This window comes from Spiroplasma eriocheiris (genome assembly GCF_001029265.1).
Classification (GTDB): domain Bacteria; phylum Bacillota_I; class Bacilli_A; order Mycoplasmatales; family Mycoplasmataceae; genus Spiroplasma; species Spiroplasma eriocheiris.
This window is the reverse complement of the sequence record NZ_CP011856.1, coordinates 230,687-346,029: the sequence shown is the minus strand read 5'-3', so window position 1 is coordinate 346,029 and position 115,343 is coordinate 230,687. Positions and strand designations below refer to the sequence as shown.

The window sequence follows — 115,343 nt, the reverse complement described above, 5'->3', positions numbered from 1 at the left end:
AGAGGTATTCATCTAAAGCAAGATTGAAATAGACATCAGTTGAGGGATTATTAAAGTATATCATTACCTATTTTTTAAAGTAATTTAATCCCAAGACTTCTAGGGCAGGTAGTGTAATAAAGTTATATGGTTTATTGAAGTGTGGTAAGAAGAAGATATCAATTAATGGTAATTCATCAATTGTAACCCCTTTCATAATTGCTAATGAAAACATATACATAACTTCAGTATGGTTATTTTCAGAACCTACTTGTGCTCCAATAATTTTTCTTGTTTTTTTATCTCATAAGATTTTAATTAGGACTTTTTTATATGAATGCATAAATTCTGGACGGTCATTATCCTCAAAAGTAATTTGTTCATAATCCATTCCTAATTCTTTGGCAACTGTTTCAGTAACTCCCGTTGATGCTAAACATCAGTCAAAAACATTAATCGCATTTGACCCTTGGAATCCTGGTGAAGCTAATCCGGCTGGTTTTAAAGCATTAACCGCCGCAATAATTCCTGTTCGCACCGCGTTTGTTGCTAACGCAATATAGCAAGGGCGTTGTTTAGCATTGTCATAAACTTCAATACAGTCACCAACGGCAAAAATATTTTCATCGGAAGTTTGCATAAATTCATTAACCATAATTGCCTTATTATTATCTAAGTCAACAACTCCCGCTAACATTTCAGTAGCTGGTTTAAATCCAACTGCTCAAATAACCATATCAGCAGCATGACTTCCTTTATCGGTTACAACTTTTGTTACTTTATTATTTTCACCTTCAAATTTCATAACCTTTTCACCAGTTGCTAAATGCACTCCGGCTGCTTTCATCGCATTTTCAACACGGTCAGTAAATGGTTTATCATAATATCTTGGCATAATACGATCAGAAATATCGACTAAAGTAACATTTTTACCTTTGGCGTGGAAAGCATCAACTAATTCAACACCAATGTATCCAGCTCCACAAACTACCACATTTTTGATGTTTGGATCTTCATTAGCTTTTTTAACTAATGCTCCGTGTTGGTATCATTTAACAATGTGAACTCCTTCCATGGTAATTCCTTCAATTGGGGGAATAATTGGCCATGATCCAATTGCCAAAATTAAACGGTCATAATTATCATCAAATTCTTTACCCGTTTTTAAATCTTTAACATGGATTGTTTTCTTTTTATTGTCAATATTAAGAACTTCATGTTCCATATTAACTTTAATTCCTTCGCTTTCTAATATTTCTGGGGAAGCATAAAATAATCCTTGGGGATCTTGTACTTCACCCTTAACTCATAAAGCAATTCCACATCCTAAAAATGATACGTTATTGTTTTTATCATAAGTAACAATTTCTGCTGATGGGTCCAATCTTCTTAATGTTCTAACTGCAGTTGTTCCTGCATGGTTGGTTCCTACTACTATAACTTTCATATTCTGTATGTCTCCTCCTTATTTATCATTACAAAGTTTTAGTATTTTTTATTCGTTCGATATAACTAACAGAATAAACTTGCATAAAAAAATCAGCAATAGATTTTATTCATAGTATTGTAAATCATATCGTAATTTCATTATATACCTTGAAAAAATAAAAAAATCAAAAATAATACTAAATAGTTATAAAAAATAAAAAAAATTGGCAATTTTTACCAATTTTTATTAATTTTGTCTTATTTTTACGAAAAAATGGTTGACATAAAAATTAATACTAAATATTTTTAATATTTTAGAAAATTAATACTCATTTTCAGGATTGGATGGTGGGGAAAAGAAACTATTATCATCTTTCCCAGCAATTTCTGGTTCAAAACTAATAATTGGTGAAGAATTAGAAACAGAATTTTCTTTAATCCCAAAGATTTTTTCATTTACTGTTTTATTCAAAGTTTGACCTTTATATTTAATATATAATAAATTATTAATATAAATATACAAATATTGTAATCCCACAAACAAACCAATAATTAATAATACCGAAAATATCATAATTAATCACCCTAAATGTTGATATACATTTAAAAAGAAATATGGGTACCAAGTGCCCACCGGACGGCCACTATAATAACGTAAACTTCCCCGCACCGAAATAATTAGGAAATATAAGAACGGATATAATAATATTAATCATAAGTATAACTTGTGGTGTGTTTTAAGATGATAAATAATATCTCCCGAAGTTAAAACATAACTAGTAATCATACTGCTTGGAATAATTAAATGTAAAATAACTGTTGATACTCAATGGTATGCATCATATTGATTAGAATCCTGGGCTTTCGTAATAATTCCAAATCAAAACACAAGCATTGTCACCGTAATATAAGTCGTAACTGCCAATTTAATTAAATAGCTTGGTTTTTTATGTTTAAATTTACTTTCGAATAAATAAGCAAAAAAGTAAACCGCTACAATATAGTTAGTTTGGGTTGTAAAAAAAGAATAATAATTTGATACCCTTTCTGAATAATTTAAATCTTTAAATTGTGGTTGGGGATGGGTAATTGCTAAAATTAAGTCCGTTACTAAAAAAGAAGTTATTAAAATTAATCCCCCTAAGCGGATATAAAAAAGAATTTTATCATTTCATTTTAACATTTTATCAGCCTCCGTTCATTTATTTTAAATGACGATTATTATCATTAACAATTGTATTAATAACATCATTCTCCCATTGATATTTTTTTAACTTCATCATAATTTCTTCAAACTTACTATCAATTACACAACTTTTGATATCAAAATCATAAATTAAAATATCATTTAAATTAAACAAATATAAATCATTTAAACTTGCTCGTGATCAATACTCAAATCCATCATCATCATCAAGATCGATTGTTTCAAACTTTTCCTCTTTTTTAAAAAAATCATCTCAAAGTTCATCAAAACTTTTTGTCTCACTATGATAGCATTCATTATCATACATGTTATTAAGAGTCATATGGTCAAAATAGCCAATGGCTTTGCCCCGTAATTTTTTGACCGATGTAAACTGTAAACCCAACGCATAATTTTGATAAGTCCCCAGAATAATAAAAGGATGTCGTGATCAGTGATTAAATTTATCTAAGTGATTTGCCATCACAATATCTTGTTGTTTAATTACAATATTTTGCAAAATAGTCCCTCTTTTTTAAAATAATTATTTCACTTTTAAATTTTTTAATAAAAGCTCTGAACAATTTATGCAAGCAAGAGATGGAAAGACATCACCATTTGAAGTAAATTTTGTTCCAATTGGGTTAAAAAACTGGTGACAAACATCGCATTCTTTTAAGCCTTGGTTTACAAAGTTGAAACAATCAGCACACATATTTTGATTATTTTCTCTTAAGAAATACTCATGACAGTGTGTACAAATTCCAATTGTTCCTTTAAACTGGCCGGTTTCTCATTTTGAAAATTCATAGCGATCATTTGAACCAACATAAGAATAAACCTGAATAATTCATTTATCATCTTTATTAACCTTTTTCCCATTCACAGTTACTTTGGTTAATAAATATTTTTGGGCTTCTTCGGGACTCGTAAATACTTTTACAATTTTTGCACCACGTGGTTGGGTTGGGTCTTCTACATAATAAATAATGTATAAATTTTTTTGGGTATTCATTATTTAACCGCCCTTTCTTTTTTAAATGGCTTATAATTTTCTTCCGCACATTTAAAACAAATTGTATAAGTTTTATTTTCCAGAATTAGTTTTCCAAATAATTCTCGATCAAAATCATCGCGGGTAATTCTTCGTTTTTTACATAAATCACATTTAAATGTCTCTAACCCTATTAATTCATTTTCACATTCCGAACAAATTCCTTCGTTGTTTAATTTATTCCGAATCCGGTTACATTGTTTACACAATGGTAAATTATCAATAAAACTCTGGGTTTCTCTTTTATTAAACTCATAGGTTTCAGTGGTACTATCGTAACTAAAAACTAAACAAAAAGAAATTTGCTTAATAACATCCTCATTATATTTATTATCTAAATAACAGTCTTGTAATGCCTCAACAGCATCTTTTTCTGATTTACAAATACAACGCAAAGTTTGGTCAATCCCGTTACTATCAAAAATAAAATAATAATCTCACACCATCATTCCCGTTTTAACCCCTCTCTCTTATCTTTGATCTTTATAATTATAACATTTTCCACCCAGAATGAAAAATATTGGCAACGCAAACAAAAAGATGCTACTTAACTAATCATTAGTCAAGCAACATCTGAATAAGTTTTTCGGCAACTAGTTTAGGGTCTTTAATAATTTTTAACCGGACTGTTGAATTATTAATTAGATATGTTAAAAAGTCATGAATTTTAGCTACATTATAACGTTGGATTTTTTGATAAAACTTATTAATATCTACTTTTAAAGCAACTAAAATTCGTAAAATTTTATTTCAACTAGTTGAAGAACAATCTGCTTCAATTCGGCAAATTGTTGATTGCTGAACTCCAGTTTTTTGGGCTAATTCCCGTTGGGTTCAACCCCGATGTATTCTTAGCATTTTAATAACACCATTCAAATTAACTCCTCCTAATCTTTTAATCAATTAGCAAGTTTTAATTTTTTATATTAATATGCACAAGTATTTTATCATAAAAAAATTTATCTAAATGTAAAATTTTGTATTAATGAAATTAAAAATTATTAAAATAAACAGTTTACAAAATGAATTTTCTTACATTAGACTGTTGAAGCAGCGAATTATTTCACAATATAAAAAACCAATATTAACTAACCAAGATTAGCAATGATATAGTTAAAAATGGTTTTTGCAATCGATATTTATTATTACCCAATTCCTATTTATTAAGAGTCGCCGGAAAATAACCTTTTGAGTGGATTTCAGTAACATAACTTGAACTAGCAACTTGATGTGTTAAAGTAAGATTAACTTCTCATTTTACTTCATTGTTCTGATGAATAAAATAATTGGCGCCGGTTGTTGTCAAAGTAACACCACTAAAGTCATAGAAAGTTTTATCATTCATAATTTTTAAAACCTCAGCTAAATGAGCAAGATCAGCATTGACAATTTGGGCAACCTGATCAATATTAAAATCTTTTAATTGAATTAAATCAGCTTCTTTGGCAATTTGTTGCGTCATATCAACTGGAATTTGTCCTAATTTAGTAACTAATTTTGTTTGTCCTTCTGAACTAGGGACAAAAAAGAATGAAATATAAATTGCCTGAGCGTATGTCTTATTAATGTCACTTTTTGTGGAATGATTACAAGCAACTAATGAACTTGTGCTAACTCCTGATAAAGTAATGGCCCCTAATAATGTAAATAATTTTTTCATTAGAAGATCCTTTCTATATTTAAAGTAATAATTTTATTAAAACATTAAAATTATTAGTAAACAATTATCTTTTTTTAAAATTTTTTTTGTTAAAAAATAAAAAAAGTTTCTAATAATAATGAAACTTTTAAAATAATAAATTTTTTGGTGTTCTTGGAAAGGCAATCACATCACGAATATTGGTCATTCCGGTTACATACATTACTAATCTTTCAAATCCTAATCCAAAACCAGAACTTTTATAGTATCCGTATTTACGCAAATCTAAATACCATTGTAAATCAGGAGTGGGAATCTTCATTTCTAAACAACGATTAACAATTTTTTGATAATCATTTTCCCGCTGACTACCCCCAACTAGCTCACCAATTCCGGGAACTAATAAATCACAAGCAGCAACTGTTTTGTTATCATCGTTAATTTTCATATAAAAAGCTTTGATATCTTTTGGATAATCAATTAAAAATGTTGGTTTTTTATTGATAACTTCACAAAGATAACGTTCATGTTCAGTTTGTAAATCCATTCCTCAAAAAATATCATTATTAATAAACTGCTGACCATTTTTAACAGCCGCTAATAATAAATCAATCGCTGTCGTATATGAAGTTTGGGCAAACTCACTTTCATAAACATTTTGTAATCTTGTTAATAATTCAGCATCAACATTAGCTGTTAAAAAGCTTAGTTCCGAATGGTTATGATCAAATAAGTATTTAATAACATGCTTTACCATTCCTTGGGCAAGCTTCATAATATCATTTAAATCACTAAAGGCAACTTCTGGTTCAATCATTCAAAACTCAGCAGCATGGCGGGTTGTATTTGAGTTTTCAGCCCGAAAAGTTGGTCCAAATGTATAAACACTCCGGAAGGCTTGGGCAAAACCTTCCGCATGTAACTGTCCCGAAACTGTTAAACTTGCTTTTTTACCAAAGAAATCTTCGTGATATTTGTTATCATCACGAACTGTCACGATAAATGATTCCCCAGCTCCTTCTGCATCGTTCCCCGTAATAATTGGGGTGTTGACATACACAAAGTTCTGACGGTTAAAATACTCATGGATGGCAAAAGCAGCACTACTGCGAATCCGAAAAACAGCATTAAAGGTTTTTGTTTTTGCCCGCAAATGGGCAATTTCTCTTAAATATTCATGGGTATGTTCTTTTTTTTGTAAGGGGTAATTTTCATCTGCTAAGTCTAACACTTCAATAGCCGTTGCTTGCAATTCAAATGGTTGCTTAGCAGTTGGCGTTAAGGTAAAAATTCCGCTTATTTTTATGGCAGAAGATAAGCGCACACTCGCAATTTCATCAAAATTACTAATGGTTTCCTTTTTATAAACAACTTGTAAGTCATCAAAACAAGTCCCATCATTAATAACTAAAAACCCTAATTTCCCATTATTTCGATTTGATCTTACTCATCCTAAAACTTCAATTTTAGTTTGGTCTTTAATTTTATCTTGGTATAAGTCAAAAACGATTTCCATTTTCCTACTCCTTTTAATATTTTATAATTTAATAGCACTTTCCAATGCTAGCTTCATCATTTTTACAAAATTAGTTTGGCGTTCTTCCGGACTTGTACTTTCTCCGGTTACTAATGAATCAGAAATTGTTAATAAACAAGCAGCATTTTTCTTTAGCTCAATAGCATTGGCAAATAAGGCAAATGATTCCATTTCTACACAAACTGCTTGGTATTGGTCATGAATTTTTTTTCAATCATCGGGATGTTTACGATAGAAGACATCCGAAGAGTGAATAGTTCCCGTAACTACCGGTTGGTTGATTTCTTGCGCAGTTGCATTAATTACTTCGTAAACTTTCCCAGGAGCAGTAAGCACTTGTTCATCAATATCAGCAACAATTTTAGCGTATGAGTTTTCACCGTATACTTTTGAAGCGTTAACCAAATCATAAATCTTAACATTGAGATCATAGCTTCCTGCTGACCCAATTCTAATAATTGTGTCGACATCATAAAATTTAAATAATTCATATGAATAAATTCCAATGCTGGGACAACCCATTCCACTTCCGGCAATGGTAATTTTTTTGCCTTTGTATTCGCCAGTATACATAAACATGTTTCGTACTTCATTAACTAACTTATAATTGTCTAAGAAATTTTCCGCAATATATTTTGCACGTAAAGGGTCCCCAGGCATTAAAACAACAGGGGCAATTTCTTCTTTTTTTGCTTTAATATGTGGTGTCATAAATGTTATCCTTCTTTCTCTAACTACGTAATTATAAATATTTTACTATAAAAATTAAAAACGGAATATAAATTCCGTTGAATTAACGATATTTTTTAATGATTTTATTAGTTTTTAACCGAATATCTAAATATTCACGGTCCTTGTCTGTTGATAACAATAACTGTACTAAATTATCATTCCAATAAATTAGTGGTAAAAGAGTTGATAAGAAAATCTCACTTTTTTCATATAAAGCGGAAGATATGATTAAATGGGTAATATCCGCATACTTAGATAATTCCGAATTACTTTTTGAAGTAATGGCCACCACACTTGCTTTGTTATCTTTGGCTTCTTTAGCCGCTTCAATAACAGAGGCAGTTTGCCCCAATAAACTCATACAAATTAACAGGTCATTTTCATGCAATAAGCTTGCACGCATTTTAATACTGTCTTCATCTTCATTTAAAACATTACACATAAAACCAAAACGGAATAAGCGGTTTGATAATTCTTTAGTAGCTAACCCCATATTTCCAATTCCCGCAATATAAATATTACGGGCTTTCTTTAAAAGATTAACGGTTGCTAACATTTTATCCTTATCAAAAATTTGGTTATTACGTTGGATGACATCTAAATAATAATTATAAATATCTTCCGTTGCCTCAAATTTTAAATTACTGCTGTTTAAATGTTCTTGTTCAGCTCCTAAGGCGATAATAAAATTCCGATAACCCGAGAATCCTAGTTTACTAATTAAAGAATAAATTGGTGAATAACCAATTCCGGTTGCTTTCGCTAAATCTTCAATTTTAATATCACGCAGACTATTAACATTTTCGCGAATATAATCAACTACCCTTGCTTCTTTCTTCGTTAAATTTTCTTGTATCATCGATAATTTCGATAAGATTGAAATATTGTTATTGTTGTCCATCATACTTTTAATCCCATTGGTTAGCTTGTTGTGATAATACAAAATCGCGATCAACGATATCTGATTCTCATACTTTATTGATTAAATCATCAGTAAAGTACATTCAAGGTAATAGTTTATTTACATAAATACGATGATCATTCGCTCTTTGGTTCGGAGTTGAAATAATATGGGCTCAATCAGCTAGTTTAACTGCTTTTGACATATCTTTTCCCGAAATGGCAATAATCTTCACTCCTTTTTCTTTGGCGACTTGTAACGCTTTATTAATTGATTCGTTGTCCCCAAATAATGAATAAGCAATAATTAAATCATTCTTAGTCATAAATTTAGTTCTAATTAATAAGTCTTCTTCACTTTCATCCAAGTCAAAGGCATTGAAACCAAAACGGTATAATTCTAACGCTAATGTTCTTGATAAGGCATTAGTCGAACCCATTCCAATCACAAAAATACGGTATGCTCCTTTAATTGCTTCTAATGTTTTTTCCACTAGTTCAGTTTTAATCATACTGTCATTTTGGTTAATAATATCAAAGTAATTTTTTTTCATTAGACTTTCCATATTTTCAAAGTCTAATGACTTAATTTCAACATCACTAGCAACTGAGATTAAAAAGTCACGATAACCTCTAATTTGCATTTTTTTCAATAACCCATAAATAGCACTATACCCGGTGTTTACTTTTTGGGCTAATAGTTCAATATTCATGGTTGTTACTTCTTTCATATTTTCTTTGATAAATTTAATAATTTCATTTTCTTTCTTTGTAAAATTTTTAGAATCAAAAGTTTCTAATTTCGATAAAAATGACGCCATTCTTTGTTCACTCCTTAAATTAATTGTTTTTAGCGTTCTTTATTTAAAACCATTTGATAAGCTACACGAGCAATCATTGCACCATTGTCAGTACAATATTCTAATTTAGGAATAATAACTTCTAAACCATCTCGTGCTAAACTTTTAAATGCCGCACGTAGGGCAGAATTGGCCGATACTCCCCCGACTAGCGTTAACATTTGTGGGTGATATTCTTTTATCGCTTTCATAGTTTTCTTTACTATTATTTCCAGACAAACTTTTTGAAATGAAGCACAAAAATCATTTAAATTAATTTCTTGATGATTTTGGTGTGCTTTATTGATAACATTTCAACAAGCTGATTTCAAACCACTAAATGAAAAGTTATAACTTCCATCATCTAATGGTAAGGGAAATCGATAAGTATTTGGATTTCCTTGTTGCGCAAGTTTGTCAATAACTGGTCCTCCAGGATAATTTAATCCGAGCATTCGTGCTACTTTATCATAACACTCACCGATTGCATCATCTAATGTTGTACCAAGGATTTCAAAATCTAAATGCTTTCTTAAATACACGATTTGAGTATGCCCCCCGCTAACTAAAACTGCTAGCATGGGAAACTTAAATTGGTGGTCAATTGCGCCAGCATAAATATGACCATATAAATGGTTTGTTTTAATAACTGGAATGTCCAAATAACTGCCTAAGGTCTCAGCGGCTATTTTACCAATATGAAGCGCACCAATTAAGCCGGGCTTTTCTGTATAAGCAATATAGTCAAGGTCAAAGGGACTAATATTTGCTTCTAGGAATGCGGAAGATAAAACAGTGTTTAGATTATTTAAATGTAATCTTGCTGCCAATTCTGGAACCACCCCACCATATTTAAGATGGTCGGCGATTTGTGATGATATAACATTCGTTTTCACCTGATTGTTATGAATAATCCCAACACTTGTTTCGTCACAACTTGTTTCAAGCGCTAAAATCCACATACTAATACACCTCGCTTCTAATTATATCCTAAACGGAAAATTAAACAACATAATTATGGAAAAAAATTACAAAAAATAACATATTTTATAACTAAAATATGTTATTCATTAATGTGTATATTGAATCTCTAAGACTAGATAACTTTGTTATCTTTCATTACTTTTTGAATACCTGCAATAGCATTGTCCGCATCGCTCCCGTTGGCAATTATTTCAACTTCAGTTCCAGTTTTAATTGCTAAGGCCATCACGTTCATGATTGATTTTAAATTTCCTTCTTTATCGGCAGTTTTAATAGAAATGTCTGAAGAATATTTACTTGCTTCTCCAACAACTAGGGCTGCTGGGCGGGCGTGCATTCCGACAGGATCAATAATAACAGCTTTAAATGATGCCATTTGATTTCCTCCTTCAAAATATACAAAATTATTATATCAAAATTAATACAAATCCTAACTTTTTTTAAATTTATTTTTAAAAATCAAAATAATTTAACCTGTTTATCTTGGTAAATTAGGAAATTTGGTGTTGAATTTCAACTGCTAACTTTTCTGAATTGCCATTAATTAATAATTGTACCAAATTATCAGTAATACTTTCAAAATTAATATTAATATAACTATTAGCTTTCAAATATCCTTTTTGCAAGGCCGGAGAATATAAATTAGCAATCATTAAATTAGCAAGGTGTAAACTCTGGGCTTGCAAATAACTGTATTCATCAACACAAATAACCGCGTTCAGTTGGTAATCAGCAATACTATTGGCTAACAAATGGTGGTCTTCGTTAAAATTCGCTGTTTTTAAATGTAAGTATCGTGGCTCAATTTTTGAATCATGGCAAGCCTTAAAATAACCCCGGTAAAGTTCTTTTTTATCTTCTAACACCGTACTAACATATAAAACATTCTGATATTTGGCAATTAATTGTAAAGTTAAATCATACATCATTTTTTCATAGTTTAAATAAACACAATTATGATTAGCCAACTTTTGACCATAAATAATTAAATTATGATGGTATTTTTCAATTGTCTGCAAAGTTTCGTGGTTTAATTCATCAAGATTGTTTAATAATAAAATAATTTTTTTAGTTTTCTTCTGAAAAAAGGTTTCAATAATATCTTGCAACTGTTGATGCTGATAATCAAAATAAATAATATTTAAAGATAATTTTTGTGCTCATAATTTCTTTGCTAATTTTTCAATTAAAAGATTAGTATTATAATCTAAAATACTAGTTGTAATCACTCCAATATTATCAATATTTTTAGGGTTTTTAAGAACAAAATTACTCCGTTGCACAATCGCATCAATTCGTTCATACATTTCTGCCGAAATCGAACCACCCGAAAAGTAGCGTGATACTGTCCCTACTCCACAACCAGCAATCTTGGCAATTTCCTTATAATTCTTGATTTTCATATCTCCACCTCATTTTTAAACCTAGCTAATTCTTAACTTTCTTAATAGCTTTACTATCCGCTGAAATAATTTTTGAACCAATCGGACTAGGAAAAATAACTTGAATGTTAGCTCCGATTTTTTTCACAACAACCCCAATTCCAAAAATTTCATGACTAACACTATCATCAATGGATCAATTTTCATGGGAAGGTTGTGAACTTGTGTTAAGAGCATTATTTGAAAAATTACTTAAACTATTTTCTCATTCCCCATCTAAACTATAATTACTTTTATACTTAACAGTTGTTCCTAATAAATCACTTTCAATTGTTTCTAAAAAGTCCGGATTTAACTCTTTAACAAAACGCGAAGGAAATCTTTCATTTCCGGTAACATATGAATAACCATCGGCGTAACTAATAAATAAAAGTTCTCTTGCTCTCGTGATTGCAACATATAAAGTTCGACGCTCTTCTTCTAACTCACTTTCACCACTTTTAATCGCTTGGATTGAAGGAAAAATTCCTTCATTAAGACCAACAATAAAAACAACTTTATTTTCTAAACCTTTCGCATTATGAATTGTCATTAATGAAACACTATCATCATTAATTTCATCATTATCATGGTCGGTTTGTAAACTAATTAATTGTAAGTATTCATTAACTAATTCAAGACCTTGCAAGTCAGCATTTTGGAAGTCAAATTTAGCAATTCCATCAATTAATTCTTTAATATTTTCTACGCGTTCAGTTTCTAAATTATCTTCAAGACGTTTTAAATAACCTGATTTTTCTAGTAGGGTTTCAATAACTATTTTAACACTTTGAGTGTCTTGTAATAAACTATTAACACTAAAAATTGCTTCGCTAAGCGCCGTTAAATTATTTTTTAAACTATTTGGTAATAAATCAAAATGCTCAAGTAATAATTGGCTAAAAGTTACCTGGTGTTCTTTGAGAATTGCTTTCACCTGCTCAACGGCTTTTGGCCCAATTTTAGGAGTAAATAATAGCACCCGGTCTAAAGCAAGTTCTTCATTATTAACTACTAATTTTAATAATGCTAAGGCATCCTTAATTTCTTTCCGTTCGTAAAATTTAAAGGCCCCATAAATTCGATAAGAAATCCCATAATCAGCAAGGGAACCTTCAATATCACGAGATAAATAGTTAGCACGGTATAAGATTAAAATATCTTGGTAATGGTAGTCCTCTTTTTTCACCAGTTGGATAATTTTGCTGGCAATAAAATCACTTTCATCTAAACTACTGCTCGCATGGTATAAAATTGGTTTGACACCTAATTCTTTACTAGTAAACAATTCTTTTTTAATGCGATTGGTATTATTAACAATTAAATCATTGGCGAGGGATAAAATATTTTGACTAGAACGATAGTTTTCATCTAAAATAATGGTTTGGGTTTCTTTAAAATAATGTTCAAAATTTAAAATTAAGCGAATTTTAGCTCCCCGCCATGAATAAATAGTCTGGTCAGGATCACCAACCACAGTAATGTTTTGCTTTGTTTCTGATAATCATTTGATAATATCAAATTGTAAATCATTCGTATCTTGAAATTCATCAACTAATAAATAATCAAAACGATCTTGTCATTTCGCCAAAATGTCTTTATGATAAGAAAATAAACGGTGGGTAAATAAAATTAAATCATTAAAATCTAAACTATTTAATTCTTTTAATCTTTTCTCATATTCTTTATAAACATAGCCTCAGCGTTTTTTGTCACTATTTTCATAAGCGCCATCGATAACTTGACTTGGTGAATAAAAATCATTTTTTCAACTACTAATTTGTGACTTTACTACTCGGCTTTCTTGGGCATCATATTTTAAGTTTGCCGATTTATAGATTGTTCGAATAATTTGGTCTTGGTCAGTGGTATCAATAATATTAAAGCTGCGCGGATAACCTAGGGTTTCAATATCTTCTCGTAAAATTCTCACACATAAGGCATGATAAGTTGAAATTCAAGTTTTTCGTCCCTCCTGGCCAATTAAATCAACAATCCGATTTTTCATTTCATTAGCTGCCTTATTAGTAAAAGTTAGGGCACAAATTCTTCATGGTTTGTGGTTACCATAACGAACTAAATAAGCAATTTTATTAATAATAACACGTGTTTTACCACTACCAGCCCCAGCAATTACTCGAACCGGTCCATTAATTGCTAAGACTGCTTCGCGTTGGTTAGGATTCAAATCTTTAATAAATTCATTTAACATTGCAAAGATACCCCTTTATTCTTTCTACTTAGTATTTACCTTATAAATCTTCAATTTCCTTTAATGCTTCATCAGAAATATTTCCTGGTTGGTCCTTTTTCAAATGAACATGTTCTTTGTTACGCGTAATTGCTTCGCGTTTCTTTTTGGGTTTTTTAACTTGGTTTGGTTTAATTTTAACAATAAATAAATTAAAATGTTTATCAAATAATATTTGATGGTTCTTATTTAAATATACACCAAAAGCAAGCCCTAAGTACCATAAAAAATAAAATGTGGTAACTATTTTCATCACAATGGCGGCAATTTGACTAGTTTCTGTGCGTCCTGCTAAAATTTCACCTAAGTTCACTTTAAAAATTACATCAAAAACAAAGTTAAAAATTAATTCAACGAACCACGGAATGAAAATAATAAATAATTCACGGGTAAAAATTACAATCATTCGTAATTTATCATTTGTAGTCACTAAGGTAATCCGCATTAGCCATTTTCCCAAGGTTTTTCCCCTTCATACATACGGGATAATAACAAAATAACAAAAGAAAATAATAAACGTTGCAATAATAACCACAATTGGTGCTCAGACACTATGGTTAGGATCCCACTGACGCATCGTTAGCGAAAGAACTAGCGGAATAATGCTTGATAAGATTAGATCTAAAAAACGAGCAAAAATAATTCTCAATGGCCGTGATAACTGGTGGTAATTGTAGTCATCATCACTAAGTTGCACATTATTATTTTCGCTCTCTGGCTGCGAAGGATCAGATTTTGTTGTTATTTGCTTAGCATCACCAAAATCTGGCGTTGGGGTTGAAGGTTGCTTTTGACGGGTGGTTTTTTTATCAATAACTTTCATTGGTATTCATCATTCTTAACTATTTATTTTGCATAAGTAAGTTTTCAATTTTTAAGATATCCTTCAATATCCTGCACAATTGGGGCAAATTTTTCATCATTGATATTTTGCACATACTTGTTATCTTTAAAATTTCGTAATCTTCGTTCAATTTTATTTTGGGCGCTGACAACTCCCTTAATTGCTAATTTTTTATTATTTTGTAAACGAACCATTCGTAAGAAACTAATTAAACAGAACCGAATAAAAGCATATTCTAATTCTTCATGATACTCTTTATATAACCCAATTTCGCGATAAAAGTTAAAAATGTGAACTCACTGCTTCAAAAGATCAAAAACACTATAATTAATTGTTCCTAATTCATATTCTGCTAAAACATCATCAATCGCTAAAAAACCATCACTATTGGCTAGTGCTTTGTAAATAAATAAACTATCATTACGAACATAATTAATAAATTCAATTCTATGGTCTTTAATAAACTGTGTTCGAAATACTTTCGTGTTAATTAAAGTATGCACATTGGCAAAAACTTCTTTTTGAATTTTTGGAGTTAATAGTTTATTTAAATCATTCCGAAGGTAACTTTCTCCCTTAATAGTACTGTAATATAACTTAAATTCTAACATATCAATTGGAACTAGTTCTTTATGATTTGCCTTAATTTTTGTTTTTAAAGTAGCAACAGCATTTTCTTTTAAAATTTGTCCCTCATCTAAAACTAAAAAATATTCCCCATTCGCGATATTAATTGCCGCATTAACTGCATATGAAAACCCTTGCCCACGTAAACTTGAAATCACCTGAATTTTATTATCAAAATTATAAAAATTATCACTTAATAATTCTAACGCTGTTGATTTTGGTTGAAATCCAGAATCATCAACTAAGATCACTTCATAGTCACTATCGCTTTGTGCTTTTATTGACGATAATGTTCGTAGAATTTTTACGGGGTGATTTTGGGTTACAATAATAATTGATAAAAACATAATCCGACATCCTTTCACAATTTTATTATTACTATAATTATATCTTATTTTTGTCAATTTTTAGTAATTTAAAATATATCCACTTTTTAAAATTGTATGTTAAAAATATAATATTTTAATAGAAATAATTTTATAAAATTTGTTATAATTTAGAATTAAATTTATAATAACTATGCTATATTTAAATTAAGAAAGTAATGTACTTTCTAAAATGACATATTTAAAGGAGAATTTGCCAATGAAAAGTTTAATAGCAATCTTAGGATCGATTGGATTAATTAGTAGCGGAGTTCCACCTATTAATTATGTATGAAAAAAATGATATTACATTAGAAAATAGCAATTTAAATAATATTTGAAATGGTGTTGGCATCAAACACTCAATTGCAACTCCTGCTGCTGGAACCCATGATACTGAAGACACACAAACTGCTACAAAAGCAACTGCAAAAATTAATTGAGAGGATATTATTAGTCAATCAAATTTTGTTAACGCTAACGGTTATTTTGCATTACACCCTTATGATAATGCTAAATATTATAATATTGTTGAGTTAAAATTTAATGCAAAAGAAAGTACCAAAAATTTGCGGGTTTGAAATTATTCTGAAACCAATGATCAATGAGCAGGTTGAGACCACCAAACAAGTAAAATTGATTTAACTCTAAAAGCAGCATATAATGATGATGAAGGAATTACTGCACTTGAATTAATATCATAAATTTATGTAAGAACAGCTGGTTCAGTACATGAATGCTCAACAACTTCCCAAGTAGATTCAATTCAATTTCTTATTGGTTAGAAAAATAGCAATTAATTGCTATTTTTTTAATATATTTTAAATTTTTAGATCTTTCCGATTAAATAGATATACTCCGCAAAAACCAAATCCAGTTGCTAATATTGGTAATAATATTGTACAAATTGTAATAGCAATTTTATTAAATTGTAAATGCTGATATGCTTTCAAATATAAATCATGACTACTATCAATTGGAATGATAGTTTCAGAACCTATTTTTGATGAAGAAAATTTAAGCGGAACAACTACCATTGATTGTAAAGAAATATATTTAATATATTCTAATCCCGGAAATTGAGTTGGGTTCATATCATATATTAACAAAATAATTCATGTTATTAAAATTCAAAATGCTATCAAAGCGTTAATAATATTAATTGTCATTGTTTTTTCAACTAACCATACTGAAATTAAAGTATAAATCATTATCAATAAGGCAATAAACAAAATAAATTGGATTCCATATAAAAATACATAACCAAATCATTGCTTAGCATCATAGCTAATTCCGGCAAAAATTAAAATAATAATAAAAGATGGAACAAAAACAATTATATTTGCAATAATAATATAAAACATTTTAGCACTTGCAATTTGCTTTCTCGATAACGGCAAAACTAATCAAAAGTTAATTTGTCCGCCATTTACTTCTTTAATAAAATTCTTATTAATTAATACTAAGGAAAAAATTGAAAAAAAGACAATCCCCGGACCAGCAAATAATGCTCAATTTAGCATTTGCGAAATTGAAACTAAGGTCGTTCCGGTTGAAGAACCACTTGTTTTAATTTCCGCTGTAAAATTCCCTATCACTGGAACTTTAACACCGTGAAGATGAGACATTAAGGTCATTGCTAATAAATCTATTGTTATAATTAATCAAAAAATAACAAAAAATAATATTAATTTTCAATTAAGGCGAAAGTGATTTTTAATTACATTAAAATTATCATGTAGAAATTCCTTTTTCATAATATTTATAAAACACTCTCTCTTTCATATAATTTTTTGAAATGTTCTTCAATTTTATTAATATCACGTTCCACAACTTTAACTTCATCAATTAATTTACCATTTTTAATAAACCCAATACGATCACAAAGTTTTGTTACTTCTTCAAAAACATGGGAGCAAATCAGAATCGTTGTTTGATAATCCTGTTTCATTTTGATTATTAATTCATTAAATTGGTTTTTCATAACAGGATCCAAACCACTTGTTGGTTCATCTAAAACTAAAAATTTAGGCTTAATCATAGTGGCCGCAATTAACGCAGTTTTTTGTTTCATACCTTTTGACATTCTTTTAATTTTTTGACTAGCATCCAAATCAAAATGCAACAATAATTTTTCTACATATGTTCAATCAACTTCTGGTCTAAATTTTGTAATTAATTTTAAATATTCAATTCCAGTTAAATTATCATATAAACTAATTTCTCCAGCCACATAACCAGTAGATTTCATAATTTGTTTGGCATCTGTTCAAGGATTCAAACCATCAATTAAAATTGTCCCCGCATCAGATTTAATAAATCCCATAATTTGCTTATTAAGGTAGTTTTCCCCGCGCCATTTGGCCCTAAGATTCCATATACTTCACCCACATTAATATTGATATTAATATTAAAATTAGCAATTTTCTTCCCATAATTTTTATTAAGATCATTAATCTGAATCATAACTATTCTCCTATAAACATAAACTAATAAAATTATAGCATAATTAAAAAGTATTTCATAATACCCCTAGAAATCTTCTTGTGGCATATAAAAACACCTAACTAAAAGGACTTAACAATAAAATAACTATTTATTTTAGGTATCCATTGGTTAGGTGTTCATTATTAATTATTAACGACCGTAATAAAGATCATCTTTATTTTGGGCTTCTTCTTTTTTACGTAAACAAATTAATTCTCTTTCAATGCGAGCAATTCTTTTATAATTAAAGGGATCCCAACTTCCAGACCCACTTCGCTTTCTTGAACCTGTTTTATATACTCAGTTATACTCTTTAACTTTTGAGAAAAACTTCATAATATCCTCTCCCCCTATATCATTTCTTCTAATAAAGTGATATCTAAGATAATATCTCAATTTAAAATAAATATCAAACTAAAATTAAGAATTTCATAAAATAAAAAATTTAATTAGGAAAATATTGAAAAAAAGATGTTATTACAAAATAACATCTTTTTTACTAACCTTATTAACCACCAAACGTAACATTTAAAGTATAATATGGAATTCCAGTTAATGGTGCAGCAGCCTCATCTGAAATTTCAAAGATTTTCGAACCTGGTTTTGGTGTTAGTACTGCATTTTTAGTATTGGCATCAAAACTTAATACTCAAATTTCATCATAGAAAATATCTTTGTATTTATTAGCAAAATTTTCTCCTAATAATTGTTTAACTAAATCATAACGTAATTGATCAAGGTTTTGCTCTGTATAAGTTCCTGGTAATGTCACATTAATAGTATCACCTGATGTTGGTTTAGTATTATTTTCGGTTAAATATGTTCGCGGATTAGTATCAACTGTAAAATTAAAGGTAAATCCGGATTGGGCAATAACCCCATCCACTTTTGTTTCCATTGAAAATGTCCCTTTTTTAGTATTAGGATCAATATTAACTACCGCTGAACCAATGGCATTAATCATAGCAGTGGCCATTGTTGATTTATAATAAGCGGGGAAACGGTTACGATCACCACCAAATTCCATAATTGCAGCAGCCATAAATAATATGTTAGAACTCGGATTACTAATATATTTATCATATAAATCTTTATCAATATAAATTGTTCCTAAATTTGTCTCTTGGAAAATATCATTAAAAGTAATTGGTTGACCATCAATGGTTACCGCATTGCCAGTTAAACCACTACCTGCTTTTGGAGTTAGCGTAATAATATGGCTATCATTGTCAACAACAACATCCACCTGGTCAAGCGTAAATTGAGTTCCATTTAAAATATTAATAATTGCTAATGCTGTTTCTGGTTTAACATTTTCACCAAGGTCATCTTTGCTATAGGGAACCGAAAGAATTTTTAACATCTGATTAATATCAGTTGTTGCTCACTCTAAGGCAATCTTTTTTGTTAAAAATGGTAAGTTAGGCGTATTTGGCATATAACGAATAATAGCTGACTTCATTCCCGGTTGAATATCAATATCAACATCATCAGGATTTACGCCATCTTTTTGGATAGCAGCTTTAATATTTTTAACTGTCGGGACAACTTGGTATTTGTCTTTAACATTCACCTTGTTTTCTTTTGTCCCATTATTACAAGCAACAACCGTCGTTGCAGTAGTTGCTGTAATTGTTAGTGATGCTAAAATCATCATTAATTTTCTCATTTTGTTCATCTCCTTTTTAATAAATTTAATTTAACTAAAATTAACTTTAAGTGCTCCGCTAAAATATTTTGAGCCTGATCAAGCTTCAATATCCGCAGAATTGTTAGTAATATTTTTTACATATAAATCATTTAAGAGTTCACTTAGTTTATCAAGACTTCCCGCAAAATTTAGGGTAATAAACATCATCATAATCTGTAAAATTGATACTTGTGGTAATTTACCTAAATTAGTGGACAATCCTGAATTGGTAAGATCCATTGGATTGGCGGGAGGTTGTTTTGATTTAACTGTAAAATGAACAATAACTGTCCCATAATAATCTTTGTGGGGATCATCATGGTCAGTTCAATGATCCTTCCCAGTTTCTAAAATGGCAGTTCCGTTATTTGCATCAATTTTTAAACGGGGAACACTGGTAATTTGTTGATTTCAAATTGCTTCGGTTTCTTCGCCAATAAAGAATGTTCCAAATTTATCAATTTCGGAAATTAAGCCCATATTATTGAAAACAGTAGCAATCAAGAGCGTTTTGGGGCGAGCATCATCAACAATTCCTAAATCTAAATTTTTTACTTTATCGGCAATATGGTTTGAATTAACAACCGTTTTATTAATTGTTAGTTCATTTTCACTAGTATTATCATTAATTACAATATTATACTCACCATTCCGGTATAAATCCGGGTTGGGATTAGTAATTAGCGATCCGTTGAACTTAATCTGTTGATGTAGGGTGTTAAAATCTCATTTTGTTCCTTGAAAAAGTTTTGCTAATTGGGCAAATAACATCGGAATGGTTTGATTATTATCTTGCGGATTAACATCTTTAAAATTAACACCAGCAAAGCCTTTGACATCCAATGCTAAGATAGGTGGGTCAACAGGGATATCATTCCAATTACCACTCCCAGTTTGACAACTAACAACACTCATTGTTGAAGAAGTCACAATGGTAAGTGCACCAAGCATTGTTAATAATTTTTTCATATTGTCACTCCTTTAATTTGCGGACATAATTGCCACCAACGGATTAATTTTATTCATATTAAATCAACTGATTAAATAGGCAATTAGGTATAAAGCAAAACCACTCGCAATCGCAATGATTGGGATCGCGGCATTCATCATTAGGGGGAAGACCATTCCCATATTAGTTAGCACATTAATACCAATTGTTAAGAATAATCAACCAAAACCAAACCCGGCGATGGTCATTATTACAATAACAGGAATATACATTCCTATTACTAGTTTAGTAATATAACGGTTACTATAACCCAGAACTTTCATTGTGGCAATGATTGTTCGGTTTTCAGCAATAACAACATTACTTGTTAAAATAATAATCATAAAACTTAGAATGAAGGAAATTGCAATAATAAAGGCAATCACTCCCAACACCGCCTGGGCTAAATTTTGTAAAATTTCCTTGGCCGTGGTAATTGGCAATAAATTATTAAATGAACTTTCGGAATACGGTGGATAGACTGTCGTTCCAACTGTACCCCCGTTTAATCCATAGAAACTATAATCCCCAAAACTTTGAACAGTGGCCAAACCACTTTGCAGATCATCAGTAGTTAGACTTCTTGATAATTTATAATTAAACAGTGGATATTCATTTTCAAAAACCTTAATTCAATTAACAACCAATGCTTGTTTTTGAAAATTATTAACAAAAGCTGTTCATAATTGATTAATTGGGGTGCTTTGGTTATTTTTAATAAACGTTTCTAAAGCACTAAGGGCGGTTTGATAAGGTGCTGATAATGTTGGTAAGGATTTAACAAATGAATTTTGTCATTCATTCATAAATAATCGTAATAAATGATTACGGGTCTGGTCATAACCTAAAATTGTATTGGCACGCTCATTGTTAATTCAAGCTCGCGCACTACCATACTGATTATTTACCCCAACAATATTAAAGACTTGATCACCATTATCATTTCCTAAGAGATAACTACCATCAACAATTTTATTATTTAAAATAGTAGGATTTGTGGCATTGGGATCACTTGGATTTAAAGCACTATCCAAAACTTTGTTATTTCCCTTCTCTCCTAAGGCCACATTTTGGTAATTATTTGTACCATTAAATAGTAGTTTTCCAACTGTTTGACCACTACTATCAGTTCCGGTTACTTGTGATTCATCCCAACTATTTAGAATTTGTTGGGCATCCTGATAACCATTTACACTATTCTTAAATAACGCTTGGCGGAGAACCTTTATTGTAATTTGATCACCAGTTGTTAATCCTAACCTTTTAGCAAGGGTTTGGTTAATAACAATATTATTGCTATTAGCAAATAATTTATTATTTAAGGTATTTTTCCCATCACTTAAAGTTTGGTTGTTAAAACTCTGGTCAATTCCATAGACATCAACATTAATATTATTAACTTGGCCATGGAACATTGTTCCCCGATTATCAGTGTGGGGATTAAACGGTACCACTCCGAATGCTAAATTAAAACTTTTACTATGATCTTTAAAAGCTGCTGCCATTTCAGTTCGTACTGCTTGGGGAGAGCGTGTATAAACTCCCTGGGTAAAACATTGGCTAACATTATTGATAAAGAATGAATAAATTCAATCATATAAATCATACATTGGTTTTTTTAAATTGGCATTAAAATCTTGGACATTACCACTATCTAACACTTTTCGGAATGATGTTTTAAGAGGGGCTTCAAGTCCGGGACGAAAATGATTATTATCTAAAACAATCATGGTCGAACTAGTACCAAATTTTTTTTGGTAATCACTTCTAGTAAACAATTCACTATTTAAACTATCATCTAAATTTAAATTATTGTTAATGAAGTATTGTGGTCGTTTCACATCTAATGCAATTGTCTCACGATATTTTCAATAGAATAACCGATACTGTTCTAATTCATTAATATGTTGTTTTGCCGTATCAGGATTAGCTAAGTAAGTTTCAAGCGTTGCTTTAGTTAAGTTTCCTAACCCATAGTCTTTATAATCACCCCAGGTACTCATACAAACTGCTCTTGACAAATACTGATCACCAGCGGGAACACTTAACTTATTGCTTTTTAAAAATTCTTTTGAAATATTTTTATATAGCATTGATCGCATTTCAGTGGCATTATAAGTTGGTGAGTAATTTTCAGGATTAATCGTTGCTTGTTCAAAATCCTTAATATACTGATCGGCATTCCGCGTCATATTAGTATCACTAAGGGCACTATTATTAATATCTCATGGTTGTTGAGTAGGATCATATGTTTTTAAGAAAGTTGTGGGGAGATTATAAACTGGGGCTTGATATTCAACTAAGGTATTATAATTATCACCGGCATAAGAATAACGAATATTATTTTGTAAAATAAACGGAATTGTTGTTGAAATTGTAATTAGAATGGTACTAATAATCATTGTCAACGAAACTCCAAACATTTTCCCCAATGAATTAGAGAACTGCACTGCTTGGAACCGGTTATCAAATGTTTTACGAACGGTACAAATTCTTTGAACAATTTTTTTGATCCGTCCGGCAGAAAACGATTCTTCTTTCTTAATTAGTTGCAAAGGTGTTTTGGAATGCATCATAATTGTGGCACTAATCATTGTCACCCCTGTTAATAATGCAAAAACTGCAATAAAAGAAATTACTAACGCTCAGGGTGCTAAAGCAAAACCAGTATACGGAAGATTAAAGTATGCCCCAAAAATAATCCGAATAATTGACTGGCTTGAAATTCCTAATAAATACCCAACAATTCCTCCAACCAGGGCAATTAAAAGTGGATAACTTAAATAACTACTAATAATTTCTCGACGACGATAACCCAATGCTCGTAAAATCCCATTTTGGGGACCAGTAGCTTCAATCTGACGTTTAATAACTAAGACTAACACAAAGAAAGAAATAATTAAAATAACCGCAATGAGAATATAAGAGCCAGTAATAAACCCATTTAAGGTTGTTAAGAAATAAGTTGTTCTTTTAGCAAACGGATAGCGCTTATCAGTACGGAAAGTAAGGACTGGGGTGTCACCCGTAAGCGTTTTACTATAATAGGAATGTAAACCAATTGTCACCCCACGTTTGCTATTTAAATAAGGGTTTAGAGTATTATTAATTAAACTTTCCTTGACCTCATCACGATAGTTATTAGTAAATTTTCCAACATAATAAACTTCCCGATCAGATTGACTGGCAGGGGTTAAGACTTGTTTAGTAATATCTAGTCTCGTAATATCGTAGCTTTGATTATTAGCATCACGGACAGTATCGTTGACTAGCCCAAATAATTTTTGGTCAACATATGCTAACCCTTCATTCTTCATATTTGGAAACGGATGCGACTGGTCTATGATTGGCGTAATAAAATCAGCAGACTGGCCAAAACCAACTACCCGGAACCAATTTTGGTTGGCATATGGTGATTTTGGTAATCACTTATTAATGTCTTCTTTTTGATAAGGACTTAAATCAACTGGTTGTAATTCACTATCCGCAACTTTAATTGTTGTTCCGTAACTATCAGCTTGTAAACGAATGACATCATTAATTTTGATGTTATTCTTTTTGGCAAATTCAGGAGTTAAATAAACCCAATGCATGGTTTCATTATTTAATGAATTTAAATACTGTTGATAAAAACCTAGGGGCATCCCTGCACTCACAACAAATTTATCAATTGCTTGATGGGGATTAAGAGTCACTGCTTTAATAACCTTATTATTACCTAAGTTAAAAACTCGTGCTTCCACCCAATCAAAATTAAATTGATAATCGGAATTCATAGTTGCTGCTTGCAAATAATCTAAAATTGCATTTTGACGAACTTCAATATCGGAAATTGCTAAAAACTGGTCCGCACCACTAGCAGTGTTTTCAACATAACTAGTTTGCGAAAAATCAACAACAAAATCATGTTGATTACTCATTTTTTCTGAAATAAAATTATGATAAACATTTTCAACACGTTGTTTGGAAACTTCAATTATTGTAAAAATTAAGCAAGTTAAAAATACTAAAATTACTAACCCGATAAATTGGATTTTGTTCTTGATTGTATTTTTAATATTATTTTGAAACAATAACTTAAAACCGGACATTATTTTTTTCACCTTCTTTTTATTTTTTACTTAATAAATTAAAAACAAAAAAGATGAGGGGGTGTTGTTTGTTTTTTAAACTGGGTTAATAAATATGTTTTGCGTAAATTACTAATTAATTTCGCTTTTTCTAGTAAAAACCAGGCAATTGGCAGCTCACAAATATTGGGGAAAGCAATCGTAAAATTATATGGGATTGTTTTAACCAAATCATCGTGGGCTAAATATTTTAAAATAGTCAAATTATTTAAATCAGTAATATTGCTGACATCTTTAATTCAAGCGATATAAATACGAAATAATATTAAAGTGATAATAAACCCGATTGAAAAAATTCCATAGAACGAATAAAAAGAAGTTAAAAAAGTTGGATAAAAATGTTTATCAAAATAATTATTGTAAAGAACAGTAACATATAAGCAGTATGAAAATAATGATAAGTTAAAAATTCATAAAATAATAATTAATCAATTAGCTTTTAAAACTTGTTTTCACTGAATATTTGTTTGGTGCTGATAAGATTTAAAATTCAACATAATTTGCAATAAGATCCCAACAAAAAATAACATCACAAAACTAATAAAGACTAAATAAGTTAACTTTAAAATAATATTGACAAAATTTAGTTTTCCCTGAGGATAAATTATTGAAAATGATGACGAAATTAAAATATAAGCACTAAATAATCCTAAAATAGTACTAATAAAACCACGATAAAATTGCTTAAAATTAACTTTCATTTTTTCATAGCCTCCTAGTAAGAGTTAATTTATTATAACATTAATTTAAACAGATAAAAAGGGCAAAAATTGGGGATTTTTAAAAATTTTTAATGTAAAAATTAAAAAATCTAGTTAAAAACTAGATTTTTGATTATTAAAATAACATTAAGTTAAAACTTCATGTCCATTCTCGGTAATTAAAATAGTGTGTTCAAAATGGGCACTTGGTAACCCATTAACCGAAACGGGGGTTCACCCATCACTCAGCATTTTAATTTTAGCAGTTCCGATTTGAACCATTGGTTCAATACAAATGGTCATTCCTGCTTGCAAGCGTAAGCCCGTGTGTGGTTCACCAACATTGGGAATGTGGGGATCTTCATGTAGTTCTTTTCCAATTCCGTGGCCAGTAAATTCTTGGGGCAAGAAAAAACCATTGCCTTCAACATATTCTTGAATCACGTGGCCAATATCACCAATCCGAACTCCTGGTTTTAGAATGGCAATCGCCTGGTTTAACGAATTTTTGGTAACATCCACTAGTTGTTGGTGTAAGTCACTTAACGGCTCACCGACAATCATTGTAAAAGCACCATCACTATTAAACCCTTGGTAGGCACACCCAGCATCAATTGACACTAAATCACCATTTTTAAGCGGTGTATTATTAGGAATCCCGTGGACTAAAACATCATTAATTGACACACAGATTGTGGCCGGAAAACCATATAAACCTTTAAAATTCGGTTCACACTGGTGTTGGCGAATAATTTCCTCTGCCCTTTTATCTAGTTCAACCCCGGTAATTCCTGGTTTAATCATTGCCCGTAATTCCTGGTGGACTAATTTTAACACATTACAAGCAACCCGCATTTTAACTAAATCTTCGCTCGATTTTAAGGTTATCATTTTTTCACCATCTTTTCTACTTATCTATCATAACATAAGAAAGAAAAAACTAATAGCCACGTGGGGCCATTAGCTAAAAAGGTTGCTTATACTAATTCAATGATTACCATAGGGGCGTTATCACCACGACGATTATCTAATTTTAAAATTCGGGTATAACCACCATTGCGATCTTTGTATTTTTTGGCAATGCCATTAAATAATTTTTGTAAAGCAGTTTCTTTTTCGTTTGCTTCAATATCTCTTAAAAAACTAGCCGCTCTTCGACGAGCATGTAAGTCTTGACGTTTTCCTAAGGTAATTAATTTGTCAACATGGCGACGCAATTCTTTTGCTCTGGTTTCTGTTACTTCTAATCTTTCATTAATAATTAGCTCCGCTGCAAGATTACGCATTAAACCATTACGTCATGATGTATTTTTACCTCTTTTTTGTTGATATGACATGAATTGCTGCTCCTTTCTGTTTAATCTCTTCTAAAATGTAAACCTAAAGCGGCTACTTTTTCTTTAATTCCAGTTAATGATTTTTTACCTAAGTTTCGAATTTCTTGGATTTCTTCTTCGGTTTTTGATATTAGATCACGAAGGGTTTCAATTTTAGCACGTTTCAAGCAGTTTTGTGAACGTGGAGTAAATTCTAACTCATCAATACTACGGTCTAATTCATCCTCTTCTTTTTCAGTTTCCGATGAAATAACTTGGGTTGCTTTAATTGCTTCATTTAAGTTAATAAAGAATTCTAAGTGTTCCGATAGAATTTTACCTGCCATCGCAATCGCGTTAACTGGCGTAATTGAACTATCAGTTTGGACTTCAATTTCTAATTTTTCTAAATCAGCATTTTTTCCTACTTTGGTTGGTTCAACTGTATAAGAAACCTTTTGAACTGGTGAATAGTTTGAATCAATGACAATTAAGTCCGCATATTTCTTTTCTTTTTTATTATCATTAAATGATTTATATCCCCGCGAATTACGAGCATGTAATTCTAAGTTTAATTCTCCGCCCTTCGCAATTGTGGCAATATGTAAATCCTTATTGATTACTTCAACACCAGCTGGTAATTCAATATCTTTTGCTAACACATCGCCTTCCTTGTTAGAATTAATTTTTAAAATTACTGACTCCCCATCGGGAATAATATTTTGATCAATTTTTAACACAAGGTTTTTAATATTTAAAATAATTTTTGTAACATGTTCGACAACACCGGGAATTGCGGTAAATTCATGTGAGGCTCCTTTAATCCGGATTGCAAACACTGCCGCTCCGGGAGTTGAAGATAATAATGTTCTGCGCAATGCATTTCCCAGGGTAATTCCAAATCCACGTTCTAATGGTTCAACTAAAAATTTTCCATAATTGTTTGATTTGTCTTCCGCTTCTAATTTAAATTCTGGTCTAATAAATTGTTTCATCTAACTATCACTCTCCTTATCCTCGTGGTCTTTTTGGTGGACGAGCCCCATTATGAGGAATTGGAGTTACATCTTTAATTGAAGTAATATCTAACCCAATTGCTTGTAAACTTCTTACTGCCGCGTCTCGACCCGGACCTGGTCCTTTTACTTCAACTTGAATGCTGTGCATTCCGTGTTCTTGACTAGCTTTTCCCGCCGCTTCGGCAACCATTTGCGCAGCATATGGGGTTGATTTTTTACTTCCTTTAAATCCCATCGCTCCCGCTGATGATCATGAAATTACATTCCCGCCTTCATCGGAAATAGTGACAATTGTATTATTGAAAGTTGAGTGAATGTGGGCCACACCTTTATTAATATTTTTTTTAACTTTTTTCTTATTAGTTACTTTTTTAACAGCCATAATTACACTCCTCTATTTTTTCTTATTCGCTACTGTTTTTCGTGGTCCTTTAGCAGTACGCGCGTTTTGTTTTGTTGATTGCCCTCTAACTGGTAACCCTTTACGGTGACGCATTCCCCGATAACTTCCAATTTCCATCAATCGTTTAATATTTAGGGCAACTTCACGACGTAAATCCCCTTCGGTTTTGTATTTTGCAATTTCATTTCTAATTTTAGTTAATTCTTCTTCTGATAAATCTTTTACTCGTACATCTTCTGAGATTTTAGCATCTGCTAAGATTTGTTGAGATAGTGGTTTTCCGATTCCAAAGATATAAGTTAAGGCAATAACTACCCTTTTATCATTTGGAATATCGACTCCTCCGATACGTGCCATGTTTCTATTTTCCTCCTTTTATCCCTGTCTTTGCTTGTGTTTTGGTTGTTGACAGATTATCATAACGCGATTTTTTCTTCTAATTACCCGACATTTGTCGCAGATTTTTTTGACTGATGATCGTACTTTCATCGTGCATACTCCTCCTCAAACTTAATTTATTTGTGTCGAAAGACAATACGCCCACGTTCTAAATCATATGGTGACATTTCAACAGTTACTAAATCGCCCGGTAAAATGCGAATGTAATTCATACGAATTTTACCAGAGACGTGAGCTAAAATAACTGCGCCGTTTTCTAATTCGACCTTAAACATTGTATTTGGTAATACTTCTAAAACTTTTCCTTGAACATCTAGTAAATCAGATTTAGCCATTTTATTACCTCCAATCTCTTTTGTTACTTAATAATTGCAACGATTTGGTTTCAAACAGCGTCACCTTCCATATCAGCATCAATAACTGATAGGTTTTGCTTATTAAGATAATATTGAACTAATGGTTCAGTATCTCGTTTATATTCTGCTAATCTTACTTGGACTTTTTCAGCGGTATCATCCGCACGACGGACTAGTGGGGTTTGATCATAATCACAAATTCCGGCCACTTTCGGAGGGTGGAAGGTAATGTGATAAGTTCTTTTACAAGTTGGACATGTTAATCGTCCCGTAATCCGATCGATTAGTTTTGATTCCGCAATTTCAAAGTATAGCGTATGATCAACTTTTGCATTTCGTTTTGCTAATAATTCGTCTAGTTTTTCCGCTTGATTAACAGTGCGGGGAAAACCATCTCAAATGATATCACCCTGAACTGTTTGTAAATAATCTTCTAGCATCTCAATCATCAAGTCATCAGGAACTAGTTTCCCTTGTTCAGAATATTTTTTAGCTAAGTTCCCCTTTGCGGTGTTATTACGAATATTGTCCCGAATAATATCACCGGTTGAGATATGGTTATAACCAAACTGAGCAATAATTTTTTCTGATTGGGTTCCCTTTCCACTGCCTGGTGCTCCTAATAATATAATATTGCGCATAAAATTAATAACACACCTTTCTTATCACAAGTATGAATTATCATTTAAATCTTGATTCAAACTTTGTGATTTTTTATCAATAAAGGCTTGTTGCGTAATTCGTCCTTTAATTTGACGCATTGTTTCTAACGCAACTGACACCATAATAATTAATCCAGTCCCCCCAATTGCTAAGGCACTTGGTAAACTAGTTAGCTTACTAATAACATATGGTAAAATCGCAATGGCGGCTAAGAAAATCGACCCTAAAATACTTAAGCGGTTAATTGTTCCCTTAATATATTTTTCAGTTTCCTTCCCTGGTCGCACGCCGGGAATAAAGGTTCCCGCTTTTTGAAAGTTTTCAGCAATTTTCTCAGGATTCATTTGTACTTGCGAATACAAGAATGTGAAAAGAATTGTTAAAACTGCATAAATAATAATTCCTGGTCAAGTTGAAAATGATAAGTAGTTATTTGTAAACTGGACAAACCCATTATTAGGGTTCGAAACACTAATAATTTGGGAAACTGTAATAGGAGCGGAAATTAAAGCTGAGGCAAAAATAACAGGAATTACCCCCGCCGAGTTAATTTTTAACGGCAAGAAGGGTTTGTTCTGTTCACCACCCGAGGACAGTCCACTTCCGGTTTGTTGAATTGGTAGTTTTCGTTCCGATTCATTTAACATGACAACAAACAAGATTACTAATAAGAACATTACCACATAAACAAGGAATTTTAAAATCCCATCAAATAATAGGTTAATGTCTTCTTGGTCAGAAATTCAAAACTTAAAGGTTGTTTCTAAGTTACTTGGTAACTTTGCCACAATTCCCGCAAAAATAATGATTGAAACTCCGTTTCCAATTCCCCGAATTGTGATTTGATCAGCAATTCATAACATAAACATGGTTCCAGCAATTAAAGCACATGGAACTAAAATGTAGTAGAAAATTGGACTCCCCGTTCCAAAATCATTGGTTGATCACTTCGGACTAATAATTCCCTGGTTCGCCATTGTAAAGATTGTGGCTACTCCCTGCATAATTGCAAAAGGAATTGTTAATCATTTTGTTAAACGGTCTAATTTTTTGCGACCTTTTTCCCCACCCTTCGCTCAACGCGATAATGGTGGAATCACATCCGTTGATAACAACTGGACAATAATTGAGGCAGTAATATATGGCGAAACTCCCAAAGCTAAAATTGAGAATTTTCCTAAAGTTCCTCCCCCTAACATTGAGATTAAACTGAAGAACTGATCAGTATTTGATAAATCTTGAATATTAGGACTAACGGTAACTCCGGGCATGGTCAAATAACTTCCTAATCGAATTACAACTAACACAATTAGGGTGAAAGCAATTCTTTTAATTAGATACTTATTTTTGACAAAAAAGTTATTTGATTTGACAAGATCAACTTGTGCTGCTTTCTTGGCCTTTCTTTTTTTAGCTTTGGTTTTCACTATTATATTACCTCTACTTTCCCCCCAGCCGCTTCAATTGCTTGTTGGGCTGCTTTTGAAATTTTATTTGTTTTGACATTGACGCTCTTAGATATTGTACCACTACCTAAGATTTTAATTAATTCTTTTTCTGATTTAATTAATTTTTTTTGAGCTAATGTTTGGTGATTAATTTCACTCACATTTAATTTTTCTAAATCTTTTAAGTTAAAGATTGTATAGCTTTTGGTATTAATATTGGTAAATCCTACTTTCGGGATTCTTCGAAAGATTGGAGTTTGTCCCCCTTCAAATCCAGGGCGCACTCCTCCACCAGTACGAGCATTTTGACCTTTATTACCTTTTCCAGAAGTTTTTCCCGTTCCGGAAGATGTTCCTCGTCCTAAACGTTTTTTTTCATGACGAGCGCCATCACTATATTTTAATTCATGTAATTTCATTAATATAAACTCCTTATCCTAGTAATTCTTCTGGTGTTTTACCACGTAATTTGGCAATTTGGTCCGCTGTTCTTAATTCTTTGAATCCCTCAAAAGCTGCTCGTAAAATATTAATTGGGGTATTTGATCCTAATGATTTCGTATAAACATCTGCTAATCCTGAAAGTTCAATCACAGCACGCACTGGTCCTCCAGCAATTACTCCCGTCCCTTTTTTGGCTGGTTTCATCATCACTTTCCCAGCTCCAAAGTGACCAATAACTTCATGGGGAATTGTTGTTCCCACAATTGGAACTCTTACTAGTTGTTTTTTGGCCTCTTTAATTGCTTTTTTAATTGCATCAGGTACTTCATTAGCCTTTCCAGTTCCAAAGCCAACTTTTCCTTTTTTATCACCAATTACAACAACCGCGGCAAAGCGGAAGTGACGACCACCCTTTGTTACTTTTGTAACCCGGTTAATTGCAACAACTTTTTCTTCAAACATGTTGTCTTGGTTATCACGACGGTTAAATCATTTGTTGTCTTGTTTATTAAAAGGTTTGTTTTGGTGGAAATTTGGTTTTCCTTCTTGGTGTGATTTTGCGGGTGCTTGTTCTGCTGGTTTTCCTTGGTCATTAGTATTAACTGCTAATGCTTCTTTATTTTCTGCCATTATTTTCTTTCTCCTTTATTAGAATTTTAAGCCAGCTTTACGGGCGGCTTCTGCAAATGCTTTTACTTTTCCGTGGTATAAATACCCACTACGATCAAATACGACATTGGTAACTTTCTTAGCAATTGCTAATTTAGCAATTTCAGCTCCTACTTGTTCAGCAGCAGCGATGTTTGAAGTTGATTTTAAATCTTTCATTTTTAAAGTTGATGCGGAAGCAAGGGTTGTCTGTTTCACATCATCAATCAATTGGGCATAAAAGTGGCCGTTTGATTTGAACACATTCAATCTTGGTCGTTGCGAGGTTCCAGAAATTTTGTTACGCACACGATAATGTCTTTTTTTGCGATTACTACTACGTGAGTTGTTATTCATCTTCTTTTTCCTTCCCTGCTGTTATTTACCAGCTGATTTTCCTTCTTTACGAATAATGTGTTCATTTTTATATTTAATCCCTTTTCCTTTATAAGGTTCTGGTTTTTTAAAGTTTCTAATATTAGCAGCAACTTCACCTACTAATTGTTTTGAAATTCCTTCTACTGTAATTTGCGTTGGTTTTGGGACAGTTAGGGTAATTCCTTTTGGAATATGATATTCAATTGGATGAGAGAACCCTAAGTTTAACATTAGTTTATCTCCTTGTAAGTTAGCTTTATAACCAACCCCGGAGATTTCTAATTCTTTTTTGAACCCAACACTAACTCCCTGGATCATTCCTTGGATTAGTGAATTAATAGTTCCGTGTAATTGTTTAGTATGTTTAACTTCGTTAACTCTGGTTGTTTTAACAACCCCATCTTTTGCTTCGACTTTGATAACATTAGGAATTTTTTGTTCTAATTGTCCTTTTGTGCCTTTAACAATAACATTATTTGGTTGGACTGTAATTTCAACACCGGTTGGGATTTTTAATTCGCGATTTCCAATTCGAGACATTTTGCTACCTCTGTAACCTTCTATCACACATAAGCAATAACTTCCCCACCGAGATGAGCTTGTTTTGCCATTTTATCCGTCATAACCCCTTGGCTTGTTGAAATGATTGCAATCCCTAATCCATTTAATACTTGAGGTACTCTATCAACAGTTACATAAACTCGTAGTCCTGGTTTTGAAATTCTTTTTAACCCTGAAATAACTTTTGTTTTTCCTTTATATTTTAGCAAGATACTTAATTCTTTTTTAACTTCTCCTGTTACTTTAAAATCTTCAATGTAACCTTCGGCTTTTAAAATTTCAGCTAATTTAACTTTCATTTTACTTGGTGGCATTACCACACTTTTATGTAGCCGTTGGTTCGCATTTCTGATTCTTGTTAACATATCAGCAATTGGATCGATCATCATAATTATCTAGTCTCTCTTTCTATCATGAAGCTTTTCTAACACCTGGGATTTGTCCCTTGTAAGCTAAATCTCTAAAACATAAACGACATAAGTTATATTTACGTAATACCGCATGAGGACGTCCACAGTTTCCACAACGAGTGTAGCCTCTTACTTTAAATTTTGGATGACGAGCTTGTTTAACTTTTAATGATTTTTTAGCCATGTTTCTTTCCCCCTATTTTTTAAATGGCATTCCCATTTTTTTCAATAATGCATAAGCATCTTCGTTCTTGTTGGCACTTGTTACAATCGTAATATCCATTCCTCGAATTTTTTTAACTTTATCATAGTCAATTTCGGGGAAAATGATTTGTTCTTTAATTCCTAATGAATAATTTCCTCTGCCGTCAAAAGCATCTTTGCTAACGCCACGGAAATCTCTTACCCGTGGTAAAGCAATATTAATTAATTTATCTAAAAATTGGTACATTTTTTTTCCGCGAAGAGTAACTTTTGCCCCAATTGGCATTCCTTCCCGTAATTTAAATGAAGCAATTGAACCTTTCGCTAAGGTTACAACTGGACGTAATCCGGCAATTAAACTTAACTCGTTAACAACATCTTCAATTGCTTTTGAATTCTGAGTCGCATCTCCAGCTCCGACATTAATTACAATTTTTGTAACCTTCGGAACTTGCATAATTGATTGGTAACCTTGCTCTTTGAATAACTCTGGTAAAATTTCTTCTTTATAACGTTTTTCAATTCGTTCCATATTTTATCTTGTTATTCCTTTCTTACGCCAAATGCGCTTTTGATTTACGAGCAATTCTTGTTTTTTTACCATTATCATTGATTTGATAACTAATTTTTGTGGTTTCTTTTTTATTTTTCGGATCAATTAATGCAATATTTGAGATGTGAATTGAAGCAGGAACCGCTTGGATTCCCCCTTCAGTATTGTCTTGTGATGGCTTTACATGTTTAGTATTAGTAATTCCTTCAATTACAACCCGGTTTTTATCACGAATGATTTTCATAATTGGACCTTCAACACCTTTATGTTTTCCAGAAATAACTTTTACTAAGTCACCTTTTTTAAATTTTAATTTTATCATGGTTATCCTCCTATAGTACTTCTGGCGCTAACGAAGCAATCTTGCTAAATCCTGCTTCTTTAACTTCTCTGGCAATCGGACCAAAAATCCGAGTTCCTCTTGGTGTTTTATCTTCCTTAATAATTACAACCGCGTTTTCTGAAAACCGAATGTGACTACCATCATTGCGGTGGAGTCCGCGTTTTGTACGAACAATTACTGCCTTAACAACTTGTCCTTTTTTAACAATCCCACCAGGAACAGCTTTTTTAATAGTACATACAACAATATCACCTATATTAGTAAACTTACGAAATGAACCACCTAAGTTTTTAATAACTAAAACTTCTTTCGCTCCCGAATTATCAGCAACTTTTAATCTAGATTCTTGTTGGATCATTATTTCTTCCTCACAGTTTTCCTATCTTAACCAATTGCTTTTTGGATCACGGCAATTAAACGAAAGCGTTTAACTTTTGATAGTGATCTTGTTTCCATAATACTTACTTTATCTCCGATGTGAGCTTCATTTTGTTCATCATGGGCTAAATATTTTTTTGAATATTTAACTCGTTTACCATATAAGGGGTGGTTTTTGTATGTTTCAACAAGAACGGCAATTGTTTTATCAGATTTATCTGAAACTACTCGTCCTTGTAAAATTTTACGACAATTTCTTTCCATTATTTTGTTGTTCCTTTCTTAGCTGTTGTTTTTTTGGCAGTTTCGCTAGTAGCACTAACTTTTTTAGTTGTTGCTTTGGCAATTTTATCACGGTTTTCTTCCCAGTTGGCCCCATATGTATATTCTTTTGCATTAGGGTCTTTTTGCTTAGTACTGATATCAATTTTAACACCAGTTCCTTTTCCTTTAGCAGTTCCCGCCGCTAAAGTACTCTTCATTTCTGCTAGTTTCGCCTTGGCATCTTTTTCAACTTTAGCTTTAACTTCCCCAGTACCCTTCGCAGTTTTTGGTGCTAATTTTTCCACTTCAATTTCTGCTTTCGCACTAGTTACTGATTTAACAGTAACCGTTGCTGGTTTCGCTGGTTTGGGCGTTGTTGCTTTGGCTTTGGCATCTTTTTCGGCTTCATTTTTAGCAATTAAACTTTTTAAAGCATCACCTTTTGTTGCAGGTGACGCTGGTTTAGCAGCTGGTTTTGAAGATGCCTTTGGTGCTGGTGCTTTCTCAGCAACTGCTTTTTCAGCAACCGGTTTTTTAGGAGCCGGTTTTTTTGTTGCTGGTTTAGCAGTTTTTGTTGTTGATTCTTCAGTAGGTGCTTCGCTCGCCACTGGTTCAGCTTCTGAACTAGCTTCGTTCCCTAGCATTGCTTCATCTAGTGGTAAATCCATCAATGAAGAGAAATCATTTTCTTTTACCTCTTGGTCGGCCATCATTTTTTCAATTTTGGCTTTTCGTTCTTTGGCAAAAGCTTGTGATTCTTTTTCAATTTTGGCATATGTTTCTTTTAAATCAATTTTAACGTTAATTTGGGTATTTTCTCCAGCAATTCGGCGTTGACTAATAATAGTTAAAATGCGAGCAATTTGTTTTCTTAGTAAACTAATACGGTGGGGTTTTTCTAAGTTTCCCATTGCCGCTTGGAATTTTAAAGCAAATAATTCTGCTCGTGATTCTTCCTCTAGTTTTTTTAACTCTTCAGTTGTTTTTTTTAATAACTCACTATTCAACATTATTCTTCACCTCTTTTAACGATTTTACAACGCACTGGTAATTTATGCATTGCTAAACGTAACGCTTCTCTTGCTGTTTCTTCATCAACACCAGCGACTTCAAACATAATAGTTCCAGTCTTAACAACTGCTACTCAGTCTTCTGGTGCTCCTTTCCCACTTCCCATCCGTACTTCTAATGGTTTTTTAGTTTTTGCCATGTGGGGAAAGATTCTAATTCATACTTTTCCTCAACGTTTCATATAACGTGTCATTGCGATCCGCGCAGCTTCAATTTGACGGTTAGTAACTCAAGTCCCATCTAATGATTGTAAACCATATTCTCCAAAATCAACTTTGGTATTTCCTTTAGCTTTTCCTTCGTAACTGATTCGGTGGGGACGACGATATTTTGTTCTTTTTGGTATTAACATAAACTATTTCGCCTCCTTATCCTTGTTAAAAGGTTTTTTGTTAAAGTCTTTTTTTTCTCATTTTGGTTTTTCATCAGTATATGAAACTAGTTGGTTTCCTAAGATTTCACCTTTACAAATTCATACTTTAACCCCAATTTGTCCATAAGTTGTTAAAGCTTCCGCTAGCGCATAATCAATATCACTTCTTAGGGTTGCTAACGGCACGATTCCTTCCGAATATCCTTCGGTACGAGCCATGTCAACTCCCCCTAAACGACCTGAAACTGATGTTTTAATTCCTTTGGCTCCCGCTTTCATTACCTTACGAATTGCTAATTTTTGGACAGTTCTAAATGATGCCCGGTTAACAATTTGTTCAGCAATTGTATTGGCAACTAATTGTGCATCAATATCAGGGTTTTTAATTTCAACCACATTAATTTTAATTTCCATTTTGCGATCATGAATTGTTTTGCGAATTAATTTAACTAATTCGGGAATGTTTTTTCCTTCTTGTCCTAATACCACACCAACACGAGCAGTTCTAATAAAGATAACGATTTCTTTTTTAGTTCTTTCGATTTCAATTTTAGAAACACTTGCATTTTTTAATTTTTGCATTAGTGCTTTTCTAATTTTGATATCTTGGTGTAATCAATTCACAAAATCTTGTTTCTCAGCGTATCAACGTGAATCTCATGTTTTGATAACTCCAATTCGTAACCCAGTTGGACTAACTTTTTGACCCATATTTGTTATCTTCCTTTCTTATTGTGCTCCATCACTAACGGTAATTGTGATGTGACTAGTTCTCTTTAAAATTTCATATGCTCTTCCGTGGGCACGGGGGCGGAAACGTTTTAATGTTGGTCCTTCGTTAACGAAGATTTCTTTAATAAATAATTTATCAGCATCTAAGCCGTTATTATTAACAGCATTTGCCACCGCTGATTTAACCAGTTTTTTAACTGGCACCGATGATTTTTTATTTGTGTTATCTAGAATGACAATTGCTTCTCCAACTTTTTTATTACGAATTAAATCGGCAACCAAACTAACTTTACGGGGTGAAATTCTAATCATTCTTAAGTGTGCTTGTACATTCATTTATATATATCTCACTTTCTAATAATTATTTTTTCTTTTTCTTGTCATCCCCATGACCGCCGAATTTTCTTGTCGGAGAGAATTCCCCTAATTTATGACCAACCATATCTTCAGTAACATACACGGGAATATGTTCTTTTCCGTTATGTACTGCAAAGGTATGACCAATAAATTCCGGGAAAATTGTGCTTCTTCTAGATCACGTTTTAATAACTTCTTTTTTACTATTTGCATTTAAAGCTTCTACTTTTTTTAGTAAATGTTCATCAACAAATGGTCCTTTTTTTAGACTTCGTGACATCTGCATTTACCTCCTTTTTTTTCTAAATAACCTTTTTAAATTAAATGTGATGTTTACTATCTTAGGCTTTACAAAATTAAGTAGTGACCATCAAAACAATTTAATTAAACTATTTAGGACGTCTTCGGACAATCAATTTTGTAGAAGCTTTTTTCTGATTACGAGTTTTAACACCCAAGGCTTTTTTACCCCATGGTGTCATTGGTGCTTTCCGACCAACCGGAGCTTTACCTTCTCCCCCACCATGTGGGTGGTCGTTAGGGTTCATAACTGACCCACGAACAGTTGGTCGAATGCCGCGTCAACGGTTCCGACCAGCTTTTCCTCAGTTAACTAAAGCATAGTCTTCGTTCCCAACTTCACCAATTGTGGCACGACATTCCGCTAACACTTTGCGAACTTCTCCTGATGTTAAACGAAGGGTAACATACTTACCATCTTCATCTTTCCCTAAGATTTGCACTGATGAACCAGCCGAGCGTGCCATTTGGCCCCCTTTTCCCGGACGTAGTTCAATATTATGCACTAATGTTCCTTCTGGAATGTTTTTTAATTTCATGTTGTTTCCAACTTTAATATCCACTTTTTCACCACTGATAATTTCCATTCCCACTTGAATGTTTTTGGGCGCTAAAATGTATCGTTTTTCTCCATCCATATAATGCACTAATGAAATAAAAGCATTACGGTTCGGATCATATTCAATTGAGGCAATTTTTCCAATAACATTATCTTTGTTCCGTTTAAAGTCAACAAGACGATATTTTGTTTTATGCCCACCACCATGGTGTCTAGTAGTAATAACCCCTTGGTTATTTCGTCCACCACGTTTTTTTAATGGTTGTAATAATGACTTTTCTGGTTTGTCAGTTGTTAAAACTGAATAATCCAGGGTTGTCATATTACGTCGCCCATTAGTGACTGGTTTATAACTTTTAATTGGCATTTGTATTTATCCTCCTTAAGCCAAATATCCAGATAGTTGTATCCTGGAACTATTTATCTTCTCCTAATAAATCCAATGTTTCACCTGGTTTTAATTTGATGATGGCTCTTTTGGTATGAGTTGTTTCACCAACAAATTTTCCCATTCTTTTTTCTTTTGGATCATAGTTAATTACATTCACTTTTGCTACCTTTACTTCAAAGATTTTTTCAAAAGCTTTTTTGATTTGTACTTTATTAGCACCACGTGCAACTTCGAATGTGTATACCCCTTGTGCCATATTGTTATATGATTTTTCAGTTAAAATTGGTTTCTTAATAACATTAGTAATATGCATTAGGCGTACACCTCCTCAATTGTTTTAATAACTTCTTCGCTAACTAATAATTTATTCGCATTTAATAAGTCATAAATATTGATTCCATCACTTGGAATAATATTTACTTTTTCAATATTACGAGATGACTTTACAATAACTTCATCTCCTGGTTTTGTTACAATTAATAATTTTTCATTATTAACTTTTAAATTGGCTAGAATTTCAACCATTGTTTTAGTTGATGGCTCATTTAGGGCAAATTGGTCAACGATAACTAAATTGCTTTCTTTTGCTTTTAATGATAATGCTGATTTAATCGATAGTTTTCTAACTTTGCGATTAACATGCTTAATATAGTTTTTATCGGGAGTTGGTCCAAACACAATTCCCCCACCTTTTCATTGGGGCGCTCTAATTGAACCTTGACGGGCACGACCAGTTCCTTTTTGTCTTCATGGTTTTCTTCCCCCACCAGATACTTCAGTTCTTGTTTTAACTTTGTGTGTTCCCTGACGCATTGCTGATTGTTGGGCAACCACAGCATCATACATTGCTTGTTGGTGCGGTTCAATTCCTCAAATAGCATCATTTAGGTTAATTTCTTTAACACTAGTTCCTTTAGTATCAAATACTTGTACTTTCATGTTTCTTATTTTCCTTCCACACTATTTAGCTTCTTCACTAGCTGGCTCAGAAGCAACGGGTGCTGTTGATGTTTCAACAGTTTGGTTATCTTCAACTGGAGCTGCTGGCGCAGGTGCTTGTTCTTCTTTTACTTCAACTTTTGGTTCTGGTTTAACAGTTCTCACTAAGAGTTCGGTTGGTGTATTTGGGGTTAATCCCTTAATTGCTTCTTTAACAATAACAACTTGTTTTTTTGGACCAGGAATTGATCCCTTAACTAATAAAGCATTTTTTTCAACATCAATTGCAATAATTTCTAAGTTTTGGATTGTTACTTGTTCAGCTCCCATATGCCCTGGCATTTTTTTTGATTTTAAAATGCGGTTAGGGGCAATCGCTCCCATTGATCCAACGCCACGATGATACCCTGAACCATGTCCCATTGGACCTCGTGAATAATTATGTCTTTTAATTGAACCAGTAAATCCTTTTCCTTTTGAAATTCCGGTCACATCAACGAATTCCCCAGCAGTAAAGATGTCAGCTTTAATAATATCACCGGTCTGATAACCGTTCATATTTCTGATTTCTTTTACGAAGCGCTTAGGTGTTGTGTTTGCCTTTTTGAATTGACCTTGATCTGGTTTTGAAACAAGGTTAACTCTTTTATCTTCAACAGCTAGTTGTAATGCGTCATAACCTTGTTTTTCTTTTGTTAAAACTTGTAAAACAACGTTAGGTTGAACTTCAACTACTGTAACTGGTACTAACCGTCCGTCTGTTGCAAAGACTTGGGTCATCCCAATTTTACGTCCTAAGATTCCTTTCATTTCTTTTCCTCCTTGAAAATGCGTCATGTATATCTTTAATATAATTTACAAAGAATATTTTAAAGCTAATTACTTCATTTCAATTTCAACCCCACTAGGTAGTTGTACTCTAGTTAAGGTATCCATCACTTTAGCGCTCGGATTGATAATATCAATTACTCTTTTATGGGTTCTTCTCTCAAATTGTTCACGTGAATCTTTATATTTATGAGTAGCACGAATAATTGTAATAATTTCTTTATCAGTTGGTAAAGGAATCGGTCCTTTAACTTCTGCGCCAGCAGCTTGCGCTGCTTCAATGATTTTAGAAATTGATTGGTCCACTACGCGGTGGTCGTAACCTTTTAATTTTATTCTCATTTTTGTCTGAGCCATAAATTCTCCTCCTAATTTTATTATACTTTTTGCTGAACCATTGACAACGGTTATCAGTGTATCATTGATAGACCACAACAATTCGCATAAAATATACATGCTATTAAATTGTATTGAATAATGATAAATATTGCAAGGGTTTTCTAATAAAAAAATGAAATTTTTTTAGAAATAAACCACTCGTTCTAATTATAAGATATAATTAAAATAACATGAAATATAGTAAATATGGTAAGAGTTAGAACATAAGGATGGATGGTAATGGGGAAAAAGCCAACAGCAAATAAACAAGCGGTTAATTTAACAACCGATGATCGCTACCAAAGGATTCAACAATTTAAATTAGAATCGCGGCGATTTCAAGATGAAAATTTACAACGAAAACTTTCCCGGGACCATGAAATTAACAAACGCCCGCGCCAGCAAGTTGTTCGTGATCCCAAAAAAACTATTGATAAAAATAATCCAATGTATAAAATCTTATTAAATGCCCAAAAAAAAAAAAAAAATAATGAACTAAAAAAAGCAGCTTATAAAACTGATGATCCCAACTATATTGATATTAATCATATGACAGTTGCGGACCGGGTAAAGATCATTAAATTAGCAAAACAAAAAAATAATAAAATCTATCGACAATTATTAATGGAAAAGTCTACCACCGGATTATCCGAATTAGCCCGCCAACGAAAACGGGAATTAATGGCAGCTAACATGAAAAATTGAAAGACAAAGAAAAAATAGGTTATTGAGAGAAATAACCTATTTTATTTATGATATTTTTCATTATTAATAATTTTAAAAGAACGATAAATCTGTTCTAATAAAATTAACCGGCATAATTGGTGGGGTAAAGTAATTAACCCTAAACTAAGACGATAATTAACTTTGGATAGTAACTCATTATCAAGTCCATCACTACCCCCAATAATAAATGCTAGTTTAGCATTTTGAAAGTCTTTAACTTCTTGAATTAAATTTGCTAATTGTAAACTAGTCACCTGCTTACCATTAATATCTAATAAAACTTTAACATATTCTGAATAAGCACTTAATTTATCACGCACTAGGGCAGTTTGTGCTTTAATATTTTTAGCGACATCATAGTGACTAATTTCTTTTAATTCAATAATTTCAATTTTACTATAATGCTTAATCCGGGTTAGAAATAAATCATTACCTTCTGTTAAATAATTTTTATCTAATGTGCCAACAACAATAATTTTAATATCCACCGGAAAGTGCCACTAATGATTAGACTTAATTGAATTTGGATCAATTGTTCAAATTAGATCAGGAATTGAATAATTAGCACTGCGGACTTTAAAGACCCCATTCGAACCAACTTTACTTGCATCTTCTGGTTTAATTGGATTGACAGGATCACCTTTATTAACAAATCCTTGGGCTAACGTAACTTTATCTGCAAACGGAATTGGCATTTTAACACGGTATTGGTGATAATCATCATCTTGATAAGCACTAGTATTTGCTAAATCATAGAAGTTATAGCCAACAAAAAATCATTGGTGACCATATGCTTTAGCATCATCTTTACTATTAGGATCACGATATGATAAATAGTTAATAACCCCCGTTACATGTTGGACTGTTGATTTAAAAGTATATATATTATTTTGATTTGTAAACTCAAAAGTAAAAGTAAGGCTTGGGATTTCAACTAAAACATATCTTGTTGATTGTAATACTTTATCATTTGAAGCATCTTTCGCTTGGGTATTATAATTATTAGCAGGAGTATTTAACCAATCAACCACTTGTTTAATTGGAGTTAATACATTTAATGAATCTTTTGTGACAATAATATCATCGGCATTTTTGCTAACATAATTTTTATCTGTGGTTTTTTCATAATTACTTGTTTTTTGGACAATTTGTTTTGGATTTGACCCATCAATTGTAACATCTGGATTATCAGTATTCACTAAGGCAACTTGAGTATAGAAGGAATCAGCCGTCGTTGAATAATTATTAAAGAATGATTCTCATGCTGTTTTTGCATCTCCAGTTGCTGAGGAAATTAGCTTATCTTTTTGGGCTTTTAAACCACTATTAATTTGGTCTTTACTTCATTTGGCACCTTTTTGACCCCCACTATTATCGTCAGTTAAATTAAGACCATATAAGAATGGTAACGCAATGTTCGTTTGTAAACTAACTGCTCCCCCATTTAAACTGTATTGGGTATCAGCAGTTGATGAATATGGATCAAGCACTCCGTCAGCTTCACTTGCTGTTGGGTTATGATAAAATCCTTTATCAGCATTATAGATAAACATTGGCAATAATTGCCCATCCCCGGCCTTACATGCTATTAAAGAAGAAGCTGATGTTGTTATTAAGGTCGCTACTGTAAAAATTGATAATAATTTGCGCATTTAAAATTCTTCTCCTCCTAAGTAAATCTTTCTTTAATAATCATACTTTATTTTATTTTTAATAGCAAATAAAATAATTAAAAATTAATAGATTTTATCCCTAATAATTTCTGCAATTTAATTATTTTTGAAAACCAAAGTTGGCAAATGAACCATGTTTTTTAACAAACAATAAGTCCACTGATCCCGTTGGGCCATTTCGGTGTTTTGAAAGAATTAACTGGGCTTTTTCAGTTTCATTAAAGTTATTATCTTCATTTCAATTTTCATGGGCACTATAATATTCTTCACGGTATAAAAACATAATGATATCAGCATCTTGTTCAATGGCTCCCGAATCTCTTAAATCCGACATAATTGGTCGTTTATCTTCTCGTTTTTCAACTGAACGAGATAACTGTGATAAACAAACAATCGGAACTTCTAATTCCCGAGCGAGGGCTTTTAACTGGCGAGAAATGGTTGATACTTCTTGTTGACGTGAATCACCAAAATGCAAACCAGTACTTAATAATTGGAGATAATCAATTACAACTAACGAAACTTTGTTTTCACGGCATAGTTTTCGTAATTTTGATTGTAATTCAATTACTTTTAAACCTGGCGTATCATCAATAAATAATTTTGCTTTTTTTAATGCATCTCCTGCTTTGGTAATTTTTTTTCAATCTTCTTCCGTTAGCCCTTTTCCATTCCGGACTTTTGTGGAATCAACAGTTGAAATTGTTCCAATCATCCGTTGAATTAATTGTTCACTTGGCATTTCGACAGAAAAAATCGCAACTGCATCTTTTGTTTGGTGGGCACAATTAACAGCAAAATTTAACGCTAAAGCAGTTTTCCCCATCGAAGGACGAGCCGCTAAAATAACAAAATCACCCTTTTGAAAACCAGATGTCATTTTATCAAGATCTTTAAAACCACTAGGACTTCCCGTTAAAATTTCACCAGAGTTTTCTAACATTTCAATTTTTTGTAAAACTTTGTCAACTTCATCAAAAGAAGTCTTAAACAAGTTCCCTTTGCGTTCGCGTTTAACATCTAAAATTTCTTTTTCAGCTTTGCTAACCACTTCTTCAATTGGCTGGTGGGAATCAATCTCTTTGTTAATACCATCAATAACTGCTTTTAATCTTCGGGCGGTTGTATTTTTAATAATAATATCTAAATATTCATTAAGATTGGCATCAGTTGTATATGACTGGAATAAATCAGTTAAGTATTCAATTCCACCAATTTTATTTAACAAATTATCTTTTAACATTTGATTACTTAAAGTTGTAATATCAATGGCAATTTTATTAGCGAATAATTCATATAATGCTTTAAAGATTACTTTATAATTCATTGTGGTAAAATCTTCATCCGTTAAAAGCGCAAAAATTTCTTCAGCTCCCGCAATCGAGTGTGCGGCAATAGCTAAAACATTTTGCTCAGCATCCTTAATGACATTAATTTTTTGTAAATTTTCATTTGCTAATTCACTCATGGTTAGCTCTCCTTTTTGTCAACTATCACTTTTAAGGTTGCAATAATATCATGGTGTAATTTTATTTTTAAATAGTGCAAACCAATACTTGTTAAATTATGATTTTCAGTAAATTTCTTTTTATTAATTTTAATATTATATTCTTTGGCTAAGCGGTCCTCAATTTGAGTTAATGAAACCGAACCAAAAACTTTATTATCGTGGACTTTTAATTTAAAGTTTAAAGTTAAACTTTCTAACTGAGTTTTCAATTTTTGAAGCTCATTAATTTCTGCTTGTTCAACAGCTTTATTAGTAGCTAAGACTTCCTGTAATTTTTGTAAATTATGTTCAGTGGCTGGAATTGCTAGATGTTCTTTAATTAAAAAATTCTTGGCATAACCATCCGCAACATTAATAACATCATTTACTTTTCCTTTTCCTTTAACATCTTTTATTAAGATCACTTTCATTGATAATCACCTAAGTATGATTATATCGTAAAAATGCCAATAAAAAAATCAATATATAAATATATTGATCCTATTCCATTTCCAATAAATATAAACATAAGACTGCTTTTTTAAAAACTTTATCCATAACTTTTTCATAATCCTTATTTTCAACCGTAATGGCTGGGCGATATTCAGCATGGTTTAAAAAATTAAAGATTTCATATTCTAACTTTGGATTAAATTCTTTTAATTCCTCCCGCTTTTCATTTAGTAAGGGCAGGATTTTTTTCATTTGCACAATCTTTTCTTTAATGTTACCATTGTATGAAAAATATTCAGTAAAAATTTGTTCTTTATTAGGTGCTAAGTCATCACCATTTTCCTGAACATTTTTTTTGTGATGATGGCGAAAATTATTTATATGTTTTTTGGCACGGCTGTTACTGGGCGCATTATTTTGCGAACCAAACTTATGGACATTCAGACCATTTACTGTTACTTGGTTAACTGTAATTCCAAACCATTCAATTAATTCAAAAATTCTCGTTGAATAGTTCATAAAAGCAATTGAACGATAGTTATTAATAGCAGTGATTGCTTTTTGTTCGGCTTCATCAACTGTTAAAACAACATTTAAAGTATATTCACAAAATCTTAACACATCAGAATCATCTTCAAATAATTCATCAATAATGTCATAGATCGCATCCTTACTTAAAGCTTCTGGTTTCTTTTTGGTTTTTTTATTGTGTTCCAGTTCAATATCATTTAACAAATCTAAACTATAAACTTCATTAATAGCCCCAATATCTAATAGTTTTTGGTTTTTATGTAAATCAATGTCAAAAAAACTCATTGCTTTTTCAACATTCATCCCAAATAATTTTATTGAAGCAGTATCAAGAGCTGTTTTAATATAAGGATCCCCAACCATCACAACTCAATCGGCCACAAGTTCTTTAAAATTCGTTAAAAAATAAGCATACTTCTCATTTTCATTTTTATCAAAAATTGACATAATTACTTCCCATCTATCAAAATTCTTTGACCTATCAATATCTTTTTCTATATAATTTTATCAAAAAAATTGCATTTTTACTATTAAATATGGTATTATTAATTACTATTTTTTAAATCAAAGGATAGAAGATTCAATAGCCAATTACACCAATTATATAGGCTGTTGCAAGTGAAAATAAGGCGTTAGATACTAACATTTTTCAGTTAGTTTCTTTTTTAATTACCGCCATTGTTGATAAACATGGAATATATAATAAGAAAAATAACATAAAACTAATCCCATTGGCTAAATTAAAGAACGAACTAATGGCAGTTTGACTACCAAAGACAATAGTCATATTACTAATAGCTAGTTCTTTCGCTGGAAAGGCTAACAATAAACTAGTTGCCATTCGCCAGTCGTTTAATCCCAAAGGCATAAATAAATAACTTAATCCCCGTCCAACATAGCCAATAAATGACTGATCAATCTGCTCATCGGTTAAAACACCGTGAATTCCTAAGTGACTAAATAATCATACAATAATACTTCCTAATAAAATAAATTTACCTGCCCGAATTAAAAAGGTTTTTAATTCAAGCCACATTAATTTAATAATTGTTAAAAAATCAGGAGTTCGTCATTTGGGAACTTCAATTAAAAATAAATTTGCTTTTTTGCGAAACATTGTTTTTGAAAATAATAACCCAATTAAGAGAGCTGTTAACCCACTAAAAATTTGTAAGATAAAAACAACTAACCATGTGTTTTTAGTAAAAATCATTGATGCGACAAAGGCAAATACTGTTGCCCGGGCGGAACAAGAAATAAAGGGCGCAATAAAAATTGAAATAAATTTTTCTTTTTTATTAGTTGTACTACGCGCCATCATAATGGCAGGAACATTACATCCCATCCCAGAAATTAAATTAATGACACTCCGTCCTGATAACCCAAAGGGTGATAGTAACTGGTCAGTTAAAACTGAGACGCGGGCTAAATAACCACTTTGTTGAAATAATCCAACAAATAAAAATAAGATCAAAATATAAGGAATAAATGGTAGGACCGCAAACAGACCAGCTAAAATCCCATCACAAATGAGACCCGTTAAGAAAAGATGAGCATTAGTGGCTAGCATTTTATCTTTAATGAGTGTTAATAGCAAATCATTAAATAAATAATCTAATTTTTCATTTAAAAAACCACCTGTGTAGGGACCAAAGGTAATGTAGTATAAACCAACTAGGAGCAAAACAAAAATTGGGAGCCCAAAGGTGCGCTTTAATAATAAATAGTCAACTTTTTCATGCCAATTTTTAATCTTATTTTTGGTTACTGCTAAAACAGAATTTTCTAACACAAAAATTTCTTGGTATAACTTTTTAATAAAATCAAAACGGACTTGGTAAATAACTTCCTGGTTGGCATTATTATTTTCAGCAGTTAATGCTAAAATTTCCTCGTAATTTTCCTGGTTATTTTTTAAATAATCAATGGCAATTTGGTTATTTTCTAATAGTTGAATTGCTAAAAACCGCTTTGACATTCCGCTAATTGTTAATTTTTCGGTAATTTGGGTAATTTTACTTTCAATATCATTACCATAATTTAATTTAAACGCATTCAAAGGACATGCTAATTCTTTTTGAACATTGTTTAATCCCTTATTAGTTTTCGCTACCGTTAACACAACTGGGCAAGTTAACATTTTTGCTAACTTATTGTTTAAAATTCGTTGGTTTTTTAACTCATCAACCATATTAATTGATAAAACTAATGGTTTTTGGGTTTCTAATAATTGAATGGTTAAATGCATATCGCGTAAAAACGAATTAGCTCCTAAAACATTTAAAATACCACTAAAATCTGTTTTAAAAATAGTATTTAAAACAACATTATCATCATCACCACGGGCATTTAAATTATAAATTCCTGGTAAATCCATTAACTTCAAATCAGTTGTCTGTTTAATTTTACCAACCATCGGGGCGACTGTTGTTCGGTCAAAGTTTCCAATAATTGTAGTTTTATTTGTTAAATGATTAAAGAAAGTTGATTTACCAATATTAGGTGATCCCACTAATAAAAAGTAATTATTTTTATCTTTTTTCTTAGGGGATTTCACAGCTGAATTATGACACGACATATCTAACCTCAATATACTTTGCCTGGTCAATGTTAATTGCGTATTCAACATTATTGACTCTAATATGTAAAATTTTATTTTGATACTTAATAACTTCAATTTCTTGGTGCGGATAAATCCCAATTTGATGAATTTTATGTAAAAATTCATTTTCAATTAACGGATTAATTCTAACTACTGTTACCTTTTTCCCGCAATATTCTTTTCCTAACATATTTCCAACCTTCTTTTTGTCATTATTAATTATATCTTATTTTAAAATAAAAAAAGTAAATATTCCTATTTACAAACATTTTTTTATTTTAACATAACATATAAATGGTGGACCCGAACGGGATCGAACCGTCGACCCCCTGCGTGCAAGGCAGGTGCTCTCCCAGCTGAGCTACGGGCCCATTAAAAAATGGTCGGGCTAAATGGACTTGAACCATCGACCTCACCCTTATCAGGGGTGCACTCTAACCAGCTGAGCTATAGCCCGAAAACCTTACTTATTATAACATTATCTTAATTAAAAAAACAAGTTAATTTCACTAAAAATGATAATTTTCTACACTTTTTTAAAGAAAAAGGTTCCATATTTATTGTCTTGGAACCTTTTATTCAACAATTTGACTTAAGTCTTCAATATCAAAGTTATTTTCAGACTTTCCTTTTTTTGTATTCTTTTTCGCTAACTTAGTTTGTATTTTTTGTTGACGTTCTTCTTCTTTTTTTAACCGTTTTAATTCTTTTTTTGATAACCCAGCAGTTAATAAATCATTATCTAAGAAATTAATATAATCATTTGTGTAATCATCATTTAAATAATCCTGGTTCTGATTTTCATTCCCATAATTTAAGTTATTTAAACTACCTTGTTGTTGAACATTTTCATTTTCAACATAACTGTGATTTTCAACTTGTTCTGGCGTCGAACTTGACACAACAGATGGTTGATCATTTGTTGTTTCTACTACTGGTGTTATATTTTCACTTTGTGCTGGTGAGTTATTATCCTCATTAAGATTTTCATTTGTTAACTCTGAAGATACTGCTTGCGGATAATTCGTCGTAGGATTTGGGATACTATGTTCCGAACTATTATTAACCTCTTGACCACGATAAACTTCATCATTAGAATATGATTCTGCTGAGGCGTTCATTGCTGTCATATCCATGTTTCCTAACCCTTCACTATAACCAGGGGGCGCATACATTTCATTATTGTAAGGATTAAAATTATTCTCATCAACATACACTGGTGGATTAACAAATTCTTCAGTTATATACGGTTGCTGTTGATTTTGCGCTTGATATTGTTGCAAATTTGATGGTTGAGATTGAGCCATGTTGGGCTGATAATTAGGTGATCCCTGATAATTTGTTCCACTCGCTGAATTATTGCTATTATAACCCATTGCATTATTATTCATATTTCCATAGCCCATTGGGGCATTATTTGCTGGGGCTTTATATCCCCCGGGTTGTCCATAAAATTGGTGGTGATGATGTTCACCATGATCATGACCATAGCACCGATGTTCACAAAAACTACCACAAGAACCATTAGGTGGGTACATCCCCGGAAACCCCATTGGATAAAATGGATACATCATTGGTGTTTGTTGGGCTGGCTGTTGAATAAAGAATACTTGTGGTGAAGAAGTTGGTGCCACTGGTGGTTGGTACATTGGATAAGTTGGCGGCATTACTGGTTGGACCACTGGCGGTTGTTGAAAAGGAACATAAGTCGGATTTTGTGGTGTTTCTAAACTAGACATAAAAACTTCAGCATCACGACGTGAACGAAATAATGCGACCTCATCATTTGCTGCTGATTTAACTAAAAATCCTTCTTCATTCGGAACAATATAAAAATTTGAATTTATACTCATAATATTTAGCACCCCATCACATTTTGATAAAAATGACCATAATTTCTATTTGTATATATTATATCATAATTCCCTATCTTTTAATAAGTAATCTTTACTAAACATAACCCATAGGGTTTGGCACAAAAACTTGTTTTTTTGCTCCCTGGAAGGTTTGCTAACTGCGTTTTAATGTCCGCTAAACTAATTTTGCCTTCATAGCACGCTAAAATATTTTGAACCATCATCCGAATTTGGTAACGAATAAATGCCTTGGCTTGAACATGGATTAAAATTTTATGATGACCATTGCGTTCAACCCAAATTTTATTAATTGTTCGGATAGTATTAATACTTTCTCATTTTTTAACTCCCGAAAAATTAAAAAAATCATGGGTTCCTACAAAAACTTGGGCAATTTGATTTAATTTGTTAACATCTAAGGATCTTGGATATTTTAATTCATAACGGCAATTAAAAATATCAACCGCCCCATCATTAATTGTATAAACATATTCTTTTTCTAAAACATTGCGCACTCCAAAATTTTCATCCCGGATTTCATAATCTTTAATATTAATATCTAATGGTAATGAAGCACTAACAGTTTTGATAAAAAACCCGACATCCTTAGGAATAAACGACAGTTTAACTAAAACCTTTTGATCTCAGGCATGAACTTGTTGATCGGTTTTACTTGATCCTAGCATCCATAATTGTTGGTGAGAAACACGAAAAAATGCCTTTTCTAATTCACCCTGAATTGTCTTAGCATTTTTTTGTTTTACTCAGCCATGATAATCATAACCATCATATTGTAAAGTTAATAGTAAATACATTCTTATCAACCCATTACAAAATCATCAATGTGCGGAATCCGTAGGGGAATAAATCCGGTTTTAATTTTGCCAAAAACTCAGCCGCTACCTTCTCAATGCCAAACATTATAGAATGTTTCGCTTGTGCCCATGGTTGCTCACTGGGCAATAACAACACTAGCAATTCCAGCTACAAAAATAAAGATAATAATATCGGTAAAATTAATATGGTAATGGCGATAGCGCGTACGTTTTGCATGCGGATCATAACCACGCGCATCCATCGCATAAGCTAAATCTTCCGCCTTTTGGAAAGCTGACACTAATAATGGAATAATTAAAGATGTGGTAGATTTAATTTTATCTTTAAAATGACCATTCTTAAAATCAACTCCCCGCGAAGCTTGGGCCTTCATAATTCGCCCGGCTTCTTCAATTAACGTCGGAATCATTCTTAGAGCAATTGAAATAATTGTTGATAAAATATGAACTGGAAACTTTACTAATTTTAATGGGCTTAGTAAGTCTTCTAAAGCTAATGTTAAGTCTAAAGGCTGGGTTGTGGCAGTTAAGATTGTTGTAATCATAATCATCAAATAAATCCGGCAGGCCATATACAAAGCATTAAACACAGCTTTTTCAGAAAAGCAAAATCATGCTTTTCCCCCAGGGGCTGATGGTCCTAACGCTTCTGCTTTTCCTCCTCAGTGTCAACCAATATAGCCATTAGTAATTAAAAAACAGTTAATAATTAGTAACACCGTAAACATAAATAAAATTGGTTTTAATAAGGAAAAAAGCATTCGTGCTCGTAAATGAGCCATAAAGAAAATTGTTAACACTGTACAACCTAATAACACATAGCCACTAAAACCAGTTGAAAAAAAGATTGAAGCCATCAATGCAATTAACATGAATAATTTAACACGAGGATCAATTCGATGAATCGGAGAATTATAAGCAATATAACGCCCAAATGATAATCTCATTGTTTACACAACCTTTCTTATTTCTTTTTCATTTTAACAATTTCTGCGGCTAATTGTGCCATGTTACGAATATCGTGGTTAGTTAAATCTAAGCCTTTTTCTTGTAGTTTATAAATTAAATTATAAATTTTTGGTGGTTCAATCAATAATTCCTCTAATAATTCTTTATTGCGGAAAATATCGAAGGGAGTTCCGACTTTTAAAACTTTTCCTTCTTTCATTGCAATAACTTCATCAGCAATTTGGAGCACATGATCCATATTATGGGTAACGAGAATAATACGCTTTTGTTGCTCTTTATTAATGCGATTGAAAAGATCAATAAAATCTTCTTCTCCTTCAGGATCTAACCCGGCGGTTGGTTCATCTAAGATTAAAGTATTTCCTTCCATTGTTAAAATCCCGGCAATAGCTACTCTTCGTTTTTGTCCTCCGGATAAGTCAAAGGGTGACCGTTCAAGATAACTCAGGGGCAACCCCACCATTTCTAAATATTTTTTAGCATTTTCCCGGGCAACTTCTTTTTTTTCACCCAAGTGTACTGGTCCAAACATAATATCCTTTTCAATGGTTTCTTCAAATAATTGATACTCTGGAAATTGGAAGACTAAACCAATGGTTTTACGCAATTGTTTAATATTTTTAATTTTCTTTTGCTTAGCTTTAATAATAAAACCATTCGCATTAACTTCACCAGTGGTTGGAATTAATAATCCATTAATATGTTGAATTAAAGTTGATTTTCCACTTCCTGTTGAACCAATAATTGCGATAATTTTCCCCGGCGAAAGAGTTAAATTAATATTTTCTAGCGATTTAAATTCATACGGAGTTTTCGGCGCATAAACATGCGAAACATTAGTAAAAACAATGTCGCTACTTTCTAAATTTTTAACTTCATCATTTTTTTTATTTTTTATTTTTGACATATTTCATCCACCAACTCCTCTAAACTTAAGGTGTTCTTAACACTTAATCCAGCTGCCTTTAAAAAATCAATCATTTTGGAAACAAACGGCACATCTAAATGAATTGAACGTAAGAAATCTTCATCATATAAAATTTCTTCTGGTTTCCCACACTTAACCATTTTCCCCTTATTCATCACAATCACCTTATCCGCATTTAAAATTTCATCCATATCGTGGGTAATTGAAATAATCGTTTTTTCACGAGTGTTTTTTAAATCAACCATAATTTGTTTAACTTCTTTTTTTCCTTTGGGATCCAACATACTAGTTGCTTCATCAAAAATTAATATTTCTGGTTGTAAAGCTAATGCTGACGCAATCGCCACACGCTGTTTCTGTCCCCCAGATAGCATTAAGGGTTCATGGTTTAGAAAATCTAGCATTCCAACTTGTTTTGCCACTCTTTCAATAATTGGTTGCATTTCCGGTTGGGGAATACGGCGATTTTCTAAACCAAAAGCAATATCATCACGAACGGTTGAACCAATAAACTGATTATCTGGATTTTGAAAAACAATTCCTAAAAATTTTCGAATCCCATTCATTTTTGAATTAGTCATCACATTTCCAAAAATTTCAACACTACCATTTTGAGGACGTAAAACACCAATAATGATCTTACTAATTGTTGACTTCCCACTACCATTATGACCAATAATAGTCACATATTCACCATGGTTAATTTCAAAACTAACCCCATCAACAGCGTTGGGATGATTTTCGCGATAACGAAATTCAATATCTGTTAATTTCAATGAAATATTATTTAATTTTTCCAGTGTTATATCTACATTTTTTTTCTTTCTTGCCATTTTACTGATCACCTTAATATGTATTTTCTCCCCAAAATTTATAAATTAATTATATAGCAATATTTGCTAATATCTAAAAATTAACTAAATAAATTATTTATTACAAACATATTATATATATAAATTATAAATAAAGGAATTTATTTTAATATTTTTTTTAAAATAAAATAAACTACCAGATAATATTCAAAATTACCTTAATAGTTTATTCTAAAATTTATAAACACTATTTTTTGTGTAAAGATAAAAGTTATCTAGGGTTGTCTTCGCAAATTGCACTTGATAGTTCAAAAACTCTTCATTAAAATAAGTTATTGGTTGCTGTCAATCATTTTGTGAAGAATATAATGGAGTTAACCCATTATTTTGCTTACCAAACACATACAAATGACCGTTAGCATCTTCAAAAAAATTATTAGTTAAATTTTCTAATACTACTTCATAATGATCTCCTAAATTATCGGTGCTGATATCATCATTAATTTTAAGTAATTGAATGTTATCTTTTTTTAAAGTTTCATCATAATTACGGGCTAAAATATATTTAATTTTATTGCTATCAGAATCATCCATGATGATATTTAAAATATCAACATAATTCAGTCGGAATATAAATTCACGTCGAATCTTATTAGCTATAATTATGAAACCATCCACAAGATTGCTCTTAGCAGATTTTATTACTTTGATTTCCAATCCATTCTTATAAAAAATTTTAGCAAATTTAAAATCATTTGAAATCTGAATATGCTCTATCTTAACATCACGTTCAATATTAAAATCTAATTTAATGGGAAAAGAAATAAAGTTAGTTTGGTAATAAACATCAACACTATTTGACAAAGGATTATAATAAATATCATTAACTTCTTCAGGCATTATTGTTAAACTGTCAATTTCTTTTACAACATGAAAAGTATTGTAATGTGGATAAAACACTAATTGATATAAAAACCCATCAGTTGTTAAAATAAGAAAGAAAAGTCTTTTATAATAAATATTGTTTAAATCAAATGGGATTAGTAAAGTTTTTTTAATTGTTTTTGTGAAATACATCCCGTTGGGTTTAAAAATACGGCTAATTACTTTTTTATTTTTCCCAATAAAAAATAAATTATTATCTTTTGTAAAACCATAAAGTTCTTGAGTACCATTAATGTTAGAAACATCCATTTGCATTACTTGTGAAGATAAAGTTAAAACTTGTTCTCAATCATTATTAGCATCATAAATAATATCATCAGAAGTTAAAACATATTGATGGTTATTAACTTGATTAACATTAACAATTGATTTATCAAATGTTTTAATTTTTTGGCCAGAATTATGGACTGTTAAATTAATAGTGGCTTTCCCATTTCACAACAAACTCGCTTGGGTAGGAACTGTAATATCGATTGCAATATTATTTGTTTTTAATGGTCTAGGACATTATTTGTTTGTAAAGTTGCTAATGGATGGTCTATTAAACTTATTAAATTAGGATCTAATAAACTATTGTCATAGTGTACAACTTGTTTAATAGCTGATCGTAAACTATTTTCCGAGGTATCATTAATATTAATATAATAATTTTGATAATCCCCCGTTAAGTCTTTTGATAAATTACCTAAATCACGGGGATTAATAATTGGAACAACGGGTCTATTTTCACCAGACCCAGTTGAATTAGTAAATAATTTTATTCCTTGCCATGCTCCTAACGATAACCCGACAACTAATAAAAATATCATTGTAAAGATAAGAGTTGCCTTAAATTTTTTCTTGGTTTTTACTACTGTTTTAATTAAATTAGGTTTAATTTGTAACGCTGAGTAAAATTTTGCAGGTGGAATCTTGGCATTGGCAAGATTCATTTGTACATTATGATCTTGACGATTTCATTGGTCAGCTTTTTCTAACACCTTTGGATTAAATTTAACATTATGATGTTGATTTTTTTCTTTACTTTCTGAATAAATTAAATAGTATTGCTTAAAATGGCAATTAATGATTGCAATATTAATTGTGGATGGTTGTTCTTGACAAAACTTTGCCCCCTGGGCAAGCGGTAATAATAGCAGCTCTTCATTCCATAAATTGGGAAATATTCTTGTTCGAAGAAAAACTTTAATATTTTCAATATTATTTTGACAATATTTACAAACTAAAGCATTATCAATAGTTACTAGACTATTGGTTGTAACTTCCTTGCGCATCAAAATACCTCCTTTGTTTCATAGTTAGGTCACATAATTGTAACATATTTTTAAAAAAAGGTTAAATATTTTTTAAATTAAAACTAGTAACCACAAAAATAATTATCAACAAAAAAATCCTTAATTTAATTAAGGATTTTCTCTATCATTCATTATCTTCTAAATCAAGATTTTGGATATAAACTTCTCGGGGCTTTGCACCATTTTGAGGTCCAATAACGCCATTATCTTCTAATAAATCAATTAGCCGACTTGCCCGGTTATATCCAATCGAGAATTTTCGTTGAATTAGTGAAGTTGACGCTTTTTGGTTCAGAATCACAAACCGTTTAATTTCATGATATAAGGGGTCTAAATCATTTTGATCACCTGGTTCTTTGCCCCCTGGTTGGTCAATATTTAAAAATTCCTCTTCATATTCTGGTTCTTGTTGACTACGACAATACTGAACTAACCGTTCAATTTCTTCATCGGAAATATAAGCTCCTTGGGCACGAGTCGGAATATTTTGCCCTGCAGGAGCATACAACATATCTCCATACCCAATTAGTTTTTCGGCTCCGGTTTGATCTAAAATAGTTCGGGAATCAATTGAGGAAGCTACCGCAAACGCAATTCGGGATGGAATATTAGTTTTAATAACTCCGGTAATAACATCAGTTGATGGACGCTGAGTGGCAATAATCATATGAATTCCTGCTGCACGAGCTAACTGGGTAATCCGCATAATAGAATCTTCAATGTCTTTTCCCGCTGTCATCATTAAATCAGCAAGTTCGTCAATAACAACAACAATGTATGGTAACTTATCTTCTGTTTTAACTTTCGCATTATAAGTTTCAATATTACGAACACCTTTTTCCGATAAAATACTATACCTACGTTCCATTTCCCCAATAACTTTTTTTAACGCCCCATTTGCTAATTTTGTATCCGAGATTACTGGAGCTAGTAAATGTGGTAAATTATTGTAAACTGCTAATTCAACCTGTTTTGGGTCAATTAATAATAGCTTAACTTCATGAGGTTTTGTTCGCAATAGTAAAGAAGATAAAATTGTGTTAATTGATACTGACTTCCCGCTTCCCGTTGACCCGGCAACTAATAAATGGGGCATCTTATCTAATTCAATAAAAATAATTTCACCATTTACACTACGGCCTATCGCAACTAATAATTTATTATTCTGTTTTTCTAATGGAGTTTTTTCCATAATTTCCCGTAAGGTTACCTTATTACTAATTTGGTTAGCAATTTCAATTCCGACCGCAGATTTTCCTTGAATTGGAGCTTCAATCCGCACATTTTGGGTTGCTAAAGCATATTTTAAATCATTTTCTAAACTAGTAATTTTATTAACTTTTACCCCTGGCTGCATATGGATTTCAAACTTAGTAATCGTTGGACCAATGTTAATTCCTTGGACACTCGCTGCAACATTAAACTGCTGAAAAACTTCATTAATTTTTAACGCTTTATTTTGGGCCGCTTGTTTATTAATTTCATTATTTTGATGGTTAACTACTTTTTCATTTAATAAACTTAATTTTGGTAATTCATAACTTTCATTAATTGTTAATTTTTTAGGATTAACTGCCGCATTTTTATTAATTTCAACATTTCGTGGTTGTGAAATTGGTTGTGGGGATTCAGAATAATTAGGATTATGGCGATTTAACTGACGATTAATTGCTTTATTATGCGCTTCTAAAATTTGATCAGTTTGTGAAACATAACTTTTTGGGGGTTGCTGTGGTTCCGGAGTTAACTCTGGTAAATCATCATAAAATCCAGGTTCATTCTTGACTGGAGTATTAACAGGCGGAATATTAAATTCTTGGGTTTGATCATTTTCATCATAAATTGAAGTTTGCCGAAGTTCACTTGTCTTCATTGTTGAGTTATTAGATAATTTTCCGAACGGAGTAATTGCTGATTCAGAATTTAATTTTTCCCGTGCTTTTGACAAATCAACATTATTACCATATGCTGATGAATAAAATGGGGCGTCATTTAATTTGTTGTTTTCTTCTCGACGATGGCGGGGACGAATATATTCATGCTCGCTAGGAATATAAACAGGTTTACGCGGTGGTTGGGAGCGATTTGATGGCTCATTAAAATTAACATAATTTTGCTTTTTATCTTTATTATTTCGAGTTTGATGATAATCATCGGCAATTAAATCTTCAATCAACCGTTGATCATGAGCAGCAGTAAAGGAAGGCATTTGAATTGTAATATCCGAAGATTCGGTTGTGTGCATAACTTGACGGGGTGAAAAGATTTCATCGTCAGGAATATTAATTGATTGATAAATACTAGTTTGCAAGACTTTTTTATTGGCTTTGCGATTTTTATTAGACGTTAATTTAACTACCCGAATCCCATGGCTATTTTGTCGATTTTTTGAACGGAACATCCCGATTGGCGAACCAGTAAAAATACAGCTAAACCATAGCATTGTAAAACATAATGCTAATGCTAATGAACCAAAAATTGTTAAATAAGAAAAAATTGCGGCAATAAAGTTTCCAATAATTCCGCCACCGGCATATAATGTAATTCAATCACCATTAAAGCCCACAAAAGTAACGGGGTTACGAGGATGAGAATTAAAAATGGATGCTTTTTGTCAGTGGTTAATATAGTTACTCATAATATTAACAAAATTATCTTGGTCAAAATATTTAATTTCATGATGCGCAAATTGCACAATTAATAACACATTGCTTACCATTCAACAGACTAAAATTGCAAAAACAAGGATCATATAACGAACCCGTTTTTTTAACTTTATTTTAACCCCAATAAAAATAGTAATTCCTAATATTAAGCACAACAAATAAACAATGTATTTAAACCATCCAAAGGGAAAAGTAAAAATAACATCATCAATAAACTGTCCAATTAAAGTAATTCGACCAACCGCAATAATGGTAAAGAAAATTAGCAATAATGATCCAATAATTCACCCGATTGAATCATTTCGGCGTTGTTTTTTCTCAATTTTAATGATGGCAGTCGTCTCATTTTGATCATTTAATGGATGATCATCATAAGAATTTCGTCTCATATTAAATTGCCCCCTTGAAATATTAATTAATAATAGATATGACCATACCAAAAAATTATTATATTAATATTTATACTATAAATATATCATAAACTAAAAAGATATCCTAAATTTTAGATTTCATTTACAATTGCTAAAATAATTGGGGTTTTCCCAGTTTCCAATTTAACAAATGATAACACGGTACTACGAATTTCATTTTTAACTTCATTCACATCATACATTTCTCCAGCAATCGCTTTTTTATGGTGTTTTTCAATAATATCGGTAATTACTTTTTGCATTTTTTTAAAAATATCATTATTTTCTTGAATATAAATTACCCCCCGCATTTGGGTATCAATTAGGGAAGTAATGGCTTTTGTTTTTGCATCAATTGAAACTCCAATAATAACAACCCCATCGGTTGCCAATTGTTTTCGTTCATTTAATACCACAGCGCCAATGTCACCAACACCAATTCCATCAACATATAAGTCAGAAGTTTTAACTTTGCCAATTACTTTATCAAATTCACCGTTTGTAAAGTTGACACTTTCGCCATTATCACATAAGAAAATGTTTTCAACTGGCACCCCGGCTTCGTTAGCAGCTTGTTTTGCTTTGACAAAGTCTTTATATAACCCTTTAACCGGAATAAAATATTGTGGTTTTAAAATCGAAGTCATTAATTTAATATCTTCGTAACTAGCGGTCATTGTTCAAATTTTACGATCTGATAAGGCAATTGTTTTCGCCACCGTACGGGCTAGCTCATCTAACACATTCGCATGGTTTAGTTCACTCCCCGGGTTGGGTGGGGTTGCTAAAATAATGGTATCGGTTTCTTTGATATCCAAAATGTCATCATTCCCACTAGCGATTTTAATTAACCGACTATATAAACGTTCACCACTTCCTGTTACTATGATTAATGATTTTTCATCATCAACAACATCATGTAAAGTTTTAAGATTAATTCCTTCTAAGTTCATTTGGTTATTGGCATTAATTACTTTTAAAGCCTCTAATAAAGTTTGACCATAAATTCCAACATTAATATTGTTTTCCCGCACTAAATCAAATAATTCATTTATTTTATGTAAGTCCTGATCAAAACAAGCTAAAATTAAGCGACCCTGTGCTTCTTTAACTGCTCTTTCAATATAACTTTTAATTTTATGGTTTGGCGCCGTATAATCCATTCGTGAGGCTGATGAAGCTTCTGATAAAAATAATAATACTTTATTATGGGTAGCAATGTCAGTTAAATGTTGCATATCCATCGCAAAATCAGGGTCAGCTTTTGCATCAAACATATAATCCCCGGTATAAATAATTACCCCATTGGGAGTATGCAAAGCATAACCATAACTATTTGGCATGTTTGTTGTCGTTGCAATAACTTCTACTTTGCAAGGTCCGAATTCAATAACATCGCGGGGGTTAACAACTTTAAATAGTTCTTCTTTTCCCCGTACTTTAAAACGTTGTAGGTGAAAATTTAAAATATGAGCAGTCAGTTTACTTCCATAAACTGGAATTGCAACTTCTTTTAAAATATATGTCACTGCTTCTGAACATTCATCGGAAGGTTTAGTAATAAAAATCCCTTTAATACGATTGCGATTTTCTTTTAAATAATCAAAATTAGAAATCACAACATCAATTCCTAAAATTCCCCGTTCCGGGTTTTTTGTCCCCGCATCAAAAACAAAAATATCTTGATCAACTTCCACGCAGTATAAATTCTTCCCGCGCTCATCTAGCCCCCCAAGGGCAAAAAAACTAATTTTTGACATAAATCGTCTTCCTTTCTGAAGTTTTTTAATTAACATTCTAAATTAAAAAATTGTCTACTATTAATTGTGATAAGAAACCATATAACTATAATCTTAAACATTATACAATAACAAATAAAATTTTGAAAATATATTTAACTTAATTTTATATTTTTAAAAAATGCGATAAAATAAAACATAGAACAGGGGTGTTACGATGAAAGCAATCTTCCCAGGTAGTTTTGATCCAATTCATGAAGGACATATTAATATTATTAAAAAGGCAAGTTTGTTATTTGAAAAGTTATATGTTATTGTTTCAATTAATTTAGATAAAAAAGAACAAGGTGATATTTTTGAACGAACTAAAATTGTTAAAGCTATTTGTGCTGATATTAATCCAATGATTGAAGTTTTAACAAATGATAACCGTCTAACAAGTGAGTTTGCCAAAGAATTAGGAGCAAATTATATTATTCGGGGGTTACGAAATAATAATGATTTGAAATACGAAATGGAATTAGCATTTGCAAATAAAAAGTTAAATAATAATCTCGAAACAATTTTTTTTATTGCGGATTATGGATTAACTGAAATTTCTTCAACCTTATTAAAACAAATTAACCAATTAAAAAAGTAGTTTTCAAAACTACTTTTTTAATTATGTTCTTTCCCTGGTTTGCCCAGTAATTTAAACATATTAGTTTTATATATTTCAACTCCTGGTTGATTAAACGGATTAATTTTTAATAAATACGCTGACATTGCACACGCTTTCATAAATCAATATGATAAGTAACCAAACATTTTCGCATCCATTGTCGCAAATTCTAAAATGATATTTGGGACATTACCACTCTGATGGTGGGCATCAACAACCCCGGCCATGGCAATGGTATTTACACTATGTAATGTTTTACCAGCTAAGTAATTTAAACCATCTAAATTTTCTTGGTCAGCTGTTAGTACTAAATCACCATTTGGTTTATTAATTTTGATCACTGTTTCAAAAATAATATTTTTAGTACCTTCCTGAATGAATTGTCCTAAGGAATGTAAATCAGTAGAAAAGATACATGAAGTTGGTAATAACCCCTTTCCATCTTTACCTTCTGATTCTCCAAACAGTTGTTTTCACCATTCATTCAGCATTTGGAATTGTAATTCATAACTAACTAACATTTCGCTTTGGTAGTGGTCACGAGTATTTAATAAATACCGTGCTAATGCATAGCGATATGCCTGGTTAGTTAAATCGGCGCTCAAAGTATCTTCGTAAGCTAACTTTGCTCCCGCAAAAACTTCATCAACATTCACTCCAGCGACTAACATTGGAAAGATTCCAACTGGTGTTAGCACCGAATATCGTCCCCCGATGTCATCGGGAATAATAAATGTTTGATAGCCTTCTTGGTTGGCAAGTTCCTTTAAGGCACCCTTTGCTTTATCTGTCACAGCAACGATTCTGGTTTTGGCAACTGCTTTACCCTTCTTTTGTTCTAATAAATCTTTACATAAGCGAAAGGCAATTGCTGGTTCTGTTGTTGTTCCAGATTTGGAAATAACACAAATTCCAAATTCCTTATTTTTTACATAATCTAAAACTTGTTGAGTATATGTCGATGACATTGTATTGCCAAGATATATAATCTCAACTTGTGGTTGATAATACAGTCCATTAATCATTTCAATTGCAGCTCGTGAACCAAGATAACTTCCCCCGATGCCGATAACTAACAAAACATCAATTTCTTTCGTAAGTTCACTTGCTACTGCTTTCATTTTTGCTAACTCTGCTTTATCGTAATTAAGTGGTCATTCAACTCATCCTAAAAACTCATGACCCATACCTGTCTTATTATGGATCATTTGATGAATCGCAGCTATTTGTTGGTTATATTTATTAAAATCTAATTCTGATATTGCATTTGTTAAATCTGTTTTAATCATTGTTATTTGATACGCTCACTTCCTAATTTTAAACTTTCAATGAAAACTCACTAATTAGGTATTAATTATTAATTATTATTTGCTAGTTAATGAATTAATTTTTTCTTTTAATGGTTGAAAACCAGCGCCAGTTTCTTGAATCTGGCTATTTGTCTTCTTTAGTAATTCTGGTCGACAGTTTTTATAACTTAATTTTACTTGTTTTTTATCAGCATCAAAATCTAATACCTCAACTTCAACTTCGTCACCAACATTAACAAATTGTTTAATGTCTTTGACAAAGAAGTCTGAAAATTCTGAGATATGAATTAAGCCAGTAGCATCTTTTAATTCACAAAATGCTCCAAAAGGTGTAATATTAGTAATTTTAACTGTAACTACTTGTCCTTTACTATACATAGTGTTATATTCCCCTTTCTATTGTCTCATTATACATTTATATTTAGGAAAATTATTTTTTAATTATTACAATTTTTTATATAAATTCCCAGTCAGAAATATCAAAATTGTAAAATTATTTTCTAAATTTTGCTAAAATTATCTAATTTAGAAAATTAATGCGATATAACTCATTTTTTTCTTCAACATTGTCCCCACCATTGTCATCTGGTTTCTCTTCTTTATAAGAATCCGTGTAATCACAGTCCGGATAATTAGTACATGCCTTAAAACGTTGATTACGTTTGTTAAATTTTAAAATAATTTCGCCAATGCCGCACTTTGGACAAGTTCCAAACTTTGGCCCCGTCTGGTGAATATAGCGGCATTTTGGAAACCCAGAACAAGCAATGAATTTCCCATATTTTCCATAACGATAAACTAAGTCATTTCCACATTCTGGACAAATAATCCCTGCTTTTTCGACTGGAATTTCTTCCATTAAATTCATAGCATTTTCAATCCGTGGTTCAAACCGTTCTCAAAATTCTTTTAATAACGGTTTGGGTTCACTTTCCCCTTTTGAAATAACATCTAAAGTTTCTTCAATTGAAGAAGTATATGATTCATTAATAATATCATTAAAATATTCTTGTAATTTATCACTTGTTAAGATCCCCTGTTCAGTGGCTTTAATTGCTTTATTTTCAATCATAATATAACCACGATCACGTAACGTTTTCATAATAGGAGCATATGTTGAAGGACGCCCAACCCCGATTTCTTCTAAAGTTTTAATTAACCGGGCTTCTGAATAACGGCTTGGTGGTTTGGTAAAATGACGAATCCCATATAATTCATTTAAATTAATGAACTGGCCAATTTTTAATTTTGGTAATTTAGCAAGATCTTCATCATCATCTAAGGACACTGCCTTTAAAAATCCCTCAAAGATCACAACACTACCAGTAATTCTAAATTCATAATCATTATTTAATAAGCTAATTGTTGTTCCTAATAATTTTGCACTTGCCATTAAACTAGCCAATGCGCGTTGATAAATTATTTTATATAACCGTCATTGATCACGTGAAAGGTACTCTTTTGCTAGGTCTGGTGTCATCGTTAAATCTGTGGGGCGAATTGCTTCATGGGCATCTTGGACATTTTTCTTTTTCCGTGATGGTTGTTTAACCTCCCCTAGATATTCTTTCCCATAGTTAATAGTAATATAGTCAAAAGCATCTTGTACAAATTTTTCACTTAACCGAATTGAATCTGTCCGCGGATATGTAATAAATCCAGCCAAATCATCTTTAACCTTAATTCCTTCATATAATTGTTGGGCAATCATTGAAGTTTTGTTTGATGGGAATCCCAGCTTACTACTTGCTTCTTGAAGCATTGTTGAGGTCGTGTGGGGATTAGGAGATTTTCGTTGGCGTTCACTTTCCTTAATATCCACAACTTCGTAGTCTTTTTGGAGAGCAGCTTTTATTTTTAAAACTTCTGCTTCATTGTTAAGCTCAATTTTTTCATTTTGATATTTAACTAATTTAACAACGGCTTTTTTATATAGCCCCTCAACAGTTCAGTATTCTTGGGGAACAAAATTTTGATATTCTTTTTCGCGTTCCACAATTAATTTTAAGGCTACTGATTGTACCCGCCCAGCTGATTTTGATTTAATCTTTTTCTGTAATAGTTTACTTAACCGAAACCCAATAAAACGATCTAAAATACGTCGTGCTTCTTGGGATTTAACTAAGTTCATATCAATATCCGTTTGGTATTGAAAAGCTTCTAAAACAGCATCTTTTGTAATTTCATTAAACCGCACTCGGCGTGATTTATCTTTACAAGCCAAAACTTCATTTAAGTGGTAAGCAATTGCTTCTCCTTCCCGATCCGGGTCGGTCGCCAGAATAACTAAATCCGCTGATTTAGCTGCTGTTTTTAATTCTTTAACTTTTTCTTTTTTCCCCCGTTCAATTTTATAAGTTGGTTCAAAAGTTATAATATCAACTCCGAGCCCAAATTCTCCTTTGGTCGATAAATTTCGAATATGGCCTTCTGAAGATAAAACAGTATAACCTTCTCCTAAATATTTTGCAACGGCTTTTGTTTTCGTAGGTGATTCCAGAATAACTAAGGTCCCTGCCATTTTTATACACTCCTTTAAAACTCAAAATAATCTACATACTCTATTATACATAGATTTTAAAAAAACAAACTATAAATATTTATTTATAGTTTGTTTTTAATTGACATAATCATTTGATTTCATCCACTATTAATTTTATCAATTGCAATTTGCAATTTATCATGCACCACTGGTACTTCAAAATATAGAACAATTAAAATTGCAACTAAAACAACAAGTGTTAAGATCACTGCTAAGGATATTAGCAATGCTTTTTTGTTAATTTTTCGTGGTTGGTTTAATTTTGGTTGTTTGATTTTTTGTGTCGGTCCATCAATATCATAAAAATTATTTAATAATTTTATATATTGTTTATCAGTTAGTCCAAATTTCTCCATTACATCAAATTGACCAACTTTATTATGTCCATATTCATCAAACATATATTCATAAACTTCTTGGGCACTAACTTTTCCCGTTGGCGTTTTTAAACTAATATTCTTATAAGTTGTGGCAAGAGGAATAGTATTTTCAACACTCTCTTCTGTGTGAGCCGATTCTAAGATTCCTACTAAGTCATCATTTAAATTTGTATTTTCTTGGTAGTAATCTTCATCATTATAACTTTGTTGATAACTATGCTTATTATCTAAAATCTCTACTTCAGGCATTTCTTCAATTTTAGTAAATTCTTGGATGTCTTCTTTTAATTCATCATCTGGTATATTTGCAAACTCGTGGTCATCAAGATCATCAATAACACTAGGGTCAAAAAATAAATGATCATCCTCATTTTCCAACGGAGTTTCCATTATTTTTGGTGTTACTAAAGGAATGACTGCATCAGTTAAGTTTTCACTTGTTGTTGGTACCGATGAAACTTCAGCTGCTAAAGCTTGCTCCTTCATAACATCATCTGTTGGTAAACTATTAATTGAAGGCAATGGTTCTGATAAATTAGCTGCTTTAATTAATTCTTCATTATGTTTCACCGCATTATTTAGGTTGTTAATTGAATTGTTTAAAGTTGTTATTAATTTATCATACGAGTCATGTTCCGTATTAAATCTATTTTTAGGACGATTTCGATTAACAAACTCATCTAAAATTTCTGAAATATGAACTGCCCAGTCATATTCATCTTTTGCATTATAAGATTTCATCTTTGGTTGATAAGGTTCTGGAACCGGTGCATACATTCTTTCATTATTTACACTAATATTATGTGGTGGTAACATATTAGGATACTGAGCAAATTGTTGATACTGGTTTGGTTGATAACCAGTAAAATTATTTAACGCTATTGAACCTCAAAATGGCGGTATTATTGTTGATTGTTGAAATGGTACTAATGGCGAATAAGGTTGTGGTTGCAAGTACTGTGGATATTGATAATGTCCTGGCACTGGATATTGATGATAATACTCATAATTTGCACCCACGTTAAAATGCCCCTGACAATTTGGGGAACAATAAAAAAGATTGTTATTCATGCCCATTGGATTCATTTTTTTCACCCTAACTTTTATACTATTTTGACCATATACTACATATATATTTTATCATAAAAATTTAAATTTTATTTGCTTTGATCCCCATTTTTTTTGGACAAGCCTAATTGTTAATAATTAACTCTTCTTAACTTTAGACAAAAATCCTCAATAGTGATGATTAATCAGTAATTTCTTTGCAATTTGTTGGGCCTGAAAATTAATTATTAATTCATATGTTAAATTTCCAATAATATAACTTGTGAAAATAATTTGCAATAAAATGATAATCCCCATACCTTTGATATAATCTTGGTTTAATCAAATTAACAAATCATTTACATTAATTGGAGCAACCACATTAGAATTACTTATTTTAGCATTAAAATAATCAACAAAATTAATTAAACTTGTTAAAAAATAAAGACTTAAACTAATAATAATGACACTATAAATTATTTTAGTAATATTAAAAAGCAAATTTTTTCAATTCTGACTATAAATATTAATAAATAGTTTAATTCCTAATCCGGTTAAAACTAAAAAATTAAAACTAACAATAATTACAGCAAAAATATAAATAATATTATTTCTAACTAAAACATACTTTTGCTGAGAATAATGATAAAAGTCTCATAATTTGGGCGACCACTGTACAATTCCAGCTACAAAAATAAAAATTATTAGCAGCAGATTAATAAAACTAAAAAATAAGATGATTCAATTTATTAGTTGCTTTCACATTAAAGCGGCATAAACTTTCGTAATAAAATTAACATCATTTTTTTGAGAATTAATTTTTGCAAATGAGTATTTGTTAATTCTTAAAAAATTAACTTTATGTAAAACAATAGGATCTTGCTCAAGAGTAATAGTTAAATTTAAAATTTTTAGCAAAGAACTTGAAAAAGGATTATTTTGGTGATATTGAATAAACTGGTTATTAAATTTAAAAATCAATTCCTCATGATATTTTATTACATTAGCATTTAAACTAACCCGATCAATTTGATCAAAAAAATTCCCCAAGGTATCATTAGTAAAATATAACATTAATTTTCAGCGGTTAAAATATCAAATACCACAAAAACCACAGAATAATAAACCACTAATAATTGTCAATAATAAATGACAAATAAAGCGCGATGAGTATGATCAAGTTAATGGTGGGTTACTAATAAAATAGAAATTAGAAGTTGTAAATAATAAGATAATTTCGACTATTGGCAAGATGATTATTATTGGCAATGAAAAATAAATCACATAATAAAACTTACTTTTTAAAATAGTGGGTGCTTTTCTACTAATTTGAAAATTTTTTCAATAAAACATTGCCACCACTGCAGTGCTAAAAAATATCAAACAAAGGTTTGTACCAATAAAATATTTAAATACTTCTAATTCTCTCACCATTTGGTTTTTCCTCTTTTCTAACTTATTTTAAAAGTAATATGGGTTCCAGCTACACTTTTACTGTTGTCCACTGTTAATAAACTATTATTACTTTTGCTAATTCAAACATAAGCATAATTTAAATTCCCATGGTCGGCGGTTTTTCACAAATTAACTAATGGGGTTGTTAATGGTCATGCATCATCAGCATTTGGTTGGTAACTTTTTTTAATAACAATTTCAATATCTTGGTTAGTTAAGAAATGAGAATTGTGTACATATGCAATATGTGCAGTTAAATAAGTTCTTGTATCTTCAATTACATCTTGAACTAACGTACTTTTATCATAAGTTTTTGGTAACGGTTTTCAGTCAATATAGCGTCAATCATTTGTATTAAAATCACTACCATCAGTTGTTACTTTTCAACCTGTTAAAAAGCTAGTAGTATGGAATTGTAATCCTTTTGCCGCTAATTCTTGTTGAACTAACACTTTATCAGCAGGATTAAAAACTAAATTCGCATTATCTTGTTTAAAAGTAAGATAATCACTTAAATTTTCTTGGTAGTTTTGATAATTAATTTTAAATAAATTCCTTGGTAATTCCAAATTATTATTAATTAAATTTTGGTTTTCCAAATATGTTTTAATTTCCGAATTTGCTGCTTCGCTTGTAATAATGCTATTATAGTTATTAATAAAAGTTGTTAATAATTCTGTGGCATTAAACTTTAAAGGATGATCATTATAAACATAAGTTGCATTTTTGAAAACATCTAAGTTTGAAAAATCAATGTTTTTTTCAAAATGAATTCATTTTTCATTTTGATAATGTCCATATTCCGATGGGGTTAAATGTACCGTAAAATTAAATATTGGTGCTAAGTTATTGATATCATTAAAGTTAACTAATAATTGGGGATTAACTGATGTTTGATTACTATAATAAATATCAGCCTTAATTTTTAATAAGTCTAACTGTGGTAGTTCTTGGCTAATAATCGCTAGCACATGGTCACGTAAACTACCAAACTTTCCATTGTTCGCTCCTAATAACTGGTCAATTGTTCAATGATGCTTTGTTAAAATTTCTGGATTAATCGTGGCCAAGTCAAAAATATCAGCTTTTACAGTTGTTTGTTGACAACTAATTATTGATAAACTAGCAGTTAATGTAAAATTTAAAGACATTAAACTTAAAAGTAATCTTTTCATGGTTCCTCCTTAAAATGTATCAATATACATAAATAACTCATAAACTTGTTCGCCAACTGTTTTTTGATAGTGTAAACCTGGTTGTAAGAATTTAACATCACTAATTGTGAAATCTTGGGGGTATCATTTATATTTATTATCCCGAGTTGTGGTTCCGGCAAAGCCAATTGCATTTAATGCCCGATTAATGTCGTAACGCTTGTTCGGATAAAGCTCAATTAACTGCATCATCTTATGCACTTCTTGAACTCCCGCTAAATAGTTTAAAAAACGTACACTTAAACGAGGGCCTTTAATATCACCAGGATAAACTAAGAAATTATCCCCAGCTTCAAACTCAGAGCTAACTTCTCCTAATTTATAATAATCATCACGATAAAAATCATATGCCCAACGAACATAACCATTTGCCCCTACTTTATAAGCCAGCAATGGGCCCCAGACTTGTTCACTATTATCAGACTGTAAATATGAAGCCGGGAAATTATTTCATGAACTATAAATCATTGTTGAATTTCCTAATGATTTGCGACGTAATATATTACTTCGTAATTTATAAATATTTAAATTATTAAATTTTTGAACAATTTCTCGCTGTTGTAAAATCATTTGGTTGTACTTGTTCAAAAAGATTTCCTGAATTTCTTTTTCGTTAAACGGATCATATTTAAATCTTCATCCGGCAAAAACATTTGACTTAATTAGACGATACTGATCATTGTCATTAACATTTTTCATTGTTAGTTCATTTGTCTTATCGGCCAACTCATCAAATGAATCATAAAGAGTTATTGTTTTACCATCAGGAGTTTTGTATTCTGGTTTTTGGGAAGCTTGGTGCCAATATTCCGATAAGGATTTAATTAGTTTACTATGTAAAAATTCCAGATAATTATTAAAATCACTCCCCAGCATCCCATTACCCGCATTAACTAGCGAAACTTTAAAATCACGTTGGGGTCCTTGCGTAGCACTTGCTCCTTTTAAATACCAAAAACTAAAATTTCCAGTATCCATTGTTGTAAAAAGAAATTGTCGATATCCTAATTTAGCTGCTAGTTTTAAATAGGCATCTAACCCTGTGAAATCAAATGTTCATGTCCAGTCCTTATCTTTAATAACATCACTAAAATTGTTATTTTTAATATAATCTTCATATTGCTGGTCACTTCAACCGCTTTTTGATAATTTTCCTGTTCATTGAATTAACTGGTGACTAAAACCAGTTCCATATAAATAAAAGTTATTGGTTCTTTTTAAGGTTTTTAAATGTTCAATTAAATATGGTTGGTAAGTATCAGTTAAATAATAGGGAATGTTCATAGGCCGGGGGCCAATTTGATCAGCTGTCAAACTCAAACTATTTGTCGTTAAATTATTATTAGTTGTTTTTTCAACATAATTCATTGCATTTGAGGGGTAAGAAGTTGCGCTAAAACCAAACCGTTCACTTGGCTCTTGTTGAGAATCATCCATTACTAACTGATAATTTTTAACATTCAATTGGAAAGGACGGGTTAAAGTAATATTTTGCCCATTAACATTGAATTTTAATTCTAATTTTAAATTATGAAAACCACTACGAGCATTATTCTTTGTATAAATACTAACTCAAATGGGCTGCACATCAAAACTTAAAGTAGACAACTTACTTGGACCAATGGCATCAGGCATATATTGGGTCCCTTGGTAAATATCCTTGTCACGGCCAGCAGCATTATTATGCGCTTTAATAAATGTTAAAAAATTTGCTTGAACCTCAATATTAGGATCATCGTTGTCAATTACTCTTACTGATAAATCATTAAATTTATCCAAACTAAGTTTATTTAAAATGATTAACTGTAAATTAGTATATTCATTTTTTCAAGTTGTTAAAGTTGGATTATCATTTTGACAGTTAAATAAATTATCACGAATTCCATAAAATTCCGGTTGTGATTCAGCTAAATAAACTGAATAAGTAAATTTAGCATCCCCAAAAAAAGTGTGAAAATACACATTATCATCTTGAACCGGTCCGCGATCTTCACAACCATACTGAAAATTATATTGGTTCTCATAACTATGGTTTCCACCACTAGCGTTCGTAAATGTTCGGGCACAAGCAACCGTTAAAGTAGTTAAAGAACCAACCAAAGTAGTTAGTAAAAAAGTTGTTGTTAAATTACGCAATGATAATGCCATATTTGCTCCCTCCCTTAAATCTTAAATGCTAAGTGAAACCCTGGGGTTGATGAAATATTTAACAAGGTATCAGTTGCATTAAACATTTCCATTCATACCCAGTGTTTTTTATCCCCCTCGGGACTAGTGAAAGTTCATAAATCTCTAATTGGAGTTGTTAAATCTAATAATGTGGGGTCTGCATAACTATTCTTTTTAAATTGCACACTAAAAGTATTAGGGTCAATTTCCTTGCGATAAATATTATTAATAATTGTTACTAAATAATTGCGCATTGGAACTAATAAGTCTTGTAAAGTTGAGTCTAGGGTAACCTCGTAATCTAAATAACTATAATCATAACCGTGATCTTTAATATCCTTACTTTTAACATTAATTTCTTGACCAACGGGTAGTAGAAAATTATTTGTTGGGATTTTAAATAAAGCTGCGCGAAGTTTATCCGGGAGATAACTAAATAAATTATCAGTTATTGTAATATGGCCATTATCTTCTTTAATTTCTTCGCCACTTAATTTTAAATAATTTTTTGTATCACCACTAATTAGCATTTGACCAGGTTGTAACCCCATCCCGAGCGAAATGTCGACTCCCATCGTTTGAAATTGTTGATTAAAATTATTAATAATAATTTGGTTTTGTAAAAGACTATTTCACGCTTTAACTAAACTATCAATACTATTAATGGGCGTACCATTATTATTTAAACTAACTTTGTCTTTTGCTGGAAAAGTTCAGGTTGGTCGAAAATCAAAATTAATAAATTGATGACCCTGATATTTTTTACCCGCTTTCGTAAAAATTCCCACGGTAAAATATAAAATTAAGCCATCATTTTTAAAATCGGAAAAATCAATTGGAGTTGCTTTATAAAAATTATTATCATTAATATTACCATAATAGACTTGAATATCTAAAGTATTGATATCAATTCATGGGGCATTTTGGCTAAGTGCTAATAGCACATTTGTTCTAATAGAAGGCATTAATCCATCATCATAACCCCGTAAACTTGTTAATGATCACAAATAATTACGAGTTAAAGTTTCTTTTGTAATTAAATATTTAATATCATTGGTATCTTTTCAACTAACAGCAATTACCGCATTGGTAACAGTTACACTGACAGGAAAAAATAACAAAAAGACGGCCATTAATTTTTTCACAATTATTAAACACTCCCCATAACATCAATTTATTTTATATGACTTTTATAATAACAAAAAAAAAAAAAAAATGCAATCAGGATTAGCGTTGATTGCTGATAAATAAAAAAACGGGCATACCCGTTTTTGCCAAGAGTAGATTTATATCTAACTCCATACTTCTATTATATCTTGAATTTAAAATATTTCAAGATAACAAAGTTATTATTTTAAAATTTTAGTTATTGTTTATCGGTATTGATAATATTGGTTGCTGTTAAAATATTAATTAATAAATCATGCAAGCATTGAACAATTTGAACTAGTGGTAAAACTTTATTACGGTAATTAATTGCCTTGTCAGCTACTTCTTTGCGAGTTTCCGGAGTCATTTCCGTTACAAAACTATGATATTTATTGACTTCTTCTACTAAGCGTTCTTTATTAAATTCTGGTAATTGAATTTTTCCATCTTTAAAGTCTTGTTCAATTTTATCAATATTTTTAAGTTGTTCATCAAATTTTTTGTCTTCTTCACTTTGGTTATATTCAGTTAGGGCCATATCACGTTGTAAGAATAACCCAAATTGATTAATGAAATTTCAAATTTCTAAAGCATCCTCTGATTTATTTAAATCAGCAACACAATTATCAATTACCGGGTCCATTCCTTTAATTTCTTCATCATAAATTTTTGTTAATTCATTAACTTCTAATTTCATCATATTAACAAATAATTTATTTAAATCAACCGGAGATGATTCCTTAGCACTAACCATAAAATCATTTAAAAATCGTGGCAACGGAATAATAGCATTGAATAGTTTACTTACTTCAATTAAAGTATTAATTTTATTTTGTTCAATTTCTTCTGGTTTTTTATCCGTTAAATAGCTTGTACGGATTTGGTCAAATAAGGGCTTAATTTCTACCCGTACATAATTAAAAACTTGTTCAAACCCTTCCTTACCTTCTAAACCTTTTAAAAAAGCATCCACTTTTTCATCTTTATATACTTCTGGTTTTTGGTAACTTTCTTTAAACAAACTTAAATATTTTGTTAAATAGTTATTCATTCCAGTTTCGACATTACTTCAAAAATTATTTTCTGACATATTGGTTTTCCCTTCTTTTTAGTATATTAACACTATTATTTTATCCTAAAAAACTAAAATATGATATTAATTAACCTAATTAGTTTTTCATTTCTAAATATTAATTATTATTCGCTGTTTTAATTAAAAATACCAAAATTATCCTCGCGAATAAATTTTGGTATTTTAAATACTCTAATTATATTCAGTTTTAATATTTCGCCTACACTTATTTATTATACTCTTTAATTACATAAATATTAAGAAAAAGTAAAATTATTCTTCTTTTAACAACTGGTTTTTTCTTCTATAATAACGAATATTATTAATTAAAATTAAAATTGTTAAAATCAAGAAAATAAGAATTACCAACACAATTAAATATAAAATATAATAAGCAGTCTGACGAAAATCTTGGAAAAAATATGGGGCATAATAATTGCCTACCCCGCTGGCATAATTAAATAATTTTTCATCAACTGGCAGGACTAATAAAACAACTTCCCGAACTCCAATATAAATTGTATAAACAATTGGGAAATAATAGAACTTGTGCAAGTCTTTTAAATAAAATCTTTTAAGATTAATTTCCTTAACTTCTGAAGTAACAAAAAAATAAACAATAATAGCGATGGGTAAAATTCAATGGCCAATGGCGGTTGATATTCAGTAAATTGCTTGTCCATCATTATTAGGAGTAAATTTAGTATTAGTTGCTAAACTGACAAAGATCCCAATGGTAAAAAAGATTGAAGTTACCACGGAGATAAAAACTAAGAATAATTTAAAATTATCATTATTAATAAATTGTAAATATTTTGGCCAAAAAATATTAATTACCCCACCTAGCGCAAACAGTAATAAAATTAAACTAGTTTGAACACTTCATCATGAAAAAGTGTAAAAAGCAAAGTTAATTCAATTTAATTTATAATGGAGTAACGTGTACCAAAAAGATAAGGATAATGAAAATAAAACTAGCCCAATAATTGCTAGATAAAATATTAATTTTGCAATCTTAATATTTTGTCTTTTCATAATCTACCCCTTTAATAATCTGCTAGTCTTTCTTATGATATTTATTATATAAAATATTTTTACTAATGTGGTATTTATTTGCCACAATATCAATTGCCTGCTTTGCTTTATAATTTTGTTCTTTAATTAAAGTACTAACTTCAGAAATTAATTGGTCATCACTAAGTGAAACCTCAGCTAAATTTTCAATATTCCCCGCAATTACAATCGTATATTCGCCAAATTGATAATTATCATCTTTCATAATTTCTTCTATAATATCACTAATTTTGCCACGATAAAACTGTTCATGAATTTTTGTTATTTCTTTGGCCACACAAACTTGCCGATCATTAAATATTGTTAGTAATAATTGTAATGTTTCAATTAACCGGTGAGGTGATTCATAAAAAATAATTGGGTATGGCACCTGTTGTAAACTTTCTAGTTCTCCCTGTTTTTTATTTTTCTGGTGACTTAAAAAACCATAAAATAAAAAATGACGAGGATCAAGACCGGAACTAATTAACGCACTTAAAAAAGCACTTGATCCATTAACTGGAACAATATCATAGTTTAGCTCGTACATTAAATGGTTAACAAAATAATACCCTGGATCACTAATCAATGGATATCCTGCGTCACTAACTAAAGCAATTGATTCTCGCTGATCAATACTATGAAGTAACTCTTGATATCTGGTTTTTTCATTATCCTTATTTAAGGATATTAGTTTCTTTTTAATATTAAAATGGTTAAGCAGTTTAATGGTATTACGGGTATCCTCACAATAAATTTTCCCGACTTCGTTTTGAAGGATTGCTATGGCGCGGGGACTAAATTCTTGTAAATTTCCAATTGGAGTGGCAATTAAATAAAGTTTGGGATTATTACTTTTAAAACTATATTGTTTCATTATTATTTTGCATTATATAAACTCATTATCTTATTAAAACTTTCTTGTTTTAATAAATAATGAATGAAGATTTCTTCAATTCGCACCAAAATATCATCATTAATAGTTGCTAGTTGCTGTTTAGTAAACTTTCCCAAAACCCAATCTTTTAAGTCAATTTGCTGGTCACGACCAATTCCGATCCGAATCCGTTTGAAATTTTCACTCCCTAATTTATTGATTAAGTCCTTAATTCCATTTTGACCAGCACTTGAACCACCCGTTTTTATTTTTAACGCCCCAAATTCAATATCCTTATCATCATGAATAATAATAATATCTTCTAAATTTATTTTATAAAATTGCTTAATAGCTAATACGGCACTCCCACTTAAATTCATATAAGTTTGGGGTTTCATAAAAATAACTTTTTCATCATTAATTTTTGTTTCTCAATAAAAAGCATTAAAATTCTTTTTCGGACCATCGGGGTTAAATTTTTCTACTAAACGGTCTAATGCTAAAAAACCAATATTATGGCGTGTGTATTTATATTCATCCCCTGGGTTTCCTAAACCAACAATTAATTTCATTTTATGACTCCTTCTGTAACACCCGATCGTAAATCTTATCCACATTCCGAATAAAATAATTTAAATTAAATAATTTTGTTAATTCTGCTTTTGGCAAATATTTTTCAACATTATTTTTAATTAACACTTGGAAAAAATCTTGGTTTGTTTGCTGTGTTTCTAAAGTACATTTTTGCACAAAATCATAAATTTCTTCACGACTATATGTTGTTTTTTTAATAATTTCCGTTAATACTACTTGGCTATAAAAAATATTATTTGCTTGGGTTAAATGTTGGTTAATATTATCAATATTAACAACTAGATTATCAATGACATTAATCATTCGTTTTAATAAAAAAACCACTAAATGATAAGTATCTGGTAAAATAATTCGTTCATTACTACTATGCGAAATATCGCGTTCATGTCATAATAAATTATTTTCAAAAGTAACTAACATATTACTGCGAACTAACCGCGCCAAACCTGAAATATTTTCTGAACTAATAGGGTTTTTCTTATGGGGCATTGACGAAGAACCTTTTTGGTTTGCACTAAAACCCTCGGCCATTTCGTTAACTTCACTTCGTTGGAAATGACGAAACTCAATTGCCATCTTTTCTAATAAACTAACAATCTGACTAAAACTAGTAAATAAATTAATATGGCGATCACGAGGAGTAACTTGGGTTGTAATTGGATCAATCCCTAATCCTAATTTTTTAGCAACATAAGTTTCCACTTCCGGTTCAATATGCGCAAAATTACCAACCGAACCGCTTAACTTCACTACTTCAATATTTTCTTTAGCAAAATTAAAACGTTTAATATTTCGTGCTAACTCCGCATACCACAGTAAAAATTTTAACCCTAATGAAGTTGGCTCACCGTACATTCCATGTGTTCGGCCCATAATTATTTGGGTTTTATATTGCAATGCTTTTGCTTTTAAACTTGCTAATAACAAGTTTAAATACTTATCAACAATCAAATTGGATTGTTTGATTAGATAATTTTGACTAGTATCAACAACATCTGTTGAAGTTAACCCTAAATGGACCCATCTTTTTTCTGGCCCCATATGTTCTGATAACATTCTCGTAAAGGCGACAACATCATGTTTGGTTTCTGTTTCAATTTCAAGCATGCGGGGAATATCAACTTTTAAATTTTGTTTTAAAGCGGCAATTTCTTGATTACTAATTAACCCTAACTGATTTCACCCTTCACAAGTTAATAACTCTACTAATCCTCATGTCGCATACTTATTATCATCACTTCAAATGTCAGCAATTTCTTTTACCAAATATCTTTCAATCATAACTATTAAAATATCTCCTTATCAATTAAAATTGTTTGAGCACGATCAGGACCAACCGAAAATAAACTAATAGGAACCCCAACTATTTCTGATAATTTAGCTAAATATTTTTTTGCATTAGTTGGTAATTCTTCATAAGTTTTAACTTGACTAATATCTTCTGTCCAACCATCAACTTCCATAAAAATTGGCTGGCATTGATTATATTCGGCAATTGTACTTGGGACATAATCAATTTCTTGGTCTTGGTAACGATACTTTGTACAAATTTTAATTTTATCAAGACTAGTTAAAACATCTAATAACATAATGGCCATACTTGTATAACCACTAACTCGTAATGAATGTTTCATTAATACCGCATCAAATCACCCAATGCGCCGAGCTCTTCCTGATACTGTTCCATATTCATGCCCAGTTTCTCGAATATAATCGGCAACTTCACCAGTAATTTCCGAAGGAAATGGTCCCGTTCCGACTCTGGTATTATATGCTTTCACAATTCCAATCACATTGCTAATATAACGAGGCGCAATTCCACACCCAGTTGGAATTGAAGCTGCCGAAGGATTAGAAGAAGTTACAAATGGATAAGTACCATGGTCTAAATCTAACATAACTCCTTGGGCGCCTTCAAATAGGACCTTCTTCCCAACTTTGATGGCATTATCAATTACTAACGAAGTATCAGTTACTAAATCTTTAATTTGGTTAAATAATTCCAAATATTCATCATAAATTTCTTGCACAGTAAATGGTTCAGCATTAAAGATTTTAGTTAATAATTCATTTTTAAATTTTAAATTAGCTGTCAATCTTTTCTTAAAGTTTTCTGGTTCAAATAAATCACCTACCCGAATTCCAATTCGTTCAGCTTTATCTTGATAACATGGTCCCACTCCTTTTTTAGTAGTTCCAATTAAATCATCTTGACGATATTCTTCTTGTAATTCATCAATTTTCAGATGATACGGTAATATTAAATGCGCACGGTTACTAATGCGAAGGTTTTTACAGTCATAACCATTTTCCGCTAAATAATTAATCTCACTAACTAACTTACGCAAGTTAACAACACAGCCATTTGCAATGACATTCATTGAGTTTGCATTAAAAACTCCTGAGGGAACAATACTTAATTTATATTTTTTCCCATCAATAACAATTGTATGGCCAGCATTATCCCCACCAGCTCATCGCACCACGTAATCTGCTGATTGGGCAAAATAATCGGTAATTTTGCCTTTTCCTTCATCACCTCATTGACTACCAACCACAGCCAAAGTTCTTATTTTATCTTCTTGCATTTTATTCTCTCCTTAAATTTTAGATTTTTTATTTACAAGGTAATAATAATATAAAATAAGATAAATATGTAGAATTTTAAAGTAATTAATAAAAAAACATAAATACTTATAATATTTATGTTAAAAATAATTTATTTTTTAGTTTTTTGATAAGCATCTCATAACCCGTTAATATAAGATAACCCTAAAGCCCGATCATATAATCCATATCCAGGAGTATGAGGTTGTTTTTCTTCACCTCAAATTAAACGGCCATGGTCTGGACGTGCATAACCTTGATAGTCATTATCAGCATAGGCTTTTACAATGGCTGATAAATCTAAAACTCCATCATGATCACCATGGGCAATTTCATAAAATGAATGCGGAGTATCATAGCGAATATTACGAATATGAGTAAAATGAATGCGATCAACAAAACGGCGTACAATTTGCTCCATATTATTTTTTAAATTAGTTGATAAGGAACCAACACATAAAGTTAAACCATGATTTGGTGAAGGATTAATTGCTAAAAATCTTGCCAAATTTTCTTCGTTAATAATTAACCGTGGAATCCCAAAGATTGGTCACGCGGGATCATCTGGATGAATTGCCATTTTAACCCCTACCTGGTCACAAACCGGAATTACTTTGTTAATAAAATAAGCAATGTTATCTCATAATTCTTCATCACTCATTTTTTGATATGCACCAATAATTTCTGCTGTTTGTTCATCTGGAAAACTTAAAGTTCAGGCTGGCAATTCTTTAAATTTCTTAATAGCACTAGTAGCATCTAACTGGTCAATTACATTCTGATCATATGCTTCGCATAATGAACCATCCCGCATTTTTTTATATAAATCAGTGCGCACCCAGTCAAAAGCCGGCATAAAATTATAACAAATAACCTTTATTCCTTCTTTTGCTAATCTTTCAATTGTTGTACAATAATTTTTAATATACTCATCACGAGTTGGTAGTCCCAATTTAATGTCTTCATGAACAGGAATTGACTCAACAACTTCTCAGTTTAAATGATGATCATTAATTAATTTTTTAATCCGAATAATTTCATCACTTTCTCATGCTACTCCTGGTTTGAATTTATAACATTGTGTAACAATCGATGCTACATTTGGTATTTGGCTAATATATTCTAACGATATGGGGTCCTTATCAGGACCATATCAACGAAACGATAATTTCATATTTCTCTTCCTCTTTCTATTTTTTAATTTATTAGCGGGCTAGTCATCCCCCATCCACGGAAATTAAACTACCATTTAGATAATCACTAGCAGGTGAAGCTAAGAAAACAGCAGTTAGTCCTAAATCCTGGGGTTGTCCTCACCGACCACTAGGAATCCGGTTTAAAATTTCGGCACTGCGAACAGGATCCTGACGAATTGGAGCGGTATTTGCGGTTTCAATATAACCTGGAGCAATAGCATTTACTTGAATATTGTAACTAGCTAGTTCGTTACAAAAAGCTTTGGTCAAACCAGCAACCCCATGTTTAGAAGCTGTATATGAAGGAACAAATTTCCCTCCTTGATAAGATAACATCGAAGCAATGTTAATGATTTTACCAGACTGCTGGTTAACCATAACCTGCGCAGCTTCGCGTGATAACTGATAAACCGCAGTTAAATTAATCGCAAGTACATGCTGTCATTCTTCATCAGTACCTGATAAAATTGGTGTTCGGGAAATAGCTCCCGCATTATTCACAACAATATCTAAGTGTTGAAAATTTTGCAAAACATGCGGAACAATTTGAACTAAGGTTTTTGAATTAGTTAAATCACCATATTCAAAAACTATTTTTCTTCCTAATTTTACTACTTCCTTTTCCATTTGTGCAGTATTCGTGTTGTCATAACAAAAAATATATAAATCAGCTCCTGCCTTGGCTAAGGCTAACGCAATCTCATAGCCAATTCCGGTATTACCCCCAGTTACAAGAGCAACCTTATTAACTAAACTAAATTTTTTGATTAAAAAATCACTTATATTAGTATCCAAAATATTCTTTGGCATTGTTAAAACAGATCCCTTCAATTAATCTTTTTAAGATAGTATCATCATTGACACACATTCCTCTTTCCACTCACTCTCCAACCAGATTACATAAAATTCTTCGATAATAATCATGACGAGCAAATGATGAGTAAGCACGAGAATCAGTTAGCATTCCAATGTTAACTCCTAAGGTTGATAACTCCGCAAATTTTTCAATTTGCATAATATTACCAGTATAAGTATCCGCAAATCACCAAGCGGTTCCTAACTGAATCATTCCTTTAATTCCATCATCATTATTTTGAAAATTTCCTGCTAAAGTAGCAATCGCATCTCAATTATTAGGATTTAATGAAAAAATACTTAATTTTCCCAAGTTACCTTCGGCTTTTAAAATTCCTAACATTTGATTCAATGGTTTTGCTAAAAATCCTTCGGCGGTACTATCAGTACCAATATCACTACCTAATTTTTTAAATAATTCTGGATTATTGTCGCGTAAACAATTAATATGTCACAACATTGCCCAGTCATATTTTTTATAAATTCTAGATAGATCTAATAATAATGCTGAAATAAATTTAAAGAATTCTTCTTCAGTTAGTTTTTGACCACTTAAACGTTTTTTAACAATTGTGTTTGCTTCAGCAATTGTAGTTGGAATAAATTGAAATTCGTTTAAACCATGGTCGGCTGATTTGCCACCCATTTGGTCATAAAAATTAATTCTTTTCTCTAAAGCAATCATCAATGAATCATAATCTTTAATATCAGTTCCACTAACATTACTTAGTTTTGCAATATAATCGCCAAAACCATCGGCATTAATTTTCATCACTTTATCCGGACGGAAATTACCAATTACTTTGACTGCTGGTCATGAGGTTTTTAATTCTTGGTGATATTCTAGATTATCAATGGGATCATCGGTTGTACAGATTGCATAAACATTAGATTTTTCTAGAAATGTTCGGCAAGTCATCGTTGCTAATTTTGTTTGAGCTTCATCTCAAATTGCTTTTGCATTTTTTAATATTAATGGTTTGGTAATTCCCAAGTAAATTCTTAATTCTAATTGACATCATTGAGTCAAGGGATTACCAATTAGCATTTCACAACATTCAACTCATTTTAAATACTTATCATAATCATCAGCATCACCAGTAATATATTTTTCTTGAATTCCACATGTTCGCATTTGTCGTCATTTATAATGGTCCCCTTTTAATCATAATTCCGTTAAATTACGAAAACCAATATTATCAGCTAATTCTTTGGCAACTAAATGATTATGATAATCTAAAATTGGCATTTTACTTGCTCAATCATATAATTTTTTTGCTGTTGGATTTTCTAATAAAAAATCTTCACCACAAAATTCTTTCATAAATAACACCTCTTGTTCTTCTTATAATAAATCTGTTGGTTTAACTATTTGCATATCATCTCAATTAAAATCTTCACCCGCCATTCCTCACACAAACGAATAACTAGTAGTACCAACACCACAATGAATTGATCACGGTGGTGATAAAACGACTTCATTATTTTTAACAATTAGCGATCGTGTTTCTTGGGATTGACCCATTAAGTGAACAACAATGTCAGTAACTGGTAAATCAAAATATAGGTATGCTTCCATTCTTCGTTCATGGGTATGGCAAGGCATTGTATTTCAATTACCATTTTCAATTAATTCAGTTATTCCCATACATACTTGATTAGTTTGAACATAATCTGGATGAATTAACTGGTTAATAATTCTTGTGTTACCCTGTTGGGGATTACCAACAAATTTTTGTTTAATATCTTGTTTAGTTATTTTTTTATTTGATAGCCTTGATGTGCCGGAGCACAATTGATATAAAATAATGCTGGATCATTTTGAGTAATTGAACTAAAACTAATTTGTTTTGCTCCCATCGGAATATATAACGCATTGGTTTTAGCTAACTCAAACTTTTGACCATCTACTTCAATCCGTCCGGTTCCACCAAGATTAATTATCCCCATTTCTCTGCGCGAAAGAAAATAAGGTTGGTTAAATACTTTTCCATCACTAATCACAATTTCTTTACTAACTGGTTTACAACCAATTATTACATTGCGATCATAATGCGTATAATAAATATTAAATTCATCATTAATAAATAAATTACTAATTAAAAAATTTTCTCGTAGTTCTTGACTATTCATCTGGGAATATTCTTTAATTCCAATAGCATAATAAGTTTTCATTTAAACTCCTGAGTATGCTTGGAAGCCCCCATCAATAGGGACTACTACACCAGTAACAAACCCAGATGCTTCATGATCCATTAATCATAAAATTGTTCCTAATAATTCTTTCGGTTCACCTAAACGGTTCATCGGGGTAGCAGCTAAAATTTTTTTAGTGCGCGGTGTTCATTGACCATCATTGGTTTGTAATAAAGATTTATTTTGAGCGGTCAAGAAAAAACCGGGCGCAATGGCATTAATACGGACATTACTTGGTGCAAAGTGAACTGCCAATCATTTTGTAAAATTATTGACAGCGGCATAAGCTGCTGCATAAGCTGGTACTTTTGTCATTGGGGCAAAAGATGCCATTGAAGAGGTATTAATAATTGTTGCTTCTTTATTTAACATATGTTTAATAAAAACTTTAATTGTATTAAATTTCCCAATGAAGTTTAAATCAAAAACAAATTTAAATCCTTCAACTTCCATATCAAAGAAACTTTGAATTTCTTTGTTAATTTCATCTCCAACTTCGTAGACTTCTTTTGAAGTTGTTCCCCGCGGGTTATTTCCACCAGCACCAGTAATCACTACTACTTTTCCTTCTAAATTAGGATTAATTGCTACAGCCATTTTAATTCCTTCTTTCTATAACCAGTCAGCAACAACATCAAAAGTTGCTGTTCCGGTAAACTTATCAGTATTTTTATTTACAATTACCACATTGCTATTACTATTACTAAAATTTCCAAATGGATCAAAAGTAATTACAAGGTGAATTTTATTATTTTTTTGAATTACAGTTGGACTTTTCGGATCAACTAACTTACCTTCAATACTTAATTGATAATTAAAATAAGCTAAAATATTTGAAATTTTAATTCCTCCACTAGTATTGATTGATTCATCAATACTATTTTCTGTAAATCAGTTTTTAGTATCGCCAACATCCTTGCCAAGTTTATTAGCAATAATATTAGCCACTAAATTAGTAAAACTATTTTTTGCCGTCGTTGCTACTAAAATATCTTGATATTTAAGATTAGTTGCTTTATCTGGATCTTTTTGGCCAATAAAAGAATAAGCGGTTGTTAAACTTTTATTAGCTACTGTTGATAATTCTTGTTGTAAGTTAATAGAGTTATCAACTTTTTGACTTGACCATGTTGTTAAATTAGTTGCTTCTAATAATTCTTTATCACAAGCAACCACAACTGTCGTGGCATTTCCTAAAATTGCCATACTGGTTAATAATGATAATATTTTTTTCACTTTATCCCTCCTTTGCCACATTACTATCAAACTCAAACTCTAATAACATTTTTTGTTTAAGAGCTTGGTAAGCAACTTCCAACTGAATTAAATTTAGAGTTAAAATCATTTGGTTGCCTTTTTCAGTATTAGTTAATTTTTTATTTTGTTCCAACAAACTAATTTTGGTTACTAAGTTAGTTGAATAAAGATGATATGTTGTTTCAAGATTTTCTAAACTAGTAATCGAATGATTTTTAAAAACATGATAATAGTAATTTTCTAATAACATTTGAGAATTAACAAATTCAATCTTATTTATTTTTAAGATATTATAAATATCTTGTAGTTCAAAATCGTGGTTACCAACCGGTCAGGTTACAAATGAATATTTTTTATTCATAAAATTAATATTAAATTTTATAAAAACCTGTTTTTTAATTTGATTTAATTGCTGAAAATATTGTGCAAGACTAATAAGTTCTAAAGTATCATCATTTAATTGATAGAATTCTAATTCTCAATTAGTAACTAAATTGGCGATACTATTTTTAAAACAACTATCATTTTTCTTTTCACTACCATAGTTAACATCTCGAAAGAGAAGATTACGTTTCGCTTCTTGTTGACTTGTATATTTTTCAACAATTTTTTCTAAAAAGATTCAAATAAAATTAACAAAACAAATTTTTAGTGCAGTCGAAATTACTTTAGCTAACTCTTCAGGTGCCTTAACTTTATTTTTAACTCGCACAAGATCATTAGTTAAATTTCCGGGAATTAAAATTCATTTTTTTCAATGACAAGCATTGCTAAAATATTTTTAGTAAATTCATTGGCAACATTTTTTAGTCGTTGGTTATTTTTATGATTAAAATATGTTCAAAAAACTATTACAATACTAAGAACAATTAATAAAATTAAAATAATTCACTGATAGCTCATTAGTTACCTTTTGGTAATATTTTGTGCACTGTAACTTAATAGTTTTAATGACATCATTCTTTTCTCTAACATTCCTCGTGAAACAATTTTGGTATGATAACGAACAGCATATTTAGCAATAATATCGCGATTATCAATTTCAGAAGTACAATGAATTTCTACCAAATACTTTTCAATTACACTTCAATAATTTCGCTTTTCAACATAATTAGTAAAAACTATTTTGGCATTTCGTAAATTTAAATCGAATTCATCAATTAAATTTTGCCGAATTTCTAACCTAATTAGTTTTTGCATTTTATCAACGGTTCATATTTTCATACTTTTTGCGCCAATCATTCCCTGTCAGATAAAAACAAAAATTAATAATAACCCAACTACAATAATTAAGACATACCATCAGTTCATAACAAAACTCCCTATTTTTAAACTTCAATTTTAAATTCTTTTGGTTTGATATTAAATTTTGCTAACATTTCTTCTTCCGTGTAAGCACCCGCTGGTCGATAAGTTCCTTTTTTCTTTTGAATTAAAGTGCGAATATTATCACCAGCAACAGTCCCGATCACTAATGCAATTCCTACAATTAATACCACTCATTTATTAATTAAAGCAAATGCTCCCGGAATTAATGCTCAAATAAAATCAGTGTCTGATCACCCCGCCCCAATTCGAATGGTATAATCTGGTCCCGCATACATATTAGCGGCATAGAAAGCACACGGAATGAAAGTAATAATAACTCCTGATAAAAATGGGGCAACAAGTGCTCCTCAAATTCCCCCCCGAGAATTTCCATATACTCCTGCTCCAGCGCCAATAAAGAAATGGCCAACAATTCCTGGCAAAACAACTGGAATTGCCGAAACAGCATGATACATATTGTCAGTTCCTAACAAAGTAACTTGGGGGGCAAATTTTGCAATTACAAATGTTAATGCAAAACCAACAATTCCCCCGGCAAATGATGTAATAAATCCAATTACAGTGGCATTTGGGGCCGTAACCCATGTTAAAGCCACATCAACTCCAGCTCGTCCTCGCTTAACAACTTTCTCTGCAAAGCCTTTAAAGGCGGGTACTAATTGTCCAACAAACATTTTTACCCCAAAAACCAAAATTTGGGTACCCGCCGCAAATTTAAAACCATCAATTAATGCTAACGCAAACCATGACATTGTCGGGTCTTTCGCATAAGCATTTAGCGAAGATGGCCCTGCTGAAGTTCCAATAAATGCATTAATTCCACGGACTCCATAAGCAATACAAAAAATTAAAATATAAAAGATTAACATTGATAATGCCGTAGTAATCATTCCTTCTTTTAAAAATCCAGCTGTTTTTGGAACATTCATATTTTCTGTTGATTTAACTTTGCCTTTGGCAAGTTTGTTAAATCCTAGTCCAATATAACCAGCCATTGTGAAACTCAATGATCCGGTATGAGCGACTGCAATACTATCACGCCCTAAAATATAACGTAAAAATCTTTGGTTAGCTGCACTTGACATCATTGCATAAAATGATAAAAAGGTTGCTCCCCCAATGATAATAATTACATAGTCTTCAGCTTTTAAAGCGCCACTGATACCAACTAAAATAGCAGCGGCAAACGCAATTGACATATAATATAAAACATGTCCCGTTAAATAAACATAGCGGAATCTTGTTAATGCTGCCATGGCAATGTTTAATAAAATTGCGATAACCATAATACCCGTTGCCACTGTCATAATTGATGGAATAATTCCCCCAATTGTGGCAAAAATTGCTTCATTGGATGCGAACTGCGCAGTAATTGAACTACCATCAGGACCGGTTACTAAGTTTTTAAAAACTGGGGTAAAATCTCCTAAAGTTGTTTTTAAAGCGGATGAACCAATCTCTAAAATAAAAAAACCAATAATACATTTAAAAGTACCAACTACAACATCAGAAAAACTTTTGCGCTGAATTAATTGTCCAATTAAACAAATTAATCCAACTAGTAACGCAGCTTCACCAAAAAATGAATTAAGGAATAACATAAACTCCGTTCCCCCACTGATACTATAACCATCAGTATTTAACATCATATTTTCACCTTCTTTCTCTGGTTATCTTGAATACTTGTATACAAGATAAAATATCTAAAAATAAAGAGAGAACAAGTTATACAAAGCTCTCATCTTCACTTTAACGGTACCACTTTTTTTTTTTTTTTTGCAATGGTTTTGTTAAAAAATATCTTTATATTATTTACATGATTTTAATGATTTTTATTAAAAGATTTTTGATAGAATAAAGTTATAGAAAGAATAGAAAGGTAGTAGATAACGGTAATGTTTATTAAGAAAGACAAAAATTTAAGCAGTTTAAATTCTCGTGATTATGCATACCAACTACTAAAGCAAAATATTCTTGAATTTGTAATTTTACCTGGCACTTTAATCTCTGAAAATGAATTAAGTAAACAATTAAATATTTCACGGACTCCAATTCGCGAAGCTTTAAAAGTTTTACAAACAGAAGGATTAATTGATATTTTACCCCAAAAAGGTTCCTTTGTTTCAAAAATTGATATTCAACAAGCAGAAGATGGCATCTTAGTTCGGAAAGCCGTTGAAATTGAAATTCTAAAACAAGCTTGTGTTAAATTTGATAAAAAAGTATGGAGCCACCTAGAAAAAATTATTCAAAAACAAGAAAAATTAATTAGTCAAGAAATTTTTGATGTAATGAAATTTTATGAATTAGATAATGAATTTCATCGTTTAATTTTTCTTGGTGTTAACCATGAACATATTTGAACCAAGTTACGAGAAATGGCGGCAAGTTATGATCGAATTCGGATTATTGAAGTAATTGATCAAATTAACCTCGATATTGTGTTAAACCAGCATAAAGAAGAACTGGAAATTATTAAAAATGGTTGGGTCGATAAAATTGATCAATTTATGCAAAATCATACACACAACTTTTTAAAAACAATTCCTTATATGCGTCAAAAATTTCCTAATATTTTTAAATAATCCTTGTTAATTAAAGGGTTATTTATTTTTTTGTTTTTTAACTTGTATACAAGTTAAAAAAGTAGTATAGTAGTTTTGTGAGGTGAAAGAAATGGAAAATGTTCTCTTAACATTAAAGAACGAAAAAATTGTGGCGGTAATTCGTACCACCACAGCACAAAAAGCAATTGCAGCAGTTAAAGCATGCATTGAAGGAAACATCAAAATTATTGAAATAACTTTTACAATTCCTAATATTGAAGAAGTTATTAAAACAATACAAACAACTTATCAAAAACAAACCGATATTATAATTGGGGCCGGGACTGTCATTAATGAGGAATTGGCACAGCAAGCAATTGCTTGGGGATGTCAATTTATTGTTGGACCTAATTTTAACTTGGCAATCAGTAAGTTATGCCAAGCAAAAAAAGTTTTATATATTCCGGGAGCTATGACGATTACGGAAATGACTAATATTTTAGCCAATGGTTGAAAACTAGTAAAACTATTTCCGGGCAGTTGTTTCAGTCCTGATTATATTAAAGCAATTAAAGCACCTTTACCAAATATTGAAATTATGCCAACTGGCGGTGTTGATGAGCATAATCTCCAAATATGGCTAAAAAATGGTTGTTTAGCATGCGGAATTGGTGGTAATTTAATTAATCCGATTGAAAAAGATGATTATCTTGCCGTTGTTAATAAAGCAAAGGAATATGTGCGATTAGCACAAAATATTTAAATGAAGAAAAAAGTCATTGGTATTTTAGGAGACCCATTGTTACGATTAACAACAAAAATGGGAACTAGTTTTGAAGATGGTAGTTTTGTTCGTTTTAATTATGGTGGTGCAGAAATGAATGTTGGTATCAATTTAGCTGGTTGGGATAATGAAGTTTATGCAATTAGCCAATTTCCCGAAAATCAAATTGGTAATAAATTTAAAAAACATTTAAATTCATTTGGTGTTAAAACCAATTTCATTACTTCAACTCACAATAGTCGGATTGGATTATATTATTTATCATCCCCCACTAGTATCAAAAATGGTGAAGTAACTTATGATCGGAACAACTCAGCATTTTGAAGTTGAAATCCTGATGAGGAGACAATTAACAAAATTGTCAAAACAATTGATCATCTCCATCTTTCAGGAATTACTTTAGCATTAAATCAAACAGTTCAAACAAATGCTTTGAAATTAATTCAAGCAATGCAAAAAAATAATAAAACTATAAGTTTTGACTTTAACTACCGAGCTAATTTGTGAACGATTCAAGAAGCTCAGCAAGCAATTCTAACAATCTTGCCCTATGTTGATTATGCTTTTTGCGGACACAAAGATTTACAATTCATCCTTAACCTAATTGTTAATAATAGCAGCGAAGATTATCAATTAGAATTACAAACCGGATGGCAAAACTTAATGGCTGAATTTCCTAATTTGAAACTTTTGGCATGTACCAAAAGAGAAGTTAAATCTCCACAAGATAACATTTTAACTGGTTTTTTATATGCTAATAACAAATTTTACCAAACTACCCCGGTTGTCCTTCACAACATTATTGATCGAATTGGTGGGGGTGATGCTTTTGCAAGCGGAATTTTGCAAGGAGTCCTTAATGGTTGAGAAGACAATGTTACATTAGACTTTGCCCTAGCTAATAGCGTTTTGAAACATACTATGTATGGTGATCATTATTCCTTTACAATTGATGAAATTAAAAAATTTATAACCCAACCTGCTCGTGATGTTACTAGATAACCTTTAGAAAGGAAGTAACTAAAATGCATACTATTCAGACAAAAGAAATCCAAATAACTATTAATGATAATCCCTTAGAATTAACATCTGTGCAATACAAAAAGAAAGAATATACCTACCAGTTAGATGGTGATTGGCAAAAACAAAATCCAATCTGTTTTCCAATAACTGGACGTCTTATTAATAACGAGTATTGATATAATGGGCAAAAATATTCAATGCCAATTCATGGTTTCTTCCGAGATATTAAAAATTGAAAAATTATTCAGAAAACAACAAATACAATTGTTTTTGAATTTATCCATCACCAGGAATTCAAAGACCAATACCCGTTTGCTTTTACTTTGCAAGTAAAATATGAAATTCACGATGATGAATTTATTAACCAAGTAACAATTATTAATAATGAAACTACCCAAGACTTACCGTATTGCTTTGGATGACACCCATCTTTTATTATTGACCCGCCCACAGCAAAAATTAGTTTTAATAAACCACAAGTTTTAACAACTATTCCTAGCGATAATTGGTTTAAAAAAAATATGGTTAGTACCACTATTAATGAATTTATTCCTAACCACATGGATTATAGTAAAGGACAAAGTTATGACTTATTAAATCATAATTTAACAGAAGTTATTTTAACAGATAACACCCGAGAAATTAAAATTACCGTTCAAAACTATCCTAATCTTGTTTTTTGAAAAATTAATGATCAAGCCAAATTTATTTGTATTGAACCATGGGATGGTCATCAAGATTATGAAGATAGTGGCCAGGTTGATATTTTTGCAAAACCATGGATTAACAAATTGCAACCTGGTCATCAAAAAGAATATATATTAAAAATTAAGTTTATTAAATAAAAATAGTAAGGATTAAAGAGTCATCTAAATCCTTACTATTTTTTTATTTACTGTTATTATAATCAATGACTGCTTTTACAAACCCATTAAACAACGGATTTGGTTTATTTGGTCGCGAAGTAAACTCAGGATGGTATTGCGAAGCAATAAAGAACCGATGACTAGGAATTTCAATAATTTCTACCAAGTCTTTCTCCTGATAAATACCACTAAAAATCATTCCGTAGTCTTGTAATAATTTACGATAGTCATTATTAAATTCATAACGGTGACGGTGGCGTTCTCAAACTTCCTCTTGTTGGTATAACTGCGCTGCTAGTGATCCTTTTAATAAAGTTGCTTTATAATTTCCTAAGCGCAGCGTCCCACCCCGGGCTTCATCTTTATTTTTTCCCCGGATTAAATCAATTACAGGATTAGGAGTTTCTCCAAATTCACTTGAATTTGCGCCTTGAATTTTACAAACATTACGGGCAAATTCAACAACAGCTGCTTGCATTCCAAAACAAATTCCTAAAAAAGGAATGTTATGTTCACGCGCATATTGAACCGCTAAAATCTTACCTTCAAACCCGCGTTCACCAAAACCACCAGGAACCAAGATTCCACTTGCCCCAGCTAATAATTCTGAACAATTATCTTCATAAACATCATCAGCTTTAATTCAGTCAATTTTAACTTTAACATTATTTTCATAACCAGCAATGTGCAATGATTCCATTACCGATAAATAAGCATCTGGTAATTCAACATATTTACCCACTAGTTTAATGACAATTTCTGCTTGCGAATTATGAATCTGATTCACAAAGCGGTTTCATTGACTAATATCTGTTCGAGGCAATTTTAAGTTCAATAATTTTGCTACTGATAACTGCGCATTTTGTTCATACATATGTAATGGAACTTCATAAATTGTTTTGGCATCATTAGCAACTAAGACATTTTGCAATTCAACATTACAGAATAACGCAATTTTGGCCAGCACACTTTCATCTAATGGTTGTTCTGTTCGGGCCACAATAATATCGGGTTGAATTCCAAATGATAATAATTCCCGGACAGAATGCTGGGTTGGTTTAGTTTTTGATTCTTTTGAAGCTGCAATATATGGAACTAGTGAAACATGCATAAAAATAACATTTTCGCGACCCTTTTCAATCCGAACCTGGCGAATTGCTTCAATAAAAGGTAATGATTCAATGTCCCCCACTGTGCCCCCAATTTCAGTAATAATAACATCTGCTTGTGAATTTTTTGCAGCTGAATAAACCTTATTTTTAATTTCATTAGTAATATGGGGAACAACTTGGACAGTTCGCCCGTCATATTCACCCCGGCGCTCTTTTTCAATAACATTTTTATAAATAAAACCAGATGTGATGTTTGATTCTTTTGTCAAATTTTCATCAATAAAGCGTTCATAATGCCCTAAATCTAAATCAGTTTCACCACCATCGGCAGTTACATAAACTTCGCCATGTTGATAAGGGCTCATTGTCCCAGGGTCAACATTTAAATATGGGTCAAATTTTTGCATAAAAATCTTCAGCCCACTTGCTTTTAATAAAACCCCAATTGAAGAAGCTGTAATTCCTTTTCCTAGTCCTGAAACAACCCCACCGGTTACAAAGATATACTTAGTCATAGTTTTTCCATCCTTTCTGCACTAAAAATAAAAATTAGAAACAATCGAAAATTAATATATAATTGTTTCTAATTACATATAAAATTTAATTATTCTCTTCCATTTCTTTTTCTAAAGCTTGTCAGTCAATTTCTTCAGTAATTCCTAATTTAGCAGCTACTGTTTGGTCATCATCATCAACCGAAAACTCGGTTTCTGCTAAATCATCATCTAAATCAATTTCAGTTAAATCTTCATCATCGTCATCATCATCAATGTCTTCATCAAGATCGTCATCAAAATCTAATTGATCAGAAAGATCATCTTTATCTTCTTCTTCATCTAAATCAATATCTTCAAACTCTTCAGTTGTTTCAAATTGATCAGTATAATCATATTGTTTTTTAATTTCATCATATTTTAAAAGTTCACGTAAACCTCACATACCTTCACTTGTTAAAACAAAACGATTATCTAATACTAAATCAGTATATAATTCAGCAATAACATCTTCTTTACTATGTCCTTGGACACTGATATCATTGACAGCGATGGCATTTCATATATTTTCAAAAGTATCACTGTGTTTAATTTTCTTTAAATATTCATATACTAATTCTAATAATTCAACATTATCATTCATCATCTGTTCTACCCCTTTTAAATTATTAATAATTTATTTCAAGACATCATTTACTGTGTAATATGATATTGAACCATGTAATTTTTTATCACTATTTGCTAAAAAGATTTCAGAAATTTCATTTAGATTTTTAATATCACTATTGACTTGAATAAATATTGGTTTTTTTTCACCATCATAAAGTTTTACTGGTTTTAACTCAAATTCAACCATAAAATAATTATAATAGTTTTTGTATTTTTTTGCCAAATTTTTTTTAATTTCTTCTAAATCACCTCGTTTGGCATCAATTTGACGTAAGAAATTACGGTTAGTTAACATTGTGATTAGTTTTTGTAAAATTTCATCATCTTCATTACTTAACATTTTAATGTAAGTAAAAAAAGTGTAATCATCAAGTTGGCAATAAGCACTTGCTGTCATTTGTTTCCCTTCCAATAATGGTTTTAATAAGTCTATTATATCATTATTTTTAAATTGAAATCCTGTGTGGTATAAATCATATAATCTTTGAAAAAACATCTTAAAAGTTAAATCAAAACCAATACTTAACGGGTGAAGATAAATTTGTTTATACATATGATAACGCCCAATTAAATAACTTTCAATGGCATACTGGGTTTTTTGTGGGAATACAATTTTATGATCTTTAATATCAATATGACGAATAATTCATTGAACATCTAAATGACTATATTCAACCCCACTGTTTTTCCCATCCCGTAATAAATAATCCATCCGGTCGGCATCAATTTGAGAAGATACTAAGGAAGATAATACTTTATCCGGGTGCTTTTCTTCAATCATTAAACATAATTCAGCAATTTCTTCATCAGTTAATTCCTGTTTTAAAATTTGGTTAACTTGCGTTGTTGATGATTTAATAATTAACGCTGAATATTCTTCATGGCTAATATTAGCTTTATTAACATCATTGACCATTTCAAAAGTATGCGAAAATGGTCCGTGCCCAATATCATGCAATAACCCTGCTAATTTAACTAGTAACTGCTGACGCGGATTGGGATAATTTTCTTGGAATGATTTTGTTTTTAAAATTTCACTAATTAAATGATAAACCCCAATGCAATGTGTAAACCGCGTATGCGAAGCACTCGGGAAAATAAACTGCCCACCACCAAGTTGGTTAATTCTACGTAAACGTTGAAATTCTTGACTATTGATAAGGTTAACAGCAATTTGTTCTCATAATTCAATGTCACCATGAACACTATCACGAATAATTAATGGTAATTTACTTTTCATTACTGTTTAATAAGTTATCAATGTTTTTAATAACTTGTTCCTTTCCTAATAAATAAATAACTTTGGCTAATTCTGGACCATGCTCTTGATGCGAAGCAAAAATCCGAATTGGCATAAACAAGTCTTTTCCCTTAACATTTAAAGTTTTACCCAACATACTAATAATTTCTTTAATACTAATTTCATTTCAGTTTGTTAACTGGTTAACTTGGTTGCGAAACTCGACAATTAATTCCTGATAATTATTTAAATTATTTAACATTCCAATTGTTTCTGAACTTAATTCAGTAACCGGAACAAAGAACGGTTTTGTTAAAGCAACAATTTCTTGACCATATTGCAGTTCTTTTTTATAAATTAATAAGAGCATTGTTAATCAATCATTCGCTTTATTTGTTAAATCATAAGCGCTTGCTAAAAAAGGTTTGGTAAAGGCTAAATATTCCTCATCACTCATTTTTTTAATATATAAATTATTCATTCAAGTTAATTTTTTAACATCAAACATACTTGGGGATTTACTTAGTCTTGTTTCATCAAAAATTTTAATTAGTTCTTCTTTAGTAAAAATTTCTTCTTCTCCTAATGGTGACCATCCTAATAACGCGATAAAATTAAAAATGGCATTTGGTAAGTACCCAATTTCACGATATTGGCTAATAAACTGCATTAAATGACCATCCCGTTTTGATAATTTTTTATGTTGTTCATTAACAATTAAAGTCAAGTGAGCAAAAATTGGGGGCTCTTTTTCAAAAGCTCGATAAATCATCAATTGTTTTGGCGTATTTGAAATATGTTCTTCGCCACGAACGACATGACTAATTTCCATTAAAATATCATCAATTACTACGGCAAAATTATAAGTTGGAATCCCGTTTGATTTCATAATTACTCAGTCACCAAGATCTTTTGATTCAAAATGAACTGGTCCACGCACTAAATCATTAAAATCATAACTTTCCTGATCAGGAACAAAAAAGCGAATACTTTTTGGAATATTATTTTTTAATTTTTCATTAACTTCCGCTTCCGAAAGACGGTAGCACCGACGAACATAACGGGGCGAAGCATAACCTTGGGCTAGTTGTTTTTCCCGTGAAGCTTCTAATTCCGCAGCCGTACAAAAACAATAATATGCTTTTTTAGTGGCTAACAACTTATTGGCATATTCAGCATATGTTTGTAATCTTTCTAACTGGGTGTATGGTCCATATTGACCAGGTTTATCAATAGTTTCATCTGGTTCAATCCCCAATCAGCGTAAATTATCTAGTTGAGAGGCAATCGCTCCTTCCACATTTCGTTCAACATCAGTGTCTTCAATTCTTAAAATAAAAGCACCCTGGTAGTGTTTTGCTAATAAATAATTAAATAATGCTGTTCTGGTGTTTCCAATATGTAAGAATCCCGTTGGGCTGGGAGCATATCGTAATCTAATTTTCTTTTCCATTATAACTCCTTCTCAATGTTGGTATTTTTCCTACCCTTAACATAATAATTATATAAGTATTTTCTTAAAAAAGACAAAAAAATTACGAATTAATCCTCGTAATTTCTATTCATCTAATAAGGCAACTTGCTCTTGAATGTGCATTTTTCGTAAACTGTGGGCGGATAATAGATAAGTTACTAAATAAATAATGGCAATTGTACATAAGACAATAATAATTAAATACCAAGTAAATGAATAAGGAAGCACAAGCAGATGGGCATTTTCAAAAATATTAATTCCCCCGACAATGGCAAACCACCCGGCAATAAAACCAAGGATAAGAGCAATCACCACAATTGGCGTAAATAACCCTAAGGTAAAGGAGTTAATTTCCCGGTTGGTATATCCTTGAATCCGTAATAAAGCCATCATCTTACTAAACTGGTTAACAAATAAATTGGTAATCATCGTAACAATCGCAATTGCGGCAAAAATAATAATTAAGATAAAGGCAATTCCTAACATTAAGGCAATTAGAGCAACCCGGTCTAAAATATCAATTTTTGTACTAATCATATTATTATCCTTGACCATTCAGTTAAAGTTGTCATTAAAATTATTAATATCATACCCCCCAGTTATGGAGGCTAATCCTAATCTTGTTGTCTGGTCAGTTGGTTCGGAGTTAAGGGTAAATTTCCCATTAAAATAAGTGGGAATCCCAAGATCCTGGTGATAAGTTGTGGCATAACCTAATAACTGGTTGGCAATATTTTGATTTAAATAAATTAATGGCTTTTCATAAGAATTTTGAACGCCGACCACCTGATAATTAACTTTCTTTTGATAAGGATTACTTGCTAAATCATTGGCATTCGCAATCTTTAATAATCCAGTTTTAAATGCTTCGGTATATCATTGGGTTGGAATCCCAGCGTCACCAAATACTTGTTGAACACTAGTAATTGCAATAACACTATAATTTCAATCAAATGGGCGAATAACATAACTATTATCGCGGGTACGAACAACCCCATATTTTCCATCAATTAAAGATGGAAACGGATTTCCCGACGGATTTTTATCATTCACAATAACTTTATTGAGGTCAATACCATTGACCCCTGTTGCTGGTAATTTTAATAAAATATTTTTCATTAAATAATATGGGCGAACATGGTTCCCACTACTATCAAGATAAGTAGGATCATAATAGCCATATTCTAATGCCGTATACCGACTAGGATTAGTTACCCCGTTATATTTAACTAAATCAGAATTTCCATAACTTAGGTGACTAAAATCAATTTGGTCCAAGGGAATATCCTTGCTCGGATCATATGAATCAAGGCCCTGGTCATTGTCTAAAGTATCATTATAAACCCACCAGGTCGGATCAATTGGAACTGCTTGGCCTAAGGTATTTGTATAAGTTAGAATATCAACATTTGGTTGGGCACTAATAATATCATTAACATGATAGTTATAGCGTTTTTCAAAAGCCTGATTGATTAAAATTGGAATTGTATTATTTTGATATTTATCTTGTTGTAGTAAATCCTTATTAAAAGTAATCATCCGACTATTCGGATTAATCCCATATGTTGCAATCCCAACTGCTTGATTGTTTAATTGCACAGTTGAAGTAAATTTTGTAAAGAACTCATCATTTGCTTGATCATAGGGCACGGTTTGCGCAGCAATTGTAAACTCATTTTGACGTTCAACTGATTTATTCCAATATTCCATTAAATAAGCGGGGGCTAAGGCACTCACCGTTTGTTGAATACATGATTTTCAATCGCCAACTAGACTATGGTTAATTCCGGCAATTTTCGGTAAAACTGTACAAGCAACATTATCAACCATAAACTGGATTTGGTCATCTGGTTTTCCGGTGGTTGGGTCACGATAATCATCTAAAATTTTTTGTAATGATCCAATTGAAATATTAGCGCCCCGAAAGGCTAGTAAGTTATACCCCAACATATTAATAAGTTCACTGGGGTAATTACCACCTTTATCAATGGTCGGATCATATTCATTGGTATTAATTTTGCTAGTTTCTCGTCATGTTGGATTGCCAATTGAATGATAATACTTAGGAATCACTCCATTGTTTGTTAAGGGATAATCAATACTATTGCCCTGCCCTACTCCTTGTCATTGGTAAACATCATAACGCGTAATTGGGGAATTGGGAATCGGAGCTTCATAATCGGTTTCGTTTTTAAAATTCCAATACTTATAATAATCATGGACAATTGAAGAACCAGTTACTGGTAAAGCAATTGCCATCGTGATTGCAAAAGTGGCAATTAACATTGTACCAAAAATCATCACAATTTTTTTAACCGAAACTGCCGCAATTGAAAATTTAAATTTCGTATTAAATCGTTTTAATGGTAAATTTGCTCTTAGTTTTAAAATTAACGAATTAGGGCGTAAGTTTTTATTAAAGTTAATTAAATCTAAGGTATTAATGGAAATCATTCGCAGTGAAATAAAGAAACATACTAGACTACATAGGACTAGAAAACCAAGTAAACTATAAAATAATGATGGATAATAAGCATTAAACTGGCTTGGTAAGGTAAAGAAGTTATTAAAAACCCCAATAATCGGAATTTGTAAGACTAACCCAATTACCCAACCAAAAATGACTCCGACAATAATTGGAATTAAGGGATAAAAAGAATACGCCAACGCAATTTGAACTTGGTTATAACCTAATGATTTTAAAATTCCAATTTTATTTTTTTCTTTTTCAATTTGTTTTTTAATAATTATTCATAAGGCAAATAAAACAATAACCCCAAAGAAAATAATAATGGCCGTTGTATAACAATGGTAAAAATATGAATTACATTTCCCAACATTTGATAACGATTATAAATTTTTGGTCCGTCATCTTTGCTTTGAATCTTTAGTTGACTTGCCACTGGAGTATTGTTTTTAATCCCTAGATAGTTTTTTAAAATATTATTATATTCATCAGTGAAATGCTGTTGAAACAGATTAATATTACTATTATTAGCAATCGCTTTTAAAAATACCCGGGAAGTTTCTGATGTTGTTGTTGGATTACCTAATTTGTCATTGGCAAAAACATCAGAAGTAACATAAATTGTCGCTTCACTATTAGCGTTTGGTAATACATCAACATCGTAAATTGTTGGATAACCATTTTGCGAGTCACTTCCAAACGCCCCAATTACTAAATCCTGGTCCTGTTGATAATTATTAACACTAATATGATCACCTAATTTTAAATGATGTTTTTTGGCATAACCCGGCGTAATTACCACATAGCGTCAAAAGTTTGGATTATAACTTGGTAATGCGCGAAAGATTTTTAAATTAACACTATTTTTATCAACTAATTTAAACTTGACATTATTTTTGGTATCCCAAGTAATGAACTCGCGCCGATCAAAAACATTAAAACCCGCATTTAATCCTAATAACTTATTGTAAAGTTGAAAAAATTCTAAATTAGTGTGCCCACGAAAACTACTATTAAAAAGATAATAACTACTATCATATAAACTGCCAATTGTTAACGAGCCATAATTTTCGGGTGCCGAGGGATCCTTAAATTGTGTGGAAGTTAAAATACTACCCCCATAAAAATAGCTAAAACCATTTTTTCAGTTCCCACTACCATTATCATAATATTTATATTGATAAACACTGCCCAAATTCCCATTTAAACCTTGTTCAAAAAAATCATTACTAATAATGGGATTTGCTTTTGTTTGGTCTTCTTTAATAACAGCAATATTAGTAGGATGATTAATATCAATGTGTTGATTTCATTGGGCACTAGTACCATTATAATTTACTCAATCTTTAAACTTGGCATTAGCATTATCTTTTGTTCATGGGTCAACGGCTTTATTTAAATTATAGTTAATTAAACCAGTTAACATCTGATTAATGTTATCCGTAATTTTAGTGTGCGTTAAAAATAAAAGATAGTTAGCAATGCTAGCGTTAACTTCCTGTTGATAAGCCACAGCAAAACTAGCTTTGGCTTTAGAATATAACTGACCAATTAGTGAATTTTTAAAATCAGCACCATTATAATTAAAATTATAAAATTGGTTTTTTGATGTTCATGTTAAGGTGGCGTGGTTAGTACTATCAACATTAATAAGATAATCGCTTGTTGTTAAAGCTCTTAGTGCACTATCCTTACCCCCAATTGTTAAAGTTGGAAACGAAAAAACATGATCTTGTAAATCATTATATGAGACATAGTTATCACTAAGGGCAAAAAGCGGTGTAAAAGATTGTAAGTTTGCTTTATTGGTATCACGCGATTCAAAAGCATACGAATAATTATACTCCGCACTCGTTGGGTCTAAAAAAGCATTTGCTTTATTTAGCCGGTCAATTGTAGAAGAAAATAAGGCAATAATTAAAGAAGATAAAAAAAGGAGCACGAAAAGAACAATAAATTGAATTTTACTTTTTAAAGCGCTTAGTAAATTTTGCTTAATTAACAAAAAATTCTTTTTCATATTATCTTCTTCCTACCTAAGAAAAACATTATCCTTTTTTATTCTTCATAAACTGAATAATGTTTTTCTACCCTATTAAATTACAAGTAATAATAATCAACACCATTTGGTTGGTATCATTTCATATCAGTTAACATCATATCATTAAGGACTGAAGTTCCAATATTTGTTCACTCAACATGGTATTTATTTTTTACTTGTCCGTATAGAACTTTGCTAGGATCAGCTGGATCAAAATATAATCCAGTTCCGTTTCAACTAGCACGATATTGTTCATCATTTTTTAATTTATCTAAATCAACAGCTTGTTTATGGGCATCAAGATTTGTTGATAAATCTCCTAACCCATGGTATTCAATATCAAATGAGACTACTGCTAGTTTTCCTGTTGTATCATATTGATGTTTGACGTTTTCATATGTTCAATATTTATTGTCATCTAACCATGGTCCATATAAATTATCATAGACAAAATCAGCCGATTTGTTAAAATCAATTAATCCTTTGGCAAAGGCACCCTCCGGACCATATAAAGCATTATACATATCACCATTGTTATCATGTCCTCATGAATATAAAACATCATATAATGAATTTTTAACAAATCCCGTTGGTGATGTTCCACTAGGATCATAACCCATTATTTTATTTACTTCATCACTATAATTAGTATTATTATTTGAAGCTCAAAATTTATCATAAGCTCCTGTTTCATCTTTTCCTAATGTTGCATGATGTAACTTATCAATTGTTGTTCATTTGTAATTACTATCATTGTCTAAAGCATCTCAACTTGTGTCATCACCTTCAAAATTAACTAGGGAAGTTAAAAATTGGTTTATTCCTGATAAAAATAATTTATAATTAACATCACTAAATTTTAAATTAATATGCAATTTTATTTGCATCCCTAATTCCATCGCTTTAATTCCGGGATCATTATCTGTTAAATGCATAAATTCATCAAACTGCGCAGGTTTAGCGTGTGCAGCCGCCATTGCAATTCCTAATAATGTTGTACTATCTTTTAAGATTTTTTTTACACCATCTTGCCAAACAGCATAGTCTGATCCAAAGAAATCATCATCGTGAGCAGTTGATGGATCAAGATTAGGTTTAACTAAGGCAATTTGATCTTTAATAGTTTGTCCAAATAATCCGGTGTCATCACCATTTTTTTTGTATCACTTTTATTTCAAAGGGCTTTATTTCCATCACCATCTACAATTGAATTATTATCTGGATTACCAAATAGCTTAGTATAAAGATCCTGACCATATAAAGCAGCGGCCTTTTGTATTCCTTCACCATTTGCAGCAACTTTATACACAGCATTCAAAAACATTCCTTGAACTCCATTGATGATAATTCCAAACGCATAATCTTTATAAATCATATTAAGGTTTCCTGAACCATATGGCCCTTGTCCTTCAGTTTTTGTTGTTGGTAAAAAAGTTGATAATAATTTAACCATACTATCCAGTGAATTTTTATCAAATAATTTTAATACTGTATCCATATTGCTTAAACCATTATTAACAGTGGTTGAGTTAGTATATAAATTAGAATCTAAACTATTGATTCCTCCCGTATTTAAATTGGACGAATCACCATTTAATCAATAAAATTGGTCCATTGTTTCGGGATCATCTTTCTGAATGAAATCTCCTAAATCCTTAAATTCATCTTGACTTGCAGTTGCAAATCAATTTTTTCATTGGTTATATAAAGTATCTAACTTAATAAAACCATGGTTATCCCCTAAATTAATTCCCCCGTTACTTAATGCATTATTAACACTATCATGACTAATAAATTAATTAGCCCCTGCTTGTGTTAAATTTAAATTTTCATGACGGCTCATAATCATTAATTTTGATAAACTTTTGGTACTTGTTAAGGCTTCTTCTAATAGAGCGTCTGTATCACTACCGCTAGTACCAGAACAAGCAACAACAGAAACCGCTGAAGTCCCAATTAAAGAAAGCGAGCCTAAAATACTTAATAATTTTTTCATTTTCTTCCCCTCACTTTTTCGCTAAACAACTTCATTATTCCAAAAAAAAAAAAAAAAGCAAGGTATCTCTTGCTAGTTTTTTAAGAAATTTTGAAATAATTGGTAAACTTTTAAAAAAAATTTAATATTATTTTTTAATTAATAACACTGTTGTATAAGCTTGAATAATACTAGGAAAATTTTGTTCAGAAGTTGTTGCTTTAATATTAACTTGACTTGAATTTACATTTAATAACTTCACTAAATTATCTTTGATATTTTTTTTATGGGGTTGCAGTTTGGGTCTATCAATAATAATGGTACTATCAACATTAGCAATTTCGTAGTTTTGGTTTTTTAATAATTGAAGTGCTTTGGTCAGAATAACTTGGGAAGATAACCCCACATTAGTTTCATCAAACCATTCTCCTAAATCACCAAACCCTAAGGCGCCAATAATAGCTTCACTAATGGTATGTAATAAAATATCCCCATCTGAAATTGCTTGAACTTGATATTGACAAGGAATTTTTATCCCTCCCAAGTAAATAAATTCCCCTGGGATTAAATTATGTAAATCATAACTATTACCAACTCGCATAAAAACTACTCCTAAACATTAAATTTGAAGAAACAAATATCGCCATCTTGCATAATGTAAGTCTTTCCTTCACTTCGCATTTTACAATTTTCTTTTACTGCTTTTTCACTACCATAAGTAATTAAATCTTGGTAAGCATAAATATCTGCTTTAATAAAACCTTTTTCAAAATCAGTATGGATAATTCCAGCACATTCAGGAGCTGTTGCCCCTTTTTTAAAAGTTCAAGCGCGGACTTCTTGTTTTCCAGCGGTAAAGAAAGTTTGTAAACCTAACAAGGCATAAGATTTTTTAATTAACTGGCTTAATCCGGACTCTTGAATCCCATATTCTGCCATAAAAATTGTTTTTTCTTCCTCATTTAAAGTTGATAATTCTTGTTCAACTTGGGCACAAATCGTCACAACTTCAATATTATTGTCCTTAGCATACTGTTGTACCTTTTCAACATATGGGTTAGTTTTTGTTTGTAAATCAGTTTCGGCAATGTTTGCTACATAAATAAAAGGTTTAATTGTTAGCAGATTAAAATTTTTAATTGCTTTGTGTTCTTCAGGAGTTAACACTAAATCTTTTAATAATTTATTTGCTGCTAACTGTTGGTCTAGTTTTTGTAAAAGTTCATATTCAAAAACATCATCTTTTTGCTTTAAAGTTTGGGCACGTTTAGCAATTTTATTAATCCGTTTTTCAATTTGTTCTTGGTCCGCAATAATTAATTCTAAATTAATAATTTCAATATCACGGAGCGGATCAATGCTTCCTTCAACATGGGTAATATCTTTGTTTTCAAAACAACGAACAACCATACAAATGGCATCGGTATCACGAATATTAGCTAAAAAAGTATTTCCTAACCCTTCGCCCTTGCTAGCGCCGGCAATTAACCCAGCAATATCATAAAATTCAAAGGTTGTATAAATTGCTTTGTGGGGCTGAAAGATTTCAATTAAATTGTGCATTCGTTCATCAGGCACTTCGACCACCCCAACATTTGGGTTAATTGTGGCAAACGGATAATTCGCTGCTTCAACTTGGGAATTAGTAATCGCATTAAATAATGTTGATTTGCCAACATTTGGTAAACCAACGATTCCTACTTTTAACGGCATAGTATGACTCGCTTTCTATTCATCTGTTAATCCTAAAATTTCAAGGATCCGGTTTAAATCTTTAACTCCTAAGTAATTAATAATAATTTTATCCTTATCAATAATTACTTTGGTTCCTAATTTCCGCATAATTTTATTTTCTAAAAATTCATTAATTGTTCGTTGTTCGGGTTTTTTAACAGGTTTTAATTTAATATTAATGTTATCCCCATTATTATAACGTTTAACTAATTCTTCAACTTGGCGGGCATTCATATTATCTTTAATAATTTGTTGAGCAATTTTTTTAACTTCACTCACATCTGCTTGCAAACTTACTAATGGTTTTACTTGCCCCATTGTTAATTTTCCTTCTAACACATCTGCTTGCAATTCTTTTGGTAAATTTAATAACCGCATTGTATTGGCAATATGACTGCGTGATTTACCAATTCGGTTTGCTAATTCTTCTTGGGTAATATCTAATAAATCTAACAATTCTTTATAGGCGTTGGCTTCTTCAATGGCATTTAAATCAACACGTTGAATGTTTTCTACTAACGCAACTTCTTTCATTTGCTGATCATCAAAATCAACAACAATTGCGGGAACTGTTGTTAAACCAGCTAGTTTTGCCGCACGGGTACGACGTTCTCCCGCGACTAAATAATAACCATTTGTTGTTTTTTTAACAATAACTGGTTGAATAATCCCGTGTTTTTTAATTGAAGTTGATAACTCTTGCAATTCTTCTTCTTTAAAAACCTTGCGGGGTTGGTGGGGATTCGGCAGAATTTCTGCTAATTTAATTTCGCTAGCTGTTTCTTTTAACTCTTCATTATTTTCAATTTCTTTAATTACATCATTAATGCCTTCACCAAAGATTTTATCTAAACCTTTTGAACTTAATCTGCTTTTAGTTGCCATTATTTGCTAAAACCTCCTTTGTTAATTCCCGATAAGCAATTGCGCCAGCGCCACCCTTATCATAATCAAAAATACTTAACCCGTGGGATGGTGATTCACTAATTTTAATATTACGGGGAATATAAGTCTTATATACCTTTTCATTAAAATATTTTTTAACTTCACTCATTACTTCAAATGATAGTTTGGTGCGTGAATCAAACATTGTTAAGACAATTCCTTCAATTGTTAAATTCTTATTAAACATTTTTTGGACAAACCGGATTGAACTTAATAATTGGGCTAATCCTTCTAATGCGTAGTATTCAGCTTGGATAGGAATCAAGACTGAATCAGCACATCCTAAGGCATTCCGGTTAATTAATCCTAATGATGGGGGACAATCAATTAAAATAAAATCATAGTTGTCGCGCACTGGTTTAATGCGGTCTAATAATAAGCTTTGACTATCTTCTGATTGTTCCATTAAATAAATATCTGCTCCGGCTAAGGAAATTGTCGCCGGTGCCAAATCAACATTAGGAATAATATTTGGAATAATAATATTTTTCAATGGTACTTGCCCAATTAAGACATCATACATACTTTCTGAAATATCATCTTTATTGGTTCCAATCCCCGTTGTCGCATTCCCCTGGGGATCAATATCAATTAATAGTATTTTTTTACCATATAACGCCAGTCCGGCCGCTAAATTAATCGAAGTTGTTGTTTTTCCAACTCCACCCTTTTGATTAGTAACCGCAATGATTTTTCCCATCTAATTCCTATCCTCTTTTCTATCTAATTTAATAATAAAATATTCAATTATATTATATAACACTTTAACCAATTGGTGATTTTTTTATTTGACTAAAATGGCGGGGGTATTTACTATTAGTTGGTTGACGTTTTTTAAAATAACAAATATTCCGTTCCCCTAAGTGATCAATATTTTCATATTGTAAATCAATTAGTTCTAATCCTAAAACCGCAATTGTTTTCTGACTAGCAGCTAATTCTGCTTTTATATTAGCACCTTTATAACAAATTAACAAACCGTCAACTTTTGCTAATCGGACGGTTAATTCTAATAACATTCCTAAATTAGCAACTGCTCGCGAAAGAATAATATCAAATGTTTCAGGATGATCATAACTATATTCTTCAGCTCGCGCATGAATAATAGTAACATTAGTTAAATTAAGTTTAGTAACTAAGTTAGTTAAAAACTTGCAGCGTTTTGCTAACGCTTCAATAATAGTTAACTTAAAATGAGGATTAATAATTTTTAGCACAATTCCCGGGAAACCAGCCCCACTACCAACATCACAAATATTACTATTTTCGCTAATTTGATAATGTTTTAACAATAATAATGAATCTAAAAAATGTTTGTAATATACTTCTTGTTCATCTGTAATGGCTGTTAAATTCATTACTTTATTTTGGGCAATTAAATATTCATAATAAATTTTTAACTGGTTTTGTTGATCCTCAGTAATTATTAAATTGGGAAGAACATTTGTAATTATTTCAATCATCATTCAGTTTCCTTACTATTTATTCCTTTATTATTTATTATATCAATTTCTAGTGTTATCATAATAATATTAATAAATAAAGGAGTAAATAAAAATGAAAAAGGCCTTAATAGTTGTTGATTACCAATATGATTTTGTTGATCCGAACGGTTCATTATATGTTAAAGATGGGGAAAAACTGCAAAAACCATTATTAGCATTAATTAACGAATATAAAAATAATAATGACTTAGTCATTGCCACGAAAGACTGACACCCGGCGCACCATTGCTCATTTGAAATCTGACCACCCCATTGTATTCAAAATACCAAAGGTAGTGAATTATATAATTTAGCAGAAAGTAGTTTTGACAAAATTATTTTAAAAGGAACAAAGTTAAATGCCGATAGTTATAGTGGTTTCTTTGATGATGATCATACTAGCAACGGATTAGATGAATATTTAAAAGCAAACGATGTCACAGAACTTTGTATTGTTGGAGTGGCCCTTGATGTTTGTGTCTCAGCAACTTTAGTTGATGCAATTAAATTAGGTTACCATGGTTATGTTGACTTAAATCTTTGTGTCGGAATTGATAACCACATAAAGTTTTAAAAAGAATAATAATAATTATTCTTTTTTTATTTTTAAAAGTACTAAATATAAAAACCACTAATATTTAAATTAGTGGCGATCATTAAAACTAAATTTTTTTGCGGAAATTACTCATCAAGTAATTCTTCCATTTCTTTAAATTTAACCCGCTTAATTACTTCGCCATTTGGCAAATAACCAATCCTTCCCTCTTTACTGCTTCTTCACCGAACTTGATAATAAATAATATTTTGTCGATAAAGAAGTTTTAATAAATCAATTCAATTATAAAGGGTATCTTTATATAACCATCTTTTTTCATTATGGGCTTGGATTAACTGACGGTCATAAAAACTGTGCGGATGAGACCACATTTTAATTTGCCGAACGGTGTTTTCTTTCCGTGAAACAACTTCCAAATTTTCCACCCGGTTATCACGGGGGTTTCCATTAATGTGATCAACAGTCATATTATGGGGAACTTCACCAATAAATAGTTCAACTAAAATGCGATGGAGTGGTTTTGTCTTTGTTTTATTATCAACCCGACGGCGAATTAAAAAATAGTTGGTATTTTTCGGTTTTTTTAATTCTTTAATTTGTTTCGTTTGACTGTTCCGAATTCGTCCTAAGTTACTAAATTCCAAATGGGGAAAATCAGGATGAACTTTTCATATTTCATTTTTCTCTGTACTCATTGTTTCACCTTTTTATTATTTATTTCTTTGATATTGCGGGATTATTTTTAATATAAAACCGATATAAATGATCTTTTGCCACAGTGGCATAATCAACATTAATCCGGGGCGTTGTTACAATTGCGCTTGGTGGCAATTCTTCATTATCTAGTAAAAATAATTCATCATTTGTTAATAAATCTAACCCATCATTAGTTTTATCAATCTTTAAATAGCGACAAACTTTTCCCGGACCATTAGCTAGTTTAAAGTTAGGTTGAAAAACTTCCTCGCGTTCATCACTAATAATTTCACAAGCGCGAATTAAAACCGCACTTGGGTAATTTTCCTGATCACAAACAAAATTTAAACAATAATACATCCCATAAATAATAAAAATATGAACAAACCCGCCTTTTCAAAATAACGTTTCGTTGCGTGCTGTCCTTTTATTATTAAAAGCATGATTGGCATCATCGGTTGGGCCATCATAGGCTTCAACTTCGACAATACGCGCAATAATTTTTTTTCCATCAATAATCCGCACCAAATACTTATTTAATAAACTTTGGGCAACAACAATGGCATTTTTAGCAAAAAACTGGGGGTCAGTAATTCTTTGTTGTAAATTTGTCATGTGGCTAAATACTATTTAATTGGTTCACATTGATCAAAAGGAATTTCAGTTGGTGTTAACCGTCCAAACATTTCTAAATTAACAGTTGCCATTCCCTTTGTGGTATCTAATTTTGTAACTTGTCCTTCCATATCAGTAAACGGACCAGCAATAATTTTTACATAATCATTAACTTCAAAATTAGCAACATAAACTTTTTTAACTTTTTTATTTGTTTGTGCTTCTTTAAATGAAGTTGCTTTGCTTAACATTGTACGTGCTTCCTGATCTGTTAGAGGAAATGGTTTTGTTCCCCGTCCTGATGACCCAATAAACCCAGTAACACCAGTGGTATTCCGAACAATATATCAGGCATCATCATTCATAATCATATTAATAAAGATATAACCTGGATAAAGGTTTTTTTCAACTGGTTTTTTGCCCTTTCCTTTTGGAGGAATCATTTCTTTGACCACGCGGATGTCAAAAATAACATCTTTCATATTCAAAGATTCTACCCGTTGGATTAAGTCATCGCGCACACGATCTTCATGTCCGGAATAACTATTAATAACATATCATTTCCCTTTATACTTATTAATATCATCAAGTTCTGGTTGGTTAGTTTGTGTTACATTTGAATTATTTTCACTCATTGTTTTACCCCTTTTTTAAATTATTTTATTCTCTTTAAATAATATGTGCGACTTTTAAAACATGTGATAGTATTTCATCTAAACAGAAGAAAAATACTGCAAATGCGATAATAAAAAGAATTGTAATTAAAAACTTTCTCCCGAGACTTCCTTTCCGTGCTCAGCGAATCCGGCTCACTTCTTTTGCCATTTTTACTGGAAATTCACGGAAAGCTAATTTTCAATTAATACGGTCTTTATCTTTTTTTTCACCTTTACGACTAAAAAAACTTTTTTTAGGTTTTTCTGCTGTTGGTGCTTCATTCACCGCAGTTGGTTCTTTAACACTACCAATTTTAATTGGGGGTTCTTTTGCTTTACGTTTTTGGAACATTGCGGCTGCACGTTCAACTTTTAATTGGGCACTTTGCTCCTTTCGTTCGGCTCTGGTTAATTTTTCTGCTTTTACTTTTGGTTCTTTGGGAGTTTTTGTTGGTTTTTTATCCTTATTATTACTCATCTTTTATCACCTACCGTGTTTCCTTATGAATTGTATGTTTATTACATGTTTTACAAAACTTTTTAATTTCAAAACGTTCCTTATGAGTTAACTTGTTTTTATAAGTAATATAGTTACGATTTAAACATTCTGAACATACTAATATGATTTTTTCGCGCATTTTATTTCACCATATTTAATTATAGTATATTAATACCAAAAATTATACCCAAGATGCATTATTTTTACTAAAATCTCGAATTTTTTTCATAATTCGTTGTTGGGCATTATCAACTTGGCGGTATGTTAACCCTAATTCGTGTGAGATTACTCTTATATTATATCCTCTTATTCAAAAAAGAAAAACCTTTTTCTCAAGGGGTGATAAGACTGTCAACAAATATTCTTTGATTAAAATAAGAGCTTCTGCTTCTAATAAATCTTGTTCAAGATTCACCGCATTATCTTGGTCAAAATTAGTGGTTCCCAACATTTTTAAATAACCATTCAGAACATAATTCTTGCTATTTAAATGCTTTCGCAAATAATTGTGGATATCTCAAATAAATCTTTGTTCAATAAAATCACTTAATTTTTTCTTTGAAGTTGGATTATAAATCTGGGCGCTTTTCATAATTGAAAAATATTTAATTGTTTCTAAATCTTCTAATTCCACGGGTAAACTAAAGTATTTATGGTAAGTTCGCCGTTTACTGGTTTCTAATTTTTGACAATAAATTTTATATAAATTTAAGAGGGCTTTTTCATTATGTTCATCTTGATATAAATATAATAATTCATATTCATTCATCTCTCATAATACCTCCTTACTATTTTATAGTTGCTGTTGGGAATTTTTAATTTGGTAAATCAAGATTCCGGCGGCAACTGATACATTTAAGGAATCCAAATGGCCATTTGTCGGAATAAAAATATTAAAATCAGCGTGTTGTAATAATTTTTGGCTAACTCCCTTCCCTTCATTCCCTAAGATTAAGGCAATCGGAGTATCATATTCTAAACTATTAACTCGTTGAGCCTTGTCATTTAAACTAGTAGCATAAATTCAATAACCTTGTTTTTTTAAGTATTCAACTGCATTTGTTAAATTATTAATTTTACAGATTGGAACATAGTTAAATCCTCCCGCTGATGTTTTTGCCACTGTCGCATTTAACTCAACTTGACGTTTATCCAAAATGATAACCCCATCAACTCCAAACATATCACAAGTTCGTAAAATTGCACCAAAATTATGTGGGTCAAAAATTTGATCAAGAATTAGCAAAAACGGATGCTGTTTTTGATGAGCTTTCATTGCTAATTCTTCCAACGAATAGTATTGTGGTTTATAAATTTCTAACACCACATTTTGGGTTTTTTCACTATTTGTTAATTTTAATAAAGTTTGTTTGCTAACTTGTTTAACTGGAAGATGTCCTTTTTGAGCGATTGTAATAATTTCTGTTATTAACTTACTATTTTCACTAACATATAAACATTTAATTTTAATATTCTTATTAAGTAAACTTTCTTTAACAGCATTAATTCCATAAATATACATATATTCTTGCATAATATTTACCCTTTCTTAACAAAAAATGCATAAATTACATATTAATAATACAACTAACACGAAGGATTTAAGATGTTATTATCAGAAATTAAAGTTGCTAATGCTTGCATTGCTCGGTCATAAATTGCGAGATTTTTCGCCTTCTTGCTATCATAAGATTGACCTAGTACTGGAATGATCCCAATATTTGCTTTCATTGGCTTTAAATTTTTTTGCCGAGGATTAGTAACATAATTCATTAATGAACCTAATACTGTTGTCGGGGGAAAGAGCAGCGGTTTTTGGTGATGATAATATTGATAAACATTCAGAGCACAATACAATCCACTCGCTGTTGATTCTAAATAACCTTCAACACCAGTAATTTGGCCAGCAAAGAAAATATTCGGATTTTGCTTTAATTGTAATGACTGGTTTAATAACTTTGGAGAATTAATATAATTATTTTTATGTAACACTCCATAACGAACAATGTCCACCTTCGCTAACCCCGGAATAAAATTATTAATAATCCTTTTTTGTTCGGGTCAGGTTAAATTTGTTTGTCATCCCACAATATTATATAAAGTATCAATTAAATTATCCTTTCGTAGTTGTACAACAGCATAAGGCAAATTACCATGGTCATCTTGTAAATAATTGGGACTCATTGGCCCGTTTAATAATAACTTCTTAGACTGTTTAGCTAGTACTTCAATTGGTTGACAACCCTTAAAATATTTCTCAAATTCTTTTAACGCCACTGTCGAGGCGTTAACCAACTCCTGGTGTAATAAATTAAATTCGTGTTCTGATAACGGGCAAACTAGATAATCTTTTGCCGCACTATGAAGAGCTTGATAATAAACTTTTGTAAAATCAATATTTTCTTTGGTAATAATTGGTGCTGAAGCATCATAAAAATATAATGCTTTTTTACCAATAATTTTAGTTAATTCTTGTTGTAACTTTTCAGTTGTTAACGGACCAGAAGCAATAATGGTAATGTCCCGCGGATTTATCGTTTCAAATTCCGTATGATGAATGGTAATATTGGGATTATTACCTAACTGTTGTGTCACATAGTTACTAAAAAGTTGGCGGTCAACTGCTAAAGCATCATCAGCTGAAATTGCACTTGCTAATGCTGCTTTAATAATTAAAGAATCTAACATTTTTAATTCTTCTTTTAAAATTCCGCTAGCATTCTCTACTGACTTACTACGAAAAGAATTAGAACAAACCAATTCAGCAAAGGAATCTAAATTCTGGACAGGATTCTTTTTAACTTGTTTTACTTCGTAAAGGTTTACAGACAATCCTCGCTTAGCTAATTGGTAAGCAATTTCACAACCTGCAAGACCAGCTCCCACAACATTAATTTTTTTATTTTTCATTTTAAATAATATCCTTTTGGATTAACTGACTTCTAATTTGATCGGCTTTATCATATTTTTTTTCTTTTTTATATGTTTCCCATTGGGCTAATAACTCAAGTACTTCCGGAGTTATTTTTGGCAACCCAAAATTAAAATTTAAGAGATTAAAAATAATGTTATAAAAATCACTTGTCATTATTAAATCCAAGCTGTTTTCTTTTAACTGGTGGTTAAGAGTTTTCATTAAATTATTAACGACAGTTAAAACATTAGGAGTATTTAAATTATTAGCTAAATGATCATTAGCTAATGTTAAATTTACCCCCCGTTCTTTTAAATTAAGATGTAAATTATGTTGTCCTAAATAACGGTTAAGATTTTTTAATAAATTAAAAATTTTGTTGGTTTCATTAATGGCATACTGGATTAAATCATCTGTGATATTTAAAGGTTGGGCGTAATTTGTCGAATACATTAAATACTTCAAACTATTTGCACCATACTCATCAAGATATTGGCGTAAAGGAATAATATTTCCTAATGACTTACTCATTTTTTCATTATCTAAGTTTAAATGACCATTATGTAGCCAAATATCAGCAATTTCTTTTTGGTTCTTTGCTAAATACTGAATCCGTTCATTTTCATGATGGGGAAAAATTAAATCAATCCCTCCCGTATGAATATTAATTGTCTGATGATTAAAATATAAATCAATTAAGAGCGCACATTCGGTGTGCCATCCAGGACGGCCCTTTCCTCATGGTGAATCAAATAAGATTCCGGTAGTTGTTTTTTTTCATAAAGTAAAATCAAGGGGATTTCTTTTTGCCGGATCAACTTCAATACGGGCTCCCGATGTTAATTCACTGATAACTTTGTTGGATAAGCGACCATATTCCGCTTCGTATTTATCAATCGCAAAATAAACATTCCCTGCCACAGCATAGGCAGCACCTTTTTTAACCAAAACAGCAATAAAATTAATAATATCTTCAATGTGCATACTAATTGGAACATAGCGATCAGCTTTGCGAACTTGCAAACGGGTAATGTCTTCTTGAAAAGCCGCAATAAAAAATTCACTAACTTCCTTTTCCGTTTTTTGATCACAAAGCGCTTGGTTAATAATTTTGTCATCAATATCAGTGTAGTTTTGCAAAAAGTTAACCTTTACATTATTAAATTCTAAATAATTTATTAATAAATCAACCGTAATTAGCGGGCGGGCATTCCCAATGTGAATATAATTATAAACAGTTGGTCCACAAGAATAGATGTTAACCACAGGTTGGTCTAAATTGCTTAAGGTGCGAGTTAAACTATTATATAATTTCATCATTAAGCATCACTTCCATCTCTATCCTTATTAATTTTTTTTAAATGAAATAATAACATCTGAATATCAGAAGGATTAATTCCTGAAATTCGGTTTGCTTGACCAATTGAAATTGGCTTAATTAATTTTAATTTTTCGCGTGCTTCAATGGCTAAATTATCAACCTCATCATAATTAAGATCGGTGGGGATTTTTTTATTTTCAAGTTTAATTGTTTTTAAAGCAATTTCTTGTTCTTTTTTAATATAACCTTCAAAACGAATATTAATTAGCAAGTTTTGTTTTAAGAATGATGGTAAATTTTTTAAAGCGCTAATCGCTGCTTCAAGATATTTAATATTAATATCGGGACGCTTTAATAAATTATAAGCACTAATTTTTTCATTAATAATAATCCCATCGTTTTTTAACTGTAAAATAATTGGTGACTGGTGATTGAAAATTGTTTCTTTTAATAATTGGTAAACGCAATTATAACTAGCGACATTCGCTTGGTAATCTGCTCATTCCTCATCACTAATTAAACCAAATTTTTTGGCATAATGTTTCAAACGCTCTTCAGCATTATCATTACGTAATAAGAGGCGATATTCAGCCCGTGATGTTAATAACCGATATGGTTCTTCAGTACCCTTAGTCACTAAATCATCAATTAACACCCCAATGTAAGCTTCATCCCGACGCAAAATAAAAGACTCTTGGTGATCAATTTTTAAACAAGCATTAATTCCGGCCATTAAACCTTGACAAGCTGCTTCTTCATAACCACTGGTTCCATTAATTTGTCCTGCAGTATATAAGTTAGCAATTAACTTACTTTCTAAGGTATGCGTCATTTGGGTGGGA

Annotated in this window: 126 protein-coding genes, 2 tRNA genes and 1 pseudogene (2 of these 129 running past the window's edge); 8 read left to right on the top strand and 121 right to left on the bottom strand. The window is 31.2% G+C overall.

Features of this window, described 5'->3' with window-relative positions; all coding sequences use genetic code 4:
- The 18 genes from lplA to SERIO_RS01585 all read right to left on the bottom strand — a co-directional run.
- On the bottom strand, positions 1 to 64 hold the beginning of the coding sequence (gene lplA, locus SERIO_RS01670; RefSeq protein WP_047791180.1) for a lipoate--protein ligase. It extends 926 nt beyond the left edge of the window; the window shows 64 of its 990 coding nt (coding positions 1–64); its start codon is at positions 62 to 64; its stop codon lies beyond the left edge, outside the window.
- A 3-nt stretch (positions 65 to 67) separates the two neighbouring features.
- Complete coding sequence (locus SERIO_RS01665; protein WP_047791179.1) at positions 68 to 1,426, bottom strand: FAD-dependent oxidoreductase; 1,359 nt, start codon at positions 1,424 to 1,426, stop codon at positions 68 to 70.
- Between the two features lie 303 nt (positions 1,427 to 1,729).
- Positions 1,730 to 2,590: a Pr6Pr family membrane protein gene (locus tag SERIO_RS01660; protein WP_053040805.1), complete on the bottom strand. Its 861-nt coding sequence runs from the start codon at positions 2,588 to 2,590 to the stop codon at positions 1,730 to 1,732.
- Between the two features lie 19 nt (positions 2,591 to 2,609).
- The gene (locus SERIO_RS01655; protein WP_047791178.1) at positions 2,610 to 3,113 is read right to left on the bottom strand and encodes a hypothetical protein; all 504 of its coding nucleotides are present in this window, start codon (positions 3,111 to 3,113) and stop codon (positions 2,610 to 2,612) included.
- Between the two features lie 24 nt (positions 3,114 to 3,137).
- Entirely contained in the window at positions 3,138 to 3,608 is a 471-nt protein-coding gene (locus SERIO_RS01650; protein WP_047791177.1) for a hypothetical protein, read from the bottom strand.
- The gene (locus SERIO_RS01645; RefSeq protein WP_236682168.1) at positions 3,608 to 4,096 is read right to left on the bottom strand and encodes a hypothetical protein; all 489 of its coding nucleotides are present in this window, start codon (positions 4,094 to 4,096) and stop codon (positions 3,608 to 3,610) included. Before SERIO_RS01645 ends, SERIO_RS01650 begins: the two co-directional genes overlap by 1 nt.
- A 109-nt stretch (positions 4,097 to 4,205) precedes the next feature.
- Positions 4,206 to 4,523, bottom strand: coding sequence for a helix-turn-helix domain-containing protein (locus SERIO_RS01640; protein ID WP_047791176.1), 318 nt, complete (start codon positions 4,521 to 4,523; stop codon positions 4,206 to 4,208).
- A gap of 280 nt (positions 4,524 to 4,803) precedes the next feature.
- Positions 4,804 to 5,307 carry a lipoprotein gene (locus SERIO_RS01635; RefSeq protein WP_047791175.1) on the bottom strand — a complete coding sequence of 168 codons (504 nt, stop codon included), beginning with the start codon at positions 5,305 to 5,307 and terminating at the stop codon, positions 4,804 to 4,806.
- 127 nt (positions 5,308 to 5,434) lie between these two features.
- Positions 5,435 to 6,802: an asparagine--tRNA ligase gene (gene asnS / locus SERIO_RS01630; protein WP_047791174.1), complete on the bottom strand. Its 1,368-nt coding sequence runs from the start codon at positions 6,800 to 6,802 to the stop codon at positions 5,435 to 5,437.
- 21 nt (positions 6,803 to 6,823) lie between these two features.
- On the bottom strand, positions 6,824 to 7,534 hold the full coding sequence (deoD, locus tag SERIO_RS01625) for a purine-nucleoside phosphorylase (protein ID WP_047791173.1): 711 nt from the start codon (positions 7,532 to 7,534) through the stop codon (positions 6,824 to 6,826).
- Between the two features lie 82 nt (positions 7,535 to 7,616).
- Positions 7,617 to 8,459, bottom strand: coding sequence for a MurR/RpiR family transcriptional regulator (locus SERIO_RS01620; RefSeq protein ID WP_236682167.1), 843 nt, complete (start codon positions 8,457 to 8,459; stop codon positions 7,617 to 7,619).
- Between the two features lie 4 nt (positions 8,460 to 8,463).
- Entirely contained in the window at positions 8,464 to 9,276 is an 813-nt protein-coding gene (locus tag SERIO_RS01615) for a MurR/RpiR family transcriptional regulator (RefSeq protein ID WP_047791172.1), read from the bottom strand.
- A gap of 29 nt (positions 9,277 to 9,305) precedes the next feature.
- Positions 9,306 to 10,256, bottom strand: a complete 951-nt coding sequence (gene tsaD, locus SERIO_RS01610) for a tRNA (adenosine(37)-N6)-threonylcarbamoyltransferase complex transferase subunit TsaD (RefSeq protein WP_047791171.1) — start codon at positions 10,254 to 10,256, stop codon at positions 9,306 to 9,308.
- 134 nt (positions 10,257 to 10,390) lie between these two features.
- A complete protein-coding gene (locus SERIO_RS01605; protein WP_025317127.1) occupies positions 10,391 to 10,654 on the bottom strand; it encodes an HPr family phosphocarrier protein in 264 nt (87 codons plus the stop codon).
- A 115-nt stretch (positions 10,655 to 10,769) separates the two neighbouring features.
- Positions 10,770 to 11,681 carry a LacI family DNA-binding transcriptional regulator gene (locus SERIO_RS01600; protein WP_047791170.1) on the bottom strand — a complete coding sequence of 304 codons (912 nt, stop codon included), beginning with the start codon at positions 11,679 to 11,681 and terminating at the stop codon, positions 10,770 to 10,772.
- Between the two features lie 25 nt (positions 11,682 to 11,706).
- Positions 11,707 to 13,911, bottom strand: a complete 2,205-nt coding sequence (locus SERIO_RS01595) for an ATP-dependent helicase (protein WP_047791169.1) — start codon at positions 13,909 to 13,911, stop codon at positions 11,707 to 11,709.
- Positions 13,912 to 13,951: 40 nt separating this feature from the next.
- Positions 13,952 to 14,773: an RDD family protein gene (locus SERIO_RS01590; protein ID WP_047791168.1), complete on the bottom strand. Its 822-nt coding sequence runs from the start codon at positions 14,771 to 14,773 to the stop codon at positions 13,952 to 13,954.
- 23 nt (positions 14,774 to 14,796) lie between these two features.
- Complete coding sequence (locus SERIO_RS01585) at positions 14,797 to 15,768, bottom strand: glycosyltransferase family 2 protein (protein ID WP_047791167.1); 972 nt, start codon at positions 15,766 to 15,768, stop codon at positions 14,797 to 14,799.
- A gap of 305 nt (positions 15,769 to 16,073) precedes the next feature.
- On the opposite strand from SERIO_RS01585, the gene SERIO_RS01580 reads away from it, so the two are divergent.
- A complete protein-coding gene (locus SERIO_RS01580; protein WP_236682166.1) occupies positions 16,074 to 16,490 on the top strand; it encodes a hypothetical protein in 417 nt (138 codons plus the stop codon).
- Positions 16,491 to 16,607: 117 nt separating this feature from the next.
- On the opposite strand, the gene SERIO_RS01575 is transcribed toward SERIO_RS01580, so the two are convergent.
- The 36 genes and pseudogenes from SERIO_RS01575 to rpsJ all read right to left on the bottom strand — a co-directional run bounded on the left by SERIO_RS01575 (position 16,608) and on the right by rpsJ (position 41,476).
- The gene (locus SERIO_RS01575; RefSeq protein WP_236682165.1) at positions 16,608 to 17,543 is read right to left on the bottom strand and encodes an ABC transporter permease; all 936 of its coding nucleotides are present in this window, start codon (positions 17,541 to 17,543) and stop codon (positions 16,608 to 16,610) included.
- A 5-nt stretch (positions 17,544 to 17,548) separates the two neighbouring features.
- Positions 17,549 to 18,252, bottom strand: a pseudogene (locus tag SERIO_RS01570) (ABC transporter ATP-binding protein).
- A 171-nt stretch (positions 18,253 to 18,423) separates the two neighbouring features.
- Positions 18,424 to 18,609 carry a hypothetical protein gene (locus tag SERIO_RS01565; protein WP_047791166.1) on the bottom strand — a complete coding sequence of 62 codons (186 nt, stop codon included), beginning with the start codon at positions 18,607 to 18,609 and terminating at the stop codon, positions 18,424 to 18,426.
- Between the two features lie 172 nt (positions 18,610 to 18,781).
- Positions 18,782 to 19,942 (bottom strand): Vmc-like lipoprotein signal peptide domain-containing protein, encoded by a 1,161-nt coding sequence (locus tag SERIO_RS01560; protein WP_047791165.1) that lies wholly within the window; start codon positions 19,940 to 19,942, stop codon positions 18,782 to 18,784.
- Positions 19,943 to 19,972: 30 nt separating this feature from the next.
- Positions 19,973 to 20,932, bottom strand: a complete 960-nt coding sequence (locus tag SERIO_RS01555) for a lipoprotein (RefSeq protein WP_047791164.1) — start codon at positions 20,930 to 20,932, stop codon at positions 19,973 to 19,975.
- 12 nt (positions 20,933 to 20,944) lie between these two features.
- The gene (locus SERIO_RS01550) at positions 20,945 to 25,042 is read right to left on the bottom strand and encodes an ABC transporter permease (RefSeq protein WP_047791163.1); all 4,098 of its coding nucleotides are present in this window, start codon (positions 25,040 to 25,042) and stop codon (positions 20,945 to 20,947) included.
- A 38-nt stretch (positions 25,043 to 25,080) separates the two neighbouring features.
- Positions 25,081 to 25,782 (bottom strand): hypothetical protein, encoded by a 702-nt coding sequence (locus SERIO_RS01545; protein WP_047791162.1) that lies wholly within the window; start codon positions 25,780 to 25,782, stop codon positions 25,081 to 25,083.
- A gap of 147 nt (positions 25,783 to 25,929) precedes the next feature.
- Positions 25,930 to 26,673 carry a type I methionyl aminopeptidase gene (gene map / locus SERIO_RS01540; RefSeq protein ID WP_047791161.1) on the bottom strand — a complete coding sequence of 248 codons (744 nt, stop codon included), beginning with the start codon at positions 26,671 to 26,673 and terminating at the stop codon, positions 25,930 to 25,932.
- 86 nt (positions 26,674 to 26,759) lie between these two features.
- Positions 26,760 to 27,119: a 50S ribosomal protein L17 gene (rplQ, locus tag SERIO_RS01535; RefSeq protein WP_047791160.1), complete on the bottom strand. Its 360-nt coding sequence runs from the start codon at positions 27,117 to 27,119 to the stop codon at positions 26,760 to 26,762.
- Between the two features lie 20 nt (positions 27,120 to 27,139).
- Positions 27,140 to 28,093, bottom strand: coding sequence for a DNA-directed RNA polymerase subunit alpha (locus SERIO_RS01530; RefSeq protein ID WP_047791159.1), 954 nt, complete (start codon positions 28,091 to 28,093; stop codon positions 27,140 to 27,142).
- 16 nt (positions 28,094 to 28,109) lie between these two features.
- On the bottom strand, positions 28,110 to 28,499 hold the full coding sequence (gene rpsK, locus SERIO_RS01525; RefSeq protein WP_047791158.1) for a 30S ribosomal protein S11: 390 nt from the start codon (positions 28,497 to 28,499) through the stop codon (positions 28,110 to 28,112).
- Between the two features lie 12 nt (positions 28,500 to 28,511).
- Complete coding sequence (gene rpsM / locus SERIO_RS01520) at positions 28,512 to 28,877, bottom strand: 30S ribosomal protein S13 (protein WP_047791157.1); 366 nt, start codon at positions 28,875 to 28,877, stop codon at positions 28,512 to 28,514.
- A gap of 18 nt (positions 28,878 to 28,895) precedes the next feature.
- Complete coding sequence (gene rpmJ / locus SERIO_RS06390) at positions 28,896 to 29,009, bottom strand: 50S ribosomal protein L36 (protein WP_073797358.1); 114 nt, start codon at positions 29,007 to 29,009, stop codon at positions 28,896 to 28,898.
- Positions 29,010 to 29,035: 26 nt separating this feature from the next.
- Complete coding sequence (infA, locus tag SERIO_RS01515; RefSeq protein WP_025317111.1) at positions 29,036 to 29,254, bottom strand: translation initiation factor IF-1; 219 nt, start codon at positions 29,252 to 29,254, stop codon at positions 29,036 to 29,038.
- 23 nt (positions 29,255 to 29,277) lie between these two features.
- Positions 29,278 to 29,916, bottom strand: coding sequence for an adenylate kinase (locus SERIO_RS01510; RefSeq protein ID WP_047791156.1), 639 nt, complete (start codon positions 29,914 to 29,916; stop codon positions 29,278 to 29,280).
- A 21-nt stretch (positions 29,917 to 29,937) separates the two neighbouring features.
- Positions 29,938 to 31,371: a preprotein translocase subunit SecY gene (gene secY, locus SERIO_RS01505; protein ID WP_408020058.1), complete on the bottom strand. Its 1,434-nt coding sequence runs from the start codon at positions 31,369 to 31,371 to the stop codon at positions 29,938 to 29,940.
- The gene (gene rplO, locus SERIO_RS01500) at positions 31,368 to 31,805 is read right to left on the bottom strand and encodes a 50S ribosomal protein L15 (RefSeq protein ID WP_047791154.1); all 438 of its coding nucleotides are present in this window, start codon (positions 31,803 to 31,805) and stop codon (positions 31,368 to 31,370) included. The genes secY and rplO overlap by 4 nt, the downstream gene beginning before the upstream one ends.
- 13 nt (positions 31,806 to 31,818) lie before the next feature.
- Positions 31,819 to 32,292, bottom strand: a complete 474-nt coding sequence (gene rpsE, locus SERIO_RS01495; protein WP_047791153.1) for a 30S ribosomal protein S5 — start codon at positions 32,290 to 32,292, stop codon at positions 31,819 to 31,821.
- Positions 32,293 to 32,478: 186 nt separating this feature from the next.
- Positions 32,479 to 32,835, bottom strand: coding sequence for a 50S ribosomal protein L18 (rplR, locus tag SERIO_RS01490; RefSeq protein ID WP_047791152.1), 357 nt, complete (start codon positions 32,833 to 32,835; stop codon positions 32,479 to 32,481).
- Between the two features lie 21 nt (positions 32,836 to 32,856).
- On the bottom strand, positions 32,857 to 33,396 hold the full coding sequence (gene rplF / locus SERIO_RS01485; protein WP_047791151.1) for a 50S ribosomal protein L6: 540 nt from the start codon (positions 33,394 to 33,396) through the stop codon (positions 32,857 to 32,859).
- 20 nt (positions 33,397 to 33,416) lie between these two features.
- Positions 33,417 to 33,806, bottom strand: coding sequence for a 30S ribosomal protein S8 (rpsH, locus tag SERIO_RS01480; RefSeq protein WP_047791150.1), 390 nt, complete (start codon positions 33,804 to 33,806; stop codon positions 33,417 to 33,419).
- Between the two features lie 19 nt (positions 33,807 to 33,825).
- Positions 33,826 to 34,011, bottom strand: a complete 186-nt coding sequence (locus tag SERIO_RS01475) for a type Z 30S ribosomal protein S14 (RefSeq protein ID WP_025317103.1) — start codon at positions 34,009 to 34,011, stop codon at positions 33,826 to 33,828.
- A gap of 12 nt (positions 34,012 to 34,023) precedes the next feature.
- Positions 34,024 to 34,563 (bottom strand): 50S ribosomal protein L5, encoded by a 540-nt coding sequence (gene rplE / locus SERIO_RS01470; RefSeq protein ID WP_047791149.1) that lies wholly within the window; start codon positions 34,561 to 34,563, stop codon positions 34,024 to 34,026.
- 22 nt (positions 34,564 to 34,585) lie between these two features.
- Positions 34,586 to 34,906, bottom strand: coding sequence for a 50S ribosomal protein L24 (gene rplX, locus SERIO_RS01465; protein ID WP_047791148.1), 321 nt, complete (start codon positions 34,904 to 34,906; stop codon positions 34,586 to 34,588).
- Positions 34,907 to 34,916: 10 nt separating this feature from the next.
- Positions 34,917 to 35,285 carry a 50S ribosomal protein L14 gene (gene rplN, locus SERIO_RS01460; protein ID WP_047791147.1) on the bottom strand — a complete coding sequence of 123 codons (369 nt, stop codon included), beginning with the start codon at positions 35,283 to 35,285 and terminating at the stop codon, positions 34,917 to 34,919.
- A gap of 26 nt (positions 35,286 to 35,311) precedes the next feature.
- Complete coding sequence (gene rpsQ, locus SERIO_RS01455; protein ID WP_179945758.1) at positions 35,312 to 35,572, bottom strand: 30S ribosomal protein S17; 261 nt, start codon at positions 35,570 to 35,572, stop codon at positions 35,312 to 35,314.
- Entirely contained in the window at positions 35,569 to 36,579 is a 1,011-nt protein-coding gene (gene rpmC, locus SERIO_RS01450; RefSeq protein WP_047791145.1) for a 50S ribosomal protein L29, read from the bottom strand. The genes rpsQ and rpmC overlap by 4 nt, the downstream gene beginning before the upstream one ends.
- On the bottom strand, positions 36,579 to 36,992 hold the full coding sequence (rplP, locus tag SERIO_RS01445) for a 50S ribosomal protein L16 (protein ID WP_047791144.1): 414 nt from the start codon (positions 36,990 to 36,992) through the stop codon (positions 36,579 to 36,581). The genes rpmC and rplP overlap by 1 nt, the downstream gene beginning before the upstream one ends.
- Before the next feature lie 3 nt (positions 36,993 to 36,995).
- Complete coding sequence (gene rpsC / locus SERIO_RS01440) at positions 36,996 to 37,724, bottom strand: 30S ribosomal protein S3 (protein WP_047791143.1); 729 nt, start codon at positions 37,722 to 37,724, stop codon at positions 36,996 to 36,998.
- A gap of 18 nt (positions 37,725 to 37,742) precedes the next feature.
- Positions 37,743 to 38,081 carry a 50S ribosomal protein L22 gene (rplV, locus tag SERIO_RS01435; protein ID WP_047791142.1) on the bottom strand — a complete coding sequence of 113 codons (339 nt, stop codon included), beginning with the start codon at positions 38,079 to 38,081 and terminating at the stop codon, positions 37,743 to 37,745.
- A 25-nt stretch (positions 38,082 to 38,106) separates the two neighbouring features.
- Positions 38,107 to 38,382 carry a 30S ribosomal protein S19 gene (gene rpsS / locus SERIO_RS01430; RefSeq protein WP_025317094.1) on the bottom strand — a complete coding sequence of 92 codons (276 nt, stop codon included), beginning with the start codon at positions 38,380 to 38,382 and terminating at the stop codon, positions 38,107 to 38,109.
- Positions 38,383 to 38,491: 109 nt separating this feature from the next.
- A complete protein-coding gene (gene rplB, locus SERIO_RS01425) occupies positions 38,492 to 39,328 on the bottom strand; it encodes a 50S ribosomal protein L2 (RefSeq protein WP_047791141.1) in 837 nt (278 codons plus the stop codon).
- A gap of 49 nt (positions 39,329 to 39,377) precedes the next feature.
- Entirely contained in the window at positions 39,378 to 39,665 is a 288-nt protein-coding gene (gene rplW, locus SERIO_RS01420) for a 50S ribosomal protein L23 (protein WP_025317092.1), read from the bottom strand.
- On the bottom strand, positions 39,665 to 40,291 hold the full coding sequence (gene rplD / locus SERIO_RS01415; protein WP_047791140.1) for a 50S ribosomal protein L4: 627 nt from the start codon (positions 40,289 to 40,291) through the stop codon (positions 39,665 to 39,667). Before rplD ends, rplW begins: the two co-directional genes overlap by 1 nt.
- 21 nt (positions 40,292 to 40,312) lie before the next feature.
- Complete coding sequence (gene rplC, locus SERIO_RS01410; protein WP_047791139.1) at positions 40,313 to 41,101, bottom strand: 50S ribosomal protein L3; 789 nt, start codon at positions 41,099 to 41,101, stop codon at positions 40,313 to 40,315.
- A gap of 69 nt (positions 41,102 to 41,170) precedes the next feature.
- Positions 41,171 to 41,476 (bottom strand): 30S ribosomal protein S10, encoded by a 306-nt coding sequence (gene rpsJ, locus SERIO_RS01405; protein WP_047791138.1) that lies wholly within the window; start codon positions 41,474 to 41,476, stop codon positions 41,171 to 41,173.
- Positions 41,477 to 41,737: 261 nt separating this feature from the next.
- On the opposite strand from rpsJ, the gene SERIO_RS01400 reads away from it, so the two are divergent.
- Complete coding sequence (locus SERIO_RS01400) at positions 41,738 to 42,220, top strand: hypothetical protein (protein ID WP_047791137.1); 483 nt, start codon at positions 41,738 to 41,740, stop codon at positions 42,218 to 42,220.
- Between the two features lie 23 nt (positions 42,221 to 42,243).
- On the opposite strand, the gene SERIO_RS01395 is transcribed toward SERIO_RS01400, so the two are convergent.
- From SERIO_RS01395 to SERIO_RS01310, 18 genes are all read right to left on the bottom strand, one after another.
- Positions 42,244 to 42,711, bottom strand: a complete 468-nt coding sequence (locus tag SERIO_RS01395; RefSeq protein WP_047791136.1) for a 23S rRNA (pseudouridine(1915)-N(3))-methyltransferase RlmH — start codon at positions 42,709 to 42,711, stop codon at positions 42,244 to 42,246.
- Positions 42,712 to 42,723: 12 nt separating this feature from the next.
- Positions 42,724 to 43,875 (bottom strand): lipoprotein, encoded by a 1,152-nt coding sequence (locus SERIO_RS01390; RefSeq protein WP_047791135.1) that lies wholly within the window; start codon positions 43,873 to 43,875, stop codon positions 42,724 to 42,726.
- A gap of 121 nt (positions 43,876 to 43,996) precedes the next feature.
- Complete coding sequence (dnaB, locus tag SERIO_RS01385; RefSeq protein ID WP_047791134.1) at positions 43,997 to 45,364, bottom strand: replicative DNA helicase; 1,368 nt, start codon at positions 45,362 to 45,364, stop codon at positions 43,997 to 43,999.
- 2 nt (positions 45,365 to 45,366) lie between these two features.
- Positions 45,367 to 45,816, bottom strand: a complete 450-nt coding sequence (gene rplI / locus SERIO_RS01380; protein ID WP_047791133.1) for a 50S ribosomal protein L9 — start codon at positions 45,814 to 45,816, stop codon at positions 45,367 to 45,369.
- Between the two features lie 70 nt (positions 45,817 to 45,886).
- Entirely contained in the window at positions 45,887 to 46,816 is a 930-nt protein-coding gene (locus SERIO_RS01375; protein WP_047791132.1) for a hypothetical protein, read from the bottom strand.
- Positions 46,817 to 46,928: 112 nt separating this feature from the next.
- Complete coding sequence (feoB, locus tag SERIO_RS06445; RefSeq protein WP_047791131.1) at positions 46,929 to 48,947, bottom strand: ferrous iron transport protein B; 2,019 nt, start codon at positions 48,945 to 48,947, stop codon at positions 46,929 to 46,931.
- Positions 48,934 to 49,161 carry a FeoA family protein gene (locus tag SERIO_RS01365; protein ID WP_047791130.1) on the bottom strand — a complete coding sequence of 76 codons (228 nt, stop codon included), beginning with the start codon at positions 49,159 to 49,161 and terminating at the stop codon, positions 48,934 to 48,936. Before SERIO_RS01365 ends, feoB begins: the two co-directional genes overlap by 14 nt.
- Before the next feature lie 105 nt (positions 49,162 to 49,266).
- A tRNA-Ala gene (locus SERIO_RS01360) sits at positions 49,267 to 49,342 on the bottom strand.
- A 9-nt stretch (positions 49,343 to 49,351) separates the two neighbouring features.
- A tRNA-Ile gene (locus tag SERIO_RS01355) sits at positions 49,352 to 49,428 on the bottom strand.
- A gap of 118 nt (positions 49,429 to 49,546) precedes the next feature.
- Positions 49,547 to 50,824 carry a hypothetical protein gene (locus SERIO_RS01350; protein ID WP_047791129.1) on the bottom strand — a complete coding sequence of 426 codons (1,278 nt, stop codon included), beginning with the start codon at positions 50,822 to 50,824 and terminating at the stop codon, positions 49,547 to 49,549.
- 80 nt (positions 50,825 to 50,904) lie between these two features.
- The gene (locus tag SERIO_RS01345; protein ID WP_047791128.1) at positions 50,905 to 51,642 is read right to left on the bottom strand and encodes a tRNA pseudouridine synthase A; all 738 of its coding nucleotides are present in this window, start codon (positions 51,640 to 51,642) and stop codon (positions 50,905 to 50,907) included.
- Positions 51,643 to 51,644: 2 nt separating this feature from the next.
- Positions 51,645 to 52,610 (bottom strand): energy-coupling factor transporter transmembrane component T family protein, encoded by a 966-nt coding sequence (locus SERIO_RS01340; RefSeq protein WP_047791127.1) that lies wholly within the window; start codon positions 52,608 to 52,610, stop codon positions 51,645 to 51,647.
- 17 nt (positions 52,611 to 52,627) lie between these two features.
- Complete coding sequence (locus SERIO_RS01335) at positions 52,628 to 53,539, bottom strand: energy-coupling factor transporter ATPase (RefSeq protein ID WP_047791126.1); 912 nt, start codon at positions 53,537 to 53,539, stop codon at positions 52,628 to 52,630.
- Complete coding sequence (locus tag SERIO_RS01330) at positions 53,527 to 54,393, bottom strand: energy-coupling factor transporter ATPase (RefSeq protein ID WP_047791125.1); 867 nt, start codon at positions 54,391 to 54,393, stop codon at positions 53,527 to 53,529. The genes SERIO_RS01335 and SERIO_RS01330 overlap by 13 nt, the downstream gene beginning before the upstream one ends.
- A gap of 210 nt (positions 54,394 to 54,603) precedes the next feature.
- Positions 54,604 to 55,758 carry a hypothetical protein gene (locus SERIO_RS01325; protein ID WP_047791124.1) on the bottom strand — a complete coding sequence of 385 codons (1,155 nt, stop codon included), beginning with the start codon at positions 55,756 to 55,758 and terminating at the stop codon, positions 54,604 to 54,606.
- Positions 55,759 to 55,808: 50 nt separating this feature from the next.
- Positions 55,809 to 56,591 (bottom strand): hypothetical protein, encoded by a 783-nt coding sequence (locus tag SERIO_RS01320; RefSeq protein WP_047791123.1) that lies wholly within the window; start codon positions 56,589 to 56,591, stop codon positions 55,809 to 55,811.
- A gap of 142 nt (positions 56,592 to 56,733) precedes the next feature.
- Positions 56,734 to 59,667: a DNA translocase FtsK gene (locus tag SERIO_RS01315; RefSeq protein ID WP_047791122.1), complete on the bottom strand. Its 2,934-nt coding sequence runs from the start codon at positions 59,665 to 59,667 to the stop codon at positions 56,734 to 56,736.
- A 113-nt stretch (positions 59,668 to 59,780) separates the two neighbouring features.
- Entirely contained in the window at positions 59,781 to 61,448 is a 1,668-nt protein-coding gene (locus SERIO_RS01310) for a ribonuclease J (RefSeq protein ID WP_047791121.1), read from the bottom strand.
- Positions 61,449 to 61,644: 196 nt separating this feature from the next.
- On the opposite strand from SERIO_RS01310, the gene coaD reads away from it, so the two are divergent.
- Positions 61,645 to 62,067 carry a pantetheine-phosphate adenylyltransferase gene (coaD, locus tag SERIO_RS01305; RefSeq protein WP_047791120.1) on the top strand — a complete coding sequence of 141 codons (423 nt, stop codon included), beginning with the start codon at positions 61,645 to 61,647 and terminating at the stop codon, positions 62,065 to 62,067.
- Positions 62,068 to 62,084: 17 nt separating this feature from the next.
- Here coaD and SERIO_RS01300 read toward each other — a convergent pair whose 3' ends face one another.
- The 25 genes from SERIO_RS01300 to SERIO_RS01190 all read right to left on the bottom strand — a co-directional run bounded on the left by SERIO_RS01300 (position 62,085) and on the right by SERIO_RS01190 (position 88,039).
- Positions 62,085 to 63,377 carry a glucose-6-phosphate isomerase gene (locus SERIO_RS01300; RefSeq protein ID WP_047791119.1) on the bottom strand — a complete coding sequence of 431 codons (1,293 nt, stop codon included), beginning with the start codon at positions 63,375 to 63,377 and terminating at the stop codon, positions 62,085 to 62,087.
- Positions 63,378 to 63,452: 75 nt separating this feature from the next.
- Complete coding sequence (locus SERIO_RS01295; protein WP_047791118.1) at positions 63,453 to 63,776, bottom strand: S1 RNA-binding domain-containing protein; 324 nt, start codon at positions 63,774 to 63,776, stop codon at positions 63,453 to 63,455.
- 142 nt (positions 63,777 to 63,918) lie between these two features.
- On the bottom strand, positions 63,919 to 65,919 hold the full coding sequence (gene topA / locus SERIO_RS01290) for a type I DNA topoisomerase (protein ID WP_047791117.1): 2,001 nt from the start codon (positions 65,917 to 65,919) through the stop codon (positions 63,919 to 63,921).
- A gap of 83 nt (positions 65,920 to 66,002) precedes the next feature.
- Positions 66,003 to 67,406 (bottom strand): hypothetical protein, encoded by a 1,404-nt coding sequence (locus tag SERIO_RS01285; RefSeq protein WP_148553403.1) that lies wholly within the window; start codon positions 67,404 to 67,406, stop codon positions 66,003 to 66,005.
- A gap of 120 nt (positions 67,407 to 67,526) precedes the next feature.
- Positions 67,527 to 68,801, bottom strand: a complete 1,275-nt coding sequence (locus tag SERIO_RS01280) for a hypothetical protein (RefSeq protein ID WP_047791115.1) — start codon at positions 68,799 to 68,801, stop codon at positions 67,527 to 67,529.
- A gap of 17 nt (positions 68,802 to 68,818) precedes the next feature.
- Complete coding sequence (locus SERIO_RS01275) at positions 68,819 to 69,997, bottom strand: hypothetical protein (protein WP_047791114.1); 1,179 nt, start codon at positions 69,995 to 69,997, stop codon at positions 68,819 to 68,821.
- 9 nt (positions 69,998 to 70,006) lie between these two features.
- Positions 70,007 to 72,184 (bottom strand): DUF4091 domain-containing protein, encoded by a 2,178-nt coding sequence (locus tag SERIO_RS01270; RefSeq protein ID WP_047791113.1) that lies wholly within the window; start codon positions 72,182 to 72,184, stop codon positions 70,007 to 70,009.
- 14 nt (positions 72,185 to 72,198) lie between these two features.
- Positions 72,199 to 73,350: a hypothetical protein gene (locus SERIO_RS01265; RefSeq protein WP_047791112.1), complete on the bottom strand. Its 1,152-nt coding sequence runs from the start codon at positions 73,348 to 73,350 to the stop codon at positions 72,199 to 72,201.
- A gap of 221 nt (positions 73,351 to 73,571) precedes the next feature.
- The gene (locus SERIO_RS01260) at positions 73,572 to 74,444 is read right to left on the bottom strand and encodes a hypothetical protein (RefSeq protein WP_047791111.1); all 873 of its coding nucleotides are present in this window, start codon (positions 74,442 to 74,444) and stop codon (positions 73,572 to 73,574) included.
- A gap of 255 nt (positions 74,445 to 74,699) precedes the next feature.
- Positions 74,700 to 75,461, bottom strand: a complete 762-nt coding sequence (locus tag SERIO_RS01255) for a hypothetical protein (RefSeq protein WP_047791110.1) — start codon at positions 75,459 to 75,461, stop codon at positions 74,700 to 74,702.
- 22 nt (positions 75,462 to 75,483) lie between these two features.
- Entirely contained in the window at positions 75,484 to 76,356 is an 873-nt protein-coding gene (gene rsmI, locus SERIO_RS01250) for a 16S rRNA (cytidine(1402)-2'-O)-methyltransferase (RefSeq protein ID WP_047791109.1), read from the bottom strand.
- 2 nt (positions 76,357 to 76,358) lie between these two features.
- On the bottom strand, positions 76,359 to 76,928 hold the full coding sequence (gene pth, locus SERIO_RS01245) for an aminoacyl-tRNA hydrolase (RefSeq protein WP_047791108.1): 570 nt from the start codon (positions 76,926 to 76,928) through the stop codon (positions 76,359 to 76,361).
- 1 nt (position 76,929) lies between these two features.
- Positions 76,930 to 78,231 (bottom strand): adenylosuccinate lyase, encoded by a 1,302-nt coding sequence (purB, locus tag SERIO_RS01240; protein WP_047791107.1) that lies wholly within the window; start codon positions 78,229 to 78,231, stop codon positions 76,930 to 76,932.
- Positions 78,232 to 78,236: 5 nt separating this feature from the next.
- Positions 78,237 to 79,523 carry an adenylosuccinate synthase gene (locus SERIO_RS01235; protein ID WP_047791983.1) on the bottom strand — a complete coding sequence of 429 codons (1,287 nt, stop codon included), beginning with the start codon at positions 79,521 to 79,523 and terminating at the stop codon, positions 78,237 to 78,239.
- Positions 79,524 to 79,669: 146 nt separating this feature from the next.
- Positions 79,670 to 80,731, bottom strand: coding sequence for a mannonate dehydratase (gene uxuA, locus SERIO_RS01230; protein WP_047791106.1), 1,062 nt, complete (start codon positions 80,729 to 80,731; stop codon positions 79,670 to 79,672).
- A 31-nt stretch (positions 80,732 to 80,762) separates the two neighbouring features.
- The gene (gene kduD / locus SERIO_RS01225; RefSeq protein ID WP_047791105.1) at positions 80,763 to 81,563 is read right to left on the bottom strand and encodes a 2-dehydro-3-deoxy-D-gluconate 5-dehydrogenase KduD; all 801 of its coding nucleotides are present in this window, start codon (positions 81,561 to 81,563) and stop codon (positions 80,763 to 80,765) included.
- Positions 81,538 to 82,932, bottom strand: a complete 1,395-nt coding sequence (gene uxaC, locus SERIO_RS01220) for a glucuronate isomerase (protein ID WP_047791104.1) — start codon at positions 82,930 to 82,932, stop codon at positions 81,538 to 81,540. Before uxaC ends, kduD begins: the two co-directional genes overlap by 26 nt.
- A gap of 21 nt (positions 82,933 to 82,953) precedes the next feature.
- Positions 82,954 to 83,403 carry a 5-deoxy-glucuronate isomerase gene (locus tag SERIO_RS06440; RefSeq protein WP_148553401.1) on the bottom strand — a complete coding sequence of 150 codons (450 nt, stop codon included), beginning with the start codon at positions 83,401 to 83,403 and terminating at the stop codon, positions 82,954 to 82,956.
- Positions 83,364 to 83,783 carry a 5-deoxy-glucuronate isomerase gene (locus tag SERIO_RS06435; protein WP_053040803.1) on the bottom strand — a complete coding sequence of 140 codons (420 nt, stop codon included), beginning with the start codon at positions 83,781 to 83,783 and terminating at the stop codon, positions 83,364 to 83,366. Before SERIO_RS06435 ends, SERIO_RS06440 begins: the two co-directional genes overlap by 40 nt.
- Entirely contained in the window at positions 83,784 to 84,401 is a 618-nt protein-coding gene (locus SERIO_RS06430; protein ID WP_053040802.1) for an SDR family oxidoreductase, read from the bottom strand. It abuts the gene before it with no gap.
- Between the two features lie 15 nt (positions 84,402 to 84,416).
- A complete protein-coding gene (locus SERIO_RS01205) occupies positions 84,417 to 85,040 on the bottom strand; it encodes a hypothetical protein (protein WP_047791103.1) in 624 nt (207 codons plus the stop codon).
- A 1-nt stretch (position 85,041) separates the two neighbouring features.
- Positions 85,042 to 85,773 carry a hypothetical protein gene (locus SERIO_RS01200; RefSeq protein WP_047791102.1) on the bottom strand — a complete coding sequence of 244 codons (732 nt, stop codon included), beginning with the start codon at positions 85,771 to 85,773 and terminating at the stop codon, positions 85,042 to 85,044.
- 26 nt (positions 85,774 to 85,799) lie between these two features.
- Positions 85,800 to 85,964, bottom strand: coding sequence for a hypothetical protein (locus SERIO_RS06550; protein ID WP_158500488.1), 165 nt, complete (start codon positions 85,962 to 85,964; stop codon positions 85,800 to 85,802).
- Positions 85,965 to 85,967: 3 nt separating this feature from the next.
- Positions 85,968 to 86,372, bottom strand: coding sequence for a hypothetical protein (locus tag SERIO_RS01195; protein ID WP_047791101.1), 405 nt, complete (start codon positions 86,370 to 86,372; stop codon positions 85,968 to 85,970).
- A gap of 17 nt (positions 86,373 to 86,389) precedes the next feature.
- Positions 86,390 to 88,039, bottom strand: coding sequence for a PTS transporter subunit IIC (locus SERIO_RS01190; RefSeq protein ID WP_047791100.1), 1,650 nt, complete (start codon positions 88,037 to 88,039; stop codon positions 86,390 to 86,392).
- Positions 88,040 to 88,285: 246 nt separating this feature from the next.
- On the opposite strand from SERIO_RS01190, the gene SERIO_RS01185 reads away from it, so the two are divergent.
- The 4 genes from SERIO_RS01185 (at position 88,286) to SERIO_RS01170 (ending at position 91,588) form a co-directional block, all read left to right on the top strand.
- Positions 88,286 to 88,975 (top strand): GntR family transcriptional regulator, encoded by a 690-nt coding sequence (locus SERIO_RS01185; RefSeq protein WP_047791099.1) that lies wholly within the window; start codon positions 88,286 to 88,288, stop codon positions 88,973 to 88,975.
- A 91-nt stretch (positions 88,976 to 89,066) separates the two neighbouring features.
- Complete coding sequence (locus SERIO_RS01180; protein ID WP_047791098.1) at positions 89,067 to 89,699, top strand: bifunctional 2-keto-4-hydroxyglutarate aldolase/2-keto-3-deoxy-6-phosphogluconate aldolase; 633 nt, start codon at positions 89,067 to 89,069, stop codon at positions 89,697 to 89,699.
- Positions 89,700 to 90,722, top strand: coding sequence for a sugar kinase (locus tag SERIO_RS01175; RefSeq protein WP_047791097.1), 1,023 nt, complete (start codon positions 89,700 to 89,702; stop codon positions 90,720 to 90,722).
- A 23-nt stretch (positions 90,723 to 90,745) separates the two neighbouring features.
- Entirely contained in the window at positions 90,746 to 91,588 is an 843-nt protein-coding gene (locus tag SERIO_RS01170) for an aldose epimerase family protein (RefSeq protein WP_047791096.1), read from the top strand.
- A 43-nt stretch (positions 91,589 to 91,631) separates the two neighbouring features.
- Here the strand turns inward: SERIO_RS01170 and pyrG are convergent, their stop codons facing one another.
- From pyrG to rsmG, 14 genes are all read right to left on the bottom strand, one after another.
- A complete protein-coding gene (gene pyrG / locus SERIO_RS01165; protein WP_047791095.1) occupies positions 91,632 to 93,236 on the bottom strand; it encodes a CTP synthase in 1,605 nt (534 codons plus the stop codon).
- Positions 93,237 to 93,321: 85 nt separating this feature from the next.
- Complete coding sequence (rpoE, locus tag SERIO_RS01160) at positions 93,322 to 93,861, bottom strand: DNA-directed RNA polymerase subunit delta (protein ID WP_236682164.1); 540 nt, start codon at positions 93,859 to 93,861, stop codon at positions 93,322 to 93,324.
- 30 nt (positions 93,862 to 93,891) lie between these two features.
- The gene (locus SERIO_RS01155) at positions 93,892 to 95,124 is read right to left on the bottom strand and encodes an HD domain-containing protein (RefSeq protein WP_047791093.1); all 1,233 of its coding nucleotides are present in this window, start codon (positions 95,122 to 95,124) and stop codon (positions 93,892 to 93,894) included.
- On the bottom strand, positions 95,114 to 96,577 hold the full coding sequence (gene gltX / locus SERIO_RS01150; RefSeq protein ID WP_047791092.1) for a glutamate--tRNA ligase: 1,464 nt from the start codon (positions 96,575 to 96,577) through the stop codon (positions 95,114 to 95,116). Before gltX ends, SERIO_RS01155 begins: the two co-directional genes overlap by 11 nt.
- 105 nt (positions 96,578 to 96,682) lie before the next feature.
- Positions 96,683 to 99,343, bottom strand: coding sequence for an FtsX-like permease family protein (locus SERIO_RS01145; protein ID WP_330217076.1), 2,661 nt, complete (start codon positions 99,341 to 99,343; stop codon positions 96,683 to 96,685).
- Positions 99,344 to 99,345: 2 nt separating this feature from the next.
- Positions 99,346 to 101,085, bottom strand: coding sequence for a hypothetical protein (locus SERIO_RS01140; RefSeq protein WP_047791090.1), 1,740 nt, complete (start codon positions 101,083 to 101,085; stop codon positions 99,346 to 99,348).
- Between the two features lie 80 nt (positions 101,086 to 101,165).
- Entirely contained in the window at positions 101,166 to 102,083 is a 918-nt protein-coding gene (locus tag SERIO_RS01135) for a hypothetical protein (protein WP_047791089.1), read from the bottom strand.
- 122 nt (positions 102,084 to 102,205) lie between these two features.
- Positions 102,206 to 102,721: a hypothetical protein gene (locus tag SERIO_RS01130; protein ID WP_047791088.1), complete on the bottom strand. Its 516-nt coding sequence runs from the start codon at positions 102,719 to 102,721 to the stop codon at positions 102,206 to 102,208.
- A 180-nt stretch (positions 102,722 to 102,901) separates the two neighbouring features.
- Positions 102,902 to 103,102, bottom strand: a complete 201-nt coding sequence (locus SERIO_RS01125) for a lipoprotein (RefSeq protein WP_047791087.1) — start codon at positions 103,100 to 103,102, stop codon at positions 102,902 to 102,904.
- A 127-nt stretch (positions 103,103 to 103,229) separates the two neighbouring features.
- On the bottom strand, positions 103,230 to 103,682 hold the full coding sequence (gene ispF, locus SERIO_RS01120) for a 2-C-methyl-D-erythritol 2,4-cyclodiphosphate synthase (RefSeq protein WP_047791086.1): 453 nt from the start codon (positions 103,680 to 103,682) through the stop codon (positions 103,230 to 103,232).
- 11 nt (positions 103,683 to 103,693) lie between these two features.
- On the bottom strand, positions 103,694 to 104,794 hold the full coding sequence (gene ychF / locus SERIO_RS01115; RefSeq protein WP_047791085.1) for a redox-regulated ATPase YchF: 1,101 nt from the start codon (positions 104,792 to 104,794) through the stop codon (positions 103,694 to 103,696).
- A 15-nt stretch (positions 104,795 to 104,809) separates the two neighbouring features.
- On the bottom strand, positions 104,810 to 105,700 hold the full coding sequence (locus SERIO_RS01110; protein WP_047791084.1) for a ParB/RepB/Spo0J family partition protein: 891 nt from the start codon (positions 105,698 to 105,700) through the stop codon (positions 104,810 to 104,812).
- Positions 105,690 to 106,460 carry a ParA family protein gene (locus tag SERIO_RS01105; RefSeq protein WP_047791083.1) on the bottom strand — a complete coding sequence of 257 codons (771 nt, stop codon included), beginning with the start codon at positions 106,458 to 106,460 and terminating at the stop codon, positions 105,690 to 105,692. The genes SERIO_RS01110 and SERIO_RS01105 overlap by 11 nt, the downstream gene beginning before the upstream one ends.
- 64 nt (positions 106,461 to 106,524) lie before the next feature.
- The gene (gene rsmG / locus SERIO_RS01100) at positions 106,525 to 107,226 is read right to left on the bottom strand and encodes a 16S rRNA (guanine(527)-N(7))-methyltransferase RsmG (protein WP_236682163.1); all 702 of its coding nucleotides are present in this window, start codon (positions 107,224 to 107,226) and stop codon (positions 106,525 to 106,527) included.
- Between the two features lie 91 nt (positions 107,227 to 107,317).
- Between rsmG and SERIO_RS01095 the strand changes: the two genes are divergently transcribed.
- Positions 107,318 to 107,818: an isochorismatase family protein gene (locus SERIO_RS01095; RefSeq protein WP_047791081.1), complete on the top strand. Its 501-nt coding sequence runs from the start codon at positions 107,318 to 107,320 to the stop codon at positions 107,816 to 107,818.
- Between the two features lie 107 nt (positions 107,819 to 107,925).
- Here the strand turns inward: SERIO_RS01095 and SERIO_RS01090 are convergent, their stop codons facing one another.
- The 10 genes in view from SERIO_RS01090 to mnmG are tightly spaced (at most 53 nt apart) and all read right to left on the bottom strand, a layout consistent with a single transcriptional unit that may run on beyond the window.
- On the bottom strand, positions 107,926 to 108,495 hold the full coding sequence (locus SERIO_RS01090) for an HNH endonuclease signature motif containing protein (protein WP_047791080.1): 570 nt from the start codon (positions 108,493 to 108,495) through the stop codon (positions 107,926 to 107,928).
- A gap of 19 nt (positions 108,496 to 108,514) precedes the next feature.
- Complete coding sequence (locus tag SERIO_RS01085; protein WP_047791079.1) at positions 108,515 to 109,111, bottom strand: DNA-3-methyladenine glycosylase; 597 nt, start codon at positions 109,109 to 109,111, stop codon at positions 108,515 to 108,517.
- 11 nt (positions 109,112 to 109,122) lie between these two features.
- Positions 109,123 to 109,746 carry a transcription termination/antitermination protein NusG gene (gene nusG / locus SERIO_RS01080; RefSeq protein WP_047791078.1) on the bottom strand — a complete coding sequence of 208 codons (624 nt, stop codon included), beginning with the start codon at positions 109,744 to 109,746 and terminating at the stop codon, positions 109,123 to 109,125.
- Positions 109,747 to 109,780: 34 nt separating this feature from the next.
- On the bottom strand, positions 109,781 to 110,245 hold the full coding sequence (gene secE, locus SERIO_RS01075; RefSeq protein ID WP_236682162.1) for a preprotein translocase subunit SecE: 465 nt from the start codon (positions 110,243 to 110,245) through the stop codon (positions 109,781 to 109,783).
- 10 nt (positions 110,246 to 110,255) lie between these two features.
- On the bottom strand, positions 110,256 to 110,405 hold the full coding sequence (rpmG, locus tag SERIO_RS06360) for a 50S ribosomal protein L33 (RefSeq protein ID WP_073797335.1): 150 nt from the start codon (positions 110,403 to 110,405) through the stop codon (positions 110,256 to 110,258).
- A gap of 42 nt (positions 110,406 to 110,447) precedes the next feature.
- A complete protein-coding gene (locus SERIO_RS01070) occupies positions 110,448 to 111,035 on the bottom strand; it encodes a hypothetical protein (protein WP_053040801.1) in 588 nt (195 codons plus the stop codon).
- Between the two features lie 24 nt (positions 111,036 to 111,059).
- Complete coding sequence (gene rlmB / locus SERIO_RS01065; protein WP_047791077.1) at positions 111,060 to 111,800, bottom strand: 23S rRNA (guanosine(2251)-2'-O)-methyltransferase RlmB; 741 nt, start codon at positions 111,798 to 111,800, stop codon at positions 111,060 to 111,062.
- A gap of 53 nt (positions 111,801 to 111,853) precedes the next feature.
- On the bottom strand, positions 111,854 to 113,176 hold the full coding sequence (gene trmFO, locus SERIO_RS01060) for a methylenetetrahydrofolate--tRNA-(uracil(54)-C(5))-methyltransferase (FADH(2)-oxidizing) TrmFO (protein WP_047791076.1): 1,323 nt from the start codon (positions 113,174 to 113,176) through the stop codon (positions 111,854 to 111,856).
- 1 nt (position 113,177) lies between these two features.
- Complete coding sequence (gene cysS / locus SERIO_RS01055; RefSeq protein ID WP_236682161.1) at positions 113,178 to 114,500, bottom strand: cysteine--tRNA ligase; 1,323 nt, start codon at positions 114,498 to 114,500, stop codon at positions 113,178 to 113,180.
- Positions 114,500 to 115,343, bottom strand: the 3' end of a protein-coding gene (mnmG, locus tag SERIO_RS01050) for a tRNA uridine-5-carboxymethylaminomethyl(34) synthesis enzyme MnmG (protein WP_079450772.1). The gene runs 1,040 nt beyond the window's last position; 844 of the gene's 1,884 nt are visible here — the last part of the coding sequence; its start codon lies off the right edge, out of view; the stop codon is at positions 114,500 to 114,502. The genes cysS and mnmG overlap by 1 nt, the downstream gene beginning before the upstream one ends.